General features: G+C 64.9%; 100 protein-coding genes (2 of these 100 cut by a window edge). 44 read left to right on the forward strand and 56 right to left on the reverse strand.

Features of this window, described 5'->3' with window-relative positions:
* Nucleotides 1-954, forward strand: partial view of an EAL domain-containing protein gene (locus tag LFL96_RS15645; protein ID WP_281000779.1) — the 3' portion only. Its footprint begins 321 nt before the window's first position; 954 of the gene's 1,275 nt are visible here — the last part of the coding sequence; its start codon lies off the left edge, out of view; it ends in the stop codon at nt 952-954.
* On the opposite strand, the gene LFL96_RS15650 is transcribed toward LFL96_RS15645, so the two are convergent.
* Nucleotides 910-2,061: a sigma-70 family RNA polymerase sigma factor gene (locus tag LFL96_RS15650; RefSeq protein WP_280996107.1), complete on the reverse strand. Its 1,152-nt coding sequence runs from the start codon at nt 2,059-2,061 to the stop codon at nt 910-912. The two genes, LFL96_RS15645 and LFL96_RS15650, sit on opposite strands and share 45 nt — an antisense overlap.
* Nucleotides 2,062-2,409: 348 nt before the next feature.
* Here LFL96_RS15650 and clpP point away from each other — a divergent pair, with 348 nt between their 5' ends.
* Together clpP and LFL96_RS15660 are read left to right on the forward strand one after the other, a co-directional pair.
* A complete protein-coding gene (gene clpP / locus LFL96_RS15655; protein ID WP_280996108.1) occupies nt 2,410-3,057 on the forward strand; it encodes an ATP-dependent Clp endopeptidase proteolytic subunit ClpP in 648 nt (215 codons plus the stop codon).
* Between the two features lie 207 nt (nt 3,058-3,264).
* Nucleotides 3,265-4,914 (forward strand): NYN domain-containing protein, encoded by a 1,650-nt coding sequence (locus tag LFL96_RS15660; protein WP_280996109.1) that lies wholly within the window; start codon nt 3,265-3,267, stop codon nt 4,912-4,914.
* A gap of 388 nt (nt 4,915-5,302) precedes the next feature.
* Here LFL96_RS15660 and LFL96_RS15665 read toward each other — a convergent pair whose 3' ends face one another.
* Both LFL96_RS15665 and LFL96_RS15670 read right to left on the reverse strand, forming a co-directional pair.
* Nucleotides 5,303-7,066 carry a pyrrolo-quinoline quinone gene (locus tag LFL96_RS15665; protein WP_280996110.1) on the reverse strand — a complete coding sequence of 588 codons (1,764 nt, stop codon included), beginning with the start codon at nt 7,064-7,066 and terminating at the stop codon, nt 5,303-5,305.
* A gap of 354 nt (nt 7,067-7,420) precedes the next feature.
* On the reverse strand, nt 7,421-7,993 hold the full coding sequence (locus LFL96_RS15670) for a glycine zipper family protein (RefSeq protein WP_280996111.1): 573 nt from the start codon (nt 7,991-7,993) through the stop codon (nt 7,421-7,423).
* 320 nt (nt 7,994-8,313) lie between these two features.
* On the opposite strand from LFL96_RS15670, the gene LFL96_RS15675 reads away from it, so the two are divergent.
* On the forward strand, nt 8,314-8,595 hold the full coding sequence (locus LFL96_RS15675; protein ID WP_280996112.1) for a hypothetical protein: 282 nt from the start codon (nt 8,314-8,316) through the stop codon (nt 8,593-8,595).
* Nucleotides 8,596-8,864: 269 nt separating this feature from the next.
* Here LFL96_RS15675 and LFL96_RS15680 read toward each other — a convergent pair whose 3' ends face one another.
* From LFL96_RS15680 to xseA, 3 genes are all read right to left on the reverse strand, one after another.
* Entirely contained in the window at nt 8,865-11,372 is a 2,508-nt protein-coding gene (locus LFL96_RS15680) for a tetratricopeptide repeat protein (protein WP_280996113.1), read from the reverse strand.
* Nucleotides 11,373-11,904: 532 nt separating this feature from the next.
* Nucleotides 11,905-12,483, reverse strand: coding sequence for a superoxide dismutase [Fe] (gene sodB, locus LFL96_RS15685; RefSeq protein ID WP_280996114.1), 579 nt, complete (start codon nt 12,481-12,483; stop codon nt 11,905-11,907).
* A gap of 230 nt (nt 12,484-12,713) precedes the next feature.
* On the reverse strand, nt 12,714-14,093 hold the full coding sequence (xseA, locus tag LFL96_RS15690) for an exodeoxyribonuclease VII large subunit (protein ID WP_280996115.1): 1,380 nt from the start codon (nt 14,091-14,093) through the stop codon (nt 12,714-12,716).
* 551 nt (nt 14,094-14,644) lie between these two features.
* Here xseA and lpxK point away from each other — a divergent pair.
* The 5 genes from lpxK (at nt 14,645) to LFL96_RS15715 (ending at nt 18,562) form a co-directional block, all read left to right on the forward strand.
* The gene (lpxK, locus tag LFL96_RS15695) at nt 14,645-15,661 is read left to right on the forward strand and encodes a tetraacyldisaccharide 4'-kinase (protein ID WP_280996116.1); all 1,017 of its coding nucleotides are present in this window, start codon (nt 14,645-14,647) and stop codon (nt 15,659-15,661) included.
* Nucleotides 15,642-15,845: a Trm112 family protein gene (locus LFL96_RS15700; protein WP_007180583.1), complete on the forward strand. Its 204-nt coding sequence runs from the start codon at nt 15,642-15,644 to the stop codon at nt 15,843-15,845. The genes lpxK and LFL96_RS15700 overlap by 20 nt, the downstream gene beginning before the upstream one ends.
* Before the next feature lie 17 nt (nt 15,846-15,862).
* Nucleotides 15,863-16,663, forward strand: a complete 801-nt coding sequence (gene kdsB / locus LFL96_RS15705; protein ID WP_280996117.1) for a 3-deoxy-manno-octulosonate cytidylyltransferase — start codon at nt 15,863-15,865, stop codon at nt 16,661-16,663.
* 211 nt (nt 16,664-16,874) lie between these two features.
* Nucleotides 16,875-17,540, forward strand: a complete 666-nt coding sequence (gene adk / locus LFL96_RS15710) for an adenylate kinase (RefSeq protein WP_280996118.1) — start codon at nt 16,875-16,877, stop codon at nt 17,538-17,540.
* A 263-nt stretch (nt 17,541-17,803) separates the two neighbouring features.
* Nucleotides 17,804-18,562, forward strand: a complete 759-nt coding sequence (locus LFL96_RS15715) for a 3-hydroxyacyl-CoA dehydrogenase (protein WP_280996119.1) — start codon at nt 17,804-17,806, stop codon at nt 18,560-18,562.
* Between the two features lie 156 nt (nt 18,563-18,718).
* On the opposite strand, the gene LFL96_RS15720 is transcribed toward LFL96_RS15715, so the two are convergent.
* Together LFL96_RS15720 and murJ are read right to left on the reverse strand one after the other, a co-directional pair.
* Nucleotides 18,719-19,561, reverse strand: a complete 843-nt coding sequence (locus tag LFL96_RS15720) for a SirB1 family protein (RefSeq protein WP_281000781.1) — start codon at nt 19,559-19,561, stop codon at nt 18,719-18,721.
* 5 nt (nt 19,562-19,566) lie between these two features.
* Entirely contained in the window at nt 19,567-21,117 is a 1,551-nt protein-coding gene (murJ, locus tag LFL96_RS15725; protein ID WP_280996120.1) for a murein biosynthesis integral membrane protein MurJ, read from the reverse strand.
* 480 nt (nt 21,118-21,597) lie between these two features.
* Here murJ and rpsT point away from each other — a divergent pair, with 480 nt between their 5' ends.
* The gene (rpsT, locus tag LFL96_RS15730; protein WP_007180577.1) at nt 21,598-21,876 is read left to right on the forward strand and encodes a 30S ribosomal protein S20; all 279 of its coding nucleotides are present in this window, start codon (nt 21,598-21,600) and stop codon (nt 21,874-21,876) included.
* Between the two features lie 245 nt (nt 21,877-22,121).
* Here rpsT and LFL96_RS15735 read toward each other — a convergent pair whose 3' ends face one another.
* Nucleotides 22,122-22,466 carry a DUF3579 domain-containing protein gene (locus LFL96_RS15735; RefSeq protein WP_281000783.1) on the reverse strand — a complete coding sequence of 115 codons (345 nt, stop codon included), beginning with the start codon at nt 22,464-22,466 and terminating at the stop codon, nt 22,122-22,124.
* A 460-nt stretch (nt 22,467-22,926) separates the two neighbouring features.
* Here LFL96_RS15735 and argF point away from each other — a divergent pair, with 460 nt between their 5' ends.
* Together argF and LFL96_RS15745 are read left to right on the forward strand one after the other, a co-directional pair.
* Nucleotides 22,927-23,856 (forward strand): ornithine carbamoyltransferase, encoded by a 930-nt coding sequence (gene argF / locus LFL96_RS15740; protein WP_280996121.1) that lies wholly within the window; start codon nt 22,927-22,929, stop codon nt 23,854-23,856.
* A 320-nt stretch (nt 23,857-24,176) separates the two neighbouring features.
* Nucleotides 24,177-25,403, forward strand: a complete 1,227-nt coding sequence (locus tag LFL96_RS15745) for an argininosuccinate synthase (RefSeq protein WP_280996122.1) — start codon at nt 24,177-24,179, stop codon at nt 25,401-25,403.
* A gap of 119 nt (nt 25,404-25,522) precedes the next feature.
* Here the strand turns inward: LFL96_RS15745 and murB are convergent, their stop codons facing one another.
* Nucleotides 25,523-26,566, reverse strand: a complete 1,044-nt coding sequence (gene murB / locus LFL96_RS15750; protein WP_280996123.1) for a UDP-N-acetylmuramate dehydrogenase — start codon at nt 26,564-26,566, stop codon at nt 25,523-25,525.
* A gap of 268 nt (nt 26,567-26,834) precedes the next feature.
* Between murB and LFL96_RS15755 the strand changes: the two genes are divergently transcribed.
* A complete protein-coding gene (locus tag LFL96_RS15755; protein WP_280996124.1) occupies nt 26,835-27,320 on the forward strand; it encodes a YajQ family cyclic di-GMP-binding protein in 486 nt (161 codons plus the stop codon).
* A gap of 132 nt (nt 27,321-27,452) precedes the next feature.
* Here the strand turns inward: LFL96_RS15755 and plsY are convergent, their stop codons facing one another.
* Together plsY and ybaK are read right to left on the reverse strand one after the other, a co-directional pair.
* Nucleotides 27,453-28,097: a glycerol-3-phosphate 1-O-acyltransferase PlsY gene (plsY, locus tag LFL96_RS15760; RefSeq protein WP_280996125.1), complete on the reverse strand. Its 645-nt coding sequence runs from the start codon at nt 28,095-28,097 to the stop codon at nt 27,453-27,455.
* 165 nt (nt 28,098-28,262) lie between these two features.
* A complete protein-coding gene (gene ybaK, locus LFL96_RS15765; protein WP_280996126.1) occupies nt 28,263-28,754 on the reverse strand; it encodes a Cys-tRNA(Pro) deacylase in 492 nt (163 codons plus the stop codon).
* 140 nt (nt 28,755-28,894) lie between these two features.
* Here ybaK and LFL96_RS15770 point away from each other — a divergent pair, with 140 nt between their 5' ends.
* A complete protein-coding gene (locus LFL96_RS15770) occupies nt 28,895-30,457 on the forward strand; it encodes an AMP-binding protein (protein ID WP_281000785.1) in 1,563 nt (520 codons plus the stop codon).
* A 66-nt stretch (nt 30,458-30,523) separates the two neighbouring features.
* Here LFL96_RS15770 and xerD read toward each other — a convergent pair whose 3' ends face one another.
* The 3 genes from xerD to queG form a co-directional block, all read right to left on the reverse strand.
* Nucleotides 30,524-31,459, reverse strand: coding sequence for a site-specific tyrosine recombinase XerD (gene xerD, locus LFL96_RS15775; RefSeq protein WP_280996127.1), 936 nt, complete (start codon nt 31,457-31,459; stop codon nt 30,524-30,526).
* Complete coding sequence (locus LFL96_RS15780) at nt 31,456-31,926, reverse strand: methylated-DNA--[protein]-cysteine S-methyltransferase (RefSeq protein ID WP_280996128.1); 471 nt, start codon at nt 31,924-31,926, stop codon at nt 31,456-31,458. Before LFL96_RS15780 ends, xerD begins: the two co-directional genes overlap by 4 nt.
* Before the next feature lie 100 nt (nt 31,927-32,026).
* Nucleotides 32,027-33,340, reverse strand: coding sequence for a tRNA epoxyqueuosine(34) reductase QueG (gene queG / locus LFL96_RS15785; protein WP_280996129.1), 1,314 nt, complete (start codon nt 33,338-33,340; stop codon nt 32,027-32,029).
* Between the two features lie 17 nt (nt 33,341-33,357).
* Here queG and tsaE point away from each other — a divergent pair, with 17 nt between their 5' ends.
* Together tsaE and LFL96_RS15795 are read left to right on the forward strand one after the other, a co-directional pair.
* Nucleotides 33,358-33,948 (forward strand): tRNA (adenosine(37)-N6)-threonylcarbamoyltransferase complex ATPase subunit type 1 TsaE, encoded by a 591-nt coding sequence (tsaE, locus tag LFL96_RS15790; protein ID WP_280996130.1) that lies wholly within the window; start codon nt 33,358-33,360, stop codon nt 33,946-33,948.
* Entirely contained in the window at nt 33,930-35,540 is a 1,611-nt protein-coding gene (locus LFL96_RS15795; RefSeq protein WP_280996131.1) for an N-acetylmuramoyl-L-alanine amidase, read from the forward strand. The genes tsaE and LFL96_RS15795 overlap by 19 nt, the downstream gene beginning before the upstream one ends.
* Here LFL96_RS15795 and LFL96_RS15800 read toward each other — a convergent pair.
* The gene (locus LFL96_RS15800) at nt 35,488-36,420 is read right to left on the reverse strand and encodes an EamA family transporter (RefSeq protein WP_280996132.1); all 933 of its coding nucleotides are present in this window, start codon (nt 36,418-36,420) and stop codon (nt 35,488-35,490) included. The genes LFL96_RS15795 and LFL96_RS15800 overlap by 53 nt on opposite strands.
* A gap of 187 nt (nt 36,421-36,607) precedes the next feature.
* Here LFL96_RS15800 and LFL96_RS15805 point away from each other — a divergent pair, with 187 nt between their 5' ends.
* Both LFL96_RS15805 and trxA read left to right on the forward strand, forming a co-directional pair.
* Nucleotides 36,608-37,483, forward strand: a complete 876-nt coding sequence (locus LFL96_RS15805; RefSeq protein ID WP_280996133.1) for a pirin family protein — start codon at nt 36,608-36,610, stop codon at nt 37,481-37,483.
* Between the two features lie 153 nt (nt 37,484-37,636).
* Nucleotides 37,637-38,485: a thioredoxin gene (trxA, locus tag LFL96_RS15810; protein ID WP_280996134.1), complete on the forward strand. Its 849-nt coding sequence runs from the start codon at nt 37,637-37,639 to the stop codon at nt 38,483-38,485.
* A 99-nt stretch (nt 38,486-38,584) separates the two neighbouring features.
* Here trxA and tcdA read toward each other — a convergent pair whose 3' ends face one another.
* Nucleotides 38,585-39,439, reverse strand: a complete 855-nt coding sequence (gene tcdA / locus LFL96_RS15815; RefSeq protein ID WP_280996135.1) for a tRNA cyclic N6-threonylcarbamoyladenosine(37) synthase TcdA — start codon at nt 39,437-39,439, stop codon at nt 38,585-38,587.
* 233 nt (nt 39,440-39,672) lie between these two features.
* Here tcdA and pdxH point away from each other — a divergent pair, with 233 nt between their 5' ends.
* From pdxH to LFL96_RS15830, 3 genes are all read left to right on the forward strand, one after another.
* Entirely contained in the window at nt 39,673-40,314 is a 642-nt protein-coding gene (gene pdxH / locus LFL96_RS15820; RefSeq protein ID WP_280996136.1) for a pyridoxamine 5'-phosphate oxidase, read from the forward strand.
* A gap of 141 nt (nt 40,315-40,455) precedes the next feature.
* The gene (locus LFL96_RS15825) at nt 40,456-41,670 is read left to right on the forward strand and encodes a cyclopropane-fatty-acyl-phospholipid synthase family protein (protein ID WP_280996137.1); all 1,215 of its coding nucleotides are present in this window, start codon (nt 40,456-40,458) and stop codon (nt 41,668-41,670) included.
* A gap of 75 nt (nt 41,671-41,745) precedes the next feature.
* Nucleotides 41,746-43,062, forward strand: coding sequence for a DUF72 domain-containing protein (locus LFL96_RS15830; RefSeq protein ID WP_280996138.1), 1,317 nt, complete (start codon nt 41,746-41,748; stop codon nt 43,060-43,062).
* On the opposite strand, the gene msrA is transcribed toward LFL96_RS15830, so the two are convergent.
* A complete protein-coding gene (gene msrA / locus LFL96_RS15835; protein WP_280996139.1) occupies nt 43,049-43,597 on the reverse strand; it encodes a peptide-methionine (S)-S-oxide reductase MsrA in 549 nt (182 codons plus the stop codon). The genes LFL96_RS15830 and msrA overlap by 14 nt on opposite strands.
* A gap of 268 nt (nt 43,598-43,865) precedes the next feature.
* On the opposite strand from msrA, the gene LFL96_RS15840 reads away from it, so the two are divergent.
* Complete coding sequence (locus LFL96_RS15840; protein ID WP_280996140.1) at nt 43,866-44,375, forward strand: flavin reductase family protein; 510 nt, start codon at nt 43,866-43,868, stop codon at nt 44,373-44,375.
* A gap of 102 nt (nt 44,376-44,477) precedes the next feature.
* Here LFL96_RS15840 and LFL96_RS15845 read toward each other — a convergent pair whose 3' ends face one another.
* Nucleotides 44,478-44,993: an Lrp/AsnC family transcriptional regulator gene (locus LFL96_RS15845; RefSeq protein ID WP_280996141.1), complete on the reverse strand. Its 516-nt coding sequence runs from the start codon at nt 44,991-44,993 to the stop codon at nt 44,478-44,480.
* A gap of 130 nt (nt 44,994-45,123) precedes the next feature.
* Between LFL96_RS15845 and kynB the strand changes: the two genes are divergently transcribed.
* The 3 genes from kynB to kynA all read left to right on the forward strand — a co-directional run bounded on the left by kynB (nt 45,124) and on the right by kynA (nt 48,046).
* The gene (gene kynB / locus LFL96_RS15850; protein WP_280996142.1) at nt 45,124-45,768 is read left to right on the forward strand and encodes an arylformamidase; all 645 of its coding nucleotides are present in this window, start codon (nt 45,124-45,126) and stop codon (nt 45,766-45,768) included.
* Between the two features lie 78 nt (nt 45,769-45,846).
* A complete protein-coding gene (kynU, locus tag LFL96_RS15855; protein WP_280996143.1) occupies nt 45,847-47,097 on the forward strand; it encodes a kynureninase in 1,251 nt (416 codons plus the stop codon).
* Between the two features lie 10 nt (nt 47,098-47,107).
* A complete protein-coding gene (kynA, locus tag LFL96_RS15860; protein WP_280996144.1) occupies nt 47,108-48,046 on the forward strand; it encodes a tryptophan 2,3-dioxygenase in 939 nt (312 codons plus the stop codon).
* A gap of 542 nt (nt 48,047-48,588) precedes the next feature.
* On the opposite strand, the gene LFL96_RS15865 is transcribed toward kynA, so the two are convergent.
* The 8 genes from LFL96_RS15865 to LFL96_RS15900 all read right to left on the reverse strand — a co-directional run bounded on the left by LFL96_RS15865 (nt 48,589) and on the right by LFL96_RS15900 (nt 58,152).
* Nucleotides 48,589-49,728 (reverse strand): IS481 family transposase, encoded by a 1,140-nt coding sequence (locus LFL96_RS15865; RefSeq protein ID WP_280996145.1) that lies wholly within the window; start codon nt 49,726-49,728, stop codon nt 48,589-48,591.
* Nucleotides 49,729-49,921: 193 nt separating this feature from the next.
* Nucleotides 49,922-50,659, reverse strand: a complete 738-nt coding sequence (locus LFL96_RS15870) for an SDR family oxidoreductase (RefSeq protein WP_280996146.1) — start codon at nt 50,657-50,659, stop codon at nt 49,922-49,924.
* Nucleotides 50,656-52,200 carry an FGGY-family carbohydrate kinase gene (locus LFL96_RS15875; protein ID WP_280996147.1) on the reverse strand — a complete coding sequence of 515 codons (1,545 nt, stop codon included), beginning with the start codon at nt 52,198-52,200 and terminating at the stop codon, nt 50,656-50,658. The genes LFL96_RS15870 and LFL96_RS15875 overlap by 4 nt, the downstream gene beginning before the upstream one ends.
* 150 nt (nt 52,201-52,350) lie before the next feature.
* Nucleotides 52,351-53,439, reverse strand: coding sequence for an alcohol dehydrogenase catalytic domain-containing protein (locus LFL96_RS15880; RefSeq protein WP_280996148.1), 1,089 nt, complete (start codon nt 53,437-53,439; stop codon nt 52,351-52,353).
* A 40-nt stretch (nt 53,440-53,479) separates the two neighbouring features.
* Nucleotides 53,480-54,487 carry an ABC transporter permease gene (locus tag LFL96_RS15885; protein ID WP_280996149.1) on the reverse strand — a complete coding sequence of 336 codons (1,008 nt, stop codon included), beginning with the start codon at nt 54,485-54,487 and terminating at the stop codon, nt 53,480-53,482.
* Complete coding sequence (locus tag LFL96_RS15890; protein WP_280996150.1) at nt 54,474-55,994, reverse strand: sugar ABC transporter ATP-binding protein; 1,521 nt, start codon at nt 55,992-55,994, stop codon at nt 54,474-54,476. The genes LFL96_RS15885 and LFL96_RS15890 overlap by 14 nt, the downstream gene beginning before the upstream one ends.
* 63 nt (nt 55,995-56,057) lie before the next feature.
* Nucleotides 56,058-57,047, reverse strand: a complete 990-nt coding sequence (locus LFL96_RS15895; protein ID WP_280996151.1) for an ABC transporter substrate-binding protein — start codon at nt 57,045-57,047, stop codon at nt 56,058-56,060.
* Between the two features lie 121 nt (nt 57,048-57,168).
* Nucleotides 57,169-58,152: an AraC family transcriptional regulator gene (locus tag LFL96_RS15900; RefSeq protein WP_280996152.1), complete on the reverse strand. Its 984-nt coding sequence runs from the start codon at nt 58,150-58,152 to the stop codon at nt 57,169-57,171.
* Nucleotides 58,153-58,539: 387 nt separating this feature from the next.
* On the opposite strand from LFL96_RS15900, the gene dalD reads away from it, so the two are divergent.
* The 3 genes from dalD (at nt 58,540) to LFL96_RS15915 (ending at nt 62,693) form a co-directional block, all read left to right on the forward strand.
* On the forward strand, nt 58,540-59,952 hold the full coding sequence (gene dalD / locus LFL96_RS15905) for a D-arabinitol 4-dehydrogenase (RefSeq protein WP_280996153.1): 1,413 nt from the start codon (nt 58,540-58,542) through the stop codon (nt 59,950-59,952).
* Between the two features lie 225 nt (nt 59,953-60,177).
* Complete coding sequence (gene xylB, locus LFL96_RS15910; RefSeq protein ID WP_280996154.1) at nt 60,178-61,659, forward strand: xylulokinase; 1,482 nt, start codon at nt 60,178-60,180, stop codon at nt 61,657-61,659.
* 86 nt (nt 61,660-61,745) lie between these two features.
* Nucleotides 61,746-62,693, forward strand: a complete 948-nt coding sequence (locus LFL96_RS15915) for a sugar-binding transcriptional regulator (RefSeq protein ID WP_280996155.1) — start codon at nt 61,746-61,748, stop codon at nt 62,691-62,693.
* Nucleotides 62,694-62,784: 91 nt separating this feature from the next.
* On the opposite strand, the gene ugpC is transcribed toward LFL96_RS15915, so the two are convergent.
* From ugpC to LFL96_RS15945, 6 genes are all read right to left on the reverse strand, one after another.
* Complete coding sequence (ugpC, locus tag LFL96_RS15920; RefSeq protein WP_280996156.1) at nt 62,785-63,894, reverse strand: sn-glycerol-3-phosphate ABC transporter ATP-binding protein UgpC; 1,110 nt, start codon at nt 63,892-63,894, stop codon at nt 62,785-62,787.
* Between the two features lie 79 nt (nt 63,895-63,973).
* Nucleotides 63,974-64,699: an HAD family phosphatase gene (locus tag LFL96_RS15925; protein ID WP_280996157.1), complete on the reverse strand. Its 726-nt coding sequence runs from the start codon at nt 64,697-64,699 to the stop codon at nt 63,974-63,976.
* Nucleotides 64,696-65,529: a carbohydrate ABC transporter permease gene (locus LFL96_RS15930; protein ID WP_281000787.1), complete on the reverse strand. Its 834-nt coding sequence runs from the start codon at nt 65,527-65,529 to the stop codon at nt 64,696-64,698. Before LFL96_RS15930 ends, LFL96_RS15925 begins: the two co-directional genes overlap by 4 nt.
* 38 nt (nt 65,530-65,567) lie before the next feature.
* Entirely contained in the window at nt 65,568-66,503 is a 936-nt protein-coding gene (locus LFL96_RS15935) for a sugar ABC transporter permease (RefSeq protein ID WP_280996158.1), read from the reverse strand.
* A gap of 242 nt (nt 66,504-66,745) precedes the next feature.
* Nucleotides 66,746-68,068, reverse strand: coding sequence for a sugar ABC transporter substrate-binding protein (locus LFL96_RS15940; protein WP_280996159.1), 1,323 nt, complete (start codon nt 68,066-68,068; stop codon nt 66,746-66,748).
* A gap of 116 nt (nt 68,069-68,184) precedes the next feature.
* On the reverse strand, nt 68,185-68,985 hold the full coding sequence (locus LFL96_RS15945; protein ID WP_280996160.1) for an L-iditol 2-dehydrogenase: 801 nt from the start codon (nt 68,983-68,985) through the stop codon (nt 68,185-68,187).
* 369 nt (nt 68,986-69,354) lie between these two features.
* Between LFL96_RS15945 and LFL96_RS15950 the strand changes: the two genes are divergently transcribed.
* From LFL96_RS15950 to LFL96_RS15965, 4 genes are read left to right on the forward strand one after another with little or no spacing between them, the layout of a single operon-like run.
* Nucleotides 69,355-69,828: a Fur family transcriptional regulator gene (locus tag LFL96_RS15950; RefSeq protein WP_281000789.1), complete on the forward strand. Its 474-nt coding sequence runs from the start codon at nt 69,355-69,357 to the stop codon at nt 69,826-69,828.
* Nucleotides 69,829-69,882: 54 nt separating this feature from the next.
* The gene (locus tag LFL96_RS15955; protein ID WP_280996161.1) at nt 69,883-70,869 is read left to right on the forward strand and encodes a metal ABC transporter solute-binding protein; all 987 of its coding nucleotides are present in this window, start codon (nt 69,883-69,885) and stop codon (nt 70,867-70,869) included.
* Nucleotides 70,866-71,816 (forward strand): ABC transporter ATP-binding protein, encoded by a 951-nt coding sequence (locus LFL96_RS15960; RefSeq protein ID WP_280996162.1) that lies wholly within the window; start codon nt 70,866-70,868, stop codon nt 71,814-71,816. The genes LFL96_RS15955 and LFL96_RS15960 overlap by 4 nt, the downstream gene beginning before the upstream one ends.
* Nucleotides 71,809-72,591 (forward strand): metal ABC transporter permease, encoded by a 783-nt coding sequence (locus LFL96_RS15965; RefSeq protein WP_280996163.1) that lies wholly within the window; start codon nt 71,809-71,811, stop codon nt 72,589-72,591. Before LFL96_RS15960 ends, LFL96_RS15965 begins: the two co-directional genes overlap by 8 nt.
* Before the next feature lie 132 nt (nt 72,592-72,723).
* Here the strand turns inward: LFL96_RS15965 and fghA are convergent, their stop codons facing one another.
* The 3 genes from fghA to LFL96_RS15980 form a co-directional block, all read right to left on the reverse strand.
* A complete protein-coding gene (gene fghA, locus LFL96_RS15970) occupies nt 72,724-73,575 on the reverse strand; it encodes an S-formylglutathione hydrolase (RefSeq protein WP_280996164.1) in 852 nt (283 codons plus the stop codon).
* A gap of 45 nt (nt 73,576-73,620) precedes the next feature.
* Nucleotides 73,621-74,727, reverse strand: coding sequence for an S-(hydroxymethyl)glutathione dehydrogenase/class III alcohol dehydrogenase (locus LFL96_RS15975; RefSeq protein WP_280996165.1), 1,107 nt, complete (start codon nt 74,725-74,727; stop codon nt 73,621-73,623).
* A 285-nt stretch (nt 74,728-75,012) separates the two neighbouring features.
* Entirely contained in the window at nt 75,013-76,506 is a 1,494-nt protein-coding gene (locus LFL96_RS15980) for an FGGY family carbohydrate kinase (RefSeq protein ID WP_280996166.1), read from the reverse strand.
* Between the two features lie 448 nt (nt 76,507-76,954).
* Between LFL96_RS15980 and LFL96_RS15985 the strand changes: the two genes are divergently transcribed.
* A complete protein-coding gene (locus LFL96_RS15985; protein WP_280996167.1) occupies nt 76,955-78,364 on the forward strand; it encodes a nucleobase:cation symporter-2 family protein in 1,410 nt (469 codons plus the stop codon).
* A gap of 303 nt (nt 78,365-78,667) precedes the next feature.
* Here the strand turns inward: LFL96_RS15985 and LFL96_RS15990 are convergent, their stop codons facing one another.
* From LFL96_RS15990 to LFL96_RS16000, 3 genes are read right to left on the reverse strand one after another with little or no spacing between them, the layout of a single operon-like run.
* A complete protein-coding gene (locus tag LFL96_RS15990) occupies nt 78,668-80,215 on the reverse strand; it encodes an efflux transporter outer membrane subunit (RefSeq protein WP_280996168.1) in 1,548 nt (515 codons plus the stop codon).
* Nucleotide 80,216: 1 nt separating this feature from the next.
* Entirely contained in the window at nt 80,217-83,426 is a 3,210-nt protein-coding gene (locus LFL96_RS15995) for an efflux RND transporter permease subunit (protein WP_280996169.1), read from the reverse strand.
* A gap of 18 nt (nt 83,427-83,444) precedes the next feature.
* Nucleotides 83,445-84,677, reverse strand: coding sequence for an efflux RND transporter periplasmic adaptor subunit (locus LFL96_RS16000; protein WP_280996170.1), 1,233 nt, complete (start codon nt 84,675-84,677; stop codon nt 83,445-83,447).
* A 429-nt stretch (nt 84,678-85,106) separates the two neighbouring features.
* On the opposite strand from LFL96_RS16000, the gene LFL96_RS16005 reads away from it, so the two are divergent.
* Nucleotides 85,107-85,760: a TetR family transcriptional regulator gene (locus LFL96_RS16005; protein WP_280996171.1), complete on the forward strand. Its 654-nt coding sequence runs from the start codon at nt 85,107-85,109 to the stop codon at nt 85,758-85,760.
* Between the two features lie 83 nt (nt 85,761-85,843).
* On the opposite strand, the gene LFL96_RS16010 is transcribed toward LFL96_RS16005, so the two are convergent.
* Nucleotides 85,844-86,476 carry a cysteine hydrolase family protein gene (locus LFL96_RS16010; RefSeq protein WP_280996172.1) on the reverse strand — a complete coding sequence of 211 codons (633 nt, stop codon included), beginning with the start codon at nt 86,474-86,476 and terminating at the stop codon, nt 85,844-85,846.
* Nucleotides 86,477-86,706: 230 nt separating this feature from the next.
* Here LFL96_RS16010 and LFL96_RS16015 point away from each other — a divergent pair, with 230 nt between their 5' ends.
* Nucleotides 86,707-87,750, forward strand: coding sequence for a helix-turn-helix domain-containing protein (locus tag LFL96_RS16015; protein WP_280996173.1), 1,044 nt, complete (start codon nt 86,707-86,709; stop codon nt 87,748-87,750).
* Nucleotides 87,751-87,946: 196 nt separating this feature from the next.
* Here LFL96_RS16015 and LFL96_RS16020 read toward each other — a convergent pair whose 3' ends face one another.
* The 6 genes from LFL96_RS16020 to LFL96_RS16045 all read right to left on the reverse strand — a co-directional run bounded on the left by LFL96_RS16020 (nt 87,947) and on the right by LFL96_RS16045 (nt 93,911).
* Nucleotides 87,947-88,690 carry an SRPBCC domain-containing protein gene (locus tag LFL96_RS16020; RefSeq protein ID WP_280996174.1) on the reverse strand — a complete coding sequence of 248 codons (744 nt, stop codon included), beginning with the start codon at nt 88,688-88,690 and terminating at the stop codon, nt 87,947-87,949.
* Nucleotides 88,691-88,723: 33 nt separating this feature from the next.
* Nucleotides 88,724-89,116 carry a DUF427 domain-containing protein gene (locus LFL96_RS16025; RefSeq protein WP_280996175.1) on the reverse strand — a complete coding sequence of 131 codons (393 nt, stop codon included), beginning with the start codon at nt 89,114-89,116 and terminating at the stop codon, nt 88,724-88,726.
* 230 nt (nt 89,117-89,346) lie between these two features.
* Entirely contained in the window at nt 89,347-89,844 is a 498-nt protein-coding gene (locus LFL96_RS16030) for a carboxypeptidase regulatory-like domain-containing protein (protein WP_280996176.1), read from the reverse strand.
* Between the two features lie 394 nt (nt 89,845-90,238).
* Complete coding sequence (locus LFL96_RS16035; protein ID WP_280996177.1) at nt 90,239-91,753, reverse strand: DegQ family serine endoprotease; 1,515 nt, start codon at nt 91,751-91,753, stop codon at nt 90,239-90,241.
* A 189-nt stretch (nt 91,754-91,942) separates the two neighbouring features.
* Nucleotides 91,943-93,244, reverse strand: a complete 1,302-nt coding sequence (locus LFL96_RS16040; protein WP_280996178.1) for an ATP-binding protein — start codon at nt 93,242-93,244, stop codon at nt 91,943-91,945.
* A gap of 4 nt (nt 93,245-93,248) precedes the next feature.
* Nucleotides 93,249-93,911 carry a response regulator gene (locus LFL96_RS16045; RefSeq protein WP_280996179.1) on the reverse strand — a complete coding sequence of 221 codons (663 nt, stop codon included), beginning with the start codon at nt 93,909-93,911 and terminating at the stop codon, nt 93,249-93,251.
* Between the two features lie 250 nt (nt 93,912-94,161).
* On the opposite strand from LFL96_RS16045, the gene dacB reads away from it, so the two are divergent.
* From dacB to LFL96_RS16060, 3 genes are all read left to right on the forward strand, one after another.
* Nucleotides 94,162-95,874 carry a D-alanyl-D-alanine carboxypeptidase/D-alanyl-D-alanine-endopeptidase gene (gene dacB, locus LFL96_RS16050; protein WP_280996180.1) on the forward strand — a complete coding sequence of 571 codons (1,713 nt, stop codon included), beginning with the start codon at nt 94,162-94,164 and terminating at the stop codon, nt 95,872-95,874.
* Nucleotides 95,875-96,069: 195 nt separating this feature from the next.
* Complete coding sequence (locus tag LFL96_RS16055) at nt 96,070-97,017, forward strand: sterol desaturase family protein (RefSeq protein WP_280996181.1); 948 nt, start codon at nt 96,070-96,072, stop codon at nt 97,015-97,017.
* Nucleotides 97,018-97,111: 94 nt separating this feature from the next.
* Complete coding sequence (locus tag LFL96_RS16060; protein ID WP_280996182.1) at nt 97,112-98,326, forward strand: SGNH/GDSL hydrolase family protein; 1,215 nt, start codon at nt 97,112-97,114, stop codon at nt 98,324-98,326.
* Nucleotides 98,327-98,454: 128 nt separating this feature from the next.
* Here the strand turns inward: LFL96_RS16060 and LFL96_RS16065 are convergent, their stop codons facing one another.
* The 9 genes from LFL96_RS16065 to LFL96_RS16105 form a co-directional block, all read right to left on the reverse strand.
* Nucleotides 98,455-99,540, reverse strand: coding sequence for an L-threonylcarbamoyladenylate synthase (locus tag LFL96_RS16065; RefSeq protein ID WP_280996183.1), 1,086 nt, complete (start codon nt 99,538-99,540; stop codon nt 98,455-98,457).
* Nucleotides 99,541-99,550: 10 nt separating this feature from the next.
* Nucleotides 99,551-100,747 carry a 5-(carboxyamino)imidazole ribonucleotide synthase gene (locus LFL96_RS16070; protein WP_280996184.1) on the reverse strand — a complete coding sequence of 399 codons (1,197 nt, stop codon included), beginning with the start codon at nt 100,745-100,747 and terminating at the stop codon, nt 99,551-99,553.
* A gap of 182 nt (nt 100,748-100,929) precedes the next feature.
* Nucleotides 100,930-101,448, reverse strand: coding sequence for a 5-(carboxyamino)imidazole ribonucleotide mutase (purE, locus tag LFL96_RS16075; RefSeq protein WP_280996185.1), 519 nt, complete (start codon nt 101,446-101,448; stop codon nt 100,930-100,932).
* A 39-nt stretch (nt 101,449-101,487) separates the two neighbouring features.
* Nucleotides 101,488-102,378: a phosphoribosylaminoimidazolesuccinocarboxamide synthase gene (locus tag LFL96_RS16080; protein WP_280996186.1), complete on the reverse strand. Its 891-nt coding sequence runs from the start codon at nt 102,376-102,378 to the stop codon at nt 101,488-101,490.
* A gap of 153 nt (nt 102,379-102,531) precedes the next feature.
* On the reverse strand, nt 102,532-103,596 hold the full coding sequence (gene fba / locus LFL96_RS16085; protein WP_280996187.1) for a class II fructose-bisphosphate aldolase: 1,065 nt from the start codon (nt 103,594-103,596) through the stop codon (nt 102,532-102,534).
* A gap of 335 nt (nt 103,597-103,931) precedes the next feature.
* Nucleotides 103,932-105,368: a pyruvate kinase gene (gene pyk / locus LFL96_RS16090; RefSeq protein ID WP_281000792.1), complete on the reverse strand. Its 1,437-nt coding sequence runs from the start codon at nt 105,366-105,368 to the stop codon at nt 103,932-103,934.
* A gap of 463 nt (nt 105,369-105,831) precedes the next feature.
* On the reverse strand, nt 105,832-107,025 hold the full coding sequence (locus LFL96_RS16095) for a phosphoglycerate kinase (protein ID WP_280996188.1): 1,194 nt from the start codon (nt 107,023-107,025) through the stop codon (nt 105,832-105,834).
* A 274-nt stretch (nt 107,026-107,299) separates the two neighbouring features.
* The gene (locus LFL96_RS16100; protein ID WP_280996189.1) at nt 107,300-107,623 is read right to left on the reverse strand and encodes an AzlD domain-containing protein; all 324 of its coding nucleotides are present in this window, start codon (nt 107,621-107,623) and stop codon (nt 107,300-107,302) included.
* On the reverse strand, nt 107,620-108,366 hold the full coding sequence (locus tag LFL96_RS16105; RefSeq protein ID WP_281000793.1) for an AzlC family ABC transporter permease: 747 nt from the start codon (nt 108,364-108,366) through the stop codon (nt 107,620-107,622). The genes LFL96_RS16100 and LFL96_RS16105 overlap by 4 nt, the downstream gene beginning before the upstream one ends.
* Nucleotides 108,367-108,609: 243 nt before the next feature.
* Between LFL96_RS16105 and LFL96_RS16110 the strand changes: the two genes are divergently transcribed.
* From LFL96_RS16110 to LFL96_RS16135, 6 genes are all read left to right on the forward strand, one after another.
* A complete protein-coding gene (locus tag LFL96_RS16110) occupies nt 108,610-109,533 on the forward strand; it encodes a branched-chain amino acid transaminase (RefSeq protein WP_280996190.1) in 924 nt (307 codons plus the stop codon).
* A 93-nt stretch (nt 109,534-109,626) separates the two neighbouring features.
* Nucleotides 109,627-109,821 (forward strand): zinc-finger domain-containing protein, encoded by a 195-nt coding sequence (locus LFL96_RS16115; protein WP_035548391.1) that lies wholly within the window; start codon nt 109,627-109,629, stop codon nt 109,819-109,821.
* A gap of 264 nt (nt 109,822-110,085) precedes the next feature.
* Nucleotides 110,086-111,111 carry a lipopolysaccharide heptosyltransferase II gene (gene waaF, locus LFL96_RS16120; RefSeq protein ID WP_280996191.1) on the forward strand — a complete coding sequence of 342 codons (1,026 nt, stop codon included), beginning with the start codon at nt 110,086-110,088 and terminating at the stop codon, nt 111,109-111,111.
* A 197-nt stretch (nt 111,112-111,308) separates the two neighbouring features.
* A complete protein-coding gene (locus LFL96_RS16125) occupies nt 111,309-111,755 on the forward strand; it encodes a nuclear transport factor 2 family protein (RefSeq protein WP_280996192.1) in 447 nt (148 codons plus the stop codon).
* A 93-nt stretch (nt 111,756-111,848) separates the two neighbouring features.
* Nucleotides 111,849-112,952 (forward strand): alpha/beta fold hydrolase, encoded by a 1,104-nt coding sequence (locus LFL96_RS16130; RefSeq protein ID WP_280996193.1) that lies wholly within the window; start codon nt 111,849-111,851, stop codon nt 112,950-112,952.
* Nucleotides 112,945-113,583, forward strand: coding sequence for a DUF2946 family protein (locus LFL96_RS16135; protein ID WP_280996194.1), 639 nt, complete (start codon nt 112,945-112,947; stop codon nt 113,581-113,583). Before LFL96_RS16130 ends, LFL96_RS16135 begins: the two co-directional genes overlap by 8 nt.
* Here LFL96_RS16135 and LFL96_RS16140 read toward each other — a convergent pair.
* A protein-coding gene (locus tag LFL96_RS16140) for a M48 family metalloprotease (protein WP_280996195.1) crosses the window boundary here: on the reverse strand, nt 113,580-113,929 show its end. Its footprint extends 1,483 nt past the window's final position; only the last 350 of its 1,833 coding nucleotides appear in the window; the start codon falls outside the window, past its right edge; the stop codon is at nt 113,580-113,582. The genes LFL96_RS16135 and LFL96_RS16140 overlap by 4 nt on opposite strands.

Raw genomic sequence — 113,929 nt, forward strand, 5'->3', positions numbered from 1 at the left:
CTCAGCCTGCACCCGGCCGCGTTGATGGACACCAGCTACGGCGATGCACTGCTCGCCGGCCTCAAGGCGCTCGGACTGCCGCCGCAACGCGTCGTGCTGGAAGTGTCCGAACAGGCTGGCGGCGAGACCACACGCTTTGCCGAAATCATCGACGCATTGCGCAAGTCCGGCTTCCTGATCGCGCTCGACGGTTTCGGCGCGAAGCATTCGAACATCGACCGCGTATGGAACCTGCGGCCGGACATCGTCACGCTGGACCGCTGCATTCTCGCGCAGGCCAGCGAACACTCGCACATCGAACGCGTGCTGCCGGGGCTCGTCTCCTTGCTGCACGAATCCGGGCAACTGGTGCTGATGGGCGGACTCAGCACCGAGCGCGACGCGCTGATCGCGCTCGAATGCAACGTGGACTTCGTGCAAGGCGCGTTCTTCGCGGGACCGAGCGTCGAAGCGGTCAAGCCACAAGCCGCCGCCGGCTTGATGGACTCGCTCTCGGCCGCGCTGCGCGAACGGGTTGCGGCGCGCGATCGTGCGCAGTCGGCGCGTCTCGCCCCCTATGTCACCGCGCTGGAAACGGCCGCGACGCATCTGGTTGCCGGCGAGTCGGTCGCTGAAGCGACCGCGCCACTGCTCACGCTTGGCGAGACCGCGCGCTGTTTCGTGCTCGACGGCTCAGGCCGGCAGATCGGCGATAACGTCTTGCCGCCGGGACGCGCATCGCAACGCGCCAAACGATTCCGGCCGCTGCTGCATTCGGAGGGCGCGAGCTGGGAGCGCCGGCCTTACTTCATCCAGGCGATGCGCGTGCCTGGTCAGGTGCACCTCACGCCACCCTACCTGTCGATCAACGAAGCGCACCTGTGCGTGACCGCCTCGATCGCCGCGCATACGCCGAACGGCACGCAGGTGCTATGCGTGGACATCAACTGGGAAGTCGCGGCGCACCGAGGCTAACAGCGCCGATTCCCGCTGGATTCGCGAGAGCAGGTTGATCACGCCTGCTTTACCCAGCACGAGGTTGGCCGACCGCAAGCGCGCGACGTTCGTGATGACGCGCAACGCGACGATCTTCGGCGCATTGCCCGCCAATCCTTGCGCGGACACGTCGATGACGCCGACGACCTCGCCCTCGCACAGCAGCGCGATGCACGCGACCCCGCCCACGGATACTGCTTCGACGTGGTGCGCGCGTTGCGCGAGCGAGGTGATCCCGTCCATCCATCCCGTTTCCGCCAGTTCATACCGCGATGTGCTCGCAAAGCCCAGTGCAGGCGCTAGCGTGGACTTCGTCGCGGCGGACGCTTGCGCCGGCGACGACAACGACGCAGCCACGGACGCGCGCGCTGCACCCGGCAGTTCCGCCATTGCGCTGACAGGTTGCGGTGCAAGGGTCGGCGCAACCACGGATGCGGTGACGGGCGCGCACGATTGCGCGTCGCTCACCACTTCCGGCGCATCGCTAAATAGCCGTAGCAACCCGGCACGATCCTGCTCCTCCAGGGCCGCGCGCAAACGCTCGACGATGCGCGCGTGGGCCGCCGGGTCGGGCCGCTCGACGGGCGCACCCGCGCGCCGCAAACGTCCCTTGGCCCGATGCACGATCTGCCGGCATGCGGCCGGCGTGCGCTCGAGAATGCTGGCGATTTCCGCGTAATCGCAATCGAAGGCCTCGTGCAACACAAAGGCGGCGCGCTCATCGGGTTTCAGGCGTTCGAGCAGCAACATCACGCCATACGACATTTCCGCGGCTCGTAACGCCAGTTCCTCCGCCGACGGCGCCACCTCGTCGAGCCAGGGCTCCGGCAACCAGCCATTCGCTTGCGATGTGCGTTCGCGCTGCAGGTGCCGCAACCGGTCGATCGCCGTGCGGGTGGTCAGCGTGGTGAGCCATGCCGCAGGCGTTTGCACGTCTTGGGTCTCCGATGTGTGCCACTTGAGCCAGACGTCCTGCACGACGTCTTCCGCCTCCGCCCGGCTGCCGAGCATTCGGTACGCGAGCGCGAATAGCCGGGCACGGGCAGCCTGGAAGCTCGATGCCTTGTCGATTACCTCTTCCGTCATGCGTGAACCTCCAGATCTTGCGTGGCGGCGAGCACGCGGCGCCCGCCCTTTTGCCGTTAACCGGTGCCGCTCCCCTGCCCGCCGCCAGTCATTCACTCTCTCGCGTTGACCACCCGAACGGCATGGTCCTCCCGAAACCGGAGAAGCGTTCAGAGAAACGTCTCGATCGACGTCCTTAGCTGCTTGACGCCCGGGCTGTCGCCGATGTGACAGCGAAACGCAAAAATATTTCTGTCACGTCGCCATCCGCCCGCTCGTCATATGGACAGAAACCGGCGCATCGGGCGCGCGGTTCCGCGAACAGCCGCGCTATCCCGCAACGGTAGCGCCGCCTATGACGAGGCACCTATGCAATTCAGCTCATCTCAAGTGACCGGTCTCGGCCTCGTGCCAACCGTCATCGAACAGTCCGGCCGCGGCGAACGGGCTTACGACATTTACTCCCGTCTGCTGCGCGAGCGCATCATCTTCCTGGTCGGGCCGGTCAACGAGCAGTCGGCCAGTGTGATCGTCGCGCAACTGCTGTTCCTCGAAGCCGAGAATCCCGACAAGGACATTTACTTTTACATCAATTCGCCTGGCGGCTCGGTGTACGACGGCATGGCGATTTACGACACCATGCAGTTCGTCAAACCCGAGGTTTCCACATTGTGCACGGGGTTCGCGGCGAGCATGGGTACTTTCCTGCTCACCGCCGGCCAGCCCGGTAAACGCTACGCGCTGCCCAACGCTCGCATCATGATTCATCAGCCGTCCGGAGGCGGCCAAGGCACGGCGTCGGACATCGAGATTCAGGCGAAGGAGGTGCTCTATCAGCGCGGGCGGCTGAACGCCCTGATGGCCGAGCGTACTGGCCGCACCGTGGAGGAAATCGAACGCGATACCGACCGCGATAATTTCATGTCCGCGCAAGCCGCCCGGGAATATGGGCTGGTCGACGCGGTGCTGGAAACTCGCGCGGCGCTCGATGCACCATCGCGTCATCTGGACATGTAGCGTTGCCCGAGCGCGCGGCTTCAGGTTCGCGTGCGGCGAAAGACTCATGTCGCACGGGGCGTCGCGCGAAGTCGGAGACGTATCGCGTGGCCCGTCTCGAACCGCCGCTTCGGTGCGCCGCGCACACAAAAGCTGATCACCTTCGCTGGAATCGCTATCATGGTCGCGATTCGTCGAGTTCGACGATTCGCTTCAATGGAGAGATACATGGCGTCATCCAACGAAACCGTCAGCATGGCGCTATTCTGCGACTTCGAAAACGTCGCGCTCGGCGTGCGCGACGCGAAGTACGACAAGTTCGACATCAAGCTCGTGCTCGAACGTCTGCTGCTCAAGGGCAGCATCGTCGTGAAGAAGGCGTATTGCGACTGGGATCGCTACAAGAGTTTCAAGGGCGCGATGCACGAGGCCAATTTCGAACTGATCGAAATTCCGCACGTGCGCCAATCGGGCAAGAATTCGGCCGACATCCGGCTGGTGGTCGATGCACTCGATCTTTGCTACACCAAATCGCACGTGAATACGTTCGTGATCATCAGCGGCGACTCGGATTTTTCGCCCCTGGTGTCGAAGCTGCGCGAAAACGCGAAGCAGGTGATCGGCGTCGGCGTACAGCAGTCCACGTCCGATCTGCTGATCGCCAACTGCGACGAGTTCTTCTTCTATGACGACCTCGTGCGCGAAAGTCAGCGCGCAGTCGCCAAACGCGAATCGTCGCGCCCGCAACAATCCGCGCAGCCAGCGGCAAAGCGTGCGCCTGAAGAGGAGAAGACCCGGCACAAGGAAGACCTCGAAAAACGTCGTACGAAGGCCGTCGAAATTGCCGTGCAAACATTCGATGCGCTCGCGTCCGAGCGAGGCGACAGCGGCAAGATCTGGGCATCGGTGCTGAAGAACGCGATCAAGCGCCGCAAACCGGATTTCAACGAAACCTATTACGGGTTTCGCGCGTTCGGCAATCTGCTGGAAGAAGCCCACGCGCGCGGCTTGCTCGAATTCGGCCGCGACGAAAAATCCGGTGCGTATGTGTATCGCAGCGCGGCTGCCAATGCCGGTGGCGACAACGCATCGGAGTCGGGCGATATGCTTGAGCCCGCGGAGCAGACTTACGAGACGCAAGTTGCCGAGATCGCTTCGGACACGCCAATCGCGAAGCGCGAGCCGAATGGAAGACACGAGTCCGGCGCGAAACACGAATCGGGCGGCAAACACGAGGCAGGTGGAAAACAGGATCCGCGTCGTAGAGGTCGCGGCAATCGCAAGACGGGCCGGGGCCAGCAGGAACACGGTCACGAAGAGCGCGCCAGCGTCGAGTCCGTCGTCGGTGAACATGCACAAGCGCGCGCGAACGACACGGTTCGAAACGCATCGTTAGCAGGCGGAACGAGCGGGGAGCATGAGACGTTCGAGCCTGACTTCGCAGACCAGCCGTCGACTGCTCGCGTCAAACCGGACACCGTCGAGTACGCGACAGATGCTTTCGTCGAAAGCGGGAAGACGACAACGGCGGCGACAACGGCGGCGACAACGTCAGACGAACCGGCGGAGCAAGTAAAGGCGCGCACGGCACGCAAGCCGGCCGCGAAAAAAACGAAGAAACCGAAGAAGAGCGCGCCACGAACGCTTGACGACGTACCTGAAATCGCAGCGCCTGCCGAAGCAGCGGGAGCAGTCGAGGCAACGGTAGCATCGGCAACGCCGACCGACGTTCAGAGGGAAGTCACGTCTATATCGGAGGAACAAGCCGAAGCACGGGCCGAACCACGCGCGGCAAAACCGCCCGCGAAACGCGCCCCACGCAAGACTGCCACACGCAGCCGTCGTCCGCGCAAAACGGCAACGAGCGACGCCGAATAAGCATACCGGCGCGAGTAATGCGCACAAGCCGTACAACGGCCGTGCGCATTACTCGCAACGCCACGCTCGAGTTCGCCATCCGTCCGAGCCAAGCCGCCGAGGGCCGCTTATCACGGGCACCCACCATGGCCGCCCCGGATCGCTTCGTCCGACCATCCGTTTGAATCTCAACCCGCCTTGAACACGGAAATTCTGACAGCCCATCGCCAGCCGATGAACTGCGCAACGACCATCAGTCTCCGCTGACCATCCATCCCACCACAGTCGGCCACCACCGATGGTCCCCGCATACCGCCACTGACCATCCGCCTCCGTCAGCCGACGCTAAGCATCCACCACCCCTACCCATCGCACGCCACCGACCTCCCATCCACCACCATCGCCACCACTACCCACCCAGCAACCCAAACACCGCCACCCCATTCGTCGCTCCCACATACACTTTCCCGCGCGCGATCATCGGCGTGATGAACTTGTTGCCCGCACCCCACTGATCGCGCGTCCCCGCCTGATTGCTGTTGTACAACTCGTTGGCCAGATTCCCCGCGTTGTACGCATGCAAGGCACCGACCGTCCCATTCTCGGCGGCCCACACAATCCCATTGCTCGTCCCATTCGCCGACACGGCCGGTGTCGCGCCTGGATAGGCGAACGTGATCGCGCTCTTCGAAGCCGCCGTCGTCGCCAGATAGGCGCCCGTCACCGGCAGCGCCTTCAGACTGTCGTTCCATCCGCCGTAGTAAACGACGCCGTTGTAATACGCCGGCGATCCCCAGATCCCGCCCGCCAGCGTGCCGACCAGCTCCTGCCAGATGTTGTTGGCCGTCGGACTGAACCGCCCCATCGAGTCGCGATCGAGCACGTAGATGTTGTTGTCCTTGCCCGCCGTCACCGCGAGATGCTTGACGACGCCCGTCGGGGTCGTCTGGTCGGGCAGCAGCATGATGCCGCCGGAGCCGTAGTCGTTGTCGGCGGCGGCCTCGGCGACCACGTTGTCCATCGCGAAGTAATCGGTGATCTGCAGCGTGCCCAGCGTCATCTTGATCGCCGAGTCGCCGTAGTCGCCGTCGACCGGAAAGCCCTGCGCATTCAGCGTCGTCCCGAACGTGCCGTTGGCGCCCACCGCGTAAAGCGAAGTCCCGTCCGACGACATCCCCGAGCCGGCCATCCAGAACGAACCCTGGCTGCCGTTCGGCGTCGTGTCGAGCGCGGTGGTCTGCTGCAGCGTGTCCGCGTTGTACGCCATGATCCAGCCGGTGTACGCGCCCGACATGCAGTGCGAAGTCCAGCCCATGTAGATGTTGCCGCCGACCAACGTGATCGCCGCGCGCTCCGTGTACATCGATGCGCTGAACGTGATCACGCCGTTCACGCTGCCGGCGCCATTGCCCGGATAGCTCGCGGCGATTTCGGTCGGGCCGCTGAACAGCTCGGCGCCGGTCGCGAGGTCGATCGCATGCAGACGATGATGGTAGTTGCCGCTGCCGTCCTTAGTCATGGCCACCGCATACAGCACGCCGTTCGGGCCGCGGTTGCGGTCGATCACCGGCGTCGACGTGATGCCGATCTCCGGTGTGAAATCCTGACAACTGAAGTTGTCGCTGGAAGTTTCGCCGCTGGGCGCAAGCGATATGTGCCACAGCAACGCGAAGGTATTCGCGTCGTACGCGTACAGGCTGTCGTGTTCGCTGGCGACGTAGACCACGTCGTGCGTCGCGCCGCCTATCGACAGACTCGTGACGAACAGCGGCTGCGCGTCCACCTTGCCGTCGGCGGCGAGAAACGCCACCTTGCCGAAGCTCGTCGAATTGACGTTGGCGGGCGTCAGCGTGGTTTCGGCAAGCATCTGGCCGGTGCGTGCAAGATCGTTGTGATGCATCAGCACATCAGTGGCAAAGGAGATTGTCGTCGAGGTGCTGCCCGTGCCCGTCGACCCGCTGCCGGTGCCCGTGCTACCCGAACCAGAGCCCGAACCGGTCCCGCCCGTCGTCCCGCTGCCGCTTCCGCTTGCCGAACCGGAGGCGACCGACGGCGAGCCACCCGAGCCGCCGCCGCAGGACACGAAGCATCCGGCGACGCAGGCCACCGCGAGCCATGCGCGTAAGCGCGACCATCCATCTGAATTCAGGGTGCCGGTTTGCAGTCGCCGCATATTCGCCTCGTTCGCGCGAAATCCGGCGCGCTTCGCCCATTGCGTGACGAAGCCGACAACTTGAAACCGGCCGGAAAGGAATGGCGGTGCCGATCAGGCCAAACCGTTCACGCGATTGCACTACTGCACGATCGCACACACGGCGGCTGCGGCACCTCCTTTCAACCGTAGGCGTTCCGTCGACGGGTTTACCGCCATCGTTTCGCGCCTATCCGCCAGAAACGGCGGCAACCCACGAGCAATAAACTCGCCCGCACTGTATGGCGCGGTGCGCAATACAGTGCGAATCGGTAGTACAAGGCCGCACGACAACTCGGTAGTACGGCCAACTAATACGTCAACCTGGACGTCAGCCTAGTAATACGGATACGGCGCATACATCACCGGTGGCGGCGGCGCATAGTAGCGCGGCGGCGGTGCGTAGTAGTAAGGCTGCGGCTGCACGACCACCGGCTGATACGCAGGTTGCGGCTGCGAGATGGTATTGCCCTTGGAGGTCATGCACTGCGCGTAGGCCGCGTCGTAACGCGCCTGCAAGCCCGCGGCGGAATACTGTGCGCCATTCGCGCCGTTCGCGCCGCCGATCAGCAAGCCGCTGCCCGCGCCGATAGCCGCGCCCGCGCCGGCGTTACCCGCCGCCGCACCGATCAGCGCGCCGACCGCCGCGCCGCCCAGCGTGCCGAGCGCCGCACTGTTCACGCTATTCGTCGTGGCCGCCTGCGACGCCGTGCCATTGGGATCGGTCGACCGGTTCGCATAATCGCGGCATTGGTAGTCGTCCTGCTGGAACTGGCCGAGCGGTTCGCCGCTGCGCGGCATCGCGACCACGCTCGGGCCGCTCGGCGGCATCACCGCGCAACCGCCGAGCGCGAGCGCAACGACAGCGGCCGGTATCGCGATGCCAATCGATTTAGTACGGGAGTTCATCTTGGTGCGCTTCAAGGACTGGTGGAAATCAAACGTTAGGCCAATCGTCTGAAGCCTTGGTTACGGGATAGTTACAGATCGTTTTTTCGCTTACATCCTCGAAGGCTCGGCGGAGGGTTCGCGCGGACCGAGAATCGCTCCGATACCGCGAGCGGGCAACGCGATCCGGCGCGGTAAAACGATGACATATCGGGTAACGCTTGTAAGCGCCGCCGCAATCTGAGTTCATCTTGCGCGCCCTACACTGCCCTGCAGCCAAAACGCAGCGACGCCGGCCCGGCGCGACTCAACTCTTCCGACCCATCAGTCAAGGATTCACGATGAAGCGGCTTGCCCTCGCCCTCGGCATCACCGGCGCAGCCTGCGCCCCGCCTGCCTTTGCGCAGTCGAATCCCGCACTGCAGAACTCGGTGTTCGCGCAACCGGCAACCACCACGACTTACCCCAGCGCCGCCATCGCGCAGAATTTCCAGTACATCAATCATCCGCCGCCGCCCGCGCCGGCCAGCGCGGTGAAGCCGGGCGGCGCGAGCCGCGGCGGGCATCATCGCCGGCAAACATCGACGGATGCGGATGCGGGCGGCAGCACGGCCACGCAGTGACACCCGCTCAAGCGCCGCGCGAGGCGCGCGCAACAAGCGTCCAGGAAGCGTCCAGATACGTCCTCACACAGCGCCAGCACCACACCGCGCAGTTACGAACTGTGACAAAGCTTGCACTTCGAAGCGATCCGGCAAGGGTTGAACGACGCCCGATCTGACGATTGTTGCGAACCCGTTACGCGGTAACCGGCGGAAAAATGAGCCGTAACCCGTCACCGGGAAAGTCACCTGACATCGCCGGCCACTGGTCGACGGCAAATGCCCGCGCGTCAGTACGAGCGGTTGATGCCGGCGCCCGGCACCGGACGCGGTTCGCCACCGGAATCGGCGACTGCGCTGCCGGTTGTATCAACGCTTGCATTGCCGCACGCATCATCGCCACCCGCCCGCTCGCGCTGCGTGCGCGCGAGACGGCGCGACTGTTCGCACCAGTCCTGCCACACCTTGCGATACACCGCTTCGACATGCGTGGCGAAGCGCGCACCGTCCATCAATGGCGAAGCGGCCAGACGCGCGCGCAAGCCGGCGCGAATGCCAGCAAGCCGCGGCAGATCACGCGCCAGCTTCACGGCAATGTCGACGAACTGCGCGTCGCTCTCGCCGACCAGTTCCCCCAAGCCCAGGTTAACCGACTGACTCAAGCCCGCGCGCCCCACCGCCGTATCGCCGGTTCGCGTGACGACCGGCACGCCCATCCAGTACGAGTCGAGACTGGTGGTGTGGCCGTTGTACGGAAAGGTGTCGAGACCGACATCGATCTGATGATACGTGCGCAGATACTCCGCTCGCGGCCGGAACGCCGCAAAGTCGATCCGCTCGGCGGCAATATCCTGACGGCCAAGACGTTCGATCAGATTCGCGCGCGCCGCGCCCTCGGGCGCCATCAGCAGCAGACGTGAATCGGCGATATCGCGCATCACGCTGCCCCACATCGCGAAGGTCGCGTCGCTCAGCTTGCACGGATTGTTCAGGCATCCAAAGGTCATGTGGCCGTTCGCGAGCGCAGGCAACGCGTTGACTTCCGGCGTATGGGTCAACGGGTCGTAACACCAGAAGGAATCGGGCAGACGGATCGAGCGTTCGCTGTACATCGTGTCGGCGCCGGCGGGATCGAGCCACGGATCGGTCAAGCGGTAGTCGATCGCGCCGATGCCGGTCGTCCCCGGATACGCGAGCCAGGCAATCTGAACCGGCGCGGGCTTGCGCGCGAACAGCAGCGGCCGGCCGTCGGCCATGTGCATGGTCAGGTCGATCAGAATGTCGATACGGTCGTCACGGATCATTCGCGCGAGTTGATCGTCGTCGAGTGTGCGCACGTCGCGCCAGACATCGGCATGGCTCGCCACGCGTTGCGTCAGCTCATCCGGTCGCGCGACGCTCGCGTAGCAGAAGATCTCGAAGCGCGCGTGATCGTGATGCGACAGCAGCGGCAACGTGAACAACGTCTGGCAGTGATCGCGGAAATCCGGCGACACGTAGCCGATACGCAGGCGCCGCTCCGTCGACGGATCGTTCGCATGCGGCGGATAGTTGCCGCGAAACGGCGCTTCGTGACGCGCGGACCAGCGGCGGCATTCGTGCAGCAGCGGCTGCGCGTGCTCCGCCTGAAACGTCAGCGCGTAGGCGAGATTGCTATGCGCGACCACGTTGCACGGATCGCACGTCAGCGCGCGCCGGTAGCAGTCGATGCCGTCCGCGAGACGCCCCTGATCTTTCAGCACGTTGCCGAGGTTGTTATGCGTGACCGAATGATGCGGCTCGACGGCGAGCGCTTCGCGCAGACGCGCTTCGGCATCGGCGAAACGGCCGAACGTGCGCATCAGCGTCGCGGTGTTGTTCAACGCGGCGACAAAACCGGGACGCAGGTGGATCGCCATCTGGAACGCGTTCGCGGCTTCGGCGCGCGAGCCTGCTTCCTGATAGACGATGCCGAGATTGTTGTAGGCATCCGCGTGGGCGGGCGCCTGCGCGATGGCGCGTTGATAGTGGATCACGGCATCGCGCTGATGGCCGAGTGCATGCAAGGCGTTCGCGAGGTTATACGACGCCTCCGGGAACACCGGGTCGATCTCGATCGCGTTCGACAGCAATGCCGCCGTACGTTCGAAATCGCCGCGCCGATGCAGCGCGACGCCGAGATTCACCAGGCCGCATGGCGATGCGGGCGCGGCCTGCACCGCGGCTTCAAGCAGCACGAGTGCTTCGTCGAGACGCCCTAGCGCTTCGAGCAGCGTGCCGAGGTTGGTGAGGGCGTTGGCGTCGTTGGGTTGAACCTCGATCGCGCGCTGGTAAGCGGCTTCGGCTTGATGCGCATCGCCCTGTTGACGGTGGCAGTTGCCGAGGTTGTTCAGCGCGTCGGCATGCGACGGTTCGAGCGCGAGCACCGCCCGGTAGGTGTCGATCGCGGCGGCGTAGTCGGCGGCGGATTGCCGGGCGGCGGCGAGCGCGAACAATACGTCGACGGAAGGGGTGGGCGCGAGCGCGAGGGCTTGACGATAGGCGTCGATCGCGTCGGTGAAGCGTTGCGCGGCGGCAAGCACCTGGCCGCGCACGAAGTGATAGCGCGGGTTGTCCGGCACATGGCGCAACGCGTTGTCGAGCCAACCGAGCGCGGCCTCGTTCGCGCCGCATTGCATGTCGAGTACGCCGAGCCGGAACATCACATTCGCGTTGTCGGGCTCGATCGCCAACGCACGCTCGTACCACTGACGCGCGGGACCGAACTCGCCCGCGACGTGGTGTGCTGTCGCGAGTTCAAGAATCTGCTTGCTGTCCATCGTGCCCCCGGCCGTGATGCTTTTTTCGTCGATTGCGTTGGTCCGGACGGTTGTCCGGAGAACGTGCCCGCTTCGCGCTTTGGGCGAAGCAGGACGAACGCTGGTGAACGATAGCGAGCCAGGTCTTACGGATGTTTACCGGTTCTGACCGGCGGGAACATCGGGCAAGACGATTGAAGGGTTGGCGGATGAACGAGGCGTCGACGCGTGGGGGATGCGTCGTGCAAGCGCGCAGGCAATCGCAAGCAAGCCTGCGTGAACGTCAACGATATGACTGGTGGGCCGCTGACTCCAGCCCGCGCATGCGACTGGAACGCGTCAATCTTTCGACCGCGAAACGCCGGGCTTTCGGGACAGCCTTCGGGATGATGCGAAAGGCTGACGAAGCTTGCTGGATGGAAGAAATACCCGGTAACCCGTAAGTAACAGAGTGCCCAACACAGCGCCCAGAAAAACAAAAAGCCCTCGCAAAGGAGGGCTTCTTTTCACTCGACGCGACCCGCTTCAACGAGTCACGCCTCAACCAGCAAACTCAAGCGAAGTTCTTCGCCGCGAATTCCCAGTTGACGATGTTCCAGTACGCTTCGACGAACTTCGGACGCGCATTGCGGTAGTCGATGTAGTACGCGTGTTCCCACACGTCGATCGTCAGCAGTGCCTTCGCGTCCGTGGTGAGCGGCGTGGCGGCGTTGCTGGTCGACACGAGGTCGAGCGAACCGTCAGCCTTCTTCACCAGCCATGCCCAGCCCGAGCCGAACGTGCCGACTGCCGTCTTGGCGAATTCTTCCTTGAACTTGTCGAACGAACCCCACTTGGCGTTGATCGCGTCAGCCAGCGCGCCGGTCGGTGCGCCGCCACCTTGCGGCGACAGGCTGTTCCAGAAGAACGTGTGATTCCAGACTTGCGCCGAGTTGTTGAACACGCCACCCGACGACTTCTTCACGATCTCTTCGAGCGACAGATTTTCAAACTCCGTGCCCTTGATCAGATTGTTCAGGTTGGTCACATAGGTCTGGTGGTGCTTGCCGTAGTGAAACTCGAGCGTCTCTTCCGACATGTGCGGGACCAGTGCGTTCTTCGCGAACGGCAGCGGCGGGAGCGTATGTTCCATGGTGCTTTCCTTTGTCTGTATCTGTTGTGGGGGAGCTTGCGGATAACACTTTTGAGCACTCGATTGTAGGCGAGTTGGAATAACCCCGCAAACCAACGGTTTTTATGTCCGGCATCGGCGAACATGCCGCACATAGCGCGTAATTAGTGCTGTCGCATGCGATGTGCCCGCCCTTCGCCGCAGTCAAAAATGCAGGATGACAAGGGCCGGGTAGCCATTCAAAAGCGGGTTCAGAAACCGTCCGTCAAACGCGGTTGCACGTCGGCGAGCGCGATATCCGCGGCGCCTTCCGCGAGATGCACGGTGAGACGCCGCCCCGGTTTCAGCGACGACGGCGCACGCACCGCGCGGCCGCTTTGCGCGTCGAGCACGGCCGCATAGCCGCGCTCCAGCGTGCGCTGCGGACTCAACACTTCGAGCCGCGCGGCAAGCGAGCCGATTCGCGCGCTCTGCCTTTCATGCTGGCGTAACAATGCCGCGTCCAGACGCTGCGACAACGCACCGAGTTTCGTTCGATGCGCGGCGAGATCGGGTCGCCAGCGCTGCCAGCGCATCTGCAGCAGCGAAAACCGCGCTCGCGCATCACGCACTGGCCGCGCCCCCGCCGATGCAAGCCGCACGCTCAGTTGCCGAACATGCGTGCGTTGCCGCGCGAGCCGCTCGGCCGGCGACACCAGCCGGCGCGACAGCCAGTCGAGTTGCTGGGCGCGCCGCTCCATCATGCGGCCGAAACCGCGCGCGAGCGTCGCGTGCCGGTGATCGAGTTCACGCAGCAACAGCACGCGCTGCGGACTGACGAGTTCGGCGGCGCCGGTCGGAGTCGGCGCACGCACATCGGCGGCGAAGTCGGCGATCGTGAAATCGGTTTCGTGACCGACGCCGCTCACCACCGGGATCGCGCTTTCCGCAATCGCGCGGGCGAGCACTTCTTCGTTGAAGGCCCACAGATCTTCGATGGACCCGCCGCCGCGGCACACGATCAGCACGTCGACTTCGCGGCGCGCATTGGCGGCGTCGACCATCGCCGCGAGCTTGCCGCTGACGCCCACGCCCTGCACCGGCGCCGGATACACGATCACCGGAATATGCGGCGCGCGGCGCGACAACGTGGTCAGCACGTCGCGCAGTGCGGCGGCCTGCAACGAGGTCACGATGCCGATCGCGCGCGGATGCGCCGGCAGCGCGCGCTTGCGTTCGGCGGCGAAAAGCCCTTCGGCTTCCAGTTGCGCCTTCAGACGCAGGAAGGCTTCGTAAAGCCTGCCTTGCCCAGTGCGGCGCACCGCCTCCACATTCAGCTGCAACTCGCCGCGCGGCTCGTACATCGTGACGAGCGCGCGTACCTCGATGCGGTCGCCTTCGCGCGGCGTGAACTCGGCGTATTGCGCGCGGCCCCGGAACATCACGCAGCGCATCTGCGCCTGCGCGTCCTTGATCGAGAAATACCAGTGGCCGCTCGCGGCGCGCGTGAAATTCGACACTTCGCCCGCCACCCAGACGAGCGGAAACGAGCGTTCGAGCATCGAGCCGATCGCGCGGTTGAGCGCCGATACGGGGACGACGACCTCACCGCCGGGCGCGGCCGACGAAGAAAATGGGCTTTCGGGATTCATGCGAGGAATAGTGGGCTGGCTGTGACTTGGCCGGACAGACGATAGACCGTGCGGCCATCCGCGTCCAGCGCGGCGCTTGCACTGGCGGCCACCCGCTCGCCCGATTGTTAAAAGTGTCCACATGGCGGGAAACGCCTGACGAATCCCGCCAGAACGCCCGCCAGATCACGATAATTCGAAGCATCTCGTTGATTTATATGGCGTTTATATCTTATTAATGAGAACGATGACCGATTGAAAGCGCTCCGAACGGCCCTCTCCGGCACTCGGACGACAGGTTCTCCACAAAGTTATCCACAGGCTGGCTGGCACCACGGCGGCAAGCCGACCGGGCGGTGCGCGCGCCACGCGACTTGCCCCGCTGGACACCCACGCGCTAGAGTGGCGGGTTCGACGGCAAACCGTAAGCCCCTTGCCGCCATTTCGACCGACCGGAGAACCGCGTTAATGCCTATCCCGGGTATCGCGTCGGGCCTTGCGCCCCACGCCTGCAAACCGCAGCGCCCGTCCGTCTGGACGCACCGCGCGCCGCACGTCGGCGCGTCCTGCTCATGAGCGATTTCAACGACCGTATCGAAGCCCGCCTTGCCCGCGAATGGCAGCAGCGCGGCCCGCTCGCGTGGACGCTGACGCCGTTCGCGTGCGTGTTCGGCGCCATCGCCGCCGCGCGCCGCGCCGCGTTTTCGTTCGGCTGGCTCAAATCGGTGCGCATCGGCGTGCCGGTGGTGGTGGTCGGCAACGTGACCGTCGGCGGCACCGGCAAGACGCCGACCGTGATCGCGCTGGTCGAGGCATTGCGCGCCGCGGGCTTCAAGCCGGGCGTGGTGTCGCGCGGCTACGGCGCACGCGTGAAGGCGCCGACGCCGGTCACGGCCGGCTCCGCGGCGAGCGTCGGGGGCGACGAACCTTTGCTGATCGCGCGCCGCACCGGCGCGCCGGTGTGGGTGTGTCCCGACCGCGTCGCGGCCGCGCAGGCGCTGTGCGCCGCGCATCGCGACGTCGACGTGATCGTCAGCGACGACGGCCTGCAGCATTACCGGCTCGCACGCGACGCCGAACTGGTGGTATTCGATCACCGGCTCGGCGGCAACGGCTTCCTGCTGCCGGCCGGACCGCTGCGCGAACCGCTGTCGCGCCGCCGCGATGCGACGCTGGTCAACGATCCGTACGCGCGCACGTTACCCGCGTGGCCGAATACCTTCGCGCTGCAACTCGCGCCCGCCGACGCCTGGCATCTCGACAATCCCGCGCTGCGCCGTCCGCTCGCGCAATTCGGCGGCGAGCGCGTGCTGGCCGCCGCCGGCATCGGCGCGCCCGAGCGTTTTTTCGCGACGCTGCGCGCCGCCGGCCTCACACCGGCCACCCGCGCGCTGCCCGATCACTACGCGTTCGAGCGCAATCCCTTCGCCGACGTCGACGCCGACGCGATCCTGATAACCGAAAAGGATGCGGTAAAATTAGGGTCCTGGCACGATGCGCGCATCTGGGTTGTCCCGGTCGAAGCCGCGCTCGATCATCGCCTCATTGCATTAGTTGTGGAGAAAGTCCGTGGACGCTCGCCTGCTTGAAATTCTCGTCTGCCCGATCTGCAAGGGCCCGCTCAGCTACGACCGCGCCGCGCAGGAGCTGATCTGCAACGCGGACAAGCTGGCCTATCCGATCCGCGACGGCATTCCCGTCATGCTGGTCGATGAAGCGCGGCAGACCGTGGAAGGTACGCCGGTCGATCTGAATCCGGGTTCGGTCGCCTAAGTTCTCGCAGGTCTCCGATGTCCCAAGCCAACGCCACTACTCCTGCATTCATCGCCGTCGTGCCGGCCCGGCTCGCGTCGACACGTCTGCCCAACAAGCCGCTCGCCGACATCGGCGGCAAGCCGATGGTCGTGCGGGTCGCCGAACGCGCGCGCGAATCGGGCGCGCAGCAGGTGCTGATCGCATCGGACGCGCAAGCGGTGCTCGACGCGGCCCGCGAGCATGGCTTCGACGCGGTGCTGACGCGCGCCGATCATCCGTCGGGCACGGACCGTCTCGCGGAAGTCGCCGCGCAGTTCGGCTGGGGTGACGACACGATCGTGGTCAACGTGCAGGGCGACGAACCGCTGATCGACCCCGAACTCGTGTGCGGCGTGGCGTCGCACCTCGCGGCAAGCGAGGGCTGCGCGATCGCCACCGCCGCGCATCCCATCGTCGACGCCGACGAAATCTTCAATCCGAACGTCGTCAAGGTCGTGCTCGACGCACGCGGCGTCGCGCTGTACTTCTCGCGCGCGCCGATTCCCTGGGCGCGCGACGCGTACCAGCCGCACTGGCCGGACGTGGCGTCCATGCCCACACCGCCGGCCCCCGCCGTGGTCTACCGGCACATCGGTCTGTACGCCTATCGCGCGCAATTCCTGCGCACGTACCCCACGCTCGCGATCTCGCCGATCGAGCAGGTCGAAGCGCTCGAACAACTCCGTGCGATGTGGCACGGCGAGCGCATCGCGGTGAAGATCACGCACAACGCACCGCTGCCCGGCGTCGACACACCTGCCGATCTCGCACGCGTACAGGCTTTATTCGGGTCTTGAGCAGAAAAACCCATGGCATAATCGGACGGTTGTGCGCGCCTCCCGCTACAAGCGGGAGTCAGGGTTTGCCCGGTCGCGCCGTGCCAGTCTCGCAGCGCCGTCATCGACGTGCTGCGCGAGATTCGCAAACGGCAGCCGACGCGGTCCCCCCGACCTCTCGCGGGACGTCAGCAGCGCCACCCAAGAATTCACATAGATCTGGAGATATCACATGCGTTTGATCCTGTTGGGTGCACCCGGTGCGGGCAAGGGCACTCAAGCAACCTTCATCAAGGAAAAATTCGGCATTCCGCAAATTTCCACCGGCGACATGCTGCGCGCCGCCGTCAAGGCCGGCACGCCGCTCGGTCTCGAAGCCAAGCGTTTCATGGATGCAGGTGAACTGGTTACGGACGAGCTGATCATCAACCTGGTGAAGGAACGTCTGCAGCAGGCGGACTGCGCGAACGGCTATCTGTTCGACGGCTTTCCGCGCACCATTCCGCAGGCCGAAGCGATGAAGCAGGCCGGCGTCGCGATCGACTACGTGCTGGAAATCGACGTGCCGTTCGACGAGATCATCGTGCGTATGAGCGGCCGCCGCTCGCACGCCGCATCGGGCCGCACGTATCACGTCAAGTTCAATCCGCCGAAGGTCGAAGGCGTGGACGACGTGACCGGCGAACCGCTGATCCAGCGCGACGACGACAAGGAAGAAACGGTCAAGAAGCGTCTGGAAGTGTACGAGGCGCAAACCAAGCCGCTGATCGAGTACTACACGAACTGGGCGAACAACGGCGATGCGTCGAGCACGCTGCAGGCGCCGCAATATCGCCGCATTTCGGGCCTCGGCGGCGTCGACGAAATTCGCACCCGCGCGTTCGACGCGCTGAAGTAAGCGCCCTCGCCTTTCGCGAATGCAATCGAAAACCCGCCCTTGCCGGCGGGTTTTTTCTTATGCGGCATGCGTTTAGCGCAAGGCCACTTCGGGTTGGCGGCGCGGAATTTAATTAGCCATCCGTATCTATTCGATCCTGGCTGGCGATCTGTCCGGCGACGCCGCCGCTTCGCTTTCCGCGCTGCAGCATAGCCGTTACAATCGACCATCGAAAAGATATTCGATCCAGACACAACTGAACATACCGTAGCAAAGGAGAAGACATGGAGATTCGTGACAACGTATTCCTGATCACCGGCGGCGCATCGGGACTCGGCGCGGCGACCGCGCGCCTGTTCGTCGAGAACGGCGGCAAGGTGGTGCTCGCCGACCTGAACCAGGCTGCGGGCGAAGCGCTCGCGCAGGAACTCGGCGGCGTGTTCGTGAAGTGCGACGTGAGCCGCGAAGACGACGCAACGCAAGCCGTGGAAGCGGCAACCAGGCTCGGCACGCTGCGCGGCCTCGTCAACTGCGCGGGCGTCGCGCCGGCCGTGAAGACCGTCGGCAAGGACGGCCCGCATCCGCTCGACGCCTTCGCGCGCACCATCTCGATCAACCTGATCGGCACGTTCAACATGGTCCGGCTCGCGGCCGCGGCCATGGCGAAGAACGAGCCGAACGCGCACGGCGAGCGCGGCGTGATCGTCAACACGGCGTCGGTGGCTGCATTCGACGGTCAGATCGGCCAGGCGGCGTATGCGGCATCGAAGGCCGGCGTGGCCGGCATGACGCTGCCGATCGCCCGCGATCTGTCACGCAACGCGATCCGCGTGATGACGATCGCGCCGGGCATTTTCGAAACGCCGATGCTGCTCGGCATGCCGCAGGAAGTGCAGGACGCGCTCGGTGCGATGGTGCCGTTCCCGCCGCGCCTGGGCAAACCGGTCGAATATGCGATGCTGGCCAAGCAGATTTTCGACAATCCGATGCTGAACGGCGAAGTGATCCGTCTGGACGGCGCGATCCGCATGCAGCCGAAGTGACGGGCGCCGTCGCGTGATGGATCGATCACGCGCGGCAGTGTGCCGTTTGATGTAAGCGGCGCGCTGCCGGATGCAAAAACGCCTGAGTATGAATCGCGACCGATTCATACTCAGGCGTTTTTGTTGGCTTCAGCAAGACGTGCCAGGCGTGAAAAACTAATCGCCGTCGTTATGCTGGGTCCGTTGCCGCAACTCGTGCAACTGCGATTCCACCACCGTCGCATCCTCGGCATCCGGACAGTCGCCCAGATAACGTTCGAGATCTTCCAGCGCGGGCCGCAGATAGTCGAGCCGCGCATACGCGAAACCGCGATCGCGCACCTCCTCGATACTGCCCGGCAACAGGATCACCAGCCGCTCCTGCACCGCCAGCAAACGCTGCCAGCGTTCGGTCTGAAGATACGTGGACTTCAGATTACGCAGCATCCGCGCGATGATCTCGCGCCGCGTGGCCGGCTGCAGCAGCACACGCAGCGTCCGGCTCACCGAGCCGCCCGCCGACGCCACGAACGGCTCCAGCATATCCACCATCTGCGATTCGGAAAGCGAATGCCCATTGGTCGGATCGAGCATCACGTCGCCGTCCGGCGTGGTCACGCGCAACAGGAAATGTCCGGGAAACGACACGCCACGCGCTGGGATACCGATCTGCTCGGCCATCTCCAGATACAGCACCGCGAGCGAAATCGGAATGCCGCGACGGCGCTTCAGCACCGCGTTCAGATGGCTGTTGTCGGGATCGTAGTAATCGTTGAGATTGCTGGCGAAGCCCAGCTCGCGAAAGAAGAACCGGTTCAGGATGCCAACCTTCTGACGGATGTCGGCGTCTTCCGGCATGCGACGCTGCAAGCGCAGCACCAGTTCGTCGATTTCGGCCAGCGTACCTTGCAGGTCGAGATCGGGATAAGCGTCCTGCGCGATCGACAGCGCCGCCTCGGTCAGCGGCAGACTTTCGTCTTCGGCAACGAGCGTGCTGAAATAGTCGAGAACTCGCGTCATCGTGATCATTTCACTCGTCGTTTGAAATACGCGTACTTGAAGCCCATCAGCCAAAGCATACCGAAATATAGCGCGGCGAACAGCACGAGGCACGCGCCGAGCAGCACCATCCGGTCCACCGGCCGGTTATGCATGCCGATCCAGTCGAAGCTGATGGCCAGCCAGTGCATCGCACCCGCCAGCACGAGGCAGGCGCCCAGCAACTGCACGAAGAATTTGAGCCAGCCGTTCGACGGCATGTAGATGCCGCGCTTGCGCAGCCCGAGAAACAGCAGCAACGCGTTGCCGCACGCGCCCAGGCCGACGCTCAGCGTGAGGCCGGCATGCGCGAAGATCGGCACGAACACGTAGTTGCTGAGCTGCGTCAGCACCAGCACGACCACGCCGATCTTCACCGGCGTCTTGATGTCCTGCTTCGCGTAGAAACCGGGCGCGAGGATCTTGATCAGAATCAGGCCGATCAGGCCGACACCGTACGCGGCCAGCGCGCGGCTCACCATCACGACGGAATTGCCGTCGAACTTGCCGTAGTGAAACAGCACGGCGGTCAGCGGTTCGGCGAAGAAAAACAGCGCGATCGCGCTCGGCGCGGCAAGCAGGAAGGTGACGCGCAGCCCCCAGTCGAGCAGCGACGAATACTCGTGCGGATCGGCATCGACGTGCGCCTTCGACAGGCTCGGCAGCAGGATCGTGCCGAGCGCGACGCCCAGCAGCGCGGTCGGGAACTCCATCAACCGGTCGGCGTAGTTGATCCACGAGACGGCGCCGGGACCGATGCGCGACGCGATGTTGGTGTTGATGATCAGACTGATCTGCGCGACCGACACCGCGAACATGGCCGGCACCATCTTCGCGAGCACGCGCTTCACGCCGCGATGCGCGAGCGCCTTCAGCGGATTCAGCCCGATGCGCGGGATCATGTCGATCTTCTTCAGCCCCGGCAGTTGCACGATGAACTGCAACACCCCGCCGACGATCACCGCCCACGCGAGCGCATACACCGGCGTTTGCAGACGCGGCGCGACGAACACGGCCGCGCCGATGAACGCGACGTTCAGCAGCACCGGCGCGAACGCGGGCAACGAGAAGTTCTTGTACGTATTCAGCACGCCCGACGCCAGCGACGTCAGCGAGATGAAAATGATGTACGGGAACATGATGCGGGTCATGGTGACCGCGAGCGCATACGCCTGGCCTTCGTGCGCGAGGCCCGACGCGACCACGAACACCACGCCGGACGCGAACAGCACGCCGAGCAGCGACATGATCGCCAGTGCCCACGCGAGCACGGTGGAGGTCGCGTCGACCAGCGCCTTGGTGGCGTCGTGCCCCTGGCTGTTCTTGAACTCCGCGAGGATCGGCACGAAGGCCTGTGAGAACGCACCTTCGGCCGAGATGCGGCGCAACAGGTTCGGAATGCGGAAGGCGACGTAGAACGCGTCAGTGTATTGACTGGCACCGAAAGCGCGTGCGATCAGCGTTTCGCGGGCCAGTCCGGTCACGCGCGACAGCAGCGTGAAGCCGCTGACCGTCAGCAGGGCTCGGAATAGATTCATGGGGCGCTTATTATACGGGTGCCGCGAGGGCGGACGACGAGCCGGAATGCGCATCGGACCGGGAATCGGACAGCGCATCGGACAAATTCGCCGCGCAGACGTTCGATCCAATGTTTGCACTGCGCCGGCCGGGCGGCACGCACCGATACATTCCCCGTTGCCACGTGCCTGATTTTGTTGCTATAATCGCCGGTTTCGAAGCTCGCCTCACTTTCGGACGGGGCTCAGATCGGCTTCACGCAGCGCCAAGCGTGACATCAAGTAACATCGAGCCGGTCGCCGAGACCACCGGAAATCGTCGGGAACGCTCCCGATTTCTCCGATATGCGCCGAAACACAGGCCCGCCTTCGCGTAATACCGATCGATTTTTTCGACACCTTTGCGCTCCTGGGCAATCGCTTCCAGGGGTTCGGATTAAAAGCAGCGCCTCTCCACTTGAAGGTCAGGCACTGGAAACAGGAACAGGATAAGGAACCGTCATGGCTAACTCCGCACAAGCACGCAAGCGCGCCCGCCAGGCCGCCAAGGCAAACTCGCACAACTCGGCACTGCGCTCGAAGTTCCGCACGGCTATCAAGGCTGTCCGCAAGGCGATCGACGCCGGCGACAAGGCTAAGGCCGCTGAAATCTTCTTGGCATCGTCGAAGACCATCGACATCATCGCCGACAAGAAAATCGTTCACAAGAACAAGGCTGCTCGCCATAAGAGCCGTCTCGCTGCAGCCATCAAGGGTCTGCAAGCGCCCGCAGCGCAGTAATTCCGGTCAGCCCGCTTCGGTGGGCTACCTCCTGTTTCCGCTGCACAAGAAGGCCCGCTTTGGCGGGCTTTTTTGCTTGATGAACGCGTCAGCATCGCCAGCATCAACAGCCGGTCGCACGCCTCGATGCGTGAATCCGACCACCCGATCACCGGTCGCGTGATATCGGGCACAAAAAAACCCGCCGCTGGCGGGTTTTTGTTTTTTCGGTCCGGCCCGGCTTCGGCCGGCCAGCTCACGACCTGCTAGATGATGTGCCGTTTTTCCAGCGGCGCCGCGTGTTCGAGTTGCAACTCGCACGCTTCGGTCACCACGAGGTCGTTGTCCTTCGCGAAGTTAAGCACGAAATCGAAAGCCATCGGCTCGATGTCCCGCAAACGCGAATCGAGAATCACGCACTTCAGGTCGCCGATCATGGTGGGCCGCACGTACAGCGAATACTGCATGTAGGCGTTCGGCCCCTTTTTAGCGCCAGGTCCGAAGCAGGCCATCACGCCCGCGAGCCGCTCCGACCAGTCGCTCGGTCGGAACCGCTTTCCCTTCGACGTGATGCCCTGAATGAAATATTCGGTTGGAGCTTCTTCGGCCATGTAGGAATACCTGTGTAACTGCCCAGCGGGATGACGGCGAAACGAACGGCGCGAGATGCGCAAGCTTGCCACGACACCGAGGTGCGCCACGACGACCTGCGAGGGGGCGGCCGAACCGCCCCGGCAGCTGTCACGAGCACGCGCCGCATGCATGCCATCCATGCGAAGGCGCGCCGCGCGGACCGCGCAAACCGTGTCCGACGCGCGAAATACGGCCTTGCTGGGCTTTGGGATAACCGCAAGATTATAGCGCAGCGGACCTTTTTCCGCAGCGCACACAAGACTAGTCTGATGCCTGTGCGCGTCTTTCAGACAGCTTGCCCGCCGCCCGGCCGCGCCGTGGCTGGCCATTCGGCCGACTCGTCAAACGGGGCGAAATCCTTTATGCTGCATTGAGTTACCACAAACGACGGCGGCGCCGTCCGGCAATCCTGCCGGGTGAGACCGCCGTATTTGTTTCATGACCGCCAAGAAAATTCGCCACTATCTGCAGTTCAAGGATTTCTCGCTGGACGACTACGAGTACGTGCTCGAACGCGCGCGCATTCTGAAGCGCAAATTCAAGAGCTACGAGACGTACCATCCGCTGCACGACCGCACGCTGGCCATGATCTTCGAGAAGAATTCCACGCGTACGCGTCTTTCTTTCGAAGCCGGCATTTTCCAGCTCGGCGGTCACGCGGTGTTCATGAGCACACGCGACACCCAGCTGGGTCGCGGCGAACCGATCGAAGACGCGGCGCAGGTCATCTCGCGCATGGTCGACATCATCATGATCCGTACGTTCGGCCAGGACATCATCCAGCGCTTCGCAGAAAATTCACGCGTGCCGGTGATCAACGGGCTGACCAACGAATACCATCCTTGCCAGGTGCTGGCGGACATCTTCACGTATTTCGAGCATCGCGGTCCGATTCGCGGCAAGACGGTCGCGTGGGTCGGCGACGCCAACAACATGTTGTACACGTGGATCGAAGCCGCGCAGATTCTCGGCTTCAAACTGCGTCTGTCCACGCCGCCGGGCTACAAGCTGGATCGCGCGATGGTCGCCGCCGAAAGCGCGCCGTTCTACGAAGAGTTCGACGATCCGAACGAGGCCTGCGCAGGCGCCGACCTCGTCACGACCGACGTCTGGACCAGCATGGGCTTCGAGGCCGAAAACGAAGCGCGCAAGAAAGCCTTCGCCGACTGGTGCGTGGACGCCGACATGATGGCGCGCGCCAACGCAGACGCGTTGTTCATGCACTGCCTGCCCGCCCACCGCGGCGAGGAAGTCAGCGCGGAAGTGATCGACGGCCCGCAAAGCGTGGTGTGGGACGAAGCGGAAAATCGTCTGCACGTGCAGAAGGCATTGATGGAATACCTGCTGCTCGGCAAACTCAATCATTGAGCCGGCCGCGCGTTTAGCAACATCCAGCAGCATCTCGAGCATTGTCTGCGTGAAGCGCGACGGGGCCTTGAATACGAGGCAAGGTCACCAGGTCACCGCCACGCATCCGGCCGTCGACGGGTCCGCACAACGGACCCGGTCCTGTCGCCCTCTCTGCCCGACAACGCGGGCAGCCAGCGGTTGAGAATCGAGCCGGAAGTCGGCCCCAAATCGGCCTGGAACCGGACTCGCTCCGGTTTAGTGTCAAAATAGTGCTTTTTCCGCGCTTCGGACCCGCCGGTGCGCGTTGTTTTCCCGCTTTTTCCAGCTACGAGTTCACCATGAGCGATATCAAGAAAGTCGTGCTCGCCTATTCGGGCGGCCTCGACACCTCCGTCATCCTGAAGTGGTTGCAGGACAACTACGACGCCGAAGTCGTCACGTTCACGGCCGATATCGGCCAGGGCGAAGAGCTGGAGCCGGCGCGCAAGAAAGCCCTGCAGCTCGGCATCAAGCAGGAAAACATCTTCATCGAAGATCTGCGCGAGGAATTCGTGCGCGACTTCGTGTTCCCGATGTTCCGCGCCAACACGATCTACGAAGGCGAGTACCTGCTGGGCACGTCGATCGCGCGTCCGCTGATCGCGAAGCGTCAGATCGAAATCGCGCGTGCCAGCGGTGCGCAGGCGGTGTCGCACGGCGCAACCGGCAAGGGCAACGACCAGGTGCGCTTCGAACTCGGCTACTACGCGCTCGAACCCGGCATCAAGGTGATCGCACCGTGGCGCGAATGGGATCTGCTGTCGCGCGAAAAGCTGCTCGCGTACGCGGAAAAGGCCGGCATTCCAATCGAAATGAAGCACAAGCAAGGCGGCGCGCCGTATTCGATGGACGCGAACCTGCTGCACATCTCGTTCGAAGGCCGTCATCTGGAAGACCCGAAGGCGGAAGCCGAAGCGGATATGTGGCGCTGGACCGTGTCGCCGGAACAGGCGCCGGACGCCGCCGAATACCTCGACATCGAGTACGAGCACGGCGACCCGGTCGCAATCAACGGCAAGCGCCTGTCGGCCGCCGAAATGCTGACCGAGCTGAACCGTCTGGGCGGCAAGCACGGCATCGGCCGTCTGGATCTGGTGGAAAACCGCTACGTCGGCATGAAGTCGCGCGGCTGCTATGAAACGCCGGGCGGCACGATCATGCTGAAGGCGCACCGCGGCATCGAGTCGATCACGCTCGACCGCGAAGTCGCGCACTTGAAGGACGATCTGATGGCGCGTTACGCGTCGCTGATTTATAACGGCTACTGGTGGAGCCCGGAGCGCCGTGCGATCCAGGTGCTGATCGACCATACGCAGGAAAAGGTCAACGGCTGGGTGCGTGTGAAGCTGTACAAGGGCAGCGTGTCGGTCGTCGCGCGCGATTCGAAGGAAACGCTGTTCGACAAGACCATCGCAACGTTCGACGACGATGGCGGCGCGTACAACCAGGCTGACGCTGGCGGCTTTATCAAGCTGAACGCGCTGCGTATGCGGATCGCGGAAAATGCGCGCCGTCAGCGCGATTGATAGCGATAGAAATGTGCCCTTAGCCTATAGCTGACGGGCAGAAGCAAAAAAGCGCCGGGAGAAAAATCTCCCGGCGCTTTTTTTGCGTCATCGTTTTGTTGGCATCCATCCGCCACCCATCACAGGCAAACCGGCTCGGCCTCCAGCTCCACGCCGAACCGCTCGAACACATCCCGCTGCACCGCTTTGGCGAGCGCCAGGATGTCGGCCCCGCTCGCGCCGCCGCGGTTCACCAGCACCAGCGCCTGCCGCTCATGCACGGCGGCCGCACCCATCGCCCGGCCCTTCCAGCCGCAGCGGTCGATCAACCAGCCGGCTGCGAGCTTCACGCGACCGTCCGCCTGCGGATACGACACCACCTCCGGCTCCATGCGCTTCAGCGCCTCGAACTGCGCGGCATCCACCACCGGATTCTTGAAGAAACTGCCGGCATTGCCCAGTTCCAGCGGATCGGGCAGTTTCGCGCGACGCACGGCCACGACCGCGTCGAACACGGCCTGCGCGGATGGCGCGGCATCGCCGCCATGACCATCCGCGGCCAACGCCCGCGCCAGATCCGCGTATCCCGCGCGCGGCTGCCAGGCCTTCGGCAAACGGAAGGTCACCGACGTGATCACGAAGCGGTCGCGCCCTTCCCGCTTGAAGAAACTGTCGCGATAGCCAAAGCCGCACGCCTGCGCGTCGAGTTCGACGACCTCGCCCGTCGCAAGCTCGACCGCCCGCAGCGACGCGAACCGCTCGCCCATTTCCAGGCCGTAAGCGCCGATGTTCTGGATCGGCGCCGCACCGACCGTCCCCGGGATCAGCGCGAGATTCTCGAGACCGGGCATGCCGTGCGCCAACGTCCACGCGACGAACTCATGCCAGGATTCGCCGCCGCCCGCCTCGACGTACCACGCGTTCTCGTCCTCGCGCACCACGCGGCGGCCGCGCAACGCGATCAGCACGACCAGTCCGTCGAAGTCGCCGGTCAACACGACGTTGCTGCCGCCGCCCAGCACGAGACGCGGCAACCCGGCCACGCGCGGATCGCGCACGGCGGCCAGCAATTGCGCCTCGTGTTCGATCCGGCACGCGAAACGCGCGCGGACGTCGAAGCCGAAGGTGTTGTGCGCCTTCAGCGGGTAGTCCGCCATGAACGCGGGAGAATCGGAGTGATGCATGGGAATCGGCACGAAATAGGCAGGGTGAATCGACGGACAAAAAGTCGAATGGAACGACGACGAAGCTAAACGGAAGCAACAACGAAGCGGTAACCCGGCCACAATGAAACGACATCGGCCCCGGCTCACGCGACAATCGCAATGCACGGCAGCCTTGGGCAAAAGGGAACGGCGTCGGTAAAATGACGTCCGGTCCGTGATTATAGCGAGTGCCCCGTGAGCAGCCGACCGGCCGCGTCACGCACCGCAGCACTATTGGGAGAATGCAATGCCATCGTTTGACGTCGTCTGCGAAGCGAACATGATTGAAGTCAAGAACGCGATCGAGCAGTCCAACAAGGAAATCTCAACCCGCTTCGACTTCAAGGGGTCGGACGCGCGCGTCGAGCACAAGGAAAGCGAAATCACCGCCTATGCGGACGATGAGTTCAAGCTCGGCCAGGTGAAGGACGTGCTGCTGTCGAAAATGGCCAAGCGCAACGTGGACGTGCGCTTCCTCGACTACGGCAAGATCGAGAAGATCGGCGGCGACAAGGTCAAGCAGGTCATCAAGATCAAGAAGGGCGTGTCCGGCGACCTGTCGAAGAAAATCGTGCGCCTCGTGAAGGACAGCAAGATCAAGGTCCAGGCGAGCATTCAGGGCGACGCGGTGCGTATCACCGGCGGCAAGCGCGACGACCTGCAAAGCGTGATCGCGATGCTGCGCAAGGACGTGACCGACACGCCGCTCGACTTCAACAACTTCCGCGATTAAGCGTCACGCGCATGGGTGAGCGCGGCGCTCCGCGTCACCCCGCGCGCTTCGTGAATCGATGCATGGATCGCTTTACAGCCGGCTTTATGGCCCGCTTTACAGCCCGCTTTCCAGCCCGCCTCAAAGCCCGCTTTACAGATCGTTCCCCGCCGCCGGGCTCCCGCCGCCCGCCGCCTTCTTCTTGTCGCCGATCCGGCTTTCCTGCCCGCGCATCAGCTTGCTGATGTTGCCGCGATGGCGCCACACCAGCAGCGTGCTCATCACCACGATCGACAGCGCGATGATGTGCGGCCCGAACAGAAAGCCGTCGAACAACGGCGCGAACACCGCCGCGGCAAGCGCCGCCAGCGACGAGTAACGCGTGAAGAACGCGACGATCAGCCAGGTCAGCAGGGTCGCGCCGCCAAGAACCGGATTGATCGCGAGCAGCACGCCCGCCGCGGTCGCCACGCCCTTGCCGCCCTTGAAGCGGAAGAACACCGGATACAGGTGGCCGAGAAACACCGCGATCGCCGCGATCGCCACCGACGTATCGTCGAGCCCGAACCGCGCGCCGAAGTGCACGACGCACCACACCGGCAGCCAGCCCTTGAAAGCGTCGCCGATCAGCGTGAGAATCGCGGCCTTCTTGCTGCCGCTGCGCAGCACGTTGGTGGCGCCCGGATTGCCCGAGCCGTACGAGCGCGGGTCGTCGAGACCCATCGCGGCGCTGACGATCACGGCGAACGACAGCGAGCCGATCAGGTAGGCAACGACAGCAACGATCAGGTTTTGCATCAAGGGACTCTTATAAGGATCGGCGGTCTGAAACTCGATACCCCAGCCGCAACAGGGCACACAAAACATCACCACGCAGCGCGATGCGCGATGGAACGCACGCGCCGCGGCAAAGCGGCGCACATTCTACCGAACCCGGCCGCCCGGAAAACATTCAGACAAACGTCAATCGACGCTCGCGCATTGCACCGGCTTCGCCGTCAGCAGACCGGTCAGCACCTGCGGGTCGATGCTGACCAGAAATCCGCGCCGGCCGCCGTTCAGCCAGATCCGCTCCATCTCCAGAATGCTCGACTCGACGTACACCGGCATGGCCTTGCGCGTACCGAACGGCGATGTGCCGCCGATCAGATAACCGGAATGCCGGTTCGCCACCTCGGGCTTGCACGGCTCGACGCGTTTCGCGCCGATCTGCCGCGCGAGGTTCTTGGTGCTGACGGTGCGGTCGCCGTGCATCAGCACGATCAGCGGCTTCGCGTGTTCGTCTTCCATCACCAGCGTCTTCACGACATGATGCTCGTCCACGCCGAGCTGGCGCGCCGATTCCGCCGTGCCGCCGTGCTCGACGTAGTCGTAAGGATGTTCACCGAACGCGACGCCGTGACGGCGCAGAAACTGGGTGGCCGGCGTTTCGGAAACGTGTCTGGATTTGCTCATCGGCGCATTGTAATGGCGAGTTTGCACAACGGCTATTTGCCGAACGGCCAATTGTGCGGGCCCGGCGATTGTGGCACGATCGTTCGGAAATTTTCGAACGAACCTGGCGCCCGGCACCGGATCGTTAAATGGAGACAGCGTTGAACGTCAATTCATCCACCGCGGCCCCGCTCGATATTTCCGCGTTGCTCGCCGCGCTGCCCACGCGCATCAGCGAGATCCCGGCGCGCGCCGCCGCGCGCGATCCCGCGCACGTCGCGTTGATCGAAGACGCACGCCGCCTCACCAACGCGCAGTTGCTGGAAGCCGTCGAGGCCGCCGCCGCGCTGTTGCGCGAATGGGGCGTGCGCGGCGGCGATCGCGTGATGATCGTCGCGGAGAACAGCGTCGCGCAGATCGTGCTGTTGTTCGCGACGGCGAAGCTCGACGCGTGGGCGCTGGTGTCGAACGCGCGACTGTCGGCGGCGGAACTCGATTCGATCCGCGCGCATGCGCAACCGCGCGTGGTCGCATACGGCGTGGAAAGCTCGACGGACGCGCAGCAGCATGCCGCGCGTCACCAGGCGAGCGCCGCGCCGACGCTGACGCCCGACATCGGCGCGTGGTCGTACACGATCGACGGCAGCGTGCAGGCCGAACCGGTCGAAGCCGCCAACGCGCGTCAATGCGCGGCGCTGATCTACACCACCGGCACGACCGGCGCGCCGAAAGGCGTGATGCTGTCGCATCGCAATCTGGCGTTCATCGCCGCGATGTCGAGCGGTCTGCGCCGGGTCGGTCCGGACGACGTGGTCTACGCGGTGCTGCCTATTTCGCACGTGTACGGTTTCGCGTCGGTGTGCCTCGGCAGCCTTTACGCGGGCGCTACCTTGCGGCTCGCGCCGCGTTTCGTGCCGGAAGCCGTGCGCCGCGCGCTCGCCGGCGAACGCGTGTCGATCTTTCAGGGCGTGCCGGCCATGCATGCGAAGCTGCTCGAACATCTGCATACGCAGGGGCACGCGTGGTCCGCGCCGTCGCTGCGCTTCGCCTACTCGGGCGGCTCGCCGCTCGACGCCGCGTTGAAAGCGCAGGTCGAAGCCGCCTACGGTTTGCCGCTGCACAACGGCTACGGCATGACCGAAAGCAGCCCGACCGTTTCGCAGACCATGCTCGACCGGCCGCGCGGCGACTGCTCGGTCGGCGAGGTCATTCCGGGCGTCGAGGTGCGCTTCGTCGGACTCGATGGCGCCGAAGCCGCGCCGGGCGAGATCGGCGAGCTGTGGGTGCGCGGGCCGAACGTGATGCTCGGCTATTACCGCAACCCGGAACAGACGCGCGCCGCCGTCACCGCCGACGGCTGGCTGAAGACCGGCGATCTCGCGCGGCAGGAAGCGGACGGTGCATTACACATCGTCGGGCGCAGCAAGGAGTTGATCATCCGGTCCGGCTTCAACGTGTATCCGGCCGAAGTCGAGCATGTGCTGAACGCGCATCCGCAGGTCGTGCAGTCGGCGGTGATCGGCCGCGCGGTGGAAGGCAACGAGGAAGTGATCGCCTTCGTCGAATTGCTGACGGGTGCAACGGTGACGCCGGCGGAATTGATCGCGTGGTGCGGCGAGCGTCTCGCGCCGTACAAGCGTCCCGCCGAGGTGAAAGTGCTGGCGGCGTTGCCGGCTGCGTCGACCGGCAAGATTCTCAAGCACCGGTTGCGCGAGTTTCTTTGACGCGGGTTCGTCGCAGCTGAAAGCCGCGGCGGATGACGCAACGGCGAACACCACGCCAACACCACCTCACCCGCGCGGATGATGCTGCGCATGCAGCGACTTCAACCGCTCGCGAGCCACGTGCGTATAAATCTGCGTGGTCGAAATATCCGTGTGCCCGAGCAGCAACTGCACGACGCGCAAGTCGGCGCCGTGGTTCAGCAGATGCGTCGCGAACGCATGCCGCAACGTGTGCGGCGACAACGGCGCATGCACGTCCGCCGCCGCCGCGTGCCGCTTGATGATGTTCCAGAACTGCTGACGCGTCATGCCTTCGGCACGATTCGTCACGAACAGCGCGTCCGCCGCGCGCGCGCCGAGCAGCGCGGGCCGCGCGTCGCGCAGATACCGTTCGATCCAGCCGTGCGCTTCCTCGCCGAAGGGAATCAGCCGTTCCTTCGAACCCTTGCCCATCACGCGCACCACGCCTTCGTTCAAACCGACTTCCACGGTCTTCAGCGTGACGAGTTCGGTGACGCGCAGACCGCTCGCGTACATCAATTCGAGCATCGTGCGGTCGCGCAGACCCAGGGGCGTATCGATGTCCGGCGCGCCGAGCAGCGCCTCGACCTGCGCCTCGCTCAAGGTGGACGGAAACCGCGGCGGCTGCTTCGCCGAGCGGATGCGCAGCGTCGGATCGACCTTCGCACGATGCTCGCGCACGGCCCACGCGTAATAACGGCGAAACACCGATAGCCGGCGGTTCGCGGACGTCGACTTGTCCTTCTGCCGCACCGCGCTGTACGCGTTGAGATCGGCTTCGGTCGCGATATCCAGCGACGCGTTGCGCTGTTGCGCAAGCCATTCGCAGAACAGCCGCAGGTCGCGGCGATACGCGTCGAGCGTGTTGCGCGACAGCCCGTGTTCGAGCCACAGCGCGTCGCAGAATGCATCGATCGACGCGGAACTCGCGGCGAAGAGAGGCGACGCGACGTTCGCGTCGTCAGCCAGGGTATCGCTCATGCGTAGGGAATGCCTTCATGCTTGAGAAGCCAGCGTTTGACGTCGCGAAAGAAACCGTCGCCGGCATGATGCGCGAATCCGCCGATGTCGCCCGAGCCCACCACCCGGTGACACGGAATCACGATCGGAAAATAGTTGGAGCCGCACGCCTGCCCCACCGCGCGCGGCACGCTGCCGATCTGCTTCGCGAGTTGCCCGTAGGTCAGCACGATGCCCGGCGGGATCGCGCCGATCGCCTGCCAGACGCGCTGCTGGAACGCGGTGCCGACCGGCGCGAGCGGCAGTTCGAACGTCGCCGAGGCCTGCTCGAAATATCGCTCGATCTGCCCGGCCGCCTCGCGGGCGAGCGGCGAGTCCGGCGCGACGTTTTCGATCGACGCGGGCAGATAGACGATCTCGCGCACGGCATCGCCTTCGAGACGAATGCCGACCTTGCCGAACGGTGCATCGATCACTGCGTTGAACATGATTGCTCGCTCCTGAAACTCGCGCGGTACTTTGCAATGCATTGCGTGCGCGGCACGTTCTCACCGCCACCTCGCGCAACGAATCCACCGCGCCGCTACTCTACGCCGCTTCCAGCGCCCATTCCACATGCTCGCGCACCACCGCGGACGGATCGTCGGTCCGCAAGCGCAACGCGTGCACGATCGCCTCGCGGGCCTGCGTATCGATCGCCTGCGACGGCGCGCGCAACGCGTTGCCCATCCCCACCGCGAGGTTACGCAGCCAGCTCTCGTAACCGATGCGGCGAATCGCGCTGCCCTGCATGCGCGTATCGAACTCGTCGGCGCTCCACGCAAACAGGTCGACCAGCGACGCGCGGTCGAGTCCATGCCGCACATCGAAATCGGCGACCGGCGCGGCCTGCGCGAATTTGTTCCATGGGCAGACGAGCTGGCAATCGTCGCAGCCGTACACGCGATTGCCGATCAGCGGACGCATCTCACGCGGAATGCTGCCTTTCAGTTCGATCGTGAGATAGGAGATGCACAGCCGCGCGTCCACCTTGTACGGCTCGACGATCGCGCCGGTCGGACAGGCGCCGATGCAGCGCGTGCAACTGCCGCAGTGCGAGCCCGGCGATAGCGGCGCGAGTTCGGGCTCGACGTCGGCGTCGGTCGGCAAGGGCACGTCGACGAAAATCTCGCCGAGAAAAAACAGCGAACCCGCGTCGCGTTGCAACAGCAGCGTGTGTTTGCCGCGCCAGCCGATACCCGCCTTCTGCGCAAGTTCTACCTCGAGGACCGGCGCCGAATCGGTAAATACGCGGTAGCCGAATGGGCCGATCTCGGCTTCGATCTTCTCGGCCAGATGCTGCAAGCGGTTACGCATCACCTTGTGATAGTCGCGGCCGCGCGCGTAGATCGACACCACGGCCGCCGATGGGTCCGCGAGCCGCGCCGTCTCGACCGCGCGCCAGTCGCGCATGACGGGGGTGGCGTCACGCGTCGCGCTTTCGGACGCCTTTCCACTCGCCGTCGATCGCGAGGTTTGCAACGCCCCATGCGACGACTCCGGCAGCGACGCGTCCCGCCCCCCAGGCATCACCGTTTGCATCGGCAGATAGGCGATCCGCGCACTGATCACACGTCGCGTACCGGCCACAAGCTCGGCCGGGCGCGCGCGTTTCATCCCGTGTTTCGCCATATAATCCATCTCGCCGTGACAACCCGCCTCCAGCCATGCTGCAAGCGGCGCTTCGGCAGTCGAGAGATCGGTGTCGCTAATGCCGATCGCTCCAAAACCCAGTTCACGGCCCCAGCTTTTGATGTTCAGCGCGAGCGCACTCAGCGCCGCTTCATCGAAACGACGCTCGGCACGCACATCGTCAGGGGACGTGGGCGTGCTGATCACAGGGGACTCCGGACTTCGGTTCATCACGCCATTTTACGAGAATGCCTGTCAATCCCGATCACGCGATTCAACCGCCCGCCGCTGTCCTCGTCGAACGCACCTTCGCGCTCGCGGACGAAGCGGCCACGCTCGCGTTCGGCGAGCGCTTCGCGCACGCGATCGAAAGCGTGCGCGGCGCAACGCCGCCGCTCGCGGGTGACGATGCGAATCGTGACGCGGCCACCGGCGCGGCATTCCAGGGCCTGCAAGTTCAACTCGTCGGCGATCTCGGCGCCGGCAAAACCACACTCGTCCGCGCGACCTTGCGCGGCCTCGGCCACGCCGGCCGCGTGCGCAGTCCGACGTATACGCTCGTCGAACCGTACGTGCTCGAACGGCCGGCCGGGGAACTCGCGCTCTATCACTTCGATCTGTACAGATTCAGCGATCCGGCCGAATGGGCCGATGCGGGCTTTCGGGAATATTTCGACAGCGGCGCAATCTGCCTCGTCGAATGGCCGCAACGCGCGGGGTCGCTGCTGGGCGTGCCGGATCTCGTCTTCTCGCTCGATCTGGACACCACCGGCGAAGGCCGCGTACTCGTCGCACGCGCTTACAGCGAATCAGGAAAGGCATGTCTCGAAAGATGTTGATCAAACCGTTCCGCTCGATCGAATCGGCGGCTACCGCAACGCATAACTGGCGGCGCCGGCAGATTCTGCGCGCGGGCGCCTCCACGCTCGTGCTCGGCCTCGTCGCACCGCGTCTCGCGTGGGCCAGCTCGGTGCTCGGCGTGCGGGTCTGGCCGGCGCGCGACTACACGCGCGTGACGATCGAATCCGATCAGCCGTTGCAGAACGCCCAGCAACTGCTGCAGGGGCCGGACCGGCTGGTGGTCGACCTGAGCGGCCTCGATCTCGACCAGGCATTGAAGGATCTGGTGTCGAAGATCACGCCGAACGATCCGCAGATTTCGTCGGTGCGGGTCGGCCAGTATCAGCCGCACGTGGTGCGCATGGTGTTCGACCTGAAGGGTTCGGTGAAGCCGCAGGTGTTCACGCTGCCGCCGGTCGGCGCGTACAAGTACCGGCTGGTGTTCGACCTGTATCCGGCAGTCGCACCCGATCCGCTGATGGACCTGCTCGCGCAGAGCGAGCGCAAGCAGCAGACGTTGAACGACACGCCCCAGCCTCCGCCGCCGGCCACGCTCAGCGGCCCCGGCACGACGCCGCCCACGGCCGACAACAGCGAGGCGTTTTTCGAGCGCTACGCACAGAACGGCGCGCAGAACGGCGGCGGCATGTCGAACGGCGTGCCGCGTCCGCCGGTGCACGTCGCGCCGACGCCGATGCCGCCGATCATCGGCAAGAACACGCCGACATCGCCGGTAGCGCCGCCCGCCGCGATCGCACGCAACAAGGGCAACGCGGGCAACGCGGGCAACAGCGGCGGCAGCACGCTGGGCACGGACGACGACAACGGCGGCGACGATACCTACGCGTTCACCGCGCCCAAATCCGGCAAGAGCAACACGGTGCGGCTGCTGACCGTCGCGATCGATCCGGGTCACGGCGGCGAGGACCCGGGCGCGATCGGCGGCTCGGGCACGTACGAGAAACACGTCGCGCTCGACATCGCGAAGAAGCTGCGCGCGAAGATCGACGCCCAACCCAACATGCGCGCCATGATGACGCGCGACGCCGACTTCTTCGTGCCGCTGAACGTGCGCGTGCAGAAGGCGCGGCGCGTCGGCGCGGACCTGTTCGTGTCGATTCACGCGGACGCGTTCACCACGCCGGAAGCGAAAGGCTCGTCGGTGTTCGCGCTGTCGGAGCACGGCGCGTCGAGCGCCGCCGCGCGCTGGATGGCGAACAAGGAAAACTCGTCGGACCAGATCGGCGGCATCAACATCAAATCCGCCGATGCGACCGTCAACCGCGCGCTGTTCGATATGTCGACCACCGCGCAGATCCGCGATTCGATGCGCTACGGCAACTTCGTGCTGAAGGAAATCGGCGGCATCAACAAGCTGCACAAGGGCTCGGTCGAGCAGGCCGGGTTCGCGGTGCTGAAGGCGCCGGACATTCCGTCGATCCTGGTGGAGACGGCCTTCATCAGCAACCCGGACGAAGAGCGCCGCCTGAACGACGACGCCTACCGCGACAAGATGGCCGACGCGATCATGAACGGCATCAAGCGTTATTTCGCGGCGAATCCTCCGCTCGCGAAGAATCGCATGACCTGAGCGTGCGCGGCGAAAGCCGCTCGACGACCCAGCCGCCGAACACGTTCACGGCGAGCCCTGCCATCACCAGCAGCGCGCCGGCCACCTGCACGGCCGACAGCCGCTCGTCGAGAAACAGCGACGCCGACGCCAGTCCGACGATCGGCACCAGCAACGAAAACGGCGCGACCTGGCTTGCCGGGTAGCGCGACAGCAGACGGCTCCACAAGCTGTAGCCGATCAGCGTCGCGATGAAGGCCAGATAGACGATCGCGAAAATCGAGGTCGCGCTGATGTTGGACAGCGCCGCCGCCATCCGCCGCGGCCCTTCGAGCGCGTAAGACAGCGCGAAGAACGGCAGCGGCGGAATCATGTTGCCCCACACCACGAGGCCGAGCAGATCGACCTTGCCCACTTTCTTCGTGACGATGTTGCCGAGCGCCCACGAGCAGGCGGCGCATAGCGTGAGGACGAAGCCGGCGAGCGTCATCGCGTGGCCGCCTTGCAGGCCGATCACCGCAAGCCCGGCCGCCGCGATCAGCAAACCGACGAGGTTCGGCAGGCGGAAGCGCTCGTGCAGGAACAGCGCGGCGAACATCAGCGTGAAAAACGCCTGTGCTTGCAGAACCAGCGAGGCAAGGCCGGCCGGCATGCCGACGTACATGGCCGAGAACAGGAACGCGAACTGGCCGAGCGAGATCGTCGCGCCATACGCGATGAGCCAGCGCCACGGCAGCTTCGGCCGTTTGACGAAAAACGCCGCGGGAATCGCGACCAGCGTGAAGCGCAGCGCGCCGAGCAGCATCGGCGGGATACCGTGCAGGCCGACCTTGATCACCACGAAGTTGACGCCCCACGCCACCACGACGACGAGCGCGAGCAGCAAATCCTTCGGCGACATGCCGGTCTCCAATCGATTGTTCGATCCGGCAGTTTAGCGGACGCGGCATGGGAAGGCCGGCGAGCGCGCCGCGCCGTCGCCATCGACGTCGCCATCGACGTCACCGTGGCTACCGTCGCCATGGCGGCCGCCGCAGTAAAATCATCCATCGAGCACCATTCCAACCCCATCCCAGCCGAGCCTGCCCATGTCTTCCTCGATCAAAGCAGTCCTCAAACCGCATCTGCGCGACGTCGGCAGTCTGAGCGTGCGGCGCGTGCTGCCCGCCATGGCCGCGCGTCTGATCGGTCCGTTCATCTTCTTCGATCACATGGGTCCGGCCACGCTCGCACCCGGCGTCGGACTCGACGTGCGGCCACATCCGCATATCGGCCTTGCCACCGTCACGTATCTGTTCGAAGGCGCGATCATGCATCGCGACAGTCTCGGCTCGGCGCAGAAGATCGTCCCCGGCGACGTCAACTGGATGACCGCCGGACGCGGCATCGTCCATTCCGAACGCACGCCGGACGAAGACCGCGCGAGCGGCCTGACCATGCACGGCATCCAGACCTGGGTCGCGTTGCCGCTCGACGACGAAGAGGTCGAGCCGTCGTTCGCGCATCATGCCGCCGACACGCTGCCGGTCGTCGAGCGCAATGGCGTGACGCTGCGCGTGATCGCGGGCACCGCGTTCGGCGCCACCTCGCCGGTCGCGACGTTTTCCGGCACGCTGTACGTCGCCGCGGAATTCGCGGCGGGCGGCGCCTTCGCGCTCGAACCGGAACACGAGGAACGCGGCGTGTATCTGGTGGACGGCGATCTGGAAATCGACGGCACGCCGCTCGAAGCCGGTCAGATGGCGGTACTCGCGCTCGACGAAACCGTCACGCTCGCCAGCACCCACGGCGCGCGCGTGATGCTGCTCGGCGGCGAGAAGCTGGACGGCGAGCGTTTTATCGAATGGAATTTCGTCGCGAGTTCGCGCGAGAAGATCGAAGCGGCAAAGCTCGCGTGGACCGCTCAGGAGATGGGCAAGGTGCCGGGCGAAACCGAATGGATTCCGCTGCCGGAGCGTAAGTAGGCAAAACAGGAGCAAGACGGAACGCATCAACGTACCGGCAGGGACGCACGGACGGCATAGCGGTACGGGCCGCGAGCGCATTCAGGGTATCGATATTGAATCCGCCGCGCCCGGCCCCACTTTATAAGACAACGTTTTATCGACGAGGACGCAATGGACACCACTCTGGCCACTTTCGAACAGGACGTCATCACGGCGTCGACGCTGGCCCCCGTACTGGTCGATTTCTGGGCGCCCTGGTGCGGCCCGTGCAAGTCGCTCGGGCCGATGCTGGAAAAACTCGAAGCCGAAGCCGGCGGCAAATGGAAACTCGTGAAGGTGAACGTCGACGAGAATCAGGAACTGGCCGCGCACTTCCAGGTGCGCAGCATTCCGCACGTCATGGCGTTCGCCGACGGCCGGCCGGTCGACCAGTTCGTCGGCGTGCTGCCCGAGGGGCAGTTGCGCGAGTTTATCGAGCGGCTGGTGCCGCAAGGCGCGGACGCCGCGCGTCTCGAAGCGCAGGCCGCGCTGGAAGACGGCCGCCGCGAGGATGCGTACGACGCGCTGCAAGCCGCCCTCGCCTATGACCCGGGCTTCGACGAAGCACGCATGGACCGCATCGAGATGCTGATCGAAGACGATCGTATCGACGAAGCGCGCAACGAGGTCGATCTGCTGTCGCCGAAAACCACGCAAGGGATCGACGATCGTTTCAACGCGATCAAGACGCGGCTCGACGCGGTGGATGCCGCCGCCGACCTGCCGCCCACGGACGCACTCGAAGCCCGCGTCGCCGCCCAGCCGGACGATCTCGAAGCGCGTTTCGATCTGGCCAGCGCGCTGATTGCGCATCGTAAATACGAAGGCGCGCTCGAACATCTGCTCGCGATCGTGCAACGCGACCGCACGTTCCGCGACGATATCGGCCGCAAGACGATGTTGTCGGTGTTCGATCTCGCCGCGCATCAACCGCAACTGGTGTCGCAATGGCGGCGCAAGTTGAGCGCGTCGCTGTTTTAAACCTGCAGGCGTCCAGGTAATACGCTGAAGAGGCGGTGGCCGTTCAAACGGCCGCCGCATTCCGCTTCAAACAGCCGGCGTTAATTCAAACCTTCCGCCTTACCCCGCCTGCTTGCCCAACGCCCGCAACACATGCGCGGCGGCGGCAAACCCAAAGCTCGCCGTCACGCACACGCTCGAACCGAAACCCGCGCAATTCAACCCGACCGGTCCCGTATGACCCGGCGACGTGCTCACGTGCTCCGCTTCCTCATCGATATCGTTGACGGCGGCTTCCGGATAGATCAGCGGTTCGTCCGAATACACCGCGCTCACCTTGAACTTCGCCTTCGGGCCACGCGGAAAACCATGCTGCTTGCGCAACTGGCCGCGCACTTTCGAGAGCAACGGGTCCTGAATCGTCAGCGCGAGATCGTCGATGCGAATGCGCGTTGGATCGAGCTGGCCGCCCGCGCCGCCCACCGTGATCAACGGCTGCCCACGCTCGACGCACCACGCGATCAATGCGGTTTTGGTGCGCACGCTGTCGATCGCGTCGATCACGTAATCGAACCCGCCGCCGAGCGTCGCGGCGAAATTGTCGGGCTCGACGAAGTCTTCGATCAGCCGCACGTCGCAATACGGATTGATCGCCGCGATGCGTTCGGCCATGGCCTCGACCTTCGGTTTTCCGTAGTTGCCGTCGAGCGCGTGGATCTGCCGGTTAGTGTTGCTCTCGGCGACGTTGTCGAGATCGATCAGCGTCAGCCGGCCGATCGCGCTGCGCGCAAGCGCCTCGGCCACCCACGAGCCCACCCCGCCGATGCCGATCACCGCGACGTGCGCGGCCTCGAACGCGGCCAGCGCGGGTGCGCCATACAGACGCGCGATGCCGCCGAAGCGCCGCGCGCGGTCGGCGGTTTCATTCCCGTCGAGGCTGGTAGTAAGATCGGTTGGCGCGGTGGTGCTGGACATGATGGCGGGGCTCGGTGAAATTCAGGCAGAACGGAAAAACGCGCCGCCCGGGCGGACGCAGCCGGTATTTTGCCTGAACGCATCAATCCCTATCGCCGCAAGGGTGACTCAGAACAAACGTGTCGCGAGAAGGCGCAATACACTTCGATGCACGGCGCGAAGTCCTGTGTGGCCGCGCGCAAAGAATTTTCTCCCTGGCTATACTGATTGAACTGTAGCGTTCGCATAAGAACATGACCTCACTCGCCGACATTCGAAAAAACTATTCGCTGGGTTCTTTGGACGTTGCCGACATCGACCGCAACCCGTTTCGTCAGTTCGACACGTGGTTCGACCAGGCGGTCGCCGCCCAACTCCCCGAGCCGAATACGATGACGCTCGCCACGGTCGACTCGCGCGGCCGGCCGTCGGCGCGCATTGTGCTGATCAAAGCCGTCGACGAACGCGGCTTCGTTTTCTTCACCAATTACGAAAGCCGCAAGGGCCGCGAACTCGGCGCCAATCCTTACGCCAGCCTGCTGTTTTACTGGATCGAACTCGAACGCCAGGTGCGCGTCGAGGGCAGCATCGTTAAAACCAGCGCTGAAGAAAGCGATGCCTATTTCGCGTCGCGCCCGCTCGGTTCGCGCATCGGCGCATGGGCATCGAATCAGAGTCAGGTAATTGAAAGCCGCTCGCAGCTCGAAACGCGCGAACGCGAAATCAGCGCGCAGTATGGCGACGCGCCGCCGCGTCCGCCGCACTGGGGCGGTTATCGTTTGGTACCCGAAGCAATCGAATTCTGGCAGGGCCGGCCGTCGCGTCTGCACGACCGTCTGCTCTACACGCGTTCGAGCGAACACGGCGACTGGCAGATCTCCCGTCTGTCGCCCTGAAAAGGATTAGAACGCCGTGCGTGCGCCGCCAACGTAGCCGCGCGCGCCGGCCGGATGGCATCTCGCGGCATGGGAGTTGCGCCGCACGGGGCTGCGATCCACACAAGCTTTGCTTTAAATCAACGGACACGGAGAGATCACATGTTCTGGGAGAAGAAGCTGGCGCAGTGGGTGGAAGACGTTAAGACCAAGGCTAACCTGCCTGCAAGACTCGTCCTGTGGGACGGTCAGCAACATGACTTCGGGCAGTTCGCCGCGCCCCGGGTCACGCTACATGTCAAGAGCGCCACGGCGCTGCCCTATCTGCTCGAACCGAGCCTCGACAATCTCGGCGAGGCGTACGTGAAGGGCAAGATCGACATCGAGGGCAAGCTGTCGGACATCATCAACATCGGCTATCAGCTCGCGCGCAGCACCGTCACCAGCGCGAGCAAGCTGGCGCGCGTGCGACGCTATTTCAATCACTCGAAAGCGTCGGACAAGAAGGCGATCCAGTATCACTACGACGTCTCGAACGAGTTCTACAAGCTGTGGCTCGACGAGAACATGGTGTACTCGTGCGCGTACTTCGAGAACGGCGACGAAGATCTCGCCACCGCGCAGATCAAGAAGATCGACCACATCCTCACCAAGATCCAGTTGCAGCCGGGGCAGCGTCTGCTCGACATCGGCTGCGGCTGGGGCGCGCTGGTGTTGCGCGCGGCGCAGAAGTTCGGCGCGCGCTGCGTGGGCGTGACGTTGTCGCAGAACCAGTTCGATCTTGCCACCGCGCGCGTGAAAGCGGCCGGGCTCGAAGACCGGATCGAGATTCGTCTGCAGGATTATCGCGACGTTGCCGGACAGTTCGATCGCATCACCAGCGTCGGCATGTTCGAGCACGTGGGCCGCAAAAATCTGCCGGGCTACTTCGAGAAGATTCGCGATCTGCTGGCCGACGACGGCATCGCGATGAATCACGGCATCACGTCGAGCGATTCGGACAGCGGCGAGACCGCGCTGGGCGGCGGCGAGTTCATCGACCGCTATGTGTTCCCCGACGGCGAACTGCCGCACATCAGCCTCGCGCTCGAAGCGATGCAGCGCGGCGGCCTCGAAGCGGTTGACGTCGAAAGCCTGCGCCGTCACTATGCGCACACGCTGGATTTGTGGGCCGACAATTTCGAGGCGCATGCGGACGAAGCCCGCAAGCTCGTCGACGACGAAAAATTCCGCATCTGGCGCGTGTACCTCGCCGGTTGCGCGTATGCGTTCGAAACCGACGATGTCTCGATCTACCAGGTGGTGTGCCGCAAAGCCGGCCGCAGCGCGAAAACCTTGCCGTGGTCGCGCCGCTATATGTACGACAAACCGCTGTGATCCGGTTGCGCCGCGGCGTCGTGCAGGAGCGGACGAACCGACGCGGCGCAACCTTGAACAGCAGGTCGACGATCGATGGGTCAGAGCGGGACAAGTGAAGTAGAACAGGCCATGAGCGGCGCGTCGGATGCGATGGATGCGACAGCGACATCCGACGCCGCGCAAGGTGAAGCCGTGCAGTTCGATCTGTTCGGCATGCCCGTCGAGCCACATGCCGGCGCGGGCGGCGATCAAGGTAACGTCAAAAGCCACGGCGAGCCGGCAGGGAAAACGCCGCGCACACGCGCCAGGACACGCGACGAAACCGGCCAGGCCACCACGCCCGCCGCCGAGCCACCCAAAAAACGCCGCAGCCGCGAAGTCCTCGCGGCGCCGCCCTCGCCCGAACTCCTCGCGCTCGCCGCCGCGTTGCCGCCGCAGATTCACCTCGGCACATCGACGTGGTCGTTCCCAGGCTGGAACGGCATCGTCTACGGCGACGAATACAGCAACAGCAAACTGTCCCGCGAAGGGCTCACCGCCTACGGCGCGCATCCGCTGCTGAAGACGGTCAGCATCGACCGGTCGTTTTATCAGGCGCTGACCGTCACCGAATACTTGCGCTATGCGCAGCAGGTGCCCGAGCACTTCCGCTTCATCGTCAAGGCGCCGATGACGATCACCGACGCCACCGTGCGCGCCGAACGCGGCGAGCCGGTCTCGCTGAACCCGTGCTTCCTGAACGCGCAGATGGCGATCGACGATTTCGTCACGCCGTGCCTCGAAGGCCTTGGCGCGAAGGCGGGCGCGCTGGTGTTCCAGCTCTCGCCGTTGCCGGATCAGATGCTCGCGCAGCCGGCGGTGTTCATCGAGCGTCTGGCCGAGTTTCTCGCCGCGCTGCCGACGCTGCCCGACGGCACCTGCTACGCGATCGAAATCCGCGATGCGAGTCTGTTGACGCCGCGCTTCATCCGCACGCTGAAGAACGCGGGCGTGCGCTATTGCGTGGGCATTCATGCGCGGATGCCGGACCCGCTACGCCAGGCCGCGGCGCTCGCGCTGCTGGACGGCGAACCGGCCGGGCCGCTGATCGTGCGCTGGAGTCTGCACGGCGGTTTCAAATACGAACAGGCGAAGGCCAAGTACGAGCCGTTCAATCAGCTGGTCGATCACGATCCGGCGACCCGCGCGTCGCTCGCCGAACTGGCCGCGCGCTACGCGCTGGCCGGCCAGCCGGTGGTGATCGCGATCAACAACAAGGCGGAAGGGTCGGCGCCGTTAAGCTGCATGGAGCTGGCGCGGGAAATCATCGAGGCGTATGCGCGTCAGGCTCATGAACACGAGCATGAACCTGATCACGACGGCCGCCGCGACCCGGAGGCCGCACCGCCCTCGCCGCTCACCCCGCCTTGATCCGATGCGCGAACTTCTGCCGGAATTTCGCGACCTTCGGCGCCACGACGAACGAGCAGTACCCCTGATTCGGATGCTGCGCGAAATAGTTCTGATGATAGGCTTCGGCGGCCCAGTAATTGCCGTCTAGCGGCAGCACCTGCGTGACGATCTGGCCATCGTGAATACGCTGTTCGCCGAGTTCGCGAATCGCCTGCAACGCCGTTTCGCGCTGAGCTTCGCCATGCGTGAAGATCACGGACCGATACTGCGTCCCGACGTCGTTGCCTTGCCGGTTCAACTGCGTCGGATCGTGGATCGCGAAAAAAATATCGAGAATCTCGCGGTAGCTGATCTTCGCCGGATCGAAGTCGACGTTGACGACTTCCGCGTGACCGGTCACGCCGTCGCACACCTGCTCGTAAGTCGGATGCTGGGTCTGGCCGCCCGCATAACCCGACTCCACCGCGTTCACACCGTCGACGCCCAGATACACCGCTTCGAGACACCAGAAACATCCGCCACCCAGGGTAGCGACTTCGCCTGTCTGACTCATGTTGCACGCTCCTTGATACGCACAAACGGCCGATGCCGGTTCCGCTTTCCCGCAACGCGCATGCCAACGCCATCACATTCCAGCTTAGCGGCTTTTCCACGGGACAGCGGGACTCGCGGCCGATCCGCCGCGATTGCAGTTAAAATTGGGATAAATCGACGATTTTCACTATGACTTTCGAATCATTTGTTTCCGGCCATGCAAGCGGCGCTCGCAACGGCGTCCCTCCGCGGCATGTCGCGTCATGCGCGTTTCAGGCGACCCGCCGATGAAGCGCGCCAGTCCGCCCAACTTCGATCAGCGCGCGTTCAAGCAGGCGCTCGGCCAGTTCGCCACCGGCGTCACCGTCATTACAACGCGTGCGGCGTCCGGCCAGTTGATCGGCATCACGGCCAGTTCATTCAACTCGGTGTCGCTCGATCCGCCGCTGGTGCTGTGGAGTCTCGCCACGCGCTCGGCGTCGATGCCGGTGTTCCGCGCCAATAGCCATTACGTGGTCAACGTGCTGGCCGCATCGCAACTCGATTTGTGCAAGCGCTTCGCGACCGTGAAGGGCGACCGCTTCGAAGGCGTGTCGCATGCGGAAGGCGACACCGGCATGCCGGTGCTCGATGGGGCCCTGGCCTGGTTCGAATGCCATAACCGCAGCCGGTATGAAGAGGGCGACCACGTGATTTTCGTCGGCGAAGTGGAGCGCTGCGGCATCCACGACCAGGCCGCGGATATCTCGCCGCTGGTGTTTCATGGCGGCCAGTTTCACGGACTCAAGTCGATCTGAACGTAGCGTTTATCGCTGGACGGATTTGCCGGCTCACCGCGCCGTGTTCCAGAAAAATCGCCGCCTGCTAGTGCTAGAGGCGGCGATTTTTTTCAGCGGTCGTCAGCGGTCGTTATGCGCCGCGCCGTGTCCGCTGGTTTTCGTCACCAGTGCGACCGGGACGCCGGAGTCTTCCTTCAGCGTCTGCAGCACGATATTCGAACGGATGTCCATCACGCCGGGCGCCTTGTAGAGACGCTGCAGCACGAAGTCCGAATAGTGTTTGAGGTTGTGCGCGAGGACGCGCAGCAGGTAGTGGGTTTCGCCTGTCACGACGAAGGCGCCCACCACTTCCGGCCAGTCCCGCACCGCTTCGGCGAAGCGTTCGTGCCAGTTCTCCTGGTCGTTGCGCATGGACACCTGCACGAACGCTTCCAGCTCGAACCCCAGCACTTCGCGGTTCAGACAGGCACGGTAATGTTCGATGACACCCTGCTCCTCCAGCAGGCGCAGGCGGCGCAGACAGGCCGATGGCGAGAGCGAGATGCGCTCCGCGAGGTCGAGATTGCTGATCCGTCCTTCTTGCTGAAGCACCGTCAAGATACGGCAATCGGTGGCGTCGAGCGAGATCGCGTTCATATTCGGTCTCCCTTTCCCATTTATATCAAATTATGTTCCAAGACCGGGCCTGGAAGGAGATTTTTTCGCAATCACATTTCGTCGCAAGCCTTCTATCATTTTGAAATAGACACAATCCGATGATGGAGACATGCAAACACTCTGGGACATCTCGCCCGCCGTCGATACGGCGACGCCCGTCTGGCCGGGCGATACGCCGGTCGGCATCGAACGCGTATGGCGCATGGAGGCGGGCTCGCCGGTCAACGTCGCGCGTCTGACGCTGTCGCCGCACACTGGCGCGCACACCGACGCCCCGCTCCATTACGACGCCCAGGGCGCCGCGATCGGCGAGGTACCGCTCGACGCGTACCTCGGCCGATGCCGCGTCATTCATTGCATCGGCGCCGCGCCTGTTGTGACGCCACAACACCTCGACGGCGCACTCGACGACCTGCCGCCGCGAGTCTTACTGCGCACTTACAAAACCGCGCCGGCAACGGCGTGGGACAGCGCGTTCTGCGCGGTCGCTCCGCAGACGATCGACCTGCTTGCCGCGCGCGGCGTGAAGCTGATCGGCATCGATACGCCGTCGCTCGATCCGCAGGAATCGAAGACGATGGACGCCCACCACCGCATCCGCGCGCATCGCATGGCGATTCTGGAAGGCATCGTGCTGGATGCCGTCGCGCCGGGCGACTACGAGTTGATCGCACTACCGCTCAAGCTGACCACGCTCGATGCGAGCCCGGTGCGCGCCGTGTTGCGAGCGTTGCCCGAGCCGGATGCACGCTGAATGCATGGCATCGCAGCGCAGCACCGGCGAAAAAACCCACCCGATTTGATTTGATCTGATTTGACCGACGGAACCACCATGAACCACCGTGAAGACGCCCTCGCGCTCGACAGCGCCGATCCGCTCGCGCCGCTGCGCGACCAGTTCGCGCTGTCGCCGACCACCATCTACCTCGACGGCAACTCGCTCGGCGTGCCGCCGGCCGCCGCCGCGCAACGCGCGCAAACCGTGATCGCCGCCGAGTGGGGCGAAGGCCTGATCCGCAGCTGGAACACCGCCGGCTGGTTCGCGCTGCCGCGCCGCCTCGGCAACAAGCTCGCGCCGCTGATCGGCGCGGCGGACAACGAAGTCGTCGTCACCGATACGATTTCGATCAACCTGTTCAAGCTGCTCTCCGCTGCGTTGCGCGTGGCGAATGCACGCGATCCGAAGCGTCGCGTGATCGTGTCGGAGCGTTCGAATTTCCCGACGGATCTGTACATCGCGCAAGGGCTGATCGAACAACTGGATCGCGGCTATGAACTGCGCCTCGTCGACGATCCGGCCGAGTTGCCCGCCGCCATCGGCGACGACACCGCGGTCGCGATGATCACGCACGTGAACTACCGCACCGGCTACATGCACGACATGGCTGCGCTGACGAAGCTGATCCACGACAAGGGCGCGCTCGCGCTGTGGGATCTCGCGCATTCGGCGGGCGCGGTGCCGGTGGATCTGAACGGCGTCGATGCCGACTATGCGGTGGGCTGCACGTACAAGTATCTGAACGGCGGCCCGGGTTCGCCGGCGTTCGCGTGGGTGCCCAGGCGCCATCAGAATGATTTTGCGCAACCGCTGTCCGGATGGTGGGGACATCGCGCGCCGTTCAGGATGGACCCGGCTTACGAGCCGGACGACGGCATCGGCCGCTTTCTGTGCGGCACGCAGCCGATGGTGTCGATGTCGCTCGTCGAATGCGGGCTCGACGTCTTCCTGCAGACCGACATGCAGGCGATCCGCCGCAAGTCGCTGGCGCTGACGGATCTGTTTATCGAACTGGTCGAAGCGCGCTGCGGCGAGTTTCCGCTGACGCTCGTGACGCCGCGCGAGCATGCGCGGCGCGGCTCGCATGCGAGCTTCGAGCATCCGCATGGTTTCGAGGTGATGCAGGCATTGATCGCGCGCGGCGTGATCGGCGACTATCGCGAGCCGCGCGTCTTGCGCTTTGGTTTTACGCCGTTGTACACGCGCTTCGTGGATGTGTGGGATGCCGTCGAGACGCTGCGCGACGTGCTCGCCAGCGAGACCTGGCGGGCCCCCGAATTCGCCGCGCGCGGCGCGGTGACCTGAGGAGCGGGCGATGAACGATCACATGCAAACGCCCGGATTGCCGGACGAGAAACCGTCGCAGGGATGTCCGTTCGGGCATGGGGCGGCGGAGTCTGCCGGGGAGAGCGCGGGTGCCGCGTCATCTTCCGGCGATGGCTGGCACGATGCTCAGCTCGATTTTTCCGAGTCGATGAGTTACGGCGATTATCTGTCGCTTGGGACGGTGCTTGCCGCGCAGCACCCGTTGTCGCCGGATCACAACGAGATGCTGTTCATCATTCAGCATCAGACGAGCGAGTTATGGATGAAGCTGGCGCTGTACGAGTTGCGTGCGGCGCTGCAGGCGGTGCATCGGGATGAGTTGCCGCCGGCGTTCAAGATGCTGGCACGGGTATCGCGGATCATGGAGCAGTTGGTGCAGGCGTGGAGTGTACTGGCGACGATGACGCCGTCGGAGTACACCGCGATGCGGCCTTACCTGGGGAGTTCTTCGGGGTTTCAGTCGTATCAGTATCGGCAGATCGAGTTTTTGCTGGGCAACAAGAACGCGACGATGTTGAAGCCGCATGCGCATCGGGGTGAGATTTTAGCTGAAGTTAAGGCGTCGCTTGAAGCGCCGTCGTTCTATGACGAAGTTGTGAGGTTGCTGGCGAGGCGAGGATTTCAGATTTCAGCCTCGCGGCTGGAGAGGGATTGGAGTCAGCCTACGGTGCATGATGCTTCGGTTGAGGCAGCGTGGCTGGAGGTGTATCGGAATCCTTCGCAGCACTGGGAGTTGTATGAGATGGCCGAGGAACTCGTCGATCTTGAGGATGCCTTTCGGCAGTGGCGGTTCCGGCATGTGACTACGGTTGAACGGATTATTGGGTTCAAGCAGGGGACTGGGGGGACTAGTGGGGCGGTGTACCTTCGGAAGATGCTGGATGTTGTGTTGTTTCCTGAGCTTTGGCATGTGAGGACGATGTTGTAGTCTGGGTTTGGTTCTTTTTTTGTTCTTTGTTTTGGTTTTTTGTTTTTGCCTTTCCTTGTATTGTTAGTGGTCCATTAGTGTTGCCCCTGTGCGGGGCGGCACCTACTTCTCTTTGCCGCGGCAAAGAGAAGTAGGCAAGAGAAAGCCGCTTTGAACCGCCAGCTCATAAGCGGGACTCTCGCACAGTATTGTTAGTGGTCCATCTGGAATCCGTGTTCTCGCGCATTTTGCCGTGATGGTACAGCAGTCATGCTTCCGGCGGCGCTACGCGCGCCCCGGGTAAATCCAACGCCGCCCTTCGGTTCGGGGTGGACCGTGCCGGCGAGCGCGCGGCGCGAGACGGAATGAATGAGTCCTTTGTCACAAACGCGGAATGTGCGAGGGCACTGATTCCAGATGGACCACTAACAATACTGCGCGAGGGGCCCGCTTAAGAGTTAGCGGTGTGAGCGGCTTTCTCTTGCCTACTTCTCTTTGCCGCGGTGTTTAGACCGGAGACATAGGTAACAGACGTGCGGAGACATGGGTAACACATGATCCGCTCATTCCTGCTGGTTCAGGTTGATGGTTCCGAAGCGATGATGCGCAAAAAACAGGTCGTAGCAGTTCTCTTCACCGACGCGCGCGCGGATGGCCACGGGCAGGTTCTGCAATGCATTTGATACCTTGAATCGCCGGTTCCTGAAGCGTAGTTCGCCGTTCCACTTCACGCACTGCACGTGATCGTTTTCGCCGTACTCGATTGGCGGCAGGATCTCCGGATAGGCGCGCGGACTCGGTCGATAACGCGTAACCGGGGTCGCCATGTCCAGCGCTTGATGTGGGCGCTGATGGTTGTAGACCGTGCGCCACTCATCGAACGCCTGCTGCGCGCTGGACAGATTCCTGAAGTGGCGTCCGGCGATCACCTCGGCCTTCAGCGTGCGGTGAAACCGCTCCTCCTTGCCGTTGGTCTGCGGATGCGCCACGCGACTGTGTGACAGGCGCACACCCAGCCGGATGAGCCAGATGGCCAGTTCGGTCAACTGGCCCGGCTGGCTGGGGCTGCCCCACGGCGAACCGTTGTCCGCGTTGATGCGCCGCGGCAGCCCGTAGCGGCGGAAGGTGCGCTGCAGATGATGCTGCACGATCCGGGTGTCGGTGCGAATGCAGGCATCGAGCGTCACGTTGTAGCGCGAATGATCGTCCAGCAGGGTCAGGGGCGAACAGTGGCGGCCGTCCTGCAGGTCGAACCAGCCCTTGAAATCCATCTGCCAGAGATCGTTGGGCTGTGCATGCTCGAAGCGCTGCCAGGCCGTGGCGGCCTCGGAGGCGGCCGGGTCGATGAGCCCGTGACGATGCAGGATGTCCGTCACGGTACTCGGGGCCGGCACGTCCCTGTGGCCCAGATCGCACAGACGCCGGCTGATCTTGCGTCCACCCCAGGCGGGGTGTGCCCGCCGCAGTTCGACTACCTGCTGCTCGACTGACGGTGGCGTGCGCGCCGGATTCTGCAGGGGGCGGCGCGAGTGATCTGTCAGCGCGGCAACGCCGCCCTGCGCGTGGCGCTCAAGCCACTTGTAGCCGGTCTTCGGACTGATGCCAAAGCGCCGGCACAGGTCGCGACGGTTGGCGCCTTCCTGCAAGGCCAGATGGACGAATTCCAGACGCAGATTCATGGTGTCTCTCGGATTCCAGGGCATGACCGGCTCCAGGCGATTCGCTCGCCAAGAGTGTTACCCATGTCTCCGTACACCCGTTACCTATGTCTCCGGTCCATACACCGCCGCAAAGAGAAGTAGGTGCCGCCCCGCACAGGGGCAACGCAAATAGACCACTAACAATACAAGGAAAGGCCAAAAAAACCAGAAACAAACCAGAAACAAACCCCACCCCCTACCGAACGGTATACCCCCCATCAACCGCCAAACAAACCCCACTAACCATAGAAGCCGCCCCACTCAAAAGAAACAACACCACACTAGCAATTTCAGAAGGCTCAGCAAACCTCCCCAGCGGAATGGCCTTCAACGCCGGATCACGCTTCGCAGGATCACTCCATGCCTGCACCGCCATAGGTGTCAACGTAACAGTAGGATTAACGCTATTAACGCGAATCCCCAAACCCCCAAGCTCGACACACAAAGCACGCGTCACCGCATCAAGCGCAGCTTTGGAAGCCGAATAACTCAAATGCTCATCAAGCGCGACCAGCGCCGCCTGACTGGACACATTGACGATACTGCCAGCACGCCGACCTTCGATCATCCCGCGCGCCACATGCTTGGCCACCAGAACCGCGCCGCGCGCATTCACCGCCATCACGCGATCGAAACTCGCCCCGGTGGTATCCACCGCCTTCTCCAGCAATGCAATCCCCGCGCAATTCACCAGCCCGTCAAACACCCCCAGCGTCGCGAATACATCGTCAATCGCCGCTTCATCGCTCACGTCCAGCGCCAACGGCTCGCAGCCCGTCTCCTCCGCAAGCCGCGCCAGCTCGCTCACGTTGCGCGCCGCCGCCACCACCTCGGCGCCGCTGGCACACAGAGCCTCGACCGTCGCCCGCCCAATGCCGCTCGACGCCCCCGTCACCAGGATCGATCGTCCGGAAAAATCAAAAGTAGCATTCATGATGTCTGCAACCGATGCATGACCGGCTTCAACGCCGGATACAAATCCGTATAAACGCCGAAGCGCTGCTCGTATAGCGCCATCCGCGCGGCGTCAGGCTGCGCGCGCTCGATCAGCGTCACCCACCCGCCTTGCGCCTGCTCGCGCGATACCAGCCCCACGCCGACCCCCGCCAGTAACGCCGCGCCCATCGCCGCCTCGACATCCTGCTCGATCGTGTACACCGGATAACCCGTGACGTCCGCGATAATCTGCATCCACAGATCCGAATGCGCGGCGCCCCCCACCACGATCAACTTGTCGTCGAGCGATAACGCGCCTTTGCGTCCCGCCTCGATGTTGTGCTTCAACGCGAACGACACACCCTCCAGCACCGCGCGATACAGATGCGCACGCGTGTGGAACAGACTCAGTCCCACGAACGCGCCGCTCGCCTTCGCGTCCCACACCGGACTGCGCTCGCCCATCAGATACGGCAGGAACATCACGCCGTCCGAACCGGCCGGCACCCTGCCCGCCGACTCCTCCAGCAATCGATGCGGGTCGCCATGCGGCGTCGCGCGCGCGGCCTCGATTTCGGCATGACAGAACTGCTCGCGGTACCACGTCACCGACGCGCCTGCCGTGATCGCACCGCCGAATACATAGATGTCGCGCTGCCCGTTGAACACGTGGGGCATGCTGATCAAACCGTGCCGCGCATCGACGCTCTGGTTGATGTAGCCCCAGCACATGCTCGTGCCGATCATCGCGACGTGTTGTCCCGCGCGCGTGACGCCCGCCGCGAACGTCGCCATCGCCGCATCCACGCCGCCCGCGACGATCGCCGTGCCCGCTTCCAGCCCCAGTTGGGCCGTCCACTGCGACAGCAATCCGCCCACCACGTCCGACGATTCGACCAGGCGCTCCGGCATCATCGTGGCGGGAATGCCGAGCATGTCGAGCGCTTCGTCGGACCAGTCGCGCCGCGCAATGTCGTAGATGCCGCCGATGTTGCCCGCCGAACTGTGATCGACCGCGACCTCGCCCGTCAGCATGTAGATCACGTACGCATTCGGCGGCAGGAAGTAGCGCGTGCGTGCCCACACTTCCGGCTCGTTATCGCGCAGCCACAGCATCTTCGTGTAACCGTAATAGCTGTCCACGCCGTTGCCGGTGATCGTATAAAGCCGTTCGAGATCGACATTGCCGCGCGCCCACTCGACTTGCGCGGTGGCGCGCCGGTCCATCCAGATCAGGCACGGATACAGCGGCTGCATATCGCTGTCCACCGGAATGCCCGAGCCGCCGTACAGGCTGCTCACGCACACCGCCTTGATCGATTGCGCGGCGACGCCGGCTTCCCGCGCCTTCGCGACGCATCCGGCGATGCACGCCACCACCGCCTTGAACCACACCGCCGGCCATTGCTCGGCCCACAACGGCCTGGGCGTGTCCGGCTGATAGCTCGACGCATGTTGCGCGACGATCGCGCCGTGCTGATCGACGAGCAGCGCCTTGGTGCTCTGCGTGCCGATATCGACGCCGATGACGTAATCCATACTGTCTCCGTTTTATATGCCGCTGCTGCGCGGCAGCGTTAGCGACCGCGACCGCTGCCGCCCGAAGCACGCGCGCGAGCCGCCGATCGACTCGACGACTCGCGGCACACAAAGCGCGGCTCGCGACTCATGCATGCCGCCCAGACACGCTCATCCGCGCGGCTTCAACAGCACCTTGATCGAATCGAGCGAATTGGCGATCTTGATCGCCTCGTCCCATTCTTCCAGCGAAAAACCGTGCGTGACGATGCCCTTCGACGTCACGAGTCCGCGCGCCAGCAGATCGATCGCGATCGGGTAGCAATACGGCCCGAGATGCGCGCCGCGCACGTCGAGTTCCTTGCGGTCGCCGATCACCGACCAGTCGAGCGTGGTGTCCGCGCCGAACACCGAAAATTCGACGAAGCGCCCAAGCTTGCGAATCAGATCCATGCCCTGGTTGACGCCGATCGGCGCGCCGGTGGTTTCAATATACACATCGCAACCGTAGCCGTCAGTGAGCGAATGGATGATCTCCAGCGCGTTGTCCTGCTTCGGATTGATCGTCACGTCGGCGCCGTATTCGCGGGCAAGCGCAAGGCGTTCTTCCACCAGATCGATCACCACCAGTTTCTTCGGCGTCTTCAGATGCGCAATCTGCGTCATCATCAGACCGAGCGGCCCCGCGCCCGCGATCACCACCACGTCGTCGAGCTGCAGGTCGCCACGGTTGACGGTGTGGATCGCGCAGGCCAGCGGTTCGATGATCGCGGCATCTTCCAGCGAAATGCCGTCCGGAATCTTGTGCACGATCGCGGTGGGCGGAATGCGCATGTACTCGGCCATGCCGCCGTCCGCGACTTCGCGCTGAAAGCCGAAGATGTTGTGCACTTCGCACATCCAGTACTGCCCGGATCTGCAATAGCGGCATTTGCCGCACGGCACGATCTGTTCGGCGATCACGCGATCGCCGACCTGCACGCCAAAGTGTTCCGCGCCGCCCTCGCCGATTTCCTCGACGAAGCCGAAGAACTCGTGGCCGGGAATCACCGGTGCCTTCACCCATGGGCTCGGTCCGCCCCAGAACATTTTCGCGCCGGAATGGCACTTGCAATCGCTGGCGCAGATCCCGCACGCGGCGATACGGATCACCAGCTCATGCGCGCGCGCCGTGGGTTTCGACACCTGTTCGACGCGATAGTCTTTCGGTGCATGACAGACGATGGCTGTCATGTTCTGCTTGTCGGTTTGAGTCGTCATCGCAATGGTCCTGCTGAGGGAAAGGGAAGTCGGGAGAGCGTTACTTTCTACGGTCGCGGCTGATGTAGATCGCCAGCAGAATGATTCCGCCCTTGATCACGTTCTGCACGTACGGATTGACGCCGACCATGTTCAGGCCGTTGTTCAGCACACCGAGCAGCAACGCGCCGATCAGGGTGCCGACGATCGAACCGCGGCCGCCCGAGATCGACGTGCCGCCCATCACCACGGCGGCAATCGCATCGAGTTCGAAGCCGACGCCCGCGTTCGGCTGGCCGCTCATCAGACGCGCGGTCAACACGATCGCGGCGAACGACGAGGTCAGGCCGGCGATCGTGTAGACGATCAGCTTCACGCGCGCCACCCGCACGCCGGACAGTCGCGTCGCCTGTTCGTTGCCGCCGATCGCGTACACGTAACGGCCGAACGGCATGCGCTCCAGCAGCAGCCACGCGATCGCGTAGATCACCACCATGATCACGACCGGCGCCTGCACGCCGAGAATCTTGCCGCTGCCGAAGAACGCGACCCAGTCGGGCAAGCCGTCGATCGGATAACCGCCGGTGTAGATCAGCGCGAGGCCGCGCGCGATACCCATGGTGGCGAGCGTCACGATGATCGGCGGCATGCCGGCGAAGGCGACGAAGAAACCGTTCGCCGCGCCGAAGCCGAGGCCGACCGCGACGCCGACGGCGAGCGCCGCGACCGCGTTCATGCCGGCCACCATCAGGCCGGCGGCAAGCGTGCCCGCGAGCGCCATCACGGAGCCGACCGACAGATCGATGCCGCCGGTCAGAATCACGCAGGTCATCCCCACAGCGATGATCGCGTTGATCGACACCTGCCGCAGCACGTTCTCGATGTTGGCGGCGGAGAGGAAGCTATCGCTCGCGAACACCATCACGATGCAGACCACCACGAGGCCGATGAACGGATAGAACAGCGTCGAGCGCTTCAGCGCGGCCCACGTGAAGCGAACCGGCGCACCGGGCGTATCGCTGCTGACCGTCGAGGTCTTCGGCGAAGAAGAAGGATTAGGCGTGTTCATGTTTCGCTCCCAGCGAACCGGCGGTTGCATAAGTCATCACGGCGTTCGAGTCGATCTGTCCGCCTTCGAGCATCGCTTCGATGCGGCCCTGGCGGAACACCGCGACGCGGTCGCACATGCCGACGATCTCCGGCAGTTCGGACGAGATCATGATGATCGAGTAGCCGCGCGCGGTGAGTTCGCGCATCAGCAGATAGATTTCGGCTTTGGCGCCGACGTCGATGCCGCGGGTCGGTTCGTCGAAGATCAGGATGTTGGTGTGATGGTTCAGCCAGCGCGCGATCACCACTTTCTGCTGATTGCCGCCGGACAGCGTCGCGACTTCGGTGTGCATGGTCGGCGCCTTCACGCCGACGCGCTTCATGATGTCGGCGGTGGCGCGCGCCTCGCTGCGCTGATCGATAAAGAACCGCAGCGACGGATACTTGCCGAGGTTGTTGATCGAAATGTTCTGCTTGATCGAGAAGTCGGTGATGAGCCCTTCGGTCTTGCGGCTCTCCGGCAGAATGCCGACGCCGGCGCGCAATGCATCGGCGGGATCGGACAATTTCGCGGCGGCGCCGTTGATGTGAATCTCCTTCACGTAGGCCGGGTCCGCGCCGATCACCGCAAGCGCGGTCTCCGTGCGCCCCGAACCGACCAGTCCCGCGAAGCCGAGAATCTCGCCCTCGCGCAGCGAAAAACTCAGCACGGGGCTGTCCTTCGTCAACTGCAGCCTGCGCACGTCGAGCACGGTCTTCGCGTCGGCGCGCAGCGGCGGCTTCGGCGGAAAACTGCTTTCGATGCGGCGCCCCACCATCATCTCGACGAGATGACCCACGTTGGAGTCCGACACTGCCGTCATGCCAACGTATTGCCCATCGCGCAGCACGGTGATGCGGTCGCACACCTCGAAGATCTCTTCGAGGTGATGCGAGATGAAGATCATCGCCACGCCCTGCCCTTTCAGATCGCGCATGATCGCGAACAGGTGTTCCGCCTCGGCGGGCGTGAGCGTCGCGGTCGGCTCGTCGAGAATCAGAATGCGCGCTTCGAGCGACAACGCCTTGCCGATTTCGACGAACTGCTGCTGCGCGACCGACAGCTCGCGAATCGGCACCGACAGATCGATCGCCACGCCGAGCCGCTGAAAGATCGCGGCCGCCGCGCGGCGCATCTTGCCGCGTTCGAGCAGACCCAGGCCGTTCTTCATCTCGCGGCCGAGAAACATGTTCTCCACCGCATTCAGATACGGAATCAGGCTGAACTCCTGGAACACGATGCCGACGCCCGCCGCCACCGCGTCGTGGTAATTGCCGAAGTTGCGCGCCTCGCCGTCGATCGTGATCGTGCCTTCATCGGGCTGATAGATGCCGCACAGGATTTTCATCAGCGTCGATTTACCGGCGCCGTTCTCGCCGAGCAGCGCGTGAATCTCGCCGCGCGCGATGTCGAGATGAATGCCTTGCAGCGCCTTCACGCCGGGAAAGCTCTTGGTGATGTTCTCGAGTTTCAGAATGGTGTCCATCGGCTGCTCCTCTGCCGCGCCGCCATCGTCTTCATTGCAACGGATGGCGGCGCGCCTGTCGTCTTACCAGCTGAAACCCTTCGCATTGCTCTTGTCGATCATCTTCACGTCGACCGGAATCGCCTTCGGCACATTGGCGCCCCACTTCTTCGCGAGCGCGATGCCGAGCGCGATGCGCACCTGATCGGCTGGGAATTGCGCGGAGGTTTCGATGAACTTCGAGTTCGGCTTCTGGATCGCGGCGATCGCTTCCGGCGCACCGTCGACGCTGGTCAGCTTGATGTCCTTGCCCGACGATTCGATCGCCGACAGCGCGCCCATCGAGCCGCCGTCGTTCACGCTGAACACGCCCTTCAGATTCGGATGCGCCTGAATCATGTTCTCCGTGACGGACAACGCGGTCGCGCGTTCCTGCTTGCCGTTCTGCGTGTCGACGAGCTTGATGCCCGGCACCTTCGCGAGCGCCGCCTTGCAGCCGCGCACGCGTTCGAGAATCGGCACGACCGGAATGCCGTCGAGAATCGCGACCTCGCCGCTGCCGCCGATCGATTTCGCCAGATACTCGCAGGCCATTTCGCCGGCGTCGTAGTTCTTCGAGCCGACGAACGAATCGACCGGGCCATTCGCGTTCGCATCGACGGCGACCACCACCACGCCCGCCTTTTTCGCCGACGTCACCGCCGACTGAATGCCGGTCGAGTCGGTCGGATTCACCAGCAGGATGTCGATCTTCTTCTGCAGCATGTCCTCGACGTCGCTGACCTGTTTGCTGACGTCGTGGTGCGCGTCGGTCACGACCACGGTCGCGCCGATCGATGCGGCCGCGTCGTTGAGCGCCTTTTGCATCGTCACGAAATACGGGTTGTTCAACTCCTGGAACGTCATGCCGATCTTCAGCGGCGCGGCCTGCGCGGCCTGCGCGGCCTGCGCGGCCGGCGCGGCCGGCGCGGCGATCAGCGTCAGCCCGAAAGCGAGCGCCGCGAAGGCCGCCGCGCCGCGGGAAAACGATTGGATCGTCGTGCGCGGGGCGGGGGTGGAAGCGAATTGCGTCATGGTTGTCTCCGTTTTTAAAGTGAGCACGTCCGTCACGCCGTCGTGAGACGGCGCGAGACGAGTTGAAACGCGGGTGAAGTGAAACGCTTCGGCTAACGCGTCAGCGGGAAACGGCGGAAAGCTAGGTAGGTGGATAAGCGGCGGCGGCGACGCTGCGCGGCAGTCCGGGCGCCAGCACGATGGCCGGCGCATCGACGATGCCCACGCCGCGCGCGGCGGCCTCCTCGGAGGCGTCGCGGCTCGCGTCGTTCAGTTGCTGATAGCGGCGGAACTTCGAAGGCGCCATGCCCTTCACCGCGAGAAATTGCCGGTTGAAATTCGACAGGTTGTTGAAGCCCGCCTTGAAACAGATATCGGTCACGCTCAGCTCGCCGTCCGTCAGCAACTGGCACGCGAGATTGATGCGCATGCGGTTCACGTACTGCACGAACGGCAGCCCGGTATGACGGCGGAAGTAGCGCGAGAACGCGCTGACGCTCTGCCCCGCGAGTTGCGCGAGATCCGCTTCGCGCAATTCGTTCGCGAGGTTCTTGCCGATGTACGACAGCACGTGATTGATGCGGGTCGACGCGAAGCTGTTCGGATCGGCCTGATACGCAGGGCTCGCCAGCGTCTCGCGGTCGGTGGCGGTCATCAGGATGTCGAGCATCGACATGAACAGCACCAGCCGGCGCAGCCCGCGCGCATGCAGCAGTTCGAGAAACAGCGGCTTGATCGCCTCGCTGGTTTGCGTGCCGAACGACACGCCGCGGCACGAGTCGGCAAGCAGCGACTCGACCTGGCGCCACTCCGGAAAACTGTCGACGCAACCCGCCACGAACTCCTGACCGAACTGCACGACCAGATTGCGCTGCGCGATGGTCTCGCCCTCGGGCACGTCGCTCACCCAGTTGTGCGGCAGGTTCGGTCCCATCAGCACCAGATTGCCCGGCGTGTAATTGCTGATGTGGTCGCCGACGAACATCTTGCCGGTCGTCGCGACGATCAGGTGAATCTCGTACTCCGGGTGGAAATGCCAGCGCACCGTGCGATACGGATAGCCATGCGACCACACTTTGAACGATTCGTCGCGGCGCACGGCCACGAGTTCGAGATCGGGTTGCACTGTCTGCCTCCATGAAGCGGCTCGCCGGGGGCGCCGCTAACCTTCGTCTTGTATAGCGAAAAGTAGCCTTCAAATGCGCGCGCCACCACTAAAAATGAAACCGCGGACCGATACTTTTTTGCATTCGGGTTAGTCCTGACGCCGAACAGGTCAAATTTGATGCAATGCAATACGCACGAAACGGCACGACAACGCACGTCCAATGTACGGCCGCGCAGCGCGAAACGCCGCCGGACGCCTTGCCACGCCGCGCTGCGCCACGAAAACGTACGGACCTCGCCTTGACATTCGTATCGCCGGGTACGATCATTCGCTCACAGACAGAGCAAATGCTCCATAAACGCCCCGCTGCGAGCCGGGCGAGCCAAGGACATTCAGGAGACGTACATGAACAGCGGGCAAGGCAGCGGCGCGGCCGCACACGTGATCCTGCACATCGGCGCGGGATCGTTTCATCGCGCGCATCAGGCGTGGTATCTGCATCGGCTGAACGAGGCCCAGGTGCCCGGCGAGCCGCACTGGTCGCTGACGGTGGGCAACATCCGCGGCGACATGAATGCGGTGCTCGACGCGCTCGCCGCGCAGCACGGCGTCTACACGCTGGAGACCGTCACGCCGCAGGGCGAGCGCGCCTACGAAACGATCCGTTCGATCGAGCGCGTGGTGCCGTGGACCGACAGCCTCGACGGGCTGATCGAAGCCGGCGCCGATCCGGCCTGCAAGATCATCGCGTTCACCGTCACCGAGGGCGGCTATTACCTCGACGAAGACGACGAACTCGACACCGCGAATGCCGATCTCGCCGCCGACCTGAACGGCGGCCACACCACCATCTACGGCGCGCTCGCGGCCATTCTCGACGCACGCATGAAGCGCGGCGCGGGCCCGGTCACGCTGCAGACCTGCGACAACCTGCGCAGCAACGGCGAGCGCTTCCACGCGGGCATGAGCGAGTTTCTCGAGCGGCGCGGCGCGAACGAACTCGCGCAATGGTTCGACGACAACACCGCATGCCCGAGTTCGATGGTCGATCGCATCACGCCGCGCCCCACGCCGGACGTGCGCGAACGCGTGAAGGCCGCGACCGGCGTCGACGATGCGTGCCCGGTGATGGGCGAAGCGTTCATCCAGTGGGTGATCGAGGACAACTTCATCGCCGGCCGGCCCGCATGGGAAAAGGTCGGCGCGGAACTGGTGGACTCGGTGCTGCCGTACGAGGAAGCGAAGATCCGCATCCTGAACGCGCCGCATAGCTGCATCGCGTGGGCGGGCACGCTGGTCGGCCTGAACTTCATCCACGAAGGCACGCTCGACGCGGACATCAACAAGTTCGCGTTCGACTACGTGACCGAAGACGTGATTCCGTGTCTCACGCCGAGTCCGCTCGATCTCGAACGGTATCGCGACGTGGTGCTCGAACGCTTCAGCAATCCGTTCATCCAGGACACCAACCAGCGCGTCGCGGCGGACGGCTTCTCGAAGCTGCCCGGCTTCATCGCGCCGACGCTCGCCGAGTGTTTCGAGCGCGGCGTCACGCCGGCCGCCACCGCGATGCTGCCGGCGCTGTTCTTCCGCTTCCTGCAACGCTGGCAGGCCGGCGAATTGCCGTACGCGTATCAGGACGGCGTGATGGACGAAAACGTCGCGCGCGGTTTCTTCGCCGCGCCCGATCCGCTGAAGGCGTTCGCCGCCGATCGTCTGCTGTGGGGCAGCATGGCGCAAACGCCGGAGCTGGAATCGGCGCTCGAAGGCGCGCTCGCGCGTGTCGACGTGTGGCTGGCCAAACGCGGCGCGGCATAACGCGTCGATCGTGGGGCGCCTGACCGTACCGGGATTCACGATTCACCGTACCAGCAGGCGGCCCGCGAAAACGCAACCCGCCCGACTCATCGCGCCGCACCTCGCACGGCTCACGCCACGCGAGGCGCGAGCACAAAATGCACAGCCGCCAGGCTTAATGCGCATGGCATCGCTCGCCATGTGCGGCTAAAGTAGCGCATCTCCAACGACGAAGGTTCCGCGCCCATGTATCTCGGCATCGACCTCGGCACGTCCGAAGTGAAAGTCCTGCTGCTCGCCTCCGATGGTCGCGTGATCGGCACGGCAGGCTCTCCATTTACCGTTTCGCGCCCGCATCAACGCTGGGCCGAGCAGAATCCCGAAGACTGGTGGACCGGCACACGCAGCGCGCTCACCGCGCTGCGCGCGAAATATCCGGACGAGTTCGCGCAGATCCGCGGCATCGGCCTGTCGGGTCAGATGCACGGCGCGGTGCTGCTGGACGCGCAGGACCGCGTGTTGCGCCCGGCGATCCTGTGGAACGACATGCGCAGCGACAAGGAGTGCGCGGAGCTGACTGAGCGCGCGCCCGACCTGCACAGCGTGGCCGGCAATCTGGCCATGCCGGGTTTCACCGCGCCGAAGTTGCTGTGGGTCGCGCGCCATGAACCCGATATCTTCGCGCAGACCGCCTGCGTGCTGCTGCCGAAGGACTATCTGCGTCTGCAACTGACGGGTGGCAAGGTGTCCGATCCATCGGATGCGGCGGGCACGCTGTGGCTCGACGTCGCCAAACGCGACTGGTCCGACTCCCTGCTCGCGGCCTGCGACATGACGCGCGCGCAGATGCCGGACCTCGCCGAGGGCAGTGCGCCGTCCGGCACGCTGCTGCCCGCGGTGGCGCGTGAATTCGGTCTGCAGGACGGCGTGATCGTCGCGGCGGGCGGCGGCGACAACGCCACCAGCGCGATCGGCATCGGCGCCACGCAACCGGGCGACGGCTTCGTGTCGCTCGGCACCTCGGGCGTGCTGTGCGTGGTCGGCGACAGCTTCCGGCCGAACCCGGCTTCGGCGGTGCATGCGTTCTGCCACGCGATTCCGGATCGCTGGCATCAGATGAGCGTGGTGTTGTCGGCGGCGAGCTGTCTGCGCTGGGTCTGCAAGCTCACCTCCACCGACGAGCCCACGCTGCTCGCCGAGATCGAAGCGCTGCCGGCCGATGCGCTCACCACCGCGCCGCTGTTCCTGCCATACCTGTCCGGCGAGCGCACGCCGCACAACGACCCGTACGCGCAAGGCGTGTTCTTCGGCATGAATCACGCGACGGACCGCGCGCTGCTCGGCTACGCGGTGCTCGAAGGCGTGACGCTCGCGCTGACCGACGGCCTCGACGCCCTGCGCGCGGCCGGCACCGAAGCGAAGGCGCTGTCGCTGCTGGGCGGCGGTGCGCGCAGCGACTACTGGGCACAACTGCTCGCCGACGCGCTCGACACCGCCACCCGTAAGCACGGCGGCGGCGAAACCGGCGCGGCGCTCGGCGCGGCCCGTCTCGGCTGGCTCGCGGCGGGCGGCGACCCGGCCACCGTGCTGAGCAAACCGCCGATCGAAAAGGAATTCACGCCGAATCCGCGCCGCCACGCCGAACTGCGCGTGCGGCTCGACGCGTATCGCGCGTTGTATCGCCACGTGCGGCCGCTGTTCGATCCGGCGCGCGCGCCGCTCGCCTGAGCTGAGCGACGGCAAGCCGCGGCCGGTCCCCGTGGAGACGACGGGACCGGCTGCTATCATCCGCGCACAACAAGCGAGCCGTTATCGTGTCCAAGTCCACAGAAAAACTAGATCTTGCAACTCGCGCCGCCTGGCTTTACTACGTCGCCGGCAATACCCAGAACGAGATCGCCGAAAAGCTCCAGGTGTCGCGCCCGGTCGCGCAACGGCTGGTCGCCTTCGCCGTCGAGAAGAACCTGATCCGCGTGCGCGTCGATCACCGGCTGGCCGACTGCCTGTCGCTCGCCGATCAACTGTCGAAGCGCTACGGCCTCAGCATGTGCGAGGTCGTGCCGGTGGACAGCGACACGCCCGAGGAAGTCGACCGCAAGCTGGCGGTGGCCGGCGCGCAGGTGATGGAGCGTCATCTGAACGAAGACAGGCCGATGGTCGTGGCGGTCGGCAGCGGCCGGACGCTGAAGGCGTCGGTCGATCAGATCGCGCAGCTGGAGCGTCCGCAGCACCGGTTGGTATCGTTGGTCGGGGCGATCGCCCAGGACGGCTCCTCGAACCGTTACGACGTCGCGCTGCACATTTCCGAGAAGACCGGCGGCAAGCATTTTCTGCTGCCCGCGCCGTTGCTCGCCGATAGCGAGGCGGAGCGCGCGCAGTGGTGCAATCACCGGCTGTACCGGATCGTCGAAACGCTCGCGGCCGAGGCCGATGTGGCGTTCGTCGGGGTCGGCAATATCGGGCCGAAGTGTCCGCTGTACGAAGACGGCTTCATCACGTCGGGCGAAGTGGACGAGATGATGGACGGCGGCGCCGTCGCCGAAATGCTCGGCCTGCCGATCGATGCGACCGGCGCCCATGTCGAATCGCCGACCGGCCGCCGCGTGACCAGCCTGCCGCTCGATTCGCCGCCGCGCCGGCCGACCATCGGCTTTGCCGGCGGCGAGCGCAAGCGCGAGGCATTGATCGCGGTGCTCAAGGGCGGATGGCTGTCGGGGCTCGTGACCGACGAGCTATGCGCGCGGGCTGCGCTGGCGGCCTAGGACGCGGCGAGCCTGACGGCCCCGGCGGATAGAAAGAAGCGGCGCATTGAAGTGAAATGCGCCGCTTTTTTCATGTCCAGGGTCACGCTCATCAAGCGGCCAGCACTTCCACGATCTTGCGCATGAACGCCTTGCCGTTGCTATCGAACAGATGGCAATGCTCGGGCGTCGCGCCGAGCTTCAGCGTCTCGCCCTTCGTATGCCGTTCGAGCGGCGGAATCCGCGCGATCAGACCGTCCGGCGCGACGCTCGATTCGGCGTACAGATACGCCGCATCCCCGAGCGATTCGACCGCCATGGTGCGCGCCGAAATACCGTCCTCGCTCGCGCCGACGTGCAGATGCTCGGGGCGAATGCCGACCGTCACCTTGTCGCCCTGCTTGACCGCGCCCGGCTCCACCGCGACGCGCTGGGTTTCGCCGGTTTCGTAGTGCACCGTGACGCCGTCGTGCGTGACCGACTGCACCACGCCTTCCATGAAGTTCATCTTCGGCGAGCCGATGAAACCCGCGACGAAGCGGTTGGCCGGCGCGTGATACAGCATGGTCGGACTGCCCACCTGTTCCAGATTGCCCGCCGACAGCACGACGATCTTGTCGGCCAGCGTCATCGCCTCGACCTGGTCGTGCGTCACGTAGATCATCGTGGTCTTCAGCTCGTCGTGCAGACGCGCGAATTCGAGGCGCATCTTCACGCGCAGCGCGGCGTCGAGATTCGACAACGGTTCATCGAACAGGAACACCTTCGGCTTGCGCGTGATCGCGCGGCCGATCGCCACGCGCTGCCGCTGGCCGCCGGACAGTTGCTTCGGCTTGCGATCGAGCAGATGGTCGATGTGCAGGATCTTCGCCGCATTGCGCACCGCCGCGTCGATTTCCGGCTTTTTGGTGCCCGCGAGTTTCAGGCCGAACGCCATGTTGTCGTACAGCGTCATGTGCGGATAGAGCGCGTACGACTGGAACACCATCGCGATGCCGCGCTTGGCGGGCACGACGTCGTTCACGCGCACGCCGTCGATGGTCAGATCGCCGCCGCTGATGTCTTCGAGGCCGGCGATCATCCGCATCAGCGTCGATTTACCGCATCCGCTCGGGCCCACGAACACGACGAACTCGCCGTCCGCGATGTCGAGGTTGATGTCGCGCATCACCTCGTTGTCGTCGTAGGCCTTTCTGATGTTGCGCAGAGTTACGCTTGCCATGATGTGTCTCCGTGTAATGCTGTTGTTGCCCTGTCTATGACGTTCTGCCGCCGGGTACCGTGTGTCGTCGCCGCGCGGCTCATGTGGCGGGTTGCGGCGCGGCTGCCGTCGCGCTCAGCGTCCATTGCGCAACCAGTTCCGGCAGCTGCTGCATGTCGTCGAATACGTGACGCGCGCCCGCCGCATGCAACTTGTCGATCTGCGCGTCGCTCGCATGACCGCCGCCGATGAAGCCCAGCACCGTCATGCCCGCCGCGTTCGCCGCCGTCACGCCGGTGACGCTGTCCTCCACCACGAGGCAGGCCGACGGCGCGAGCCCGAGTCCCTTCGCCGCCGCCAGATAGACGTCCGGCGCGGGCTTCGGATTCGGCACGGTATCGGCGCAAAACAGCCGCTCGCCGAAGAAACGCACCAGCCCGGTACGCGCCAGCACGCTTTCCACATACGGGCTGAAGCTGTTGCTCGCGCAACCTTTGACGAGCGGCACCTGGGCGAGCGCCGCCTCGATCCCTTCCACCGCCGGCGCCTGCATCGCCGCCGCTTCCACCGCGCGACGGATCGCGTCGATGTCGGCCACCTCGAGGCTCTTGCCGAGCCGCGTCGCCGCGCCCTGCAATACCGCTTCGATACGCAGGCCGAGCAGCGGCAGCACCACCGGCTCGACGTCGGTGCCGGGCCAGCGCGCTTCGAGCTCGTGCACCAGCATGCGCGCCGCCACGGCTTCGCTGTCGATCAGCACGCCGTCGCAATCGCAGATCAGCGCGAACTGATGGCCGACCGGCATCTCAACCGGACCTGCTGTCATTTGACCGCCCCGAACGTAAGGCCGCGCACCAGTTGCTTCTGCGACAGCCAGCCGACGATCAGGATCGGCGCGACCGCCAGCAGCGAAGCCGCCGACAGCTTGGCCCAGAACAAGCCTTCCGGACTCGAATACGACGCGATGAACACCGTCAGCGGCGCCGCGTTCGAACTCGACAGGTTGATGCTCCAGAACGCTTCGTTCCACGACAGGATCACGAGCAGCAGCGCGGTGGACGCGAGCCCCGGCAGCGACATCGGCATCAGCAGATAGACGATTTCCTGCCACGTCGCCGCGCCGTCGATGCGTCCGGCTTCGAGAATGTCGCGCGGAATTTCGGCGAAGTACGTGAACGACATCCACACCGCGATCGGCAGATTGATCAGCGTGTAGACGATCACCAGACCCGACACCGAATCGAGCAGCCCGCTGTTTTTCCACAGCAGATAGATCGGCACCAGCACGCCGACCGACGGCATCATCTTGGTGGACAGCATCCACAGCAGCACCTTCTGCGTGCGGCGCGTCGGGAAGAACGCCATCGCGTACGCGGCCGGCACGGCGAGCAGCAGACACAGCACCGTCACGCCGACCGAGATCAGCACCGAGTTCCACGCGAACGCAAAGTAATTGCTGCGCGCGAACACCTCGCGGAAGCTATCGAGCGTCGGCACGAAGAACAGCGACGACGAATAGGCCTGCTGTTCCGTCTTGAATGCGGTGATCGTCATCCAGAAGATCGGGAAGAACAGCAGCAACGCGACCAGCCATGCAATGACGCCGGGAATGCCGCGGCGGATCGCGGCGAACGGCGACTTGGCCGGCACGGTCATCGGCGTCGCGCTGGACACCGGAGTAGAGGCAACCTGGCTCATTTTTCGTACTCCCCTTTCAGGTTCTTCGCGAGCATGCGCACGAGGAAGAACGACACGATGTTGGCCAGCACGACCGCGAGAATGCCGCCCGCCGAAGCGAGGCCGACGTCGAACTGCTGCAGGCCGAGCGAGTAGATCAGGTACGACAGATTGGTGGTCGCGGTGCCCGGACCGCCGCCCGTGGTCGTATAGATTTCGGCGAAGATCGACAGCAGGAAAATCGTCTCCATCATCACCACCACCGCGATCGCCCGTTTCAGGTGCGGCAGCGTGATGTAGAAGAACATCGAGAACGGTCCCGCACCGTCTATCTTTGCCGCTTCCTTCTGCTCCTGGTCGAGCGACTGGATCGCGGTGAACAGGATCAGGAACGCGAACGGCAGCCACTGCCACGCGACGATCATGATCACCGCCGTCAGCGGATATTCGGCGAACCAGTCGATCGGCTGCATGCCGAGCGCGCGCATGCCCTGCGCGATCAGGCCATACACCGGATGCAGGATCATGTTCTTCCAGATCAGCGCGCTGACCGTCGGCATCACGAAGAACGGGGCAATGGCGAGCAGACGCGCGACGCCCTGACCGTAGAACTTGCGGTCGAACAGAATCGCCATCAGCACGCCGCCGACCACGGTGATCACCAGCACCGCCACGATCAGTTCGAGCGTGTGGGCAATCGACGGGCCGAACGACGGGTCGGTGGCGAGAAACTTGTAGTTGTCGAAACCGGCGAAACCCTTGAGGTCCGGGTTCAGCAGGTTGTAGCGCGAGAACGAAAACCAGATCGTCATCGCGAGCGGAATCGCCATCCACAACACCAGCACCGCGACCGAGGGCGTCACCAGCCAGCGGGCGGAATTGGCTTTGCGGGTTTCGCGTTCTTTTTCTGTCTGGGGATGGGCATGCATGAGAGGTAGGCGCAGAGGACGCATGATTGACCACCTGTTCGGTAATGCGCGGACTGTCCGCTGAAGACCGCTGAACCCGATTCCGCGCGAACGGCCGCGACCCTCTTCGCAAGGATCGTCCGCGCGCGGGGCCGGGGACAGCCCGCTGTGCTGCCGGCTGACGGGCGTCAGCCGGCGCGTGCCCGCCGCGTGGCATCGACGCGCAACTCGTGCGCGTCGGCGCCGCGGCCGGCTACCCGGGTTCTGCTCCGGGCCACTTCTCCAGGTTACTTCTGATACCCGGCCTGCTGCACCGCGCGGTTCGCGGTCGCATTGCCGGCGGCCAGCGCCTGATCGACCGTCATCTGACCGGCAATCGCGCCGGAGATGCTCTGACCGACCACGGTACCGAACGACTGGAACTCGGGAATGCCGACGAACTGCACACCGGTGTACGGCACCGGCTTGAGCGTCGGATGATCCGGGTCCGCCGTTTCGATCGCCTTCAGCACGAAGTCGCCGAACGGTGCGGCCTGCTTGTACTCGGGGCGCGCATAGGTGGACTGACGCGTGCCCGGCGGCACCGAGGCCCAGCCTTCATCCTTCGCGACCAGTTCGATGTACTGCTTCGACGTGGCCCACGCGATGAACTTCTTGGCCGAGTCCGCCTGCTTCGACGACTTCGGAATCGCCAGCGCCCATGCCCACAGCCAATGCGAACCCTTCGGCGTGACCGCGATCGGCGCCGCGGCGAAGCCGACCTTGTCGGCGATCTGCGACTGCTGCTTGTTGTACAGCATGCCTGCCGCGACCGTCGCGTCGATCCACATCGCGCACTTGCCCGAGGACATCAGCGTCAGGTTTTCGTTGAAGCCGTTCGAGCTCGCTCCCGGAGGGCCGTCCTTCTTCAGCAGATCGACGTAGAAGGTGATCGCCTTCTTCCATTCCGGCGAGGTCAGCTGCGCATTCCACTTCTCGTCGAACCAGCGGCCGCCGAAGGTGTTCACCACCGTCGTGCCGTAGGCCATGTTCTCGCCCCAGCCCGCCTTGCCGCGCAGACAGATGCCGTACACACCGTTGGCCTTGTCCGTCAGCTTGTCGGCGAATTGCGCGATCTGGTCGTAGGTCGGCTGATCGGGCATCTTCAGGCCCTTCGCCGCGAACAGGTCCTTGCGGTAATACGTCATCGAGCTTTCGACGTAGAACGGCAGCGCGTACAGCTGGCCGCCGCTCGACAGGCCGTCGCGGGCCGTCTTCACGACGTCGTTCAGATCGTAATCGGCGGGCAGGCCGGTGAGCGGCGTGAGCCAGCCGCGCTTGCCCCATTGCGGCGTTTCGTACGCGCCGATCGTCATCACGTCGAACTGGCCGCTGCCGGTCGTGATGTCGGTGGTGGCACGCTGACGCAGCACGTTTTCCTCGAGAATCACCCAGTTCAGCTTGATGTCCGGATTCGCCTTTTCGAATTCGGGCGAGAGCTTCTTCAGCTCGATCATGTCCGGATTGTTCAGCGTGGCGATGGTCACCGTCCCCGCCGACGCGTTCAATGCAAAGCACGCGACGGCGCCGGCACTGGCCGCCTTCAGCGCGAATTTGAGAGCTGGCTTCATGTGTTGTCTCCTTTCTCGTACGTTATGTGATGCTGCGTTTGTTCTACGAAAATGACGGTGGATGATCCGGGCGCCCGCACGATGCGGCGCTCGCGCGCCGCGTGCGCGAGTACGCGTCAACTCATCCAGTTGCCGCCGTCGACGTTCAAGGTTTGCGCGGTGATGTAGTCGGCATCCGCCGACGCGAGAAACAGGGCGGCGCCGGTCAGATCGTCCGGCACACCCATGCGGCCGAGCGGCACCGCTTCGCCGACCAGGCGCTTCTTCTCGCCGAGCGGACGGTTTTCGTAACGGGCGAAGAGCGCGTCGACTTCCTTCCACATCGGCGTATCGACGACACCCGGCGCGATGCCGTTCACGTTGATCTTGTGCGGCGCGAGCGCCAGTGCCGCGGACTGGGTATAGCTGAGCACGGCGGCCTTGGTCGCGCAGTAATGCGACACCAGCGCCTCGCCGCGCCGGCCCGCCTGCGACGACATATTGACGATCTTGCCGCCGCGGCCCTGCTCGACCATTTTCTGCGCGACAGCCTGCATCAGGAAGAACATGCCCTTCACGTTGACCGCGAACAGGCGGTCGAACACGTCCCAGGATTCGTCGAGGATCGGGCGCATGTCGAACAGCGCCGCGTTGTTGAACAGAATGTCGATCTGGCCGAAGCGTTCGAGCGTGCTCGCCACGATCCGCTCGATGTCTTCGCGGCGCGTGACGTCCGCGGTGACGCCCAGCACGCGCTCGCCGTACTCGGCGCGCAATGCGGCGCCGATGCTGTCCGCCGGCTTCACGTCCACCAGCACGCAGCGCGCGCCTTCGTCCAGATAGCGCCGCGCCACTGCCTCGCCGATGCCGCTCGCCGCGCCCGTCAGAATCGCCACCTTGTCTTGCAATCGTGCCGCCACTGCCTGTCTCCGGTTCATTGCGTTTTTTGCCTTGCGGTGAGCGAACGCTCATCGGTAGAGCAATTGCTCTGTTGTTGATCGAATGATCGGATACGGACCGGGTCATGTCAAGGCACCCGCGCAGATTTCGATGGTGCAGCGCGGCAGCGCGTGGGCGGGCATCGCTCGATCGGTCTTCCGGCTCTGAACAACACTAATACGAGAAAACGAGGAAGGCCAAGACGCTTTCTGCTCAAGCCGCTGACAATTATTTGAGATACGTTATATCATTGCGACCGCGCTGCGCGGCGTGACGCCGGGTTCGGCTTCAGTGGTTTCAGCGGCTCAAGCGTCGCAACGCCCCCAGCCCCCGCTTTTCCCATTTCGTCAGGACGGAGATCGATGCCGATGGCCCTCTCGCAAGCGGAACACCACGCCATCCGGCTCGCCCATGCGGAGGCGCACGCTGCCTTGCACGGCCTCGCGCTGACGCCGCTGCGCCGCCAGGTGTACGCGGCGATCGTCGAGAGCGAGCGGCCGGTCGGCGCGTACGAATTGCTCGATGCGCTCGAACCGCAACGCGGCCGCGTGCCGCCCACCACCGTGTATCGCGCGCTCGACTTTCTGCTCGCGCACGGCTTCGTGCACCGGATCGAGTCGAAGAACGCGTATGTGGCCTGCTGCGAGATCGGCGTACCGCATCGCAGCCAGTTCCTGATGTGCGACGGCTGCGGCGCGACCGTCGAGATTCCCGGCGACGAACTCGCCGGCCCGTTGTCGCACAGCGCGCCGGCGCAAGGCTTCGAGGTGCATCGGCAGGTCATCGAATTGAGCGGCCTGTGTGCGTTGTGCGCGCGCGCCGCCCGCGGCATCCAACCCTGAGGTTGGCGACTCACTCAACGGATTCACTCAACTCTCACGCAGCAGGAAACAACGATGAAGAAACTCGGCTCGATGTTGAATGGCGCCCAGCGCGCGTTGAAGCTGTCGAAGTACGTCGCGGCGGCCGCTGCCGCGTGCGCGATCGGCTCGATGAGTCAAGGCGCGTTCGCCGCCGACGCGAAAATCCCGGTGGTCGCGGCGGAGAATTTCTACGGCGACGTGGTCCAGCAACTCGGCGGCAATCGCGTCGACGTGACCAGCATTCTCAGCAATCCCGACCAGGACCCGCATCTGTTCGAAGCGAGTCCGAAGACGGCGCGCGCGCTCCAGCATGCGAGCCTTGTGGTCTACAACGGCGCCGACTACGATCCGTGGATGGCAAAATTGCTGGCCGCGTCGAAGGGTACGCAGCGCGTGACGATCGTCGCCGCCGACCTGACCGGCAGGAAGAGCGGCGATAATCCGCACCTCTGGTACGACCCGGCGACCATGCCGAAGGTGGCGCGCGCGGTGAGCGCGGCGCTCGTCGCGGCTGACCCGGCGCACAAGTCGGCGTACGATGCGAACCTCGCGAAGTTTCTCGATTCGCTGAAGCCGATCGACGCCAAGGTCGCCGAGCTGCACGGCCGCTTCGCGGGCGTGCCGGTCACGGCGACCGAGCCGGTGTTCGGCTACATGTCGGACGCGGTGGGCCTGAGCATGCGCAACCTGCGCTTCCAGCTCGCCACGATGAACGACACCGAAGCCAGCGCGGCCGATATCGCCGCGTTCGAACGCGACCTGCGCGAAAAGCAGGTGCGCGTCCTGATCTATAACAGCCAGGCAACCGAGGCCCTGACCAAACGCATGTTGAAGCTCGCGCAGCAATCGAAGGTGCCGACCATGAGCGTCACCGAGACCGAACCGGCCGGCAAGACCTATCAGACGTGGATGCTGAGCCAGCTCGACGCGTTGGGCGCGGCGCTGGTGGTCGGCGAAGCGAACGGCGCGGGCGTGGGCGCAGCGGCATCGGCTGCCGGCAGCAAGGGAAAGACACCATGACTCTGACTGGCCGCGACACGCCAGCGAATGCGCCCGTACTCGAACTCGAGCGCGTCACGCTCGAACTCGGCGGCCGCACGATTCTGCGCGACACCGGCTTCGTGGTGAATCAAGGCGAATTCATCGGCGTGCTCGGGCCGAACGGCGCGGGCAAGACCACCTTGATGCGCGCGGTGCTCGGCCTCGTGCCGGCCGCGAGCGGCGCGATCCGCGTGCTGGGACAGCCGGTGGAGCGCGGCAACGCGTCCATCGGCTATATGCCGCAGACGCGCAGCGCGCTCGCCGGACGGCGCGTGCGCGGCCGCGATTTCGTCGCGATGGCCGCCGACGGTCATCGCTGGGGACTGCCTCACGCGGATGCAAAAACCCGCGCCGATGTCGAGCGCGTGCTCGATCTGGTCGGCGGCACCAGGCTGGCCGAGCGGCCGCTGTCGGAACTGTCGGGCGGCGAGCGTCAACGGCTGCTGCTCGCCCAATGCCTGCTCGGCAACCCGAAACTGCTGCTGCTCGACGAACCGTTGATCAGCCTCGACCCGCACCATCAGAAGAGCGTGGTCGAACTCGTGCGGCGCGTGCAGCAGGAACTCGGCATCGCCGTGCTGTTCTCCGCGCACGAACTGAATCCCCTGCTGAACTCGCTCGATCGCGTGCTGTACCTCGGCAGCGGCGTGGCGGCGCTCGGCACCGTCGACGAAGTGATTACGCGTCCGGTGCTGTCGCGCCTCTACGGCTCGCCGATCGACGTGATGCGCGTGAACGGCCGCATCTTCGTGATGTCGGGCGATGTCGAAGTCGAGAAGCACGATCACGAGCACGAACACGACGAAGACGGCGGCCACGGTCATGCGCATTCGCACGGCGGCCATGGACATGCGCACGACCACGGCGGTGCGCACGGCCACTCACACCAGCACGACTCTCGCGACGGACACAAGCACGATGTTTGAATACGATTTCATGGTCAACGCGTTCGCGGCGTCGGGGATCGTCGCGGTGCTGGCGGGGGTGGTGGGTTACTTTCTGGTGATGCGCGGGCAGACCTTCGCGGGCCACGCGCTATCGCACGTCGGCTTCACCGGCGCGACCGGCGCGGTGCTGATCGGCATCTCGCCGATCTGGGGGATGATCGGCTTCACGCTCGCGGCGGGCGTCGGCATGGGCGCGCTCGGCGAACGGCTGGCCGGACGCGACGTCGCGATCGGCGTGATCCTGTCGCTGTCGCTCGGTTTCGGTCTGCTGTTTCTGCACTTCTTCACCGCATACGCGACGCAGGTCACCGCATTGCTGTTCGGCAACGTGCTCGGCGTGAACACGTCGACGCTCGGCGTGCTGGCCGCGCTGGGCGTCATCAGTCTGCTGGCGCTCGCGGCGATCATGCGGCCCTTGCTGTTCGCCTCGTTGCAGCCGGAACTGGCCGAAGCGAAGGGTGTGTCGCTGCGGCGCGTGTCGGTGCTGTTTCTGGCGATCGCCGCGCTGGCGGTGGCGGCGTGCACGCAGATCGTCGGCGTGCTGCTGGTCTTCACGCTGATGGTCGGCCCGGCCGCCGCCGCGCAGAACATGACGACGCGCCTGTCGACCGGCCTCGTGCTCGCGGCGGTATTCGCGCTGTTGCAGGCGTGGCTCGGGCTGACGCTGGCGTTCTATACCGACTGGCCGACGAGCTTCTGGATTACCGTGCTGTCGGCGGTGGTGTATGGCGGGAGTTTGTTGAAGCGGCGCTAAGTACGGTGCGCGGCGCAAATCCGCGAGCGAGCGCGTGAGTAGCTGAAAAAGAAACGGCAGCGTGTGAACGCTGCCGTTTCTGTTTTGGTCGAGCGCGCAGCCGGATGCGCAACCCAACACCCTCCCAGATTTTCAGCCCAGCAACACCTTCGCGTGATGCGCGAGATGATCCTCGATGAACGTCGAGATGAAGTAATACCCGTGGTCGTAGCCCGCATGACGGCGCAGCGTCAACGGTTGCCCCGCTGCTTCGCACGCGGCTTCGAACACGTCCGGATGCAACTGCTCCGCGAGAAACTGATCGGAAAGCCCCTGATCGATCAGAATCCCCTGCGCGAATCGATGCGACGCGCGCGCCACCAGCTCGCTAGCGTCGTACGCCTTCCACGTTTCGCGATCCGCGCCCAGATAGCCGCTGAACGCCTTCTCGCCCCACGGGCAACGCATCGGCGCGGCAATCGGCGCGAACGCCGACACCGACCGGTAGATCTCCGGATTGCGCAACGCCAGCATCAACGCGCCGTGACCGCCCATCGAGTGGCCGAAGATGCCGAGGCGCGCGCCGTCGAGCGGCAGGTTCGCCAGCACCGTTTCGCGCAGCTCGTCGCGCACATACGAGTACATGCGGTAATGCTGCGCCCACGGTTGTTCGGTCGCATCGACGTAGAAACCCGCGCCCACGCCAAAGTCCCATGCCGCGCTTTCGCCCGGCACGCCCGCGCCGCGCGGACTCGTATCCGGCGCGATCAGCGCGATGCCGTGACGCGCCGCGAAACGCTGCGCGCCGGCCTTGATCGGAAAGGTTTCCTCGCTGCACGTCAAACCCGCGAGATAGAACAGCGCGGGTACATTCGCATTCGCCTGCAAGGCTTGCGGCGGCAGATACACCGAGAAGCGCATCGGCAGACCGATGGTCCGCGAGTCGTGCCGGTAGATGCGCTGCTCGCCGCCATGGCAGGCGTGCGACGACAGAAGTTCAGGCATCGTCATGCTCCTTCAATGCGCTTTGATACGTGGCTCGGCGCGGCATCAGTACAGCACGACCGAGCGGATCGACTCGCCCTTCTTCATCAGATCGAAGCCCTCGTTGATACGCTCGAGCGGCAGACGGTGCGTGATCAGATCGTCGATATTGATCTTGCCTTCCATGTACCAGTCGACGATCTTCGGCACGTCGGTACGGCCGCGCGCGCCGCCGAACGCCGAGCCCTTCCACTCGCGGCCCGTCACCAGCTGGAACGGACGCGTGCTGATTTCCTCGCCCGCCGCCGCCACGCCGATGATGAACGACTGGCCCCAGCCCTTGTGCGTGCATTCGAGCGCCTGACGCATCACCTTGGTGTTGCCGATGCATTCGAACGAATAGTCGGCGCCGCCGTCGGTCAACTGCACGATATGGTCGACCACGTTCTCGACTTCGTTCGGGTTGATGAAGTGCGTCATGCCGAACTTCTTCGCCAGTTCGATACGGCCGGGGTTGATGTCCACGCCGATGATCTTGTCCGCGCCCACCATCTTCGCGCCTTGAATCACATTCAGGCCGATGCCGCCGAGCCCGAACACCACGACGTTCGCACCCGCCTCGACCTTCGCCGAGTACACCACCGCGCCGACGCCGGTCGTCACGCCGCAGCCGATGTAGCAGATCTTGTCGAACGGCGCATCCTCGCGCACCTTCGCGACCGCGATCTCCGGCACGACGATGTAGTTCGAGAACGTCGACGTCCCCATGTAGTGGAACAGCGGCTTGCCGTCGAGCGAGAAGCGCGAGGTCGCGTCGGGCATCAGTCCCTTGCCTTGCGTCGAACGGATCGCCTGACACAGGTTCGTCTTGCGCGACAGGCAGAACTTGCATTGACGGCATTCCGGCGTGTAGAGCGGAATCACGTGATCGCCCTTCTTCAGCGTGCCGACACCGGGACCGGTATCGACGATCACGCCCGCGCCTTCGTGGCCGAGAATCGCCGGGAAAATGCCTTCGGGATCGGCGCCCGAGAGCGTGTAGTAGTCGGTGTGGCAGATGCCCGTCGCCTTCACTTCGATCAGCACTTCACCGGCGCGCGGGCCTTCCAGATCCACCTCCTCGATCGTCAAGGGGGCGCCGGCTTTCCATGCGATGGCTGCTTTGGTTTTCATCGTGAATGCTCCTGAGAGGTCGGTGAGTGCAACGCGCGTCGCGTGAGGCTAGCGGCGGCGCGCCGGTGTCGGGTATCGGGTGTCAGTCGTGGATGACGCGATGCGTGCGCGTGCGAGGAAGGGAACGGGCCTTCGCTCCATGCTTCACGCCGCGCTCCACCTTAGCCCGCGAAAAGCGTAATGGTATTGCAAAGTGCGTCGCGGCATTGTCTGGAACGGACATCCGCGATGGTTGATGCGCGACCGCGAGGTTCGATGTTCAGCTTGCCGGCATCGCTCACGTCGTTACCTTGTGTCCGACGCGCCGAACCACGTCTCGACGCGCCCATAAAGATCGAGAAAGCGCGCATAACGTTCGGCCAGCGCCGTATCGTTGCGCGGTCCCGCCACGCGCGTCGCGCCGGGGGCGAGCGCGGCGAGATCGTCCGCATGCCAATGCCCGCACGCGAGGCCACCGAGAATTGCCGCGCCACGCGGCGCCGCGTTCGGACAATCGACCGCATGGAGTTCGGCCTGCAACGCGTCGGCGAGCAGTTGCCGCCAGCGCGCATCGACCGAACCGCCGCCCGCGAGCTTCAACGACGGCACACTGGCGCCGCTCGCGCGAATCGCGTCGAGCCCCGCACGCAACGAAAACGCGACGCCTTCGAACGCCGCACGCATCATCGTGCCGCGCGTGTGATCGAGGGCAAGGCCGAGCCAGCCGCCGCGCGCGGAGGGATTGAGCCACGGCGTGCGTTCGCCGGTGAGGTAAGGGAGAAAGGACAGCGTGCCGTTGCGATGGGTCGCGCTCGCGTCTGATTCGGCGAACGCCACGCCAGCGGCATCACCTGACGCATCAACCGATGCCGCGCCGAATGCATCGGAATACGCGTCAGCCCATTCATAACCGAGCCAGCCGCGCACACGTTCCAATGCGATGCCGACGTTCTGCATCGCCGCCATCCGGTACCAGTGGTCACTCGCCGCGCGATAGCGATGCAAACCGCGCGCCGCCGCCGGCGCGTCGCTGGCGAGCACGACGATCTGGCCGCCGGTGCCGGTGGTGAGCAACGCGTCGCCATCGCGGGCGAGGCCGCTGCCGAGCGCCGCGCACGGCGTGTCGGCGGCGCCGGCCGCGAGCACGATGCCCGCGCGCAAACCCAACGCCTGCGCCGCGGCGTCGGACAACACGCCACCCGCCGCATACGACGGCGCGAGCGGCGCGAACCAGTCGCGCGGAATGTCGAGCCGTTCCAGTAACGCGGTGTCCCACACGCCGGCCGGATCGGCGAGCGCGGTCGCGCATGCGTCGGAAGGATCGGTCAGCACCGTGCCGCCCAACGCGACGCGCAGCCAGTCTTTCGGCTGCAGCGCCCAGCGCGTCGCATGCACCGTGCGCGGTTCGTTCAGCACGATCCAGCGCAACAACGGACCGGCCATGCCCGGCGCGACCGGATTGGCCTGCGGCTCGGGCCACGCGTCGAGCAAGGCGAGCGCGCGCGTGTCGGGCCACAGCATCGCGGGACGCACGGCCTGGCCATCGGCATCGATCAGCACGACGCCGTGCATCTGCCCGGAGAAGCCGATCGCGCGGACCTCGCGGCGCAATGCCCCGGGCAGGCGCGCGGCCGCTTCGCACAACGCGCGCCACCAGGTCTGCACGGACGTTTCCGCCCATCCCGCGTGCGGTGTTTCGATCGAATACGCGACGCTCGCAACCGCCTGCTCGCGCCCCTCATCGTCGACGATTGCGACTTTGAGGGAACCGGTGCCGAGATCGATGCCAAGAAAACTCATGAGCGATGACAGATGAAAAGTGGCGGGAAAAATGCGCGTGAACGAGCGCTTGCGCGACTCGCGGAAAGGCATCGAAACAGGATATTTTTCGCCGTCGTGAAGCGCCTCGAAAAACGCCGCCGGCAGCCGGTCGAATTGACCGGTTCGCGGGTTAACCCCGCCCTCTCGCGAGCCGCATGAAAACTGCACTATGCGTCGTGAGAGATACACCTCATTGATTCTTGCACATATCCGCGCGACGATGATGCGAGCGCCGCGTCGCCCCGCACCGCCGCTAGAAGGGGCTGCCCGCCGATGGCGCGAACGCACGCCTTTAAATTGCCTTTCAAACCGGTCCAACGCATATCGTCACCGGGAATGCCGGAATAGCCTCCAGTGGTCTTGTTGCACTTTATCGTCCCCGATACCTTGGAGCCATCCCAAAACTATGATGGTGGAGACAGACGATATGCAATCGAACACGGTTCACCCGTGCGACGAGCGACTGCCCGCGGGCCAGTTGCTGACCCTCGGCATTCAGCACGTTCTGGTGATGTATGCAGGCGCAGTCGCAGTACCGCTGATCATCGGCGCGGCGCTCAATCTGCCGAAGGATCAGATCGCTTTCCTGATTAGCGCCGATCTGTTCTCCTGCGGCATCGCAACCTTGATTCAAACGCTCGGCCTGTGGATCTTCGGCATCCGCCTGCCGGTCATCATGGGCTGCACGTTCGCGGCCGTCGGTCCGATGCTCGCGATCGGCACCAATCCTTCTCTCGGCATTCTCGACATCTTCGGCTCGACGATTGCAGCAGGCGTGATCGGCATTGTGATCGCGCCGGTCATCGGCAAATTGCTGCGCTTCTTCCCGCCGGTCGTGATCGGCGTGGTGATCTCGGTGATCGGTCTGTCGCTGATGGAAGTGGGCATCAACTGGGCGGCCGGCGGCGTGGGCAATCCCGACTATGGCAACCCGATCTACCTCGGCCTGTCGTTCGTCGTGCTGACGCTGATTCTGCTGATCAACAAGTTCGCCAAGGGCTTTCTCGCCAACATCTCGGTGCTGCTCGGCATCATCGCGGGCTTCGTGATCGCCCTGGTGCTCGGCCGCGTCAACATGGACGGCGTCACGCACGCCTCCTGGGTCGGTTTCCCGATGCCGTTCCACTTCGGCATGCCGCACTTCGACCCGCTGTCGATCGCGACGATGGTCACCGTGATGTTCGTCACCTTCATCGAATCGACCGGCATGTTCCTCGCGGTCGGCGACATGGTGGATCGTCCGGTCGATCAGAAGGCGCTGGTGCGCGGCCTGCGTGTCGACGGTCTGGGCACGCTGATCGGCGGTATCTTCAACTCGTTCCCGCATACGTCGTTTTCGCAGAACGTCGGCCTGATCGGCGTGACCGGCGTGAAGAGCCGCTTTGTCTGCGCGATGGGCGGCGTGATCCTGGTGCTGCTGGGTCTGTTCCCGAAGATGGCGCAGGTGGTCGCATCGGTGCCGGCCTTCGTGCTGGGCGGCGCGGGCATCGTGATGTTCGGCATGGTCGCGGCGAACGGCATGAAGGTGCTGTCGCGCGTCGACTTCGTGAAGAACCAGCACAACCTGTTCATCGTCGCGGTGAGCGTCGGTCTGGGCCTCGTGCCGGTGGTGTCGCCGCACTTCTTCTCGAAGCTGCCGTCGGCGCTGACGCCGCTGCTGCATAGCGGGATTCTGCTGGCGTCGGTATCGGCGGTCGTGCTGAATCTGATCTTCAACGGCGTGAAGAGCGAGAAGAAAGCGCAATGCGAGATCCGCAAGGCCGGCCACGATTTCGACGGCCGCGGCGGCAACGAACCGCAACGCGACGAAATGCTGCGTGCAGCGGACCTGCATTAAGCGGATGAAGCAGTGACAGGTCGGTCTGGCGGTTCGAACGATCGCCGGGCCGACAGAAGTTTCTAACGGTTTGCAGAGAGCGTTCCCGCAGTCCGCTACGGACAAACAACAAAGCCACGGCATGCCGTGGCTTTGTTGTTTCAGCGTTGTCGCGGTTTTTGCTGCTGTTTTTGCTGCTGTTTTTGCTGCTGTTTTTGCTGCGGTTTTTACTGCGTTCTCTGCCGGGTTTTCTGCCCGGCTGCGCGGTTCGGCTCCCGTACCACAGAGAGCCGCCCCGCGCATCGGCAGTGATGCGACTTCGGCTTACCCCGCCGTCGCCGCCGATGCCGCCGCCGGCGCGCTGGCCGCGCCGTAGTCCACCGGTGCATCGGCCGGACGCGGCTGATCGCCGTTGTGCTCGATCCAGCCGCCGCCGAGCGCCTGGTACAACGTCACCAGGTTCTGCAGACGCTGCATGCGCGCGGTGATCAACGACTGCTGCGCCGTGTACAGATCGGTCTGCGCGGTCAGCACCGACAGATAGCTGTCGACACCGTTCGTATAACGCAGATTCGACAGATCCAGACGACGCTGTTCGGCGAACGTATCGCGCTCCAGCGCCGAGATCTGCTGGTCGTACGTACCACGCGCCGCCAGCGCATCCGCCACTTCGCGGAAGGCCGTCTGGATCGCTTTTTCGTACGTGGCGATCTGGACGTTCTTCTGCAGGTTGGCCACGTCGAGGTTGGCGATGTTCTGACCACCCTCGAAGATCGGCACCGTGATCGACGGACCGAAGCCCCACGCCGCCGAACCCGGCTTGAACAGGCCACCGAGCGACGGGCTCAGCGTGCCGAAGTTGCCGGTCAGCGAAACCTTCGGGAAGAACGCCGCGCGCGCCGCGCCGATGTTCGCGTTGGCCGCGAGCAGGTTCTCCTCGGCCTCCATGATGTCCGGACGACGCGTCAGCAGATCGGACGGCACGCCGGCCGGAATATCCGTGAGGAGATTCTGGTCGTCCAGCGTCAGACCTGGCGGCAGATCGGCCGGCAACGGCTCGCCCAGCAGCAGGACCAGCGCGTTCTCGCCTTGCGCCCGCAAGCGCGCCTGCGCCTGCAGGTTCGCGTTGGCCGTCTCGACCACCGTTTGCGCCTGGCGCAGATCCAGTTCCGAACCCGTGCCGTTGTCGAACTGCAGCTTGGTGATGCGATACGACTCCTGCGCGGTCTTCAGCGTGTTCTGCGTGACCTTCAGCAGATCGTCCAGTTCGAGCACCGTCAGGTACTGGTTCGCAACCTGCGACACCAGCGAGATTTCCGCTGCCTTGCGCGCCTGGGCCGTACCGAGGTACGTGGCCAAGGCCTGATCCTTCAGGCTTTGAATCCGCCCGAAGAAGTCGATTTCCCACGAAGCGTTCAGGCCGACCGAATACGAGTTCGAGATCGTCTGGTTGAAGAACGACAGATCCTTCGGCGTACGCGACTTGCTTTGCGAACCGGCGGCTTCGAGCGTCGGGAACAGACCGGCGCGAACGATCCGGTACTGCGCCTGCGACGCCTGCATGTTCAGCACCGACACACGCAGATCGCGGTTGTTCTTCAGCGCGATCTCGATCAGCCGCTGCATGCGCGGATCGACGAAGAAATCGCGCCAGCCGATGTCGGCCGCGGCCAGGCCGTTCGCGCTGCGCGCGGCGGCGGCCGCGCCGGACTTTTGCTGGCCCGGCTGGGTCGCGCCCGGTTGCGTGTCGTACACGCCGCCGGTCGGGAAGGTCGCCGTGACGGGCGGCGCCGGGCGCTGGTAATGCGGCGCCATCGTGCAACCCGCGGCGAACAACGCGACCGCCACTGCAATCAGAGAATGTTTTTGCATCTCAATGTCCATCCTTGCCCGAGCCATTATCAGCCGCCCCGCCATCCTGGCCGTCATGCGGATGATGCTGGTTGTAGTGTGCGAGCGCCTCGTCCGGGTCTTCCTTCTCGCCGCCGAACTTCGCGCGGATCACGACGAAGAACATCGGGATCATGAAAATCGCGAGGAAGGTCGCCGTCAACATCCCGCCGATCACGCCGGTACCGATCGCGTGCTGGCTGGCCGAACCCGCGCCGTTGCTGATCGCGAGCGGCAACACGCCGAGAATGAACGCGAGCGAGGTCATCAGGATCGGACGCAGCCGCAGACGCGCCGCTTCCAGCGCCGCCTCGACCGGTCCCATGCCTTCGCCCTGCTGCAGCTCGCGGGCGAATTCCACGATCAGAATCGCGTTCTTCGCCGACAGCCCCACGGTGGTCAACAGACCCACCTGGAAGAACACGTCGTTTTCGAGCCCACGCAGCGTCGCCGCCAGCAGTGCGCCGATCACGCCGAGCGGCACCACCATGATCACCGAGAACGGAATCGACCAGCTTTCATACAGCGCCGCGAGACACAGGAACACGACGAGGATCGAGATGCCGTACAGAATCGGCGCCTGCGAACCCGACTGACGTTCCTGCAGCGACAGACCGGTCCATTCGTAGCCGACACCCGCCGGCAACTTCGTGACCAGCGCTTCCATCGCCGTCATGGCCTGACCGGTCGACTTGCCCGGTGCGGCCGCGCCCTGGATTTCCACCGCCGAGATACCGTTGTAGCGTTCGAGCTTCGGCGAACCGTAGGTCCACGTGCCGCTGGCGAACGACGAGAACGGCACCATGGTGCCCGCCGAGTTACGCACGTACCACGCGTTCAGATCTTCCGGGTTCATCCGGAACGGCGCGTCGCCCTGCAGGTACACCTTCTTGATCCGGCCGTCGGTATCGAGGAAGTTGTTCACGTACTGCGAGGCCCACGCGATCGAGAACGTCTGGTCGATCGTCGCCAGCGACACGCCGAGCGCGGACGCCTTCTCGTGGTCGATATCCACCTTGAACTGCGGCGTATCGTTCAGGCCGTTCGGACGCACCTGCGCCAGCGTCGGATCTTTCGACGCCATGCCGAGCAGCATGTTGCGCGCTTCCATCAGCTTTTCATGGCCGACGCCCGCACGGTCCTCCAGTTCGAAGTCGAAGCCCGCGGCCGTGCCGAGTTCAGGAATCGACGGCGGATTCACCGGATACACCAGCGCGTTCTTGTAGCTGCCGAAATGCATGAACAGACGGCCGACCAGCGACTGCACCTTCTGGTCCGAATGCTGACGCACCGCGTAATCCTTCATCCGCACGAACACGAGACCCGCGTTCTGGCCGCGACCGGCGAAGCTGAAGCCGTTCACCGTGAAGGTCGACTCGACGATGCTCTTCTCGTCGTTCAGCAGGTAGTCCGACACGTCCTTCAGTGCGCGTGCCGTGGTTTCCTGCGTCGAACCCGACGGCGTCTGCACCAGCACGAACATCGTGCCCTGGTCCTCATCGGGCAGGAACGACTTCGGCAGCTTCACGAACAGCAGACCGACCGCGAAGATCACCACCATATAGATGATCAGCCAGCGGCCCGAACGCTTGATCACGTGGTGCACGCCCGAGTGATACTTGTCGCGACTCTTGTTGAAGGTACGGTTGAACCAGCCGAAGAAACCGGTGGTTTTCTCGTGATGGCCCTTCTCGATCGGCTTGAGGATCGTCGCGCACAAGGCCGGCGTCAGAATCAACGCGACCAGCACGGACAGCACCATCGCCGCCACGATGGTCAGCGAGAACTGCCGGTAAATCGCCCCGACCGAGCCGCCCGAGAACGCCACCGGCACGAACACCGCCGACAGCACGAGCGCCACGCCGATCAGCGCGCCGGTGATCTGGTCCATCGCCTTGCGGGTCGCTTCCCGAGGCGATAAGCCCTCCTCCTGCATCACCCGCTCGACGTTTTCCACCACCACGATCGCATCGTCCACCAGCAAGCCGATGGCGAGCACCAGCCCGAACATGGACAGCGTGTTGATCGAGAAACCGACCAGCCCCATGATCGCGAACGTGCCCAGCAGCACCACCGGCACCGCGATCGTCGGGATCAGCGTGGCCCGCAGGTTCTGCAGGAACAGGTACATGACCAGGAACACCAGCACGATACCTTCGAGCAGCGTCTTGACCACTTCCTCGATCGACAGACGCACGAACGGCGTGGTGTCGTACGGGTACTCGACCACCAGACCGTGCGGGAAGTACTTCGACAGTTCGTCGATCTTCGCGCGCACCGCCTTCGCGGTCGCCAGCGCGTTCGCGCCGGTCGCCAGCTGAATACCGAAGCCTGCCGTGGGCTGACCGTTGTACTTGGTGTCGAAGTTGTAGTTTTCGCCGCCCAGCTCGATGCGCGCGACGTCCTTGATGCGCACGCGCGAGCCGTCCGGATTCACCTTCAGCAGCACGTTGCCGAACTGTTCAGGCGTATTGAGCAGCGTGGCTTCCGTGATGGTCGCCTGCAGCACCTGCCCCGGCACCGCGGGCGTACCGCCGAGCGAACCGCCGGCGACCTGCACGTTCTGGTTGGTCAGCGCGGTCTGCACATCCACCGGCGTGAGGCCGAAGTTGGTCAGCTTGTTCGCGTCGAGCCAGATCCGCATCGCGTACTGCGAGCCGAACAGCGTCACCGTACCCACGCCGTCGATCCGGCTGATCGGATCTTCGACGTTCGACGCGACGTAGTTCGCCAGGTCGTACTTGTTCATGCTGCCGTCCTGGGACACGAACGCCAGCACCAGCAGGAAGCTGCTGCTCGATTTCGTGACCTTGGTGCCCAACTGCTGCACCGCTTGCGGCAGCAACGGCGTGGCGAGCTGCAGCTTGTTCTGCACCTGCACCTGCGCGATGTCCGGGTTGGTGCCGGCGGCGAACGTCAGCGTGATGGTTGCCGTACCCGAGTCGTCCGACGTCGACGACAGGTACAGCAAGTGGTCGAGACCACTCATCTGCTGCTCGATCACCTGCGTGACGGTGTTTTCCACCGTCTTCGCCGAGGCGCCCGGGTACGTTGCGCTGATCTGCACGGCCGGCGGCGCGATCGTCGGGTACTGCGCGATCGGCAGCGTGAAGACCGACGCGATCCCCGCGAGCATCAGAATGATGGCGATCACCCACGCAAAAATCGGGCGATCAATAAAGAACTTTGCCATGAGGCGGGCTCCCTGTTATTACGCGCCCGATGCGGCAGAGGCGGGTTGCGCCGTCTGCGCAGCACCGCTGGCGGCCGGCGCGCCCTGAGCGGCGGCGCCGGAGGCGGGTGTGGCGGGAAGTTGCGCGGCAACCGTCTTGACCTGCATGCCCGGGCGAGCCTTGTCCGTGCCCTGCACGATCACCCGATCGCCGGCCTTCAGGCCGCTCTCGACCACCCAGTTCGAACCGTACGTGCCCGAGGTGACGAGCTGACGCAGCACGACCTTGTTGTCGTCGCCGACCACCAGCGCGGTCGGTTGACCCTTCTGGTCGTGCGTGATGCCGACCTGCGGCACCACCAGCGCGTTGTCGTTGACGCCCTCTTCGATCCGCGCGCGCACGAACATGCCCGGCAGCAGCACCTTGTCGGCGTTCTTGAAGAGCGCGCGCACCGTGACCGAACCGGTGCTCTGGTCGACCGTCACGTCGGTGAACTGCAGCTTGCCCTTCTCCGAATAGGTCCGGCCGTCCTCGAGGATCAGCGAAACCTTGGCGGCGTCCGGGCCGGTCGTCTTCAGACGGCCTTCCTGCACTTCGCGGCGCAGCTTCAGACCGTCGAGGCTCGATTGCGTCAGGTCCACATAGACCGGATCCAGTTGCTGCACGGTCGCCAGCAGCGTTGCCGCGCTCGCCTGCACGTACGCACCCGGCGTGACTTGCGACACGCCGATCTGACCCGTCACCGGCGAGGTCACGTCGGTGTAGCCGAGGTTGATCTGCGCGGTGTCGACGGCCGCCTTGCCCGCGGCGACGTCCGCCGCCGCCTGGCCTTCCGCGGCGACCGCGTTGTCGTAGTCCTGCTTGCTGACCGCGTTCGCGGCCACCAGCACCTTGTAGCGGTTCGCCTGCGCGGTGGTCGACACGAGGTTCGCCTGCGCCTTGGCGAGCGTGGCCTTGGCGTTGTTCAGCGTGGCGATGTACGGCGCCGGGTCGATCTTGTACAGACGCTGACCGGCCTTCACTTCGCCGCCTTCGGTGAATTCACGCCGCAGCACGATGCCGTCGACGCGCGCGCGCACCTGCGCGACGAGGAAGGCGCTGGTGCGGCCGGGCAATTCGGTGACGACGGGCACGGCCGTCGGCTGAACGGTGACGATGCCCACTTCGGGCGTTTGTTGCGGCGGGGCAGATTGTTTTGGTCCGCATGCTGCCAGCAATACGGCAGCCGTCGCGGCACTGATTAAGCGGAATGGAACCCGTTCGACGCGCATGGAGCGACCTCTGTCAAAGGCTGAGAATGAAAAAGTGCGCGCATCCCGACCCCGGGGACGGCCGCGCACACATGCGTCTTGCGACGCGTGATCGATAGCCCATGGATGCGATCCGATGCTGCCGGGCACCCTGAGCAAAATGCGCCATACCTGGGAAATGCCGCGCGGCGCCGCCCGTCCGGGCACGGCGCAAGAGCGTTTTGAAAGGCAACAGTCACGGATATTAACCGGTCGTTACGGCTTGGGCTATCCGATCGTGGGATGCTATTATATATACATTCACGAATGCATGTATAAGTGCGTTTCACTTCGCCACTGCGTGGGGGGCCGTAGGAACGCTTCGCAATTCGCTTAACTGAAGTCAGATTGTCATCAAGCGTACTTAATTGCGCTTGGGACTCCCCGAGAACCAGGGCAGGTCATACCCATATGGTCAGAAGAACCAAAGAAGAAGCGCTGGAGACCCGCACCAGCATTCTCGACGCGGCCGAGCGCGTCTTCTTCGAGAAAGGCGTATCGCGCACCTCGCTGGCGGACATCGCCCATGCGGCGGGCGTCACGCGTGGCGCGATCTACTGGCACTTCGCGCACAAGAGCGATCTGTTTACCGAAATGTTCGACCGCGTGCTGCTGCCGCTGGACGAACTCAAGGCCGCGTCGCTGGATCCGAACGAGCCCGATCCGCTCGGGCATCTGATGGAAATCTGCGTGGTCTGCCTGCGCGACACGGCGAACGATCCGCATCGCCGCCGGGTGTTCGACATTCTTTTTCTGAAATGCGAGCTGGTCGAGGAAATGGGGCCGGTCATGCTGCGCTATCAGACCAACATGCGCGAAGGGTTGATGAAGATCGAAGGCGGTCTGCGCAACGCGATCTCCAAGCGGCAATTGCCGGCGGAACTCGATACCCGGCTGGCGGCGGCGATGGTGCATGCATTCGTCAGCGGCTCGTTGCGCGACATGCTGTTCCTGCCCGACGCGACGGACTTCGGCGCTTACGCGCAACGGATGGTGGAAGGCATGTTCGACGCGCTGCGGATGAGTCCGGCGATGTTGAAGGGCGCGGCTGACGCGGGCGGCTGACGGCTTCGAATCTTGACGCAAGAAAGCGGATGGGTGCGTGAACCGCACCCATCCGCTTTCTTGTTTAACGGTTGAACGATTGTTTACGCAGCGCCGCGGCGCGCGCGTGCCTTCTGGTTCGACGCGTAGATGTTGTCCTTCTGCAGCGCCGTACCGTTCTTCAGCGCCGCGAGCCACTCGTCGGTACTCGCCACCGCCGCGAAATTCGATTGCAGCACCACGCTGAACGCATGGTGAATGTCCTTCGCGCTGGCGAAACCCGCGCTGTTTTCGTACGGGACCGAGCCGGTCGCATCGTGCAGAAACTCGACCGCGAGGCCCATGTGGTACGCGTGATTGGTCGTCGATGCGTCGCAGTTGTGGGTCATGTAGCCGGTCACCGTCAGCGTGTCGATGTTGCGCGCGGCCAGCCAGTCGGCGAGATCGGTACCGGCGAACGAACTCGCCTGCGATTTTTCGACAAGGTGATCGTGCGGCCGCGACGCCACCACCGAATGCAGCTCGGCGCCCGCGCTACCGCGTGCGAACAATGGCGAGGTCGGCGTCGACAGATGCTGCACGACGACGACCGGCACATCGGCGGCGCGCGCGGCATCGATCGCGCGGCCGATGTTCGCGAGCGAGGTCTGCACATCCGGATATTCGATCGGCAGGTCGCCGGTCACGTATTCGTTCTGCACGTCGATGACGATCAATGCACGGCGGGGGGTGGTCATGGCGAGACTCCTTCAGTCTGAATGCTGATAGCGGGATAGCCGGATGGCGGATCGATGTTTCGTCGGGTTGAACTCGCGACTCGCTGGCCGGGGCGGCCCTGCTCGCGGGAGCAGCGCGCACCGTTCAGCGGCGATGGACGTATTGTTCGTCACCCTGCCGTTCGACGACAGTGACCCGCGTGACATGAATCGATAGAATCGGGCCATTGTCGAATTTCATGGAGTGGCGCATGGCCAGGCGTGCTGGTGGACATGTTTTGACGCAGAGCGGTTTGACGCGGGGGGTAGCGTCAGCCTCGGCGCCCTCTCCCCTTGCCGCGCCCCGCCACGTCGTCGCGGTGATCGCGTTCGACCGCATCAGCCCATTCCATCTGTCGGTCCCCTGCGTCGTGTTCGGCGAAGACCGCGGCGCCGGCGGTCTGCCCGAGTTCGACTTTCGCGTCTGCGCCGCCGAGCCGGGTACGCTGACCACCACCGCCGGTTTCTCGATCGCGGTCACGCACGGCCTCGACGCGCTCGACGACGCCGACACGATCATCGTCCCGAGTTGGCGCGATCCGGACGAAACACCGCCCGCCGCCCTGCTTGCCGCACTGCGTGCCGCGCACCAGCGCGGCGCGCAACTCGTCGGGCTCTGCCTGGGATCGTTCGTGCTGGCCGCCGCCGGCCTGCTCGACGGACGGCCCGCGTCGACGCACTGGGCATGGGCCGACGACTTCGCGCGCCGCTACCCGCGCGTGCGTCTCGACCCCGACGTGCTCTACGTCGACGACGGCAACGTGCTGACCTCGGCGGGCACCGCCGCCGGACTGGACTGTTGTCTGCACGTCCTGCGCAAGCTGTACGGCGCGGAAACGGCGAATTACGTGGCGCGCCGGCTGGTGGTGTCGCCGCACCGGCAAGGCGGCCAGGCGCAATACGTCCAGCAGCCGATGCCGCCCAACCCGCGCGGCGACCGCCTCTCCGGCCTGCTCGACTGGGTGACGGGCCATCTCGACATCGCCCATACGCTCGACTCGCTGGCCGAGCGCGCGCTGATGAGCCGCCGCACCTTCACGCGACGTTTCCGGCTCGCGACCGGTACGACCGTCAGCGCCTGGCTGCTCGCGCAACGGCTCGCGCGGGCGCAGCAATTACTGGAAAGCAGCGATGAATCGGTGGAGGCGATTGCGACGATGGCGGGTTTCGGGTCGACCGCGTCGCTGAGGCAGCATTTCGCTCACGCGTATCGCACGTCGCCGTCGGCCTGGCGACGGGAATTCAAGGGAGCGTGACGGCGTTTCGTAGCGAGGCGCCGGGATTTCGTAGTGGCGGCGGAGCGACACAAACACGGCGAGGGCTGTGGCGGGCACAGCCATGGTGGCTGTCAGCAAAGCTCGGCGGTCTTTGGCAGTCTTTGGCGCCCTTTCAAGCGCGGCCTTTGGCGGCCTTCAGTGGGCTTTTGGCCTTTAACAGGCGCTTAGCCGCCCACTACCGCTCGCTCAGCCAGCGCGCCACGTACAACAGCAACGCGACCAGAAAGATCATCGCCGCCCACGCCCAATACGGCACCGCGCTCGAACTGGACTCCTGCCGCGATACCCCGTGCGATGCACCCGTCGCACGTCCTGCCAGCGCATCGACATGTTCCGCGCGCGAACGCCGCGCGACGCCGCCGAGCGCGATCGGCCGCAGGAATACATGCTGACGACGCGCCGCCGACCCGCGCGCGCGGTTCGGCCCCTGCCCGTATTTGGCCCGCACCACCGCGTCGAACTCCGCGAAAAAGTCGTCGGCGAGTTGATGCAGTGCGTTTTCGAGTTGCCGCGTCGGCAGTTCGGCGAGCGGCCCGGACGACGTCGCCCAGATCGTGTAGTCGATCCGCGTGCCGCGCTCCCTGCCGCCGTGCGGGCCGTGGTGCCCATCGTCCGGACGCAGACGGATTTCGATCTGGCCGCGCAACGCGCCGATACCTTCCGCGCGCGCCTTGAAATTGATCGTGCGGCGTTCCGCGTCGGCCGGCCCGGAGTCCTGTCCCGCCACATGGGCGCGCACTTCGTACGGCGCGCGCAGCGGTCCGAGCGGCACCGTCAGCGCCAGCTCGTATTCGCCGTGCGCGAGACGCGTCAACGACTCGCAGTTATCGAGGCTGGCGCGCAACAACGCGAGATCCTGCAGCGCGTCCCAGACATCGGACGCGGCAAGCGGAATCCTCAACGCGTCGTTCAGTTCCATTGCAGCCTCCCCGGAAAACGCGCGCCGCCCCGATCAGGAAGTCTGATCGATGCGATCGACGCGCGATGCGTAAAACGCGAGATACCCTTTGATCTGTTGCGCCGGCCCCAGCGGCGCTTCATAACTCCAGACGGCGTTTTCCACCAGGCCGTCCTCGGTGCGCAGATGGAAGTATGACGCGTCGCCCTTGAACGGACAGTGCGAGGTATGCGCCGAGCGTTCGAGGCGGGCCATGTTGACGTCCGCGCGCGGGAAGTAGAACACGTCCGGCAGACCGGTTTCGGACAGCGTGAGCGCCGCCTGCGTATCGGCCATGGTCACGCCGCCGTGAATCACGCGCAGCCGGTGACGGTTGCCCGCGATCGAGATGGTGTGCCCGCCCGCGCCTGAGCCGGGGCTTGCGTGAGGTGTCGGGGCATCGCTCATGTCTCGGCTCCGTGGTGACGTGAAATCCGGCGCGCAACCAGATGTGCGCTCGGCATGCGATCGGGGATTGGACGATGGGACAACCCCTCCCCCCGCAAGAAACCGGCCGCGCATGCAACAAAGCCACGGGCGCGCCCGTGGCTTCATTATCGGCCAAACTTTCGCCGACTGTACGGCCGTTCCGAACGGGAACGGCGGCGTGCGTCGCTACACGAGCCGCTACGCGCGCGTTACTGGGTGGTCCAGTAAAAGTCCGCCTTCGCGGTGCCCTTGGCCGGAATCGTCACCGCCTTGCTCTGATCGCGATCCTTGTACTGCGCGTGCACGGTGTAGCGGCCGGGACGCAGCTTGACCAGCATGTACGGCCCGCGCGACGTGGCGCTCAGCACTTCGCCGTCGTGCGCATCGACCACCCGCACGCGGACGTCGGCGAGAAAGTCTGAGCCGGGGCCCGTGAAGCGCAGCGACAGCGGCCACTGGCTTTGCGCAAGCTGCAGCGCCTTCGATTCGTCCTGGCCCACACCGCCCGACACGAATGCGACGTCGCCGCGATGCTGGATTTGCGGCATGCCGCCGCCGTTGGTGTTGCCGGCGCTGGTGTCGTCGCTGGTGTTGCCGCCAGTGGTGCCGTTCGCCTGCTGCGCATACGCGCCGCCCGCCAGACCGAGCGTGAGCGCCGCGCAGAGTGCGGCGGCTACGATCCTTCGCTGATTGCGTTGGGTGTTCATCGGTTCGCTCCTTGTTGAGGTCCTATCCCTGCCGGTCCCGCACTGCGCCAGGTCCGGCTCGATGCAGACGCAACCCGCGTGCCACGCGGCGGGCCGCGTCGGCCGGAAAACGCTGCCGGGTCATGCCCCGCCGCGCGGCGCGGCAAGCAGCGCGCGGTTCGCCCTGCCTTGTCCTGTCACTGGTCCTGCCACTGCCTTGCTTGCTGTCGACTAAACGATGAATAAAAAAATGCCGGTCCCAAGGCAGTAAATGCAAGAACCGGCAAGCGTTACTTCAATTTTCGCGTCGATCGGCCAGGCCGCCCGCCAGCGCCGCGATCCACCGGCGAGAAGGCTGAGGGATGAACGGCGCGCGCCAGAAACGTACGCCGCTCATCCGCCGCTCATCCGCCGATCAACCGAGATCCACCGGCACGAAGATCTGCGCGTTGTCGCGCTGGATTAGCAGCGCGATGCTGTTGCCCGCGCCGGCGATGATCTGCTTCAACTGATCGACGCTCGTGATCGGCCGGCCGTTGACCGCGAGAATCACGTCGCCCGGCTGGATGCCGGCGCTTTCCGCCGCGCCGCCCGACTGCTGCACCAGCAGACCGTGCGACACCGACGCGCCGCTCTTCTCTTCCGGCGTCAACGGCCGCACCGCGACGCCGAGCCGCCCTTGCAGTTGCGTGGGCTGGTCCGCCTTGTCGGACGCGACCTTCGCATCCGACAACGAGCCGATCGTCACCTTCAGATCCTTGGTCGCCTTGTCGCGCCACACCTGCACGGTGGCCGAACTGCCCGGCGCCAGACCGGCGACCTGCGAAGGCAGATCCGACGAGTCGCTCACCGGCTCGCCGTTGACCGACAGGATCACGTCGCCCGGCTGCAAGCCGCCCTTCGCCGCCGGGCCGCCCGGATCGACCGAGCTGACCAGCGCGCCTTGCGGCTTCTGCATGCCGAAAGAATCGGCGAGCGTCTGGTTCATGCCCTGCACCGCGACGCCGAGACGACCGCGGCTCACGTGACCGGTCTTGACGATGTCGTCCTTGACCTTGATCGCCTCGTTGATCGGAATCGCGAACGACAGGCCCTGGAAGCCGCCGGTCTGCGAGTAGATCATCGAGTTGATGCCGATCACTTCGCCTTGCAGATTGAACAGCGGGCCGCCCGAGTTACCCGGATTCACCGGCACGTCGGTCTGGATGAACGGCGTGTAGTTCTCGTTGGGCAGCGAACGCGACTTCGCGCTGATGATGCCCGACGTCACCGTGTTGTCGAAGCCGTACGGCGAACCGATCGCGACCACCCACTGGCCGACCTTGCTCTGCCGCGGATCGCCGATCTTCACGGTCGGCAGATTGCTCGCGTCGATCTTCAGCACGGCGACGTCGGACTGCTTGTCGGCGCCGACCACCTTCGCCTTGAACTCGCGCTTGTCGGTGAGCTTCACGGTGACGACGTTGGCGCCGTCCACCACATGCGCGTTGGTCAGGATATAGCCGTCGCTGCTGACGATGAAGCCCGAGCCCAGGCTCGCGCTCGGCTGATCGGGCGCATCGCCGCCGTCGCCGCCCTGCATGCCCGGCATGCCGCCGAAGAAGTGCTTGTAGAACTGGTAGAACGGATCGCTCGGATCGATCGGCAGTTGATTGCCGCTGGCGCCGCCGTTGCCGTTGCCGCGCAGCGCCGTCTGCTTGACCACGTGCTTCGCGCTGATGTTGACGACCGCCGGGCCATAGGTTTCGACGAGGCCGGAGAAGTCCGGAATGCCGGTCTTGGCGGCGGCTTCGGCGGGCATCATCGCGGCTTGCGCCGGCGTGATGACCTGCGGCGCGGGCACATCGCGATGCCCCGCCACATAGCCGGCGGAGAGGGCCACGGCGACAGCCACTGCAACTGCGCTACGGGACAAGGTTTTCGCGTTCATCGTGTACTCCTGACTGGGAGAAAAGGCTATTGGATGACACGAAGACTACGGGGCGTCGCTTAAAGGAGTCTTAAGCAGCGACAGATCGTTCAGCTCGTCCGTTGCGATCAGATAGCGTGTTGCTCAGGGCTGATTTAGCGCCGATTTAAGGCCGCTTCAAGTCACTTTACGAACAGAAAGCCTGGCGCCTCAGAAGCGCACGCTGACCTGCAAACCACCCGCCGGCGATTCGTCGAGCGACACCGCCGCATGATGCTGCGTGGCGATGCGGCGCACGATCGCCAGTCCCAGCCCGCTGCCCGCCACGTCGGTGCGCACGCGGTTCACGCCGGCGCCCACCCGATAGAAACGGTCGAACACGCGGTCGCGTTCGGCGGGCTCGATGCCCGGCCCGCTGTCGGCGATCCGTACGGTCGGATGACCGTCCTCGACATGCAGACTGACGTCCACCTGGCCGCCGCGCGGCGTGTATTTGGTTGCGTTGTCCACGAGATTGTTGAACATCACGCGCAGCGCGTCGGCATCGCCGATCACGGTGGCGGGTTCGCTCGCCTCGATGCCGAGATCGACGCCGCGATTCTGCGCGAGCGGCGCATAGTTCACCACGCAGTCCTGCAACAGCGCACGCAGATCGATCGCGTTGGTGACGGCGAGGCCGTCCGGTTCGGAGCGCGCGAGCGCCAGCAATTGTTCGGCAAGACGCGTGGCGCGCGTCACGCCCGTTTGCAGATCGGCGAGCGCCTCGCTGCGCGCGGCATCGTCTCGCGCGCGCGCGACGAGCTGCGCCTGAATCTGCACGGCGGCAAGCGGCGTGCGCAACTCGTGCGCGGCGTCGGCGACGAACGCCTTCTGAATGTCGAGCGCGGTGGCGAGCCGTTCGAGCAGGCCGTTCAACGCGCGCACGAGCGGCTGGACTTCGAGCGGCAGGCGTTGATCGGGCAACGCATCGAGCGCTTCGGGATGGCGCGCGTCGAGCGCCGTCGCGACGCGCCGCAGCGGCTTCAACCCGCGTCCGACGATCACCCACACGGCGACGCCGAGCAAGGGCAGCAGCACGATCAACGGCCACAGCGTGCGCAGCGCGACGCTCGCGGCGAGCCGGTTGCGCACCGACACCGGCTGCGCGAGCTGCACGACGTTATCGCCGACGATCGCGCCGTACACGCGCCAGTCGCCGCGATCGGTGTGCTCGGTCGAAAAACCGAGTTCGGCGCGCGGCGCGAGCGGTGCGCGCGGCCGCGAGTAATACATCAGCACGCCGTTGCGATTCCAGATCTGCAGCACGATGCCTTCGTCGCCGGTATCGCGCGAGCCTAGCACCTGCGAGAACGGCTCCGACGGCAACGCGGCGGCAATCTGCTCCAGCTGGTAATCGAACAGTTCGTTGGCTTCGGCAAGCGCCTGACGGTAAATCAGCCACCCCGCGATGCCCACGCCGAGCAGCACCAGCGCCAGCAGCCAGACCAGCAATTGACGGCGAATCGAACGCATCGGCTCAGGCGTCCTTCGCGATCATGTAACCGAGGCCGCGCACGTTGCGAATCAGTTCCGCGCCGAGCTTCTTGCGCAGCGCATGAATGTAGACCTCGACGGTATTGCTGCCGATCTCCTCGCCCCAGCCGTACATCTTTTCCTCGAGCTGACTTTTCGACAGCACCGCGCCGGGCCGCGCGAGCAAGGCTTCCAGCAGCGCGAATTCGCGCGCCGACAACGCCACCGGCGCGCCGTCGAGCGTGACCTGATGCGACGCGGGATCGAGCGTCAGGTTGCCGTGGCGGATCGTCGAATCGCTGCGCCCCGACTGACGGCGAATCAGCGCGCGCATGCGGGCGCCGAGTTCATCGAGATCGAAAGGTTTGACAAGGTAATCGTCGGCGCCGGCGTCGAGCCCCTTCACGCGATCGGCCACCGCGTCGCGCGCGGTGACGATCAGCACCGGCAGCGCGTGGCCGCGCGCGCGCAGCGTGCGCAACACGTCGAGACCGTCGCGCTTGGGCAGACCGAGATCGAGCAGCACCAGATCGTAAGGCTGCGAACCCGCCGCGCTGAGCGCCGCGTCGCCGTCTTCCACCCAGTCGACCGCGAAGCCTTCGCCGCGCAGTGCCTTGCGTACACCCTCGGCGATCATCCGGTCGTCTTCGACTAGCAAGATGCGCATGGTTATCCGTTCCGAAACATTGATCGATGCCGCATTCTAGCGCCCGTCATCGCACGCGACGACGCGTGGTGCTTTTTCCACCGCAGTGTCGCGGCATGTCTCTACAATGGGCGCTTTGCATAGCGGGGCGCGGGCCGTCGCGGCAGCGTCACCACGTCGTCACTGCGGAATCGACGACATCGCCGGCGTCCCACGGCGCCTATCCCACGCACCGGCATCCTGCACCGACCTCCTGTTTTCCTGCCCGTCCATGACGCACGCTTTTCTGTCTTCCTTCGTCCGCCGCCTGCATCGCCTCGCGCGGCGTTCGCGCTGTTCCGCCTTCTTCGTTTTCAAGCACGCGTCCGATGCATCGAACGGTTTGAATGCATCCATGCCGCATCGGCCGCAAGCTTCATCGCCGCGCTTCAAGGTCAAGGCCGTCCGGCTGCTCGCCTGCGCCGCGCTCGGCGCCACCGCCGCGCTGCCGCTCGCCACGCAGGCGCGCGTGAAGGCCACGCATCCGAGCGTGAACGTCACCACCGTGCTGCCGCAACCGGTGATGATCGGCCTGCAGCGCGCGCACGTGCCGCTGTCGTCGATCAGCGTGGTCGTCGAGAAAGTCGGCGACCGCACGCCGATCCTCGCGCTGAACGCCGCCAAGCCGATGATGCCCGCCTCGACGATGAAGCTCGTCACCACCTACTCCGGCCTGTCGATCCTCGGCCCCGACTACCGCTGGCGCACCAGCGCCTACGCGGACGGCACGCTCGACGCAAGCGGCGTACTGCACGGCAACCTGTACATCCAGGGTACCGGCGACCCGAAGCTCGTGCCGGAAGAACTGATCGACCTCGTGCAGAAGATCCACAAGGCGGGCATCAACGGCATCGACGGCGCGCTGGTGCTCGACAAGCGTTACTTCGACGCGTCGACCCGCGACCTGCCGCCGTTCGACGACGACGCCACCGCGCCGTACAACGTCGGTCCCGACCCGCTGCTGTATGCATTCAAATCGCTGTCGTTCACGCTGACGCCGTCGTCCGACGGCAGCGTCGCGATCGACGTGCTGCCCGCGCTCGCGCAACTGCAGATCGACAACCAGATGCGCGCGACCAGCGGCCCCTGTCGCGGCGATGCGGCGAGCGTCTCGCCCACCGTCACGCCGCAGCCGAACGGCACGGTCGTCGCGTCGTTCAGCGGCGACTATGCAGTGCGTTGCGGCCCGCGCACGATCAACGTCGCGGTGCTCGATCACTCGACCTTCTTCGCGGGCGGCTTCCTCGCGTTGTGGCAACAGACCGGCGGCACCTTCAACGGCGCGACGCGCGAGGGCGCGGTGCCGGTCGGCGCGCGCCTCGTCGCCACGCACGAAGGGCCGGTGCTATCCGACATCGTTCGCGACATCAACAAGTTCAGCAACAACACGATGGCGCGCAATCTGTTCCTGACCATCGGCGCGGTGGAAGAAAAGGCGCCCGCGACGCCGGCCAAATCGGCGCGCGCGATCGAGGCGTTCCTGCGCCGCGACGCGCTCGACATGCAATACCTGTCGCTCGACAACGGCTCGGGCCTGTCGCGCGACGAGCATGTCACCGCGCTTTCGCTCGCCGATCTGCTGCAACGGGCCAACGCGAGTCCGGTCGCCCAGGTGTTCGTCGAATCGCTGCCGATCGCGGGGGTGGACGGCACCATGCGCAACCGCCTGACCAACCAGGGCGCGGGCGGCAACGCGCACATCAAGACCGGCACGCTGCGCGACGTGCGGGCCATCGCGGGCTACGTCGCTTCAGCGGACGGCAACAGCTACGTGGTCGTCAGCCTGATCAACGATCCGCATTCGGAAGCGGCGCGCGCCGCGCACGATGCGTTGCTGGAATGGGTCTATCAGGGACCGTCGCAAGGCTTCACCAGGGTGTCCGATCCAGTCGCCGAGCCACGCGCGAAGCCCAGGAAAAACCCGCATCCGCGCGCGGCTCACTGAGGTTTTCTTCTAGCGATGCGGCGCGCTTCGCGGCTTCCAACCGTGTACGCTGTCGGGCAGTGTTTGAGGCCCGCGTGAAACACTCCGCAAGGTACGCAAGTCTTGCAAGCGTGGTGATCGCGCGGCCCAATCAAACGATAACGACACGACCCGCCGCACTCCGCGCGGCGGCCAGGGACCACGGAGGAAGACACGATGCAATTCGATGCGGAATTGCTGCTGCTCGCCATGGCGCCAGTCTTTCTCGCATGCATCGGCTGGGAGGCGTGGCACCTGCGGCGCACGCGCCCCGGCGCGCAGCTCTATAGCTGGCGCGACACGCTCTGCAACGCCGGCCTCGCGCTGCTGCAGCAAGCCGCCGACAAGCTCGCGTGGCTCGTCATCATTCCGGTCTACGCGTTCTTCTACGATCACTATCGCATCACCACGTGGCAGGCCGGCTGGGTCTCGTTCGTCGTGCTGTTCGTCGCGCAGGATCTGCTCTATTACGTGTTTCACCGCTGTAGTCATCGCGTGCGCTGGTTGTGGGCCGCGCATGTCGTGCATCACTCGTCGGAGCGGATGAACTTCTCCACCGCGTTCCGGCAAAGCCTGATGTATCCGATCGCGGGCATGTGGGTGTTCTGGATTCCGCTCGCCGTGCTCGGCTTTCCGCCGAAGCAGATCGTCGCGATCGTGCTGATCAATCTCGGCTTCCAGTTCTTCGTGCATACCCAGGCGATCGGCAAACTCGGCTGGCTCGAATACGTGCTGAACACGCCGTCGATCCATCGCGTGCATCACGCGCGCAACGACCGATACATCGACCGCAACTATGCCGGCGTGCTGGTGATCTGGGATCGCCTGTTCGGCAGCTATGTCGACGAAGATCCGCACGACGCGCCGGTGTACGGCATCGTCGAACCGCTGCACACCTACAACCCGCTGAAGGCGACGTTCCACGAATGGGCCTCCATGGCCGCCGACTTCGCGAGCGTGCACGGCTGGCGCAACAAGTTGCGCGCGTTGTTCGCACCGCCCGCCTGGGCCGCGGATTATCATGCGCGGCGAGCCGCCGGATCGACCGGTTCGAACAGCGCGATGCGCGCGGCGGACGTAGAGGAAAACCATACGGGCGCGTTTGAAACACCGCGCAGGCCGTAGAAGATTCTGTAAGCTGTCGTCACGCCGCCGACGCGGTGGGCGCTGCCTGCAACACATGGCGCAAGGGCCACATAAACGAGGAGATGTAGTCAACATGAAACACACAGCATCGAGGAATCAACAATGGCTGCGCGTCACGCAGATCGCCATGGCCAGCACTGCGTTCGCCCTGCTCGCCGCATGCGGCGGCGGCAGCGATAACAACAACAATAACGCCAGCGCCACGCCGGCCGGCGGCGTGAACCTGCAGGTCGTGTCGTTCGGCGACAGCCTGTCCGATGTCGGCACGTATGCGCCGGTGATTCAGGCCAGCTTCGGCGGCGGCCGTTTCACGACGAATCCGGGTGAAGTGTGGACGCAGAAGGTCGCCGAGTATTACGGCGGCACGTTGAGCGCGGCGAACCTCGGCGGCTTCGGTCAGCCGCTGGTCGCGACCGGCGGCCTGGGTTATGCGCAAGGCGGTTCGCGCGTCGACCTGCAGCCGGGTCCGGGCTACGCGCCGAACAACATGGCCGCGACGACGGTTCCCGTCACCGCGCAGGTCACGCAGTATCTGAGCCAGCACGGCAGCTTCAACGGCAGCCAGCTGGTGCTGATGAACGGCGGCGCGAACGACGTGTTCGTCCAGGCGCAGACCGTCCAGGCGGCTGGCACGGCGGCAGCGGCGGCCGTGCTGCAAGGCGGCGGTACCGCGGCGGCGGCGCAGACGGCGGCGACAAACGCATCGCAGGCAGCGATTCCGGCAGCGCTTCAGGCCATGACGCTGGCCGCGACCAAGTTCGTCGGCGCGGTTCAGCAGGTCACCGGCGCGGGCGCGACGCACGTCGTGGTCTCGGATATTCCGGACATCAAGAACACGCCGCAGGGTGTGCAGAGCGGCGCCACCGGCCAGCAACTGTTCGACGCGCTGGTGCTGACGTTCAACGGCACGGTGCAGGCTGGTCTGGCATCGAACAAGTCGGTCATCTACGTGAGCGCGTACAAGTGGCTCGACACGTCGCTGGCTTCGTACCAGTCGCTGGGTTTCACGGTGTCGAACACGAACACCGCGTGTAACCTGACCGCGATGGGTCAGAACGCGACGGCTTACGCGACGGCTAATCCGTCGGTGCTGCAGCCGGGTCAGACGGCAGCGGCCTACGGCGCGCAGTTCCAGTCGTCGCTGTTCTGCTCGCCGCAGACGCTGACGGCCGCCGGCGCGGATCAGACCTACATGTTCGCCGACCTCGTGCACCCGAGCACGCATCTGCACGCGTTGTTCGCGCAGACGGTCGAGCAGGCGATCGCCGCGACGGGTCTGGGCAAGTAAGGTGGGGAATCAGGTGGCAAATTAATCGAGGCATCGCTGCGTGGCGGCGATGCCTCGATGACGACAAAACGCCCGGTTTGCATCGCTGCAAACCGGGCGTTCTGTTTGATCAGCGATTCGCGCGCGATCTACCCCTGCGCTTCGAATGCCGCGGCGGCACGCCCCAAGCGGTCGTTCACCGCGATCCACTCGATCGTATCGGGCAGCTTCTCGATCAGAATCCGCGTGACGTTCGCGCGATCCAGCGCTCTGAGCAGGCCGTACAGCTCGCGCGCATAGAGATGCGGATCTTCGGGCGCGGCGATGAAGTGCACACCTTCGGCATCCGCCCAATGACCGGCGCGTGATTTGCGTGCGACCAGCGCGACGCGTTCGCCCTGACCCTGACCTTCGCCTCCGCTACCCGTTGCGCGCGCGGCCAGCAGCGGTTCGAGCGCCTCGAACGGCAACAACGCGAGCGGCGTGCGTGGCGCGTAGTGCGCCTTCAGCGTGCCGGAAGCGCGCGGCGCCGACGCGTCCGAGCCGTCCGGCAGACGCGGCGCCTCGCCGAGCACGTCGGCGATGTCCTGCGGCGTGACGCGGCCCGGCCGCAGCAGCGCCGGAAAACCACGCGACAGATCCAGAATGGTCGATTCGATGCCGACATCCGACGCGCCACCGTCCAGCACGTGAATCGCGCTGCCGAACTCGTCGCGCACATGCTGCGCGGTGGTCGGGCTGACATGACCGAAGCGATTCGCCGACGGCGCGGCCACGCCGCCATGGCCACCGCGCAATGCGCTGAACGCCTGCAGCAGCGCCTGCGCAACCGGATGCGACGGGCACCGCAAGCCCACCGAATCCTGCCCGCCGCTGACCGCGGCGTTGATATGCGCGGCGCGTTTCAGGATCAGCGTGAGCGGCCCCGGCCAGAACGCATCGATCAAACGCTGCGCGTCGGCCGGCAAATGCTCGACCCAGTAATGCGGATCGCCCTGCGGCGCCAGATGCACGATCACCGGATGATTCGCCGGCCGGCCCTTGGCCGCGTAAATGCGCGCGACCGCGTCCGGGCTCTCGGCATCGCCGCCCAGCCCGTAGACGGTCTCGGTGGGAAAGGCGACGAGCCCGCCCGCGTCGAGCAACGCGGCCGCGTGCTCGATCTGCGCGTCGCTCACCGGCAGCGCGCTCGCGGCGCCTTCGGCGCAGTGGTGTCGATCGTGTTGATCCGGCATGGTGTGCGTGTCAGCTCGTGGCAATGTGCAGCAGCCGCGCGCAATCGCGTCCGGCCGTGCGGGCTTCTTCGAGCGTCGCGGCGGTGAAGTTCACGTGGCCCATCTTGCGGCCGCAGCGCGCCTCTTCCTTGCCGTACAGATGCAGACGCGCCGCCGGCATGGCCGCGACTTCGTGCCACGGCGGCGTGACCGCCGCGCCCTTCTGGCCATCCGGGAACCACACGTCGCCGAGGATGTTCAGCATGACCGCCGGCGAATGCTGGCGCGTGTCGCCGAGCGGCATGCCGGTCATCGCGCGCACCTGCTGCTCGAACTGGCTGGTCGCGCAGGCGTCCACCGTGTAATGACCGGAGTTGTGCGGACGCGGCGCCATTTCGTTGGCGACCAGCGAACCGTCTTCGAGAATGAAGAACTCGACGCACAGCACGCCGACATAGCCGAGCTTGTCCGCGATCTGCAGCGCGGCCTGCTGCGCCTGTTCGACGAGCGTCGGCGTGGCGTCCGGCGCGGGGACGATGGTGTGCGACAGCACGCCGTCGCGGTGCGTGTTCTGCGCGAGCGGGTACACCACCGACGCGCCGCTCGCCGTGCGCGCGATCAGCGCGGACACCTCGAACTTCAGCGGCAGACGCTTTTCCAGCACGCACGGCACGCCGGCGAGCGACGCATGCGCCTCGCGCACTTCCTCGGCATTGCGCACGCGGATCTGGCCTTTGCCGTCGTAACCCATGCGGGCCGTCTTGAGGATGCCGGGCAGCACGGCTTCGAGCGCCGCGTCGTCAAGCGCGGCCAGCGCGTCCGACGTTTCGATCACCACGTGCGGCGCGACCGTCACGCCCGACGAGGCGATAAAACGCTTCTCGGCGATGCGGTCCTGCGCGACCGCGACGCAACGGCCGGCCGGGCTGACGAAGGTGGTCTGCGCGAGAAAGTCCAGGCTCGCCGCCGGCACGTTCTCGAATTCGGTCGATACCGCCGCGCACAGTCGCGCGAGTTCGGTCAACGACGCCTCGTCGTCATACGCCGCGCGCAGATGGCGGTCGGCGACGGCGCCCGCCGGACTGTTTTCGTCCGGGTCGAGCACGGCGACGCGATAGCCCATGGCTTGCGCGGCGAAACAGAACATGCGGCCGAGCTGGCCGCCACCGACCATGCCAAGCCATGCGCCGGGCAGAATCGGTGAAACGGGTGTGTTGTCTGGGTTCATCTTAGTGGTCGGTCGCGGCCGGGTGAATGTGCCGTACGACGGGCAGGCAACCCGGCCGAGGGTCGGACGGCAACATCTTGCATTGGACCGGGCGAGTGCGGTGCAGCCAGTGCATTGCACCTGCGCCGGTCGACAGGGGACGTCTTTACGTTAGTTACTACGTCAAACAGGCGATCCGGCACTCACAGCGCCGGCAACACCATCGCGTGCGCGGCTTCGTTCTGGCGCACGCGGAACGCCGCCAGTTTCTCCGCATACCCGGCGTCCGTGCCGCTCAGCAGCGACACCGCGAAAAGCGCCGCATTCGCCGCGCCCGCCTCGCCGATCGCGAAGGTGGCCACCGGCACGCCCTTGGGCATCTGCACGATGGAATGCAGCGAATCCACGCCCTTCAGATACTTGCTCGCCACCGGCACGCCGAGCACCGGCACCGTGGTCTTGGCGGCCAGCATGCCCGGCAGATGCGCCGCGCCGCCCGCACCGGCGATGATCGCGCGGATGCCGCGCTCGCGCGCGCTTTCGGCATAAGCGAACATTTCGTCGGGCATGCGGTGCGCGGACACCACTTTCGCTTCGTACGGCACGCCGAATTCCTGCAGCATCGCCACGGCGGTTTTCATCACTTCCCAGTCGGAACTGGAGCCCATCAACACGCCGACGACCGGCGCGCTGTGCGTATGGGCGGTTTGCGCTTCACTCATGTTACGGCTTCCTTGTATCTCGAACGCGATGAGCCGTAATCAGGCGAGCTTGTGGCCGGTCAGGCGTTCGAGCGCTTCCTGATACTTCTCGCCCGTCTTCGTGACCACGTCGTCCGGCAGCTTCGGCGCCGGCGGTTCTTTCTTCCACGGCTGGGTTTCGAGCCAGTCGCGCACGAACTGCTTGTCGAACGACGGCGGGTTGGTGCCGACCTGATACTGATCCGCCGGCCAGAAGCGCGACGAATCCGCGGTCAGCGCTTCGTCCATCAGATACAGCTTGCCGTGGTTGTCGAGACCGAATTCGAACTTCGTGTCCGCGATGATGATGCCGCGGGTGGCCGCGTAATCGGCCGCTTCCTTGTACAGCTTGATCGAGATGTCGCGGATCGTGGCCGACAGTTCGGTGCCGATGCGGCGCTCCATCTCGTTGTACGTGATGTTTTCGTCGTGGTGGCCCATTTCGGCCTTGGCGGCCGGCGTGAAGATCGGCTCGGGCAGCTTCTGCGCGTTCTGCAGACCCGGCGGCAGTTCCACACCGCACACCGCACCCGTAGCCTGGTAGTCTTTCCAGCCGCTGCCGGCCAGATAGCCGCGCACCACCGCTTCGACGAGGATCGGCTCGAGGCGCTTCACCACCACCGCGCGACCCTTCACCTGCTCGACTTCGTCCGCCGCGACCACGGATTCGGGCGCCACGCCCGTCAGATGGTTCGGCACCACGTGCTTCAGCTTGTCGAACCAGAAGTTCGCCATTTCGTTGAGCACGCGCCCCTTATTCGGAATCGGCTCGCCCATGATCACGTCGAACGCCGACAGACGGTCGGTCGTGACGATCAGCAGCTGGTCGTTGCCCACCGCATAGTTGTCGCGGACTTTACCGCGGCCGAGCAGCGGCAGCGAGCGGAGCGTGGATTCGTAGAGGGTAGACATCGTCGTGGTTCGCTAAAAGTGGGGCAAAAAGTGTGACCGGAACAAAAGGGAAACGCCGTTCCCCGGATGATGCGGGAACGGCGGTCTAACCACAACCTGGCCGGATGGCCAGGCTTGACGCCCGGCGACCGGCCAGATATCGGCCTGGAGAACTTAACGGACGACCTGCGCGAGCTCGCCCGACTTGTACTTCTCCGCGATTTTATCAAGCGAAACCGGCTTGATCTTGCCGGCCTGGCCTTCGCAGCCGAATTGCGTGTAGCGCTCGATACAGATTTTCATTGCCGCTTCGCGCGCCGGCTTCAGGTAATCGCGCGGATCGAACTTGCCCGGGTTGGTCGCCATGTAGCGGCGGATCGCGCCGGTGATCGCCAGACGCAGGTCGGTGTCGATGTTGACCTTGCGCACGCCGTTCTTGATGCCTTCCTGAATTTCCTCGACCGGCACGCCGTAGGTTTCCTTCATGTCGCCGCCGAATTCGCGGATTTCCGCGAGCAGTTCCTGCGGCACCGAGGACGAACCGTGCATGACCAGATGGGTGTTCGGAATGCGCTGGTGAATTTCCTTGATGCGCTGGATCGACAGAATGTCGCCCGTGGGCTTCTTGCTGAACTTGTACGCGCCGTGCGACGTACCGATCGCGATCGCCAGCGCGTCGCACTGGGTCAGCTTGACGAAGTCGGCGGCCTGCTCCGGATCGGTCAGCAACTGCTCGCGGGTCATCGTGCCCTCGGCGCCGTGGCCGTCTTCCTTGTCGCCCTTCATGGTTTCCAGCGAACCGAGCACGCCCAGTTCCGCTTCCACCGTGATGCCGATCGAGTGCGCGGCGTCGACCACGCGACGCGACACTTCGACGTTGTACTCGTACGACGCGACCGTCTTGCCGTCGGCTTCGAGCGAACCGTCCATCATCACGCTGGTGAAGCCGCTGCGGATCGCCGCCATGCAGACTGCCGGCGACTGGCCGTGATCCTGGTGCATCACGACCGGAATATGCGGATACGACTCGACCGCCGCTTCGATCAGGTGACGCAGGAACGGCTCGCCCGCGTACTTACGCGCACCGGCGGAGGCCTGCATGATGACCGGCGCGTTGACCTTGTCGGCCGCGGCCATAATCGCCTGCACCTGCTCCAGGTTGTTCACGTTGAATGCCGGCAAGCCATAGCCGTTTTCGGCGGCATGGTCCAACAGTTGACGCATTGATACGAGAGGCATGCTTAACTCCTTAGATTGAAACGAATTCTTGTGCCGTCGGCATCTTTTGGGCGATTTTATCGCGAAGCAAACAGCATGCCCGTTCGCACCTACCCTAAAGCGCCGGACATTCCTTTATGCCTCTGTACGCAATTGGAGTCTGTGCGCCGCCTCTCGCGGGGCAGGCTGTCGGATTCGTTCAAACCGTGTGTGCCGATCGGTGTGCATCGGTGTGCCGCATGGGGCGACGGCCGGCGCTTCAGCGCTCTTACACCCGCCCATGCCGGATATTGCAACCAGCCGGAGCACGCGTTTCAACGCACGCTCCGGCCGGCCTGTCCTTCATTGTCGCCGGATCAATACGGCTCGCCGACCCGCACGATCTTCAGCGTGTTGGTGCCGCCGGCCTGGCCCATCGGCTCGCCGACGGTCAGCACCACCATGTCGCCGCGCGACGCGTAGCCCTTGCTCACCACGGTTTCCAGCGCCTGCTGCAACGCGGTGTCGCGGTCGGTGTTGGTATCGAGATGCAGCGAGGTCACGTTGCGGTACAAGGCCATGGCCCGTTCGCTGCCGACGCGCGGCGTGAGCGCGAAAATCGGCACGTGGGTCCAGTGACGCGACATCCACAGCGCGGTCGAACCGGATTCGGTCAGCGCCACGATCGCCTTCGCGCCCAGGTGGTAGGCGGTGAAGAGCGCGCCCATCGCGATCGACTGGTCGATGCGGGTGAACGTGCGGTCGAGGAAGTCCTTGTCCAGTTCCGACTGCTCGGACTTCTCGGCTTCGATACAGATCGCCGCCATGGTCTCGATGGTCTGCACCGGATACTTGCCCGCCGCCGATTCCGCCGACAGCATCACCGCGTCCGTGCCGTCGAGCACCGCATTGGCGACGTCCGACACTTCCGCGCGGGTCGGCACCGGGGCGTAGATCATCGACTCCATCATCTGGGTTGCGGTGATCACGAACTTGTTCGATTCGCGCGCCATGCGGATCATGCGCTTCTGCAGCGCCGGCACCGCGGCGTTGCCCACTTCCACGGCCAGGTCGCCACGCGCGACCATGATGCCGTCCGACGCGTCGAGAATGCCTTGCAGCGCCGGAATCGCTTCCGCGCGCTCGATCTTCGCGATCATCTTCGGCTTGATGCCGAACGGCGCACCGGCGATGTTGGCCAGCTGGCGGGCCATTTCCATGTCGGTCGCGTTCTTCGGGAACGACACCGCCACATAGTCCACGCCGAGCGACATGGCCGTGCGGATGTCTTCCATGTCCTTCGCGGTCAGCGCGGGCGCCGACAGGCCGCCGCCCTGGCGGTTGATACCCTTGTTGTTCGACAGCTCGCCACCGATCTTGACGATGGTGTGGATTTCGCTGCCGATCACGCGCGCGACGTTCAGCACGATCAGGCCGTCGTTGAGCAACAGCACGTCGCCCGGTTTCAGGTCGCGCGGCAGGTCCTTGTAGTCGAGACCGGCGCGCTGCTCGTTACCGAGTTCGCAGTCGGCGTCGAGAATGAACGGCTCGCCGGCGACCAGCATGATCTTGCCGTTTTCGAATTTACCGACCCGGATCTTCGGGCCTTGCAGGTCGGCCATGATGGCGACTTCGCGGCCGGCCTGGCGGGCCGCCTCGCGCACGAATTCGGCGCGCTGGCGGTGGTCGTCGGCAGTGCCGTGCGAGAAATTGAGCCGCACCACGTCCAATCCTGCCTGAATCATTTGCAGCAGGATTTCCGGCGTGCTGGAAGCCGGTCCGATGGTAGCGACAATCTTGGTGGCGCGATGCATGAGTCTCCTCGTCTGGATGGGATCGCTGGGAAAAGCGCTGCGAGTCGGATGCGGAGGCTGCGCACCGAAGGATGCTGCCGGGGGCTGCGCGCCGGTTGAAACCAGCGTCGCTTTATGGGGTGAAGCGGTGTTCGACACCAGTACGGGGCGTACTGGCGGTTCGGCGAGCGCGACCTCGTCGCCGGGGAGTTCTGCCTGCGATTGCGCGGCCTGTCCGATGGACGGGGCCGCGGCTTCGCCGGCAGTGGTCAACTCCACCTGCGCGAGGGACGAGCCGGATTCCTGAAGCTGCTGCGGATCCAGGGCGGCCGCAGCGTTGGCCGTGTCGGCCGGGTTCGTTGCCGCAGCGGGAGCGGCCGCGGAGCGCGTTGCGCGCTCCCCCGCTTTTGCTGCTTCCGTGGTACGCGATGCCTTGGCGCCGCGGGTTTTTGCAGTCTTGGTCATGGGGGAGCGCGCCGTCACGTTAAGCCCGCGATTCGAGAACTGCGACGGCGGGCAGTTTCTTGCCCTCCAGGAACTCGAGGAAGGCGCCGCCGCCCGTCGAGATGTAGCTGACCTTGTCGTGAATGCCGTACTTGGCGATAGCGGCGAGCGTGTCGCCGCCGCCCGCGATCGAGAACGCCGACGACTTGGCGATGGCGTCCGCCAGCGTCTTCGTGCCGTTGCCGAACTGGTCGAATTCGAACACGCCGACCGGGCCGTTCCACACGATCGTGCCGGCCTTTTCCAGTTGCGATGCGAGGATACGCGCGGTTTCCGGACCGATGTCGAGGATCAGGTCGTCGTCCTGCACGTCCACGACAGCCTTCACTTCGGCCTTCGCGGTCGGCGAGAACTCCTTGGCGGTGACCACGTCCGTCGGGATCGGCACCGAGGCGCCGCGCGCCTTGGCCGCGTCGATGATGGCTTTGGCTTCGTTCACCAGATCGGCTTCGGCGAGCGACTTGCCGATCTTCAGGCCGGCGGCCAGCATGAACGTATTGGCGATACCGCCGCCGACGATCAGTTGATCGACCTTGTCGGCGAGCGATTTCAGAATGGTCAGCTTGGTGGACACCTTCGAGCCGGCGACGATCGCCACCAGCGGACGCTTCGGCGCGCCGAGCGCCTTGCCGAGCGCTTCGAGTTCGGCGGCGAGCAGCGGGCCCGCGCACGCCACGCCCGCGTATTTCGCGATGCCGTGGGTGGTCGCTTCGGCGCGGTGCGCGGTGCCGAACGCGTCGTTCACGTAGATGTCGCAGAGCTTCGCCATTTTCTGCGAGAGCTCGTCGGAATCCTTCTTTTCGCCCTTGTTGACGCGGCAGTTTTCCAGCAGCACGAGCGCGCCCGGCGCGACGTTCACGCCGTTCTCGACCCAGTTGGCGACCAGCGGTACGTCGCGGCCGAGCAGTTCGGCCAGACGCTTCGCGACCGGCGCGAGCGAATCTTCCGGCTTGAATTCGCCTTCCGTCGGGCGGCCCAGATGCGACGTGACCATCACGGCGGCGCCGGCGTCGAGCGCGGCCTTGATGGCCGGCACGGAGGCGCGGATGCGGGTGTCTTCGGTGATGTTGCCTTGATCGTCCTGCGGCACGTTCAGATCGGCGCGGATGAACACGCGTTTGCCGGAGAGCTTGCCTTCGGCGATCAGATCAGAAAGACGCAATACCTTGTTCATGGGCGTTTGTGTGCGAGTTGATTGGAAGGCGGTGGCGGACGGCGCGCCGACGTTCCCGGCGGCAAACTCCAGCGCCAGGGCACGGCAGCGGCTCCACGGAAGCGGGCGCCGGCGGGGCTGGCACGGCTCGCGCGCCTTGCCGCGGCGCGCTCATCCCGGAAACGAGCATTTTAACTGATCCACAATGCCTTAAGACCCGCAAGCGGGCGAATGTCCCGTATTTGAAGATTGGCCGCTTTATGTCGCAATGCAGCAATGGCACTGTGATGCGGCCTTACAGAAATAGCCGCAACAATGTGAACACCACCATGCCGACGACGATCGTGCCGAGCATGGTGCGGCGCCACAAAAACCACCCGAGTCCGGCCAGCGTCGCATAGAACTCGTGGTTGGACGGCGCGAACGACAGGCCGTCCGGCGTGGCCAGCACATCGGGCAGCACGACGGCCGCGAGCGCCGCGGCCGGTGCGTAGCGCAGCATCTTCTGCACGCGCGGCGGCAATACCGTGCGTTCGCCGCCGATTAGAAACATCGCGCGTGTCAGCGCGGTGACGAAGGTCATGCCGGCGATGGCGAGCCAGATCTGCGTGGAAGTCATCGGGAATCTCCGGCGCTGCTGCGAATGCGGCGCAGGTCGGCGCGCTCGACCATCAGGTCGGCCGCGCTGCCCGCGACGATCGCGGCGATCACCGCGAGCGGCAGCGCGAGCCGGTAAGGCAGGTCGAAGGCGAGCAGCGAGACGACGCCGGCAATGCTCACGGCGACCAGCGTGGCGCGGTTCGCGATCGCCGACACCATGATGGGCAGCAACGCGAGCGTGCCCGCCAGCGCGAGCCCCCAGTTGTCCGGAATCAGGCTCGCCAGCAGAATCCCGGCGATCGACGAGACCTGCCAGGACAGCCAGCTGCACAGCGCCATGCCCCAGTAGTACGCCTCCTTGCCAGGCTGATAGCCCGGCGGGAAGCTCTTCTTCTGGAACAGGAGATAGATCACGTCGCCGTTGAAGTAGCCGAGCAGGATGCGGCGCCACATCGGCAGATAGGAGAAATGCGGCGCGAGCCCGACGCTGAAGATCACGAAGCGCGTATTGACCATGGCCGCCGTGAGCAGCACGGTCCACACCGGCAGTTTCGCCGCGAGCAGCGGCAGCACCGCCAGTTGCGACGAGCCGGCGTAGCACAGCAGCGACATGGTGAGCGCCTGCGGCAGCGTGAGTACCGATTTACTCATCGCGATGCCGGTGACAAGACCCCAGGAGAAGATCGCCATCAGCGTCGGCGAGTAGTCGCGCGCGCCCTCGCTGAAGGCACGGCGATCGGTATCGGACAGACGAGCGAGCATGAGGCGAAACTTGCGGCGCGCGAGAGCGCCGCTGCGATGGGAAGTCGGCGCCAGGTCGTCAAGCACCCGCTGGCGCATCCGGATATGAATTATGCGTGCGCTGGATTATAGCGTCCGGCATGCGGCCGAATGCCCGTTCCGTGTGCAAAAGACGCTAAAATGACGCTCTTCGCCCCACCCCATCGGGAGCCTGCCGCCTGGCGGCCGGTTCGGGGGACTCACAACGCACTGCTGGAGAATCGTATGTCAATGGCCGACCGCGACGGCAAGATCTGGATGGATGGCAAGCTCATCGACTGGCGCGACGCCACGGTCCACGTGCTCACCCACACGCTGCACTACGGCATGGGCGTGTTCGAGGGCGTGCGCGCCTACAAGACGGCGGACGGCGGCACGGCGATTTTCCGTCTCCAGGAACACACCAAGCGGCTGCTGAACTCGGCCAAGATTTTCCAGATGGACGTGCCGTTCGACCACGAAACGCTCGCCGCCGCGCAATGCGAAGTGGTCCGCGAGAACAAGCTCGAATCCTGCTATCTGCGCCCGATCATCTGGGTCGGCTCGGAAAAGCTCGGCGTGTCGGCCAAGGGCAACACCATCCACGTGGCGATCGCGGCATGGCCGTGGGGCGCCTACCTCGGTGAAGACGGCATCGCCAAGGGCATTCGCGTGAAGACCTCGTCGTTCACGCGCCATCACGTGAACGTGTCCATGGTCCGCGCGAAGGCGTCGGGCTGGTACGTGAACTCGATCCTCGCCAACCAGGAAGCGATCGCCGACGGTTACGACGAAGCGCTGCTGCTCGACGTCGACGGCTACGTGTCGGAAGGCTCGGGCGAGAACTTCTTCCTCGTCAACAACGGCAAGCTGTACACGCCGGACCTGTCGTCGTGCCTCGACGGCATCACGCGCGACACGGTCATCACGCTGGCGCGCGACGCGGGCCTTCAGGTGATCGAAAAGCGCATCACGCGCGACGAAGTCTATACATGCGACGAAGCGTTCTTCACCGGCACCGCCGCCGAAGTCACGCCGATCCGCGAACTCGACAACCGTACGATCGGCTCGGGCACGCGCGGCCCGATCACGGAAAAGCTGCAATCGGCTTTCTTCGACGTCGTGAACGGCAAGAGCGACAAGTACGCGCACTGGCTCACCAAGATCTAACGCACGCCGCGCCGCGGGCGCGCCTCGCCGGTTCCGGCGGACGCGAACCCTCGCGGCGCGACGCACGCCCCCTGCATACAACGAGAACGTCCCATGAGCGAAATCAAGGAAATGCCGCTGGTCGAACTGTCGGCGAAAGATCTGCCCGCTTACTGCCCGAACCCGGCCATGCCGCGCTGGAGCGCGCATCCGCGCGTTTTCATCGACGTCACGCATGGCGAAGCGCGTTGCCCGTATTGCAGCACGCGATACAAGCTGCGCGACGGCGAAGTGGTCCGGGGTCATTGAACCCGTTCCGCTGAACGCCGATCGCTTGCGGTGTCGTCCGCCGGCGCGCCTTGAAGGTCGCATAGCCGCCTGGCACGCCGAGCGGCAACGTGCCGCCGGCAACGAGGCGCTACGGCAGACTCACCGCGACATGGCCGCAACCGCGGCGCCCCCGGCCTCGCCGGCAGGGCGTCCCGCGGCTGGCGGCCCTTCCCTTTTGAACCACCCGAACGCCACGCGCACGCCGCGCGCGGCGTTTCGTTTCGACACCGGACACTCACTCTGATGCGTCGCGCGTTGGTTATCGCACCGAACTGGATCGGTGACGCATTGATGGCGCAGCCGCTGTTTGCGCGCCTCGTGAAATTGCATCCGCGCATCGTCATCGACGCGGTCGCGCCCTCGTGGGTCGCGCCCGTGCTCGAACGCATGCCGGAAATCCGCGACGTCTACGCCACCGACCTCGCGCACGGCAAGCTGCAGATGCTGCGCCGCTGGCAACTGGCGAGCGATCTGCGCGACGTCGGCTACGACGCGGCCTACGTGCTGCCGAATTCGCTGAAGTCCGCGCTGATTCCGTGGCTGGCGGGCGTGCCGTTGCGCATCGGCTATACCGGCGAAAGCCGCTACGGGCTGCTCAACGTGCGCCACGCGAATCCGCGCAAGGACGAGCGTCCGCCGATGGTCGGCCACTACGCCGCGCTCGCCTACGCGCCCGGCGCCAAGATCCCCGACGACCTGCCGATGCCGCGCCTCGACACGGACCTGAACGAAGCGTCGCGCGTATCGGCGCGCTTCAATCTGGACACCCGCGTGCCGCTGCTGGTGTTCTGTCCGGGCGCCGAGTACGGTCCCGCCAAGCGCTGGCCGCCCGAACATTTCGCCGCGCTCGCGCAGATGGTCGGCCAGTCGTTCCCGTACACGCAGATCGTCGCGCTGGGCTCGCCGAAAGACGCGCCGCTCGCCCAGGCGATCGCCGAACGGGCGCCGAACGTGCGCAACCTGTGCGGGCAGACCGCGCTGGGCGAAGCCTGCGCGCTGATCTCGCGGGCCAACGCGGTCGTCACCAACGACTCCGGGCTGATGCACGTGGCCGCCGCGCTGCGCCGTCCGCTGGTGGCCGTGTACGGCTCGACCGATCCGCGCCATACGCCGCCCTTGTCCGAGCTCGCAAAGGTACAATGGCTTCACCTCGAATGCAGCCCCTGTTTTGAGCGCGAGTGTCCGCTCGGCCACCTGAACTGCCTGAAGCAGTTGAGCGCCGAGCAGGTGTTCAGCGATTTGCGCGGCATGTTGCTCACGCAACGCTGATCCGGTTGACACTCGCACGCAACACCGCACGCCCCTGAGCGCGTCGCGTCATGTTCGCGCCTTGCAGCGCGGGCAAGCTCGCAAGAGCACGTCCCTCGGGACGTCCGGCGCTCGGGTCGATGGTCCGGTGCTTCGCCGGATCGTCCCGTTGAACGCTGCCCCGCAACCGCGCGCCGCGCACTAGAGACTGACGAGCCATGCCACGTTTTGCCCATATCTTCGAAGCCGCCGCCGATACCCTGAACGCCTACTATCAGGCCGTCGCCGAGGTCAATATCGACAGCTTGATGGGCCTGTGGATCGACGAGGAGTTCGTGAGCTGCATCTGCGCGGACGGCTCGCACCTGCACGGCCTGGACAGCATTCGCGCCGGCCTGCAGATCCAGCTTGAAACCGCCCCGGTGTCGATCGAACCGCTCGACATCCGCGTGTACGACAGTCTCGGCACCGTGGTGTACGCAATCGCCGAGGCGCACCGCCCAGCCGATCCGAAAGCCACGCCCACCATGGTGTTCACGACCTACGTGATGGTTCACGAGCGCGGCGAGTGGCGCATCGCGCACATTCACGCGAGCCCCATGCCGAACGAGGCCGCCAGCCAGTTCGCCACCAAGATGCGGCACGGCCAGGGGTCGCTGCACTGACGTGCGGCGCAGTTTCTCCTTTCCACTTTTCAAGCCGGTATGAGCACGACTCGTCGCCCTGTTCCAACGCCCGAGGGAGCGTCCTCGCAGGAGTTGGACAGCGCGCGAGACGATGCCGCGCCTGCCGGGGCCATCGAGCGGGTTGCGGCGGCCGTCGAGGCGGGCATCGAATCGCTGTACCGCGCACCGCTGTGGCTGCCGAACCGGCATGCGCAGACCATCGTTCCGTCGCTGTTCGCGCGCCGCCCTGCCGTGACGCTGCGGCGCGAGCGCTGGGATACGCCGGACGGCGATTTCATCGATCTCGACTGGGTCGTGCATGACCGGCCGCCATCGGCCGAACGCACCGCCAACGTTTCTGCCGGCGCATCGTCTTCGCACCACCCCGCCGCCGATGCCCCGCTGCTCGTGCTGTTCCACGGTCTGGAAGGCAGCTCGGCCTCGCACTACGCGATGTCGCTGATGGCCGCCACCCGCGAGCACGGCTGGCACGGCGTGGTGCCGCACTTTCGTACGTGCGGCGGCGAATTGAACCGCCTGCCGCGCTTCTATCACCTCGCGGACAGCACCGAGGTCGACTGGATCCTGCGGCGTTTGCGCGCCGCGCATCGCGGGCCGATCGTGGCGGCGGGCGTGTCGCTCGGCGGTAATGTGCTGCTGCGCTGGCTCGGCGAGCAGCGTGACGAAGCCGGCTCGGTGATCGCCGCGGCCGCCGCGATTTCCACGCCGATCGACGTGCATGCGGGCGGCCGCGCCTTGTCGCAAGGCTTCGGTCTCGTCTACGCGCGCAGCTTTCTGAAAACGCTCAAGCAGAAGGCCGCGCAGAAGCTGATCCAGTATCCCGGTCTGTACGACCGCGACGCGATGCTCGCGAGCCGCACCATGTACGAGTTCGACAATATCGTCACCGCGCCGCTGCACGGCTTTCGCAATACCGAGGACTACTGGAGCCAGGCGACCACGCGCCCGCTACTGCCGCATATCCGCGTGCCGACGCTGGTGCTGAACGCGCGCAACGATCCGTTCCTGCCGGCCGAGGCGCTGCCTTCGCGGCACGAGGTGTCGGCGGCGGTGCAACTCGAACAACCGGAGCACGGCGGTCACGCCGGCTTCATGACCGGGCCGTTTCCGGGCCGTATCGACTGGCTGTCGCGGCGCGTGTTCGGCTATCTGGAGCAGCACGTCGATCATGGATGACATCGTCAAACAGGCGCTGGCCAAGTGGCCGAACGTGCCGAGCTGCACCGGCTGGCTGATGCTCGACCGGCGCGGCAACTGGCGGATGCGCGACGAGGCCGCGCAGGCGAGCGGCGCGCCGGGCACCGCGATCCGGCACGAGGCGCTGCTGGGGTTCATCAATCGCAATTACGCGGTCGACGAGCAGGGGCAGTGGTATTTCCAGAACGGTCCGCAACGGGTGTATGTGGAGCTGGGTTATACGCCGTGGGTGGTGAGGTTTGCGAGCGGTGACGGTCGTGATGGCCATGCCGCTTCCGTGATCGATGCCGAGGCCAAGGCTGCGGCTACCGCTCGACTCGTGCTGCACGATCAAGCCGGCCAGGCGTTCGAACCCACCGCGGTGTACATTGACGAAGACGGCGGCATCCTGTTCGCCGATGCATCGACGCCGCCGCGAATCGCCGTGCTGCACGATCACGATCTGGACACGTTCGCCGATCACGCCGAACTCGCCGACGATTCGATGAGCGGCGAGTTTCGCTGGAACGACAGCGTGGTGTTGCCGCTGCAGGCGGTACGACGCGCCGAGGTACCCACGCGATTCGGCTTCGTGGCCAGTCCCGCCGCGAAGGCCGGCGCCCCCAGCTAACTCTTCTCGTCCAGCCGCTCTTCCTTATAGCGGCTTTCCATTTCGTGCAGTCGCGCGTCCACGGTCGCGAGGTCGTAGTAGCCGATCGTCTTCAGATCGCGCGCATCCTTCAGTTGCCGGATCGCCGACGGCCACGCCCCTTCCAGCGCGAACTTCTCCGCCATCGCGCGATGCTGCGTCAACGCATCGCCGCTCCCCGCGCTGGCCTGCGCGAGATACAGCCACCACGCGGGCTGGTCCGGCATCGCACGGGTTTCCTTTTGCGCCAATAACTGCGCATCGGCAAATCGCCGCAACGTCAGCAAGGTGCGGATGTGCATGTCGATCGCGGCATTCGACTGCGGCC

Origin of the sequence: Paraburkholderia sp. D15, assembly GCF_029910215.1 — a bacterium.
Lineage (GTDB): Bacteria > Pseudomonadota > Gammaproteobacteria > Burkholderiales > Burkholderiaceae > Paraburkholderia.

What these genes read in the sequence shown, in the direction of transcription:
- LFL96_RS15870 (WP_280996146.1), bottom strand. Translation starts at nt 50,659, where the DNA reads ATGAATGCTACTTTTGATTTTTCCGGACGATCGATCCTGGTGACGGGG.
- LFL96_RS16110 (WP_280996190.1), top strand. Translation starts at nt 108,610, where the DNA reads ATGTCAATGGCCGACCGCGACGGCAAGATCTGGATGGATGGCAAGCTC.
- LFL96_RS15895 (WP_280996151.1), bottom strand. Translation starts at nt 57,047, where the DNA reads ATGACGCAATTCGCTTCCACCCCCGCCCCGCGCACGACGATCCAATCG.
- LFL96_RS16115 (WP_035548391.1), top strand. Translation starts at nt 109,627, where the DNA reads ATGAGCGAAATCAAGGAAATGCCGCTGGTCGAACTGTCGGCGAAAGAT.
- msrA (WP_280996139.1), bottom strand. Translation starts at nt 43,597, where the DNA reads ATGAGTCAGACAGGCGAAGTCGCTACCCTGGGTGGCGGATGTTTCTGG.
- LFL96_RS16020 (WP_280996174.1), bottom strand. Translation starts at nt 88,690, where the DNA reads ATGGAACTGAACGACGCGTTGAGGATTCCGCTTGCCGCGTCCGATGTC.
- sodB (WP_280996114.1), bottom strand. Translation starts at nt 12,483, where the DNA reads ATGGAACATACGCTCCCGCCGCTGCCGTTCGCGAAGAACGCACTGGTC.
- LFL96_RS15680 (WP_280996113.1), bottom strand. Translation starts at nt 11,372, where the DNA reads ATGGACAGCAAGCAGATTCTTGAACTCGCGACAGCACACCACGTCGCG.
- LFL96_RS15675 (WP_280996112.1), top strand. Translation starts at nt 8,314, where the DNA reads ATGAAGCGGCTTGCCCTCGCCCTCGGCATCACCGGCGCAGCCTGCGCC.
- queG (WP_280996129.1), bottom strand. Translation starts at nt 33,340, where the DNA reads ATGAACCGAAGTCCGGAGTCCCCTGTGATCAGCACGCCCACGTCCCCT.
- LFL96_RS16070 (WP_280996184.1), bottom strand. Translation starts at nt 100,747, where the DNA reads ATGAACCCAGACAACACACCCGTTTCACCGATTCTGCCCGGCGCATGG.
- LFL96_RS15985 (WP_280996167.1), top strand. Translation starts at nt 76,955, where the DNA reads ATGCAATCGAACACGGTTCACCCGTGCGACGAGCGACTGCCCGCGGGC.
- LFL96_RS15745 (WP_280996122.1), top strand. Translation starts at nt 24,177, where the DNA reads ATGAGCGATATCAAGAAAGTCGTGCTCGCCTATTCGGGCGGCCTCGAC.
- LFL96_RS15995 (WP_280996169.1), bottom strand. Translation starts at nt 83,426, where the DNA reads ATGGCAAAGTTCTTTATTGATCGCCCGATTTTTGCGTGGGTGATCGCC.
- LFL96_RS15950 (WP_281000789.1), top strand. Translation starts at nt 69,355, where the DNA reads ATGGCCCTCTCGCAAGCGGAACACCACGCCATCCGGCTCGCCCATGCG.
- LFL96_RS15660 (WP_280996109.1), top strand. Translation starts at nt 3,265, where the DNA reads ATGGCGTCATCCAACGAAACCGTCAGCATGGCGCTATTCTGCGACTTC.
- waaF (WP_280996191.1), top strand. Translation starts at nt 110,086, where the DNA reads ATGCGTCGCGCGTTGGTTATCGCACCGAACTGGATCGGTGACGCATTG.
- adk (WP_280996118.1), top strand. Translation starts at nt 16,875, where the DNA reads ATGCGTTTGATCCTGTTGGGTGCACCCGGTGCGGGCAAGGGCACTCAA.
- LFL96_RS15975 (WP_280996165.1), bottom strand. Translation starts at nt 74,727, where the DNA reads ATGAAAACCAAAGCAGCCATCGCATGGAAAGCCGGCGCCCCCTTGACG.
- LFL96_RS15755 (WP_280996124.1), top strand. Translation starts at nt 26,835, where the DNA reads ATGCCATCGTTTGACGTCGTCTGCGAAGCGAACATGATTGAAGTCAAG.
- LFL96_RS15935 (WP_280996158.1), bottom strand. Translation starts at nt 66,503, where the DNA reads ATGCGTCCTCTGCGCCTACCTCTCATGCATGCCCATCCCCAGACAGAA.
- LFL96_RS15990 (WP_280996168.1), bottom strand. Translation starts at nt 80,215, where the DNA reads ATGCAAAAACATTCTCTGATTGCAGTGGCGGTCGCGTTGTTCGCCGCG.
- LFL96_RS15930 (WP_281000787.1), bottom strand. Translation starts at nt 65,529, where the DNA reads ATGACCGTGCCGGCCAAGTCGCCGTTCGCCGCGATCCGCCGCGGCATT.
- LFL96_RS15945 (WP_280996160.1), bottom strand. Translation starts at nt 68,985, where the DNA reads ATGAACCGGAGACAGGCAGTGGCGGCACGATTGCAAGACAAGGTGGCG.
- LFL96_RS15665 (WP_280996110.1), bottom strand. Translation starts at nt 7,066, where the DNA reads ATGCGGCGACTGCAAACCGGCACCCTGAATTCAGATGGATGGTCGCGC.
- LFL96_RS15885 (WP_280996149.1), bottom strand. Translation starts at nt 54,487, where the DNA reads ATGAACACGCCTAATCCTTCTTCTTCGCCGAAGACCTCGACGGTCAGC.
- fghA (WP_280996164.1), bottom strand. Translation starts at nt 73,575, where the DNA reads ATGCCTGAACTTCTGTCGTCGCACGCCTGCCATGGCGGCGAGCAGCGC.
- LFL96_RS16135 (WP_280996194.1), top strand. Translation starts at nt 112,945, where the DNA reads ATGGATGACATCGTCAAACAGGCGCTGGCCAAGTGGCCGAACGTGCCG.
- LFL96_RS16105 (WP_281000793.1), bottom strand. Translation starts at nt 108,366, where the DNA reads ATGCTCGCTCGTCTGTCCGATACCGATCGCCGTGCCTTCAGCGAGGGC.
- LFL96_RS15955 (WP_280996161.1), top strand. Translation starts at nt 69,883, where the DNA reads ATGAAGAAACTCGGCTCGATGTTGAATGGCGCCCAGCGCGCGTTGAAG.
- LFL96_RS15890 (WP_280996150.1), bottom strand. Translation starts at nt 55,994, where the DNA reads ATGGACACCATTCTGAAACTCGAGAACATCACCAAGAGCTTTCCCGGC.
- tsaE (WP_280996130.1), top strand. Translation starts at nt 33,358, where the DNA reads ATGCCTGTCAATCCCGATCACGCGATTCAACCGCCCGCCGCTGTCCTC.
- LFL96_RS15805 (WP_280996133.1), top strand. Translation starts at nt 36,608, where the DNA reads ATGTCTTCCTCGATCAAAGCAGTCCTCAAACCGCATCTGCGCGACGTC.
- LFL96_RS16095 (WP_280996188.1), bottom strand. Translation starts at nt 107,025, where the DNA reads ATGAACAAGGTATTGCGTCTTTCTGATCTGATCGCCGAAGGCAAGCTC.
- lpxK (WP_280996116.1), top strand. Translation starts at nt 14,645, where the DNA reads ATGAGCGATTTCAACGACCGTATCGAAGCCCGCCTTGCCCGCGAATGG.
- LFL96_RS15780 (WP_280996128.1), bottom strand. Translation starts at nt 31,926, where the DNA reads ATGTTCAACGCAGTGATCGATGCACCGTTCGGCAAGGTCGGCATTCGT.
- LFL96_RS15960 (WP_280996162.1), top strand. Translation starts at nt 70,866, where the DNA reads ATGACTCTGACTGGCCGCGACACGCCAGCGAATGCGCCCGTACTCGAA.
- LFL96_RS16015 (WP_280996173.1), top strand. Translation starts at nt 86,707, where the DNA reads ATGGCCAGGCGTGCTGGTGGACATGTTTTGACGCAGAGCGGTTTGACG.
- LFL96_RS16080 (WP_280996186.1), bottom strand. Translation starts at nt 102,378, where the DNA reads ATGTCTACCCTCTACGAATCCACGCTCCGCTCGCTGCCGCTGCTCGGC.
- LFL96_RS15965 (WP_280996163.1), top strand. Translation starts at nt 71,809, where the DNA reads ATGTTTGAATACGATTTCATGGTCAACGCGTTCGCGGCGTCGGGGATC.
- tcdA (WP_280996135.1), bottom strand. Translation starts at nt 39,439, where the DNA reads ATGTCCAGCACCACCGCGCCAACCGATCTTACTACCAGCCTCGACGGG.
- LFL96_RS15795 (WP_280996131.1), top strand. Translation starts at nt 33,930, where the DNA reads ATGTCTCGAAAGATGTTGATCAAACCGTTCCGCTCGATCGAATCGGCG.
- LFL96_RS15670 (WP_280996111.1), bottom strand. Translation starts at nt 7,993, where the DNA reads ATGAACTCCCGTACTAAATCGATTGGCATCGCGATACCGGCCGCTGTC.
- LFL96_RS15650 (WP_280996107.1), bottom strand. Translation starts at nt 2,061, where the DNA reads ATGACGGAAGAGGTAATCGACAAGGCATCGAGCTTCCAGGCTGCCCGT.
- LFL96_RS15800 (WP_280996132.1), bottom strand. Translation starts at nt 36,420, where the DNA reads ATGTCGCCGAAGGATTTGCTGCTCGCGCTCGTCGTCGTGGTGGCGTGG.
- LFL96_RS15830 (WP_280996138.1), top strand. Translation starts at nt 41,746, where the DNA reads ATGGGTCAGAGCGGGACAAGTGAAGTAGAACAGGCCATGAGCGGCGCG.
- xseA (WP_280996115.1), bottom strand. Translation starts at nt 14,093, where the DNA reads ATGAATCCCGAAAGCCCATTTTCTTCGTCGGCCGCGCCCGGCGGTGAG.
- LFL96_RS16100 (WP_280996189.1), bottom strand. Translation starts at nt 107,623, where the DNA reads ATGACTTCCACGCAGATCTGGCTCGCCATCGCCGGCATGACCTTCGTC.
- LFL96_RS15940 (WP_280996159.1), bottom strand. Translation starts at nt 68,068, where the DNA reads ATGAAGCCAGCTCTCAAATTCGCGCTGAAGGCGGCCAGTGCCGGCGCC.
- trxA (WP_280996134.1), top strand. Translation starts at nt 37,637, where the DNA reads ATGGACACCACTCTGGCCACTTTCGAACAGGACGTCATCACGGCGTCG.
- pdxH (WP_280996136.1), top strand. Translation starts at nt 39,673, where the DNA reads ATGACCTCACTCGCCGACATTCGAAAAAACTATTCGCTGGGTTCTTTG.
- fba (WP_280996187.1), bottom strand. Translation starts at nt 103,596, where the DNA reads ATGCCTCTCGTATCAATGCGTCAACTGTTGGACCATGCCGCCGAAAAC.
- LFL96_RS16125 (WP_280996192.1), top strand. Translation starts at nt 111,309, where the DNA reads ATGCCACGTTTTGCCCATATCTTCGAAGCCGCCGCCGATACCCTGAAC.
- LFL96_RS15925 (WP_280996157.1), bottom strand. Translation starts at nt 64,699, where the DNA reads ATGACAGCAGGTCCGGTTGAGATGCCGGTCGGCCATCAGTTCGCGCTG.
- LFL96_RS16045 (WP_280996179.1), bottom strand. Translation starts at nt 93,911, where the DNA reads ATGCGCATCTTGCTAGTCGAAGACGACCGGATGATCGCCGAGGGTGTA.
- LFL96_RS16030 (WP_280996176.1), bottom strand. Translation starts at nt 89,844, where the DNA reads ATGAACACCCAACGCAATCAGCGAAGGATCGTAGCCGCCGCACTCTGC.
- kynA (WP_280996144.1), top strand. Translation starts at nt 47,108, where the DNA reads ATGAACGATCACATGCAAACGCCCGGATTGCCGGACGAGAAACCGTCG.
- clpP (WP_280996108.1), top strand. Translation starts at nt 2,410, where the DNA reads ATGCAATTCAGCTCATCTCAAGTGACCGGTCTCGGCCTCGTGCCAACC.
- dalD (WP_280996153.1), top strand. Translation starts at nt 58,540, where the DNA reads ATGAACAGCGGGCAAGGCAGCGGCGCGGCCGCACACGTGATCCTGCAC.
- ybaK (WP_280996126.1), bottom strand. Translation starts at nt 28,754, where the DNA reads ATGAGCAAATCCAGACACGTTTCCGAAACGCCGGCCACCCAGTTTCTG.
- kynB (WP_280996142.1), top strand. Translation starts at nt 45,124, where the DNA reads ATGCAAACACTCTGGGACATCTCGCCCGCCGTCGATACGGCGACGCCC.
- LFL96_RS16060 (WP_280996182.1), top strand. Translation starts at nt 97,112, where the DNA reads ATGAAACACACAGCATCGAGGAATCAACAATGGCTGCGCGTCACGCAG.
- dacB (WP_280996180.1), top strand. Translation starts at nt 94,162, where the DNA reads ATGACGCACGCTTTTCTGTCTTCCTTCGTCCGCCGCCTGCATCGCCTC.
- LFL96_RS16055 (WP_280996181.1), top strand. Translation starts at nt 96,070, where the DNA reads ATGCAATTCGATGCGGAATTGCTGCTGCTCGCCATGGCGCCAGTCTTT.
- LFL96_RS15875 (WP_280996147.1), bottom strand. Translation starts at nt 52,200, where the DNA reads ATGGATTACGTCATCGGCGTCGATATCGGCACGCAGAGCACCAAGGCG.
- argF (WP_280996121.1), top strand. Translation starts at nt 22,927, where the DNA reads ATGACCGCCAAGAAAATTCGCCACTATCTGCAGTTCAAGGATTTCTCG.
- LFL96_RS16000 (WP_280996170.1), bottom strand. Translation starts at nt 84,677, where the DNA reads ATGCGCGTCGAACGGGTTCCATTCCGCTTAATCAGTGCCGCGACGGCT.
- LFL96_RS15825 (WP_280996137.1), top strand. Translation starts at nt 40,456, where the DNA reads ATGTTCTGGGAGAAGAAGCTGGCGCAGTGGGTGGAAGACGTTAAGACC.
- LFL96_RS16005 (WP_280996171.1), top strand. Translation starts at nt 85,107, where the DNA reads ATGGTCAGAAGAACCAAAGAAGAAGCGCTGGAGACCCGCACCAGCATT.
- xerD (WP_280996127.1), bottom strand. Translation starts at nt 31,459, where the DNA reads ATGAGCGATACCCTGGCTGACGACGCGAACGTCGCGTCGCCTCTCTTC.
- LFL96_RS15840 (WP_280996140.1), top strand. Translation starts at nt 43,866, where the DNA reads ATGAAGCGCGCCAGTCCGCCCAACTTCGATCAGCGCGCGTTCAAGCAG.
- LFL96_RS16035 (WP_280996177.1), bottom strand. Translation starts at nt 91,753, where the DNA reads ATGAACGCGAAAACCTTGTCCCGTAGCGCAGTTGCAGTGGCTGTCGCC.
- kdsB (WP_280996117.1), top strand. Translation starts at nt 15,863, where the DNA reads ATGTCCCAAGCCAACGCCACTACTCCTGCATTCATCGCCGTCGTGCCG.
- xylB (WP_280996154.1), top strand. Translation starts at nt 60,178, where the DNA reads ATGTATCTCGGCATCGACCTCGGCACGTCCGAAGTGAAAGTCCTGCTG.
- LFL96_RS15735 (WP_281000783.1), bottom strand. Translation starts at nt 22,466, where the DNA reads ATGGCCGAAGAAGCTCCAACCGAATATTTCATTCAGGGCATCACGTCG.
- rpsT (WP_007180577.1), top strand. Translation starts at nt 21,598, where the DNA reads ATGGCTAACTCCGCACAAGCACGCAAGCGCGCCCGCCAGGCCGCCAAG.
- LFL96_RS16025 (WP_280996175.1), bottom strand. Translation starts at nt 89,116, where the DNA reads ATGAGCGATGCCCCGACACCTCACGCAAGCCCCGGCTCAGGCGCGGGC.
- plsY (WP_280996125.1), bottom strand. Translation starts at nt 28,097, where the DNA reads ATGCAAAACCTGATCGTTGCTGTCGTTGCCTACCTGATCGGCTCGCTG.
- LFL96_RS15865 (WP_280996145.1), bottom strand. Translation starts at nt 49,728, where the DNA reads ATGCCCTGGAATCCGAGAGACACCATGAATCTGCGTCTGGAATTCGTC.
- pyk (WP_281000792.1), bottom strand. Translation starts at nt 105,368, where the DNA reads ATGCATCGCGCCACCAAGATTGTCGCTACCATCGGACCGGCTTCCAGC.
- murJ (WP_280996120.1), bottom strand. Translation starts at nt 21,117, where the DNA reads ATGAATCTATTCCGAGCCCTGCTGACGGTCAGCGGCTTCACGCTGCTG.
- LFL96_RS15715 (WP_280996119.1), top strand. Translation starts at nt 17,804, where the DNA reads ATGGAGATTCGTGACAACGTATTCCTGATCACCGGCGGCGCATCGGGA.
- LFL96_RS15845 (WP_280996141.1), bottom strand. Translation starts at nt 44,993, where the DNA reads ATGAACGCGATCTCGCTCGACGCCACCGATTGCCGTATCTTGACGGTG.
- ugpC (WP_280996156.1), bottom strand. Translation starts at nt 63,894, where the DNA reads ATGGCAAGCGTAACTCTGCGCAACATCAGAAAGGCCTACGACGACAAC.
- LFL96_RS16065 (WP_280996183.1), bottom strand. Translation starts at nt 99,540, where the DNA reads ATGCCGGATCAACACGATCGACACCACTGCGCCGAAGGCGCCGCGAGC.
- murB (WP_280996123.1), bottom strand. Translation starts at nt 26,566, where the DNA reads ATGCATCACTCCGATTCTCCCGCGTTCATGGCGGACTACCCGCTGAAG.
- LFL96_RS15880 (WP_280996148.1), bottom strand. Translation starts at nt 53,439, where the DNA reads ATGACGACTCAAACCGACAAGCAGAACATGACAGCCATCGTCTGTCAT.
- LFL96_RS15980 (WP_280996166.1), bottom strand. Translation starts at nt 76,506, where the DNA reads ATGAGTTTTCTTGGCATCGATCTCGGCACCGGTTCCCTCAAAGTCGCA.
- LFL96_RS16040 (WP_280996178.1), bottom strand. Translation starts at nt 93,244, where the DNA reads ATGCGTTCGATTCGCCGTCAATTGCTGGTCTGGCTGCTGGCGCTGGTG.
- kynU (WP_280996143.1), top strand. Translation starts at nt 45,847, where the DNA reads ATGAACCACCGTGAAGACGCCCTCGCGCTCGACAGCGCCGATCCGCTC.
- LFL96_RS16010 (WP_280996172.1), bottom strand. Translation starts at nt 86,476, where the DNA reads ATGACCACCCCCCGCCGTGCATTGATCGTCATCGACGTGCAGAACGAA.
- purE (WP_280996185.1), bottom strand. Translation starts at nt 101,448, where the DNA reads ATGAGTGAAGCGCAAACCGCCCATACGCACAGCGCGCCGGTCGTCGGC.
- LFL96_RS15720 (WP_281000781.1), bottom strand. Translation starts at nt 19,561, where the DNA reads ATGACGCGAGTTCTCGACTATTTCAGCACGCTCGTTGCCGAAGACGAA.